Origin of the sequence: Rossellomorea sp. NRS-1567 (assembly GCF_050467885.1) — a bacterium.
Classification (GTDB): Bacteria; Bacillota; Bacilli; order Bacillales; family Bacillaceae_B; genus Rossellomorea; species Rossellomorea aquimaris_C.
Window position 1 is genome coordinate 114925 of record NZ_JBITPL010000030.1, and the last position, 110780, is coordinate 225704.

General features: G+C 40.1%; 116 protein-coding genes, 1 other RNA gene and 3 riboswitches (1 of these 120 running past the window's edge). Of the genes, 31 read left to right on the forward strand and 86 right to left on the reverse strand.

Annotated elements, in window-relative coordinates:
• From ACIFOD_RS20970 to ACIFOD_RS21070, 21 genes are all read right to left on the reverse strand, one after another.
• On the reverse strand, positions 1-136 hold the 5' portion of the coding sequence (locus ACIFOD_RS20970) for a long-chain-fatty-acid--CoA ligase (protein ID WP_430316119.1). Its footprint begins 1463 nt before the window's first position; 136 of the gene's 1599 nt are visible here — the first part of the coding sequence; its start codon is at positions 134-136; its stop codon lies beyond the left edge, outside the window.
• Positions 137-187: 51 nt separating this feature from the next.
• Entirely contained in the window at positions 188-943 is a 756-nt protein-coding gene (locus ACIFOD_RS20975) for an SDR family NAD(P)-dependent oxidoreductase (protein ID WP_430316120.1), read from the reverse strand.
• Positions 944-955: 12 nt separating this feature from the next.
• A complete protein-coding gene (locus tag ACIFOD_RS20980; protein WP_430316208.1) occupies positions 956-2185 on the reverse strand; it encodes an acyl-CoA dehydrogenase family protein in 1230 nt (409 codons plus the stop codon).
• A 46-nt stretch (positions 2186-2231) separates the two neighbouring features.
• Positions 2232-3005, reverse strand: a complete 774-nt coding sequence (locus ACIFOD_RS20985; protein ID WP_430316121.1) for an SDR family oxidoreductase — start codon at positions 3003-3005, stop codon at positions 2232-2234.
• 182 nt (positions 3006-3187) lie between these two features.
• On the reverse strand, positions 3188-4573 hold the full coding sequence (locus ACIFOD_RS20990) for an L-cystine transporter (protein WP_430316122.1): 1386 nt from the start codon (positions 4571-4573) through the stop codon (positions 3188-3190).
• A 119-nt stretch (positions 4574-4692) separates the two neighbouring features.
• Positions 4693-5334: a thiamine phosphate synthase gene (gene thiE / locus ACIFOD_RS20995; protein ID WP_430316123.1), complete on the reverse strand. Its 642-nt coding sequence runs from the start codon at positions 5332-5334 to the stop codon at positions 4693-4695.
• A complete protein-coding gene (thiD, locus tag ACIFOD_RS21000; RefSeq protein ID WP_430316124.1) occupies positions 5331-6140 on the reverse strand; it encodes a bifunctional hydroxymethylpyrimidine kinase/phosphomethylpyrimidine kinase in 810 nt (269 codons plus the stop codon). The genes thiE and thiD overlap by 4 nt, the downstream gene beginning before the upstream one ends.
• Positions 6141-6155: 15 nt before the next feature.
• A complete protein-coding gene (locus tag ACIFOD_RS21005; RefSeq protein ID WP_430316209.1) occupies positions 6156-7175 on the reverse strand; it encodes a thiazole biosynthesis adenylyltransferase ThiF in 1020 nt (339 codons plus the stop codon).
• Positions 7175-7939, reverse strand: a complete 765-nt coding sequence (locus ACIFOD_RS21010) for a thiazole synthase (protein WP_148993948.1) — start codon at positions 7937-7939, stop codon at positions 7175-7177. Before ACIFOD_RS21010 ends, ACIFOD_RS21005 begins: the two co-directional genes overlap by 1 nt.
• A 1-nt stretch (position 7940) precedes the next feature.
• Positions 7941-8144 (reverse strand): sulfur carrier protein ThiS, encoded by a 204-nt coding sequence (gene thiS, locus ACIFOD_RS21015; RefSeq protein ID WP_148968919.1) that lies wholly within the window; start codon positions 8142-8144, stop codon positions 7941-7943.
• Positions 8145-8148: 4 nt separating this feature from the next.
• Positions 8149-9246 carry a glycine oxidase ThiO gene (gene thiO, locus ACIFOD_RS21020; protein WP_430316125.1) on the reverse strand — a complete coding sequence of 366 codons (1098 nt, stop codon included), beginning with the start codon at positions 9244-9246 and terminating at the stop codon, positions 8149-8151.
• Between the two features lie 6 nt (positions 9247-9252).
• Positions 9253-9870, reverse strand: a complete 618-nt coding sequence (locus ACIFOD_RS21025) for a thiamine phosphate synthase (RefSeq protein WP_430316126.1) — start codon at positions 9868-9870, stop codon at positions 9253-9255.
• Positions 9860-10663, reverse strand: a complete 804-nt coding sequence (locus ACIFOD_RS21030) for an energy-coupling factor transporter transmembrane component T family protein (protein ID WP_430316127.1) — start codon at positions 10661-10663, stop codon at positions 9860-9862. Before ACIFOD_RS21030 ends, ACIFOD_RS21025 begins: the two co-directional genes overlap by 11 nt.
• A complete protein-coding gene (locus ACIFOD_RS21035) occupies positions 10660-12087 on the reverse strand; it encodes an ABC transporter ATP-binding protein (RefSeq protein ID WP_430316128.1) in 1428 nt (475 codons plus the stop codon). Before ACIFOD_RS21035 ends, ACIFOD_RS21030 begins: the two co-directional genes overlap by 4 nt.
• A 14-nt stretch (positions 12088-12101) precedes the next feature.
• Entirely contained in the window at positions 12102-12680 is a 579-nt protein-coding gene (locus tag ACIFOD_RS21040; RefSeq protein ID WP_430316129.1) for an ECF transporter S component, read from the reverse strand.
• A complete protein-coding gene (gene tenA, locus ACIFOD_RS21045; RefSeq protein WP_430316130.1) occupies positions 12673-13371 on the reverse strand; it encodes a thiaminase II in 699 nt (232 codons plus the stop codon). Before tenA ends, ACIFOD_RS21040 begins: the two co-directional genes overlap by 8 nt.
• A 117-nt stretch (positions 13372-13488) precedes the next feature.
• Positions 13489-13596: riboswitch (TPP riboswitch) on the reverse strand.
• 286 nt (positions 13597-13882) lie between these two features.
• Positions 13883-14482, reverse strand: a complete 600-nt coding sequence (locus tag ACIFOD_RS21050; RefSeq protein WP_113967910.1) for a response regulator transcription factor — start codon at positions 14480-14482, stop codon at positions 13883-13885.
• On the reverse strand, positions 14479-15615 hold the full coding sequence (locus ACIFOD_RS21055; protein ID WP_430316131.1) for a histidine kinase: 1137 nt from the start codon (positions 15613-15615) through the stop codon (positions 14479-14481). Before ACIFOD_RS21055 ends, ACIFOD_RS21050 begins: the two co-directional genes overlap by 4 nt.
• Before the next feature lie 150 nt (positions 15616-15765).
• A complete protein-coding gene (locus ACIFOD_RS21060; protein WP_324743951.1) occupies positions 15766-15963 on the reverse strand; it encodes a hypothetical protein in 198 nt (65 codons plus the stop codon).
• Between the two features lie 151 nt (positions 15964-16114).
• A complete protein-coding gene (locus tag ACIFOD_RS21065) occupies positions 16115-18646 on the reverse strand; it encodes a cyanophycinase (RefSeq protein ID WP_430316132.1) in 2532 nt (843 codons plus the stop codon).
• A 201-nt stretch (positions 18647-18847) separates the two neighbouring features.
• Entirely contained in the window at positions 18848-19129 is a 282-nt protein-coding gene (locus tag ACIFOD_RS21070; protein ID WP_113967913.1) for a DUF6509 family protein, read from the reverse strand.
• Positions 19130-19302: 173 nt separating this feature from the next.
• Here ACIFOD_RS21070 and ACIFOD_RS21075 point away from each other — a divergent pair, with 173 nt between their 5' ends.
• Positions 19303-19611 carry a hypothetical protein gene (locus ACIFOD_RS21075; RefSeq protein WP_430316133.1) on the forward strand — a complete coding sequence of 103 codons (309 nt, stop codon included), beginning with the start codon at positions 19303-19305 and terminating at the stop codon, positions 19609-19611.
• Between the two features lie 58 nt (positions 19612-19669).
• Here the strand turns inward: ACIFOD_RS21075 and ACIFOD_RS21080 are convergent, their stop codons facing one another.
• The 8 genes from ACIFOD_RS21080 to speD form a co-directional block, all read right to left on the reverse strand.
• Entirely contained in the window at positions 19670-20248 is a 579-nt protein-coding gene (locus ACIFOD_RS21080) for a branched-chain amino acid aminotransferase (protein WP_430316134.1), read from the reverse strand.
• A 43-nt stretch (positions 20249-20291) separates the two neighbouring features.
• Entirely contained in the window at positions 20292-21044 is a 753-nt protein-coding gene (locus ACIFOD_RS21085; protein WP_430316135.1) for an exodeoxyribonuclease III, read from the reverse strand.
• A gap of 175 nt (positions 21045-21219) precedes the next feature.
• A complete protein-coding gene (locus ACIFOD_RS21090; RefSeq protein WP_430316136.1) occupies positions 21220-22590 on the reverse strand; it encodes a DEAD/DEAH box helicase in 1371 nt (456 codons plus the stop codon).
• A gap of 131 nt (positions 22591-22721) precedes the next feature.
• A complete protein-coding gene (locus ACIFOD_RS21095; protein ID WP_397551284.1) occupies positions 22722-23117 on the reverse strand; it encodes a DsrE/DsrF/DrsH-like family protein in 396 nt (131 codons plus the stop codon).
• A 90-nt stretch (positions 23118-23207) separates the two neighbouring features.
• Positions 23208-23507: a rhodanese-like domain-containing protein gene (locus ACIFOD_RS21100; RefSeq protein ID WP_430316137.1), complete on the reverse strand. Its 300-nt coding sequence runs from the start codon at positions 23505-23507 to the stop codon at positions 23208-23210.
• Positions 23508-23641: 134 nt separating this feature from the next.
• Positions 23642-24736, reverse strand: coding sequence for a PRK06851 family protein (locus tag ACIFOD_RS21105; protein ID WP_430316138.1), 1095 nt, complete (start codon positions 24734-24736; stop codon positions 23642-23644).
• Positions 24737-24873: 137 nt separating this feature from the next.
• Positions 24874-25674, reverse strand: a complete 801-nt coding sequence (locus ACIFOD_RS21110; RefSeq protein ID WP_397551281.1) for a TIGR00266 family protein — start codon at positions 25672-25674, stop codon at positions 24874-24876.
• 155 nt (positions 25675-25829) lie between these two features.
• Positions 25830-26642: an adenosylmethionine decarboxylase gene (gene speD, locus ACIFOD_RS21115; protein WP_430316139.1), complete on the reverse strand. Its 813-nt coding sequence runs from the start codon at positions 26640-26642 to the stop codon at positions 25830-25832.
• 193 nt (positions 26643-26835) lie between these two features.
• On the opposite strand from speD, the gene ACIFOD_RS21120 reads away from it, so the two are divergent.
• Positions 26836-27966, forward strand: a complete 1131-nt coding sequence (locus ACIFOD_RS21120; protein ID WP_430316140.1) for a CAP domain-containing protein — start codon at positions 26836-26838, stop codon at positions 27964-27966.
• A 76-nt stretch (positions 27967-28042) separates the two neighbouring features.
• On the opposite strand, the gene ACIFOD_RS21125 is transcribed toward ACIFOD_RS21120, so the two are convergent.
• The 4 genes from ACIFOD_RS21125 to ACIFOD_RS21140 form a co-directional block, all read right to left on the reverse strand.
• A complete protein-coding gene (locus ACIFOD_RS21125) occupies positions 28043-28762 on the reverse strand; it encodes a DsbA family oxidoreductase (RefSeq protein ID WP_430316141.1) in 720 nt (239 codons plus the stop codon).
• An 82-nt stretch (positions 28763-28844) separates the two neighbouring features.
• Positions 28845-31427 (reverse strand): helicase-related protein, encoded by a 2583-nt coding sequence (locus ACIFOD_RS21130; protein WP_430316142.1) that lies wholly within the window; start codon positions 31425-31427, stop codon positions 28845-28847.
• A gap of 180 nt (positions 31428-31607) precedes the next feature.
• Positions 31608-32054: a CoxG family protein gene (locus tag ACIFOD_RS21135; RefSeq protein ID WP_430316143.1), complete on the reverse strand. Its 447-nt coding sequence runs from the start codon at positions 32052-32054 to the stop codon at positions 31608-31610.
• A 110-nt stretch (positions 32055-32164) separates the two neighbouring features.
• On the reverse strand, positions 32165-32953 hold the full coding sequence (locus ACIFOD_RS21140; protein ID WP_430316144.1) for an HAD family hydrolase: 789 nt from the start codon (positions 32951-32953) through the stop codon (positions 32165-32167).
• 158 nt (positions 32954-33111) lie between these two features.
• On the opposite strand from ACIFOD_RS21140, the gene ACIFOD_RS21145 reads away from it, so the two are divergent.
• Both ACIFOD_RS21145 and ACIFOD_RS21150 read left to right on the forward strand, forming a co-directional pair.
• Positions 33112-33408 (forward strand): DUF948 domain-containing protein, encoded by a 297-nt coding sequence (locus ACIFOD_RS21145; RefSeq protein ID WP_113967925.1) that lies wholly within the window; start codon positions 33112-33114, stop codon positions 33406-33408.
• 152 nt (positions 33409-33560) lie between these two features.
• Positions 33561-34211, forward strand: a complete 651-nt coding sequence (locus tag ACIFOD_RS21150; RefSeq protein WP_430316145.1) for an MtnX-like HAD-IB family phosphatase — start codon at positions 33561-33563, stop codon at positions 34209-34211.
• A 220-nt stretch (positions 34212-34431) separates the two neighbouring features.
• On the opposite strand, the gene ssrS is transcribed toward ACIFOD_RS21150, so the two are convergent.
• Positions 34432-34620, reverse strand: a non-coding RNA gene (ssrS, locus tag ACIFOD_RS21155) — 6S RNA.
• A gap of 105 nt (positions 34621-34725) precedes the next feature.
• Positions 34726-35163, reverse strand: coding sequence for a peptidylprolyl isomerase (locus tag ACIFOD_RS21160; protein ID WP_397551272.1), 438 nt, complete (start codon positions 35161-35163; stop codon positions 34726-34728).
• A 242-nt stretch (positions 35164-35405) separates the two neighbouring features.
• On the opposite strand from ACIFOD_RS21160, the gene ACIFOD_RS21165 reads away from it, so the two are divergent.
• The gene (locus ACIFOD_RS21165; protein WP_148968893.1) at positions 35406-35702 is read left to right on the forward strand and encodes a phage holin family protein; all 297 of its coding nucleotides are present in this window, start codon (positions 35406-35408) and stop codon (positions 35700-35702) included.
• 73 nt (positions 35703-35775) lie between these two features.
• Here ACIFOD_RS21165 and ACIFOD_RS21170 read toward each other — a convergent pair whose 3' ends face one another.
• From ACIFOD_RS21170 to ACIFOD_RS21180, 3 genes are all read right to left on the reverse strand, one after another.
• Positions 35776-36297: a type 1 glutamine amidotransferase domain-containing protein gene (locus ACIFOD_RS21170; protein ID WP_430316146.1), complete on the reverse strand. Its 522-nt coding sequence runs from the start codon at positions 36295-36297 to the stop codon at positions 35776-35778.
• Between the two features lie 69 nt (positions 36298-36366).
• Complete coding sequence (locus tag ACIFOD_RS21175) at positions 36367-36507, reverse strand: hypothetical protein (protein WP_428974351.1); 141 nt, start codon at positions 36505-36507, stop codon at positions 36367-36369.
• A gap of 88 nt (positions 36508-36595) precedes the next feature.
• Entirely contained in the window at positions 36596-37477 is an 882-nt protein-coding gene (locus ACIFOD_RS21180; RefSeq protein WP_430316147.1) for an NAD(P)-dependent oxidoreductase, read from the reverse strand.
• Between the two features lie 173 nt (positions 37478-37650).
• Here ACIFOD_RS21180 and ACIFOD_RS21185 point away from each other — a divergent pair, with 173 nt between their 5' ends.
• Positions 37651-37911, forward strand: coding sequence for a hypothetical protein (locus ACIFOD_RS21185; protein WP_113967931.1), 261 nt, complete (start codon positions 37651-37653; stop codon positions 37909-37911).
• A gap of 41 nt (positions 37912-37952) precedes the next feature.
• On the opposite strand, the gene ACIFOD_RS21190 is transcribed toward ACIFOD_RS21185, so the two are convergent.
• From ACIFOD_RS21190 to ACIFOD_RS21210, 5 genes are all read right to left on the reverse strand, one after another.
• Complete coding sequence (locus tag ACIFOD_RS21190) at positions 37953-38342, reverse strand: YidH family protein (RefSeq protein ID WP_430316148.1); 390 nt, start codon at positions 38340-38342, stop codon at positions 37953-37955.
• Between the two features lie 65 nt (positions 38343-38407).
• Positions 38408-39532 carry an MBL fold metallo-hydrolase gene (locus tag ACIFOD_RS21195; protein ID WP_430316149.1) on the reverse strand — a complete coding sequence of 375 codons (1125 nt, stop codon included), beginning with the start codon at positions 39530-39532 and terminating at the stop codon, positions 38408-38410.
• A 128-nt stretch (positions 39533-39660) separates the two neighbouring features.
• A complete protein-coding gene (locus ACIFOD_RS21200; RefSeq protein WP_430316150.1) occupies positions 39661-39957 on the reverse strand; it encodes a rhodanese-like domain-containing protein in 297 nt (98 codons plus the stop codon).
• Positions 39958-39994: 37 nt separating this feature from the next.
• The gene (locus ACIFOD_RS21205) at positions 39995-40357 is read right to left on the reverse strand and encodes a rhodanese-like domain-containing protein (protein WP_430316151.1); all 363 of its coding nucleotides are present in this window, start codon (positions 40355-40357) and stop codon (positions 39995-39997) included.
• Positions 40358-40498: 141 nt separating this feature from the next.
• Positions 40499-40867 carry a hypothetical protein gene (locus tag ACIFOD_RS21210; RefSeq protein ID WP_430316152.1) on the reverse strand — a complete coding sequence of 123 codons (369 nt, stop codon included), beginning with the start codon at positions 40865-40867 and terminating at the stop codon, positions 40499-40501.
• A gap of 269 nt (positions 40868-41136) precedes the next feature.
• Here ACIFOD_RS21210 and ACIFOD_RS21215 point away from each other — a divergent pair, with 269 nt between their 5' ends.
• Entirely contained in the window at positions 41137-41823 is a 687-nt protein-coding gene (locus tag ACIFOD_RS21215; RefSeq protein ID WP_430316153.1) for a response regulator transcription factor, read from the forward strand.
• Positions 41820-43229, forward strand: a complete 1410-nt coding sequence (locus ACIFOD_RS21220) for a sensor histidine kinase (RefSeq protein WP_430316154.1) — start codon at positions 41820-41822, stop codon at positions 43227-43229. Before ACIFOD_RS21215 ends, ACIFOD_RS21220 begins: the two co-directional genes overlap by 4 nt.
• A 48-nt stretch (positions 43230-43277) precedes the next feature.
• Here ACIFOD_RS21220 and ACIFOD_RS21225 read toward each other — a convergent pair whose 3' ends face one another.
• The 12 genes from ACIFOD_RS21225 to ACIFOD_RS21280 form a co-directional block, all read right to left on the reverse strand.
• Positions 43278-44198, reverse strand: a complete 921-nt coding sequence (locus ACIFOD_RS21225) for a DUF1002 domain-containing protein (RefSeq protein ID WP_430316155.1) — start codon at positions 44196-44198, stop codon at positions 43278-43280.
• A 266-nt stretch (positions 44199-44464) separates the two neighbouring features.
• Positions 44465-45241, reverse strand: coding sequence for a sulfite exporter TauE/SafE family protein (locus ACIFOD_RS21230; protein ID WP_397551259.1), 777 nt, complete (start codon positions 45239-45241; stop codon positions 44465-44467).
• Positions 45242-45325: 84 nt separating this feature from the next.
• Positions 45326-46453 (reverse strand): MBL fold metallo-hydrolase, encoded by a 1128-nt coding sequence (locus ACIFOD_RS21235; RefSeq protein ID WP_430316156.1) that lies wholly within the window; start codon positions 46451-46453, stop codon positions 45326-45328.
• A 31-nt stretch (positions 46454-46484) separates the two neighbouring features.
• On the reverse strand, positions 46485-47057 hold the full coding sequence (locus ACIFOD_RS21240) for a sulfurtransferase TusA family protein (protein WP_430316157.1): 573 nt from the start codon (positions 47055-47057) through the stop codon (positions 46485-46487).
• A gap of 48 nt (positions 47058-47105) precedes the next feature.
• Entirely contained in the window at positions 47106-47585 is a 480-nt protein-coding gene (locus tag ACIFOD_RS21245; RefSeq protein ID WP_397551256.1) for a DsrE/DsrF/DrsH-like family protein, read from the reverse strand.
• 48 nt (positions 47586-47633) lie between these two features.
• Entirely contained in the window at positions 47634-47861 is a 228-nt protein-coding gene (locus ACIFOD_RS21250) for a sulfurtransferase TusA family protein (protein ID WP_149156042.1), read from the reverse strand.
• 84 nt (positions 47862-47945) lie between these two features.
• On the reverse strand, positions 47946-48206 hold the full coding sequence (locus ACIFOD_RS21255) for a metal-sensitive transcriptional regulator (RefSeq protein ID WP_428974361.1): 261 nt from the start codon (positions 48204-48206) through the stop codon (positions 47946-47948).
• A 596-nt stretch (positions 48207-48802) separates the two neighbouring features.
• Positions 48803-50056 carry a M24 family metallopeptidase gene (locus ACIFOD_RS21260; RefSeq protein WP_430316158.1) on the reverse strand — a complete coding sequence of 418 codons (1254 nt, stop codon included), beginning with the start codon at positions 50054-50056 and terminating at the stop codon, positions 48803-48805.
• A gap of 132 nt (positions 50057-50188) precedes the next feature.
• Complete coding sequence (locus ACIFOD_RS21265; RefSeq protein ID WP_430316159.1) at positions 50189-51148, reverse strand: ArsA family ATPase; 960 nt, start codon at positions 51146-51148, stop codon at positions 50189-50191.
• Between the two features lie 23 nt (positions 51149-51171).
• On the reverse strand, positions 51172-51429 hold the full coding sequence (locus ACIFOD_RS21270) for a cory-CC-star protein (protein WP_430316210.1): 258 nt from the start codon (positions 51427-51429) through the stop codon (positions 51172-51174).
• Between the two features lie 137 nt (positions 51430-51566).
• A complete protein-coding gene (locus ACIFOD_RS21275) occupies positions 51567-53306 on the reverse strand; it encodes a carbon starvation CstA family protein (protein WP_113967944.1) in 1740 nt (579 codons plus the stop codon).
• A gap of 172 nt (positions 53307-53478) precedes the next feature.
• Positions 53479-53883 carry a sporulation protein gene (locus tag ACIFOD_RS21280; protein WP_113967945.1) on the reverse strand — a complete coding sequence of 135 codons (405 nt, stop codon included), beginning with the start codon at positions 53881-53883 and terminating at the stop codon, positions 53479-53481.
• Between the two features lie 129 nt (positions 53884-54012).
• Between ACIFOD_RS21280 and ACIFOD_RS21285 the strand changes: the two genes are divergently transcribed.
• Positions 54013-54342, forward strand: a complete 330-nt coding sequence (locus ACIFOD_RS21285) for a YckD family protein (protein WP_397551250.1) — start codon at positions 54013-54015, stop codon at positions 54340-54342.
• 59 nt (positions 54343-54401) lie between these two features.
• Here the strand turns inward: ACIFOD_RS21285 and ltaE are convergent, their stop codons facing one another.
• Positions 54402-55421 carry a low-specificity L-threonine aldolase gene (gene ltaE, locus ACIFOD_RS21290; RefSeq protein ID WP_430316160.1) on the reverse strand — a complete coding sequence of 340 codons (1020 nt, stop codon included), beginning with the start codon at positions 55419-55421 and terminating at the stop codon, positions 54402-54404.
• A 220-nt stretch (positions 55422-55641) separates the two neighbouring features.
• On the opposite strand from ltaE, the gene ACIFOD_RS21295 reads away from it, so the two are divergent.
• The 7 genes from ACIFOD_RS21295 (at position 55642) to ACIFOD_RS21325 (ending at position 65032) form a co-directional block, all read left to right on the forward strand.
• A complete protein-coding gene (locus tag ACIFOD_RS21295) occupies positions 55642-56898 on the forward strand; it encodes a helix-turn-helix domain-containing protein (protein WP_430316161.1) in 1257 nt (418 codons plus the stop codon).
• Positions 56899-57247: 349 nt separating this feature from the next.
• A complete protein-coding gene (locus ACIFOD_RS21300; RefSeq protein WP_430316162.1) occupies positions 57248-58480 on the forward strand; it encodes an aminopeptidase in 1233 nt (410 codons plus the stop codon).
• 236 nt (positions 58481-58716) lie between these two features.
• Positions 58717-59550 (forward strand): alpha/beta hydrolase, encoded by an 834-nt coding sequence (locus ACIFOD_RS21305; protein WP_397551246.1) that lies wholly within the window; start codon positions 58717-58719, stop codon positions 59548-59550.
• Between the two features lie 121 nt (positions 59551-59671).
• Complete coding sequence (locus ACIFOD_RS21310; protein ID WP_430316163.1) at positions 59672-60865, forward strand: class I SAM-dependent rRNA methyltransferase; 1194 nt, start codon at positions 59672-59674, stop codon at positions 60863-60865.
• Between the two features lie 760 nt (positions 60866-61625).
• Complete coding sequence (locus ACIFOD_RS21315; RefSeq protein ID WP_430316164.1) at positions 61626-62156, forward strand: D-glycero-alpha-D-manno-heptose-1,7-bisphosphate 7-phosphatase; 531 nt, start codon at positions 61626-61628, stop codon at positions 62154-62156.
• A gap of 204 nt (positions 62157-62360) precedes the next feature.
• A complete protein-coding gene (locus ACIFOD_RS21320; protein ID WP_430316165.1) occupies positions 62361-64277 on the forward strand; it encodes a DUF294 nucleotidyltransferase-like domain-containing protein in 1917 nt (638 codons plus the stop codon).
• Positions 64277-65032: a PolC-type DNA polymerase III gene (locus tag ACIFOD_RS21325; protein WP_397551242.1), complete on the forward strand. Its 756-nt coding sequence runs from the start codon at positions 64277-64279 to the stop codon at positions 65030-65032. The genes ACIFOD_RS21320 and ACIFOD_RS21325 overlap by 1 nt, the downstream gene beginning before the upstream one ends.
• 78 nt (positions 65033-65110) lie before the next feature.
• Here the strand turns inward: ACIFOD_RS21325 and ACIFOD_RS21330 are convergent, their stop codons facing one another.
• The 14 genes from ACIFOD_RS21330 to ACIFOD_RS21395 form a co-directional block, all read right to left on the reverse strand.
• A complete protein-coding gene (locus ACIFOD_RS21330; RefSeq protein ID WP_430316166.1) occupies positions 65111-66373 on the reverse strand; it encodes a glutamate-5-semialdehyde dehydrogenase in 1263 nt (420 codons plus the stop codon).
• Positions 66374-66446: 73 nt separating this feature from the next.
• A complete protein-coding gene (proB, locus tag ACIFOD_RS21335; protein ID WP_430316167.1) occupies positions 66447-67562 on the reverse strand; it encodes a glutamate 5-kinase in 1116 nt (371 codons plus the stop codon).
• A gap of 117 nt (positions 67563-67679) precedes the next feature.
• Complete coding sequence (gene proC / locus ACIFOD_RS21340; protein WP_430316168.1) at positions 67680-68525, reverse strand: pyrroline-5-carboxylate reductase; 846 nt, start codon at positions 68523-68525, stop codon at positions 67680-67682.
• A gap of 460 nt (positions 68526-68985) precedes the next feature.
• Positions 68986-69939 carry an LCP family protein gene (locus ACIFOD_RS21345; RefSeq protein WP_430316211.1) on the reverse strand — a complete coding sequence of 318 codons (954 nt, stop codon included), beginning with the start codon at positions 69937-69939 and terminating at the stop codon, positions 68986-68988.
• A gap of 167 nt (positions 69940-70106) precedes the next feature.
• Entirely contained in the window at positions 70107-70826 is a 720-nt protein-coding gene (locus ACIFOD_RS21350; RefSeq protein WP_430316169.1) for an ATP-binding protein, read from the reverse strand.
• Positions 70823-71308: an ECF transporter S component gene (locus ACIFOD_RS21355; protein WP_430316170.1), complete on the reverse strand. Its 486-nt coding sequence runs from the start codon at positions 71306-71308 to the stop codon at positions 70823-70825. The genes ACIFOD_RS21350 and ACIFOD_RS21355 overlap by 4 nt, the downstream gene beginning before the upstream one ends.
• On the reverse strand, positions 71298-71888 hold the full coding sequence (locus tag ACIFOD_RS21360; RefSeq protein ID WP_397551236.1) for a cob(I)yrinic acid a,c-diamide adenosyltransferase: 591 nt from the start codon (positions 71886-71888) through the stop codon (positions 71298-71300). The genes ACIFOD_RS21355 and ACIFOD_RS21360 overlap by 11 nt, the downstream gene beginning before the upstream one ends.
• Positions 71889-71902: 14 nt before the next feature.
• Entirely contained in the window at positions 71903-72340 is a 438-nt protein-coding gene (locus ACIFOD_RS21365; protein WP_430316171.1) for a bifunctional adenosylcobinamide kinase/adenosylcobinamide-phosphate guanylyltransferase, read from the reverse strand.
• Positions 72292-72921 carry a histidine phosphatase family protein gene (locus ACIFOD_RS21370; RefSeq protein WP_430316172.1) on the reverse strand — a complete coding sequence of 210 codons (630 nt, stop codon included), beginning with the start codon at positions 72919-72921 and terminating at the stop codon, positions 72292-72294. The genes ACIFOD_RS21365 and ACIFOD_RS21370 overlap by 49 nt, the downstream gene beginning before the upstream one ends.
• Entirely contained in the window at positions 72879-73670 is a 792-nt protein-coding gene (locus tag ACIFOD_RS21375) for an adenosylcobinamide-GDP ribazoletransferase (RefSeq protein WP_430316173.1), read from the reverse strand. The genes ACIFOD_RS21370 and ACIFOD_RS21375 overlap by 43 nt, the downstream gene beginning before the upstream one ends.
• Entirely contained in the window at positions 73657-74238 is a 582-nt protein-coding gene (locus ACIFOD_RS21380) for a bifunctional adenosylcobinamide kinase/adenosylcobinamide-phosphate guanylyltransferase (RefSeq protein WP_430316174.1), read from the reverse strand. Before ACIFOD_RS21380 ends, ACIFOD_RS21375 begins: the two co-directional genes overlap by 14 nt.
• 42 nt (positions 74239-74280) lie before the next feature.
• Positions 74281-75741, reverse strand: coding sequence for an adenosylcobinamide amidohydrolase (locus ACIFOD_RS21385; protein WP_430316175.1), 1461 nt, complete (start codon positions 75739-75741; stop codon positions 74281-74283).
• Positions 75738-76796, reverse strand: a complete 1059-nt coding sequence (locus ACIFOD_RS21390; protein WP_430316176.1) for a FecCD family ABC transporter permease — start codon at positions 76794-76796, stop codon at positions 75738-75740. The genes ACIFOD_RS21385 and ACIFOD_RS21390 overlap by 4 nt, the downstream gene beginning before the upstream one ends.
• A complete protein-coding gene (locus tag ACIFOD_RS21395; protein ID WP_430316177.1) occupies positions 76759-77724 on the reverse strand; it encodes an ABC transporter substrate-binding protein in 966 nt (321 codons plus the stop codon). The genes ACIFOD_RS21390 and ACIFOD_RS21395 overlap by 38 nt, the downstream gene beginning before the upstream one ends.
• A 134-nt stretch (positions 77725-77858) precedes the next feature.
• Positions 77859-78057: riboswitch (cobalamin riboswitch) on the reverse strand.
• A 223-nt stretch (positions 78058-78280) separates the two neighbouring features.
• Between ACIFOD_RS21395 and msrA the strand changes: the two genes are divergently transcribed.
• A complete protein-coding gene (msrA, locus tag ACIFOD_RS21400) occupies positions 78281-78811 on the forward strand; it encodes a peptide-methionine (S)-S-oxide reductase MsrA (protein WP_430316178.1) in 531 nt (176 codons plus the stop codon).
• Between the two features lie 56 nt (positions 78812-78867).
• Positions 78868-79026, forward strand: a complete 159-nt coding sequence (locus ACIFOD_RS21405) for a hypothetical protein (protein WP_430316179.1) — start codon at positions 78868-78870, stop codon at positions 79024-79026.
• A 48-nt stretch (positions 79027-79074) separates the two neighbouring features.
• On the opposite strand, the gene ACIFOD_RS21410 is transcribed toward ACIFOD_RS21405, so the two are convergent.
• Positions 79075-80580: a phytoene desaturase family protein gene (locus ACIFOD_RS21410; RefSeq protein WP_430316180.1), complete on the reverse strand. Its 1506-nt coding sequence runs from the start codon at positions 80578-80580 to the stop codon at positions 79075-79077.
• A 200-nt stretch (positions 80581-80780) separates the two neighbouring features.
• On the opposite strand from ACIFOD_RS21410, the gene ACIFOD_RS21415 reads away from it, so the two are divergent.
• From ACIFOD_RS21415 to ACIFOD_RS21425, 3 genes are all read left to right on the forward strand, one after another.
• Positions 80781-81896 (forward strand): glycosyltransferase, encoded by a 1116-nt coding sequence (locus tag ACIFOD_RS21415; RefSeq protein ID WP_430316181.1) that lies wholly within the window; start codon positions 80781-80783, stop codon positions 81894-81896.
• Complete coding sequence (locus ACIFOD_RS21420) at positions 81893-82411, forward strand: hypothetical protein (protein WP_430316182.1); 519 nt, start codon at positions 81893-81895, stop codon at positions 82409-82411. Before ACIFOD_RS21415 ends, ACIFOD_RS21420 begins: the two co-directional genes overlap by 4 nt.
• Before the next feature lie 333 nt (positions 82412-82744).
• Positions 82745-83965, forward strand: a complete 1221-nt coding sequence (locus ACIFOD_RS21425; RefSeq protein ID WP_430316183.1) for an MFS transporter — start codon at positions 82745-82747, stop codon at positions 83963-83965.
• A gap of 99 nt (positions 83966-84064) precedes the next feature.
• Here the strand turns inward: ACIFOD_RS21425 and ACIFOD_RS21430 are convergent, their stop codons facing one another.
• Positions 84065-84922 carry a CvfB family protein gene (locus ACIFOD_RS21430; RefSeq protein WP_148994017.1) on the reverse strand — a complete coding sequence of 286 codons (858 nt, stop codon included), beginning with the start codon at positions 84920-84922 and terminating at the stop codon, positions 84065-84067.
• A 214-nt stretch (positions 84923-85136) separates the two neighbouring features.
• Positions 85137-85237: riboswitch (purine riboswitch) on the forward strand.
• Positions 85238-85322: 85 nt separating this feature from the next.
• On the opposite strand from ACIFOD_RS21430, the gene ACIFOD_RS21435 reads away from it, so the two are divergent.
• Entirely contained in the window at positions 85323-86615 is a 1293-nt protein-coding gene (locus ACIFOD_RS21435) for an NCS2 family permease (RefSeq protein WP_430316184.1), read from the forward strand.
• 54 nt (positions 86616-86669) lie between these two features.
• On the opposite strand, the gene ACIFOD_RS21440 is transcribed toward ACIFOD_RS21435, so the two are convergent.
• Entirely contained in the window at positions 86670-87890 is a 1221-nt protein-coding gene (locus ACIFOD_RS21440) for an MFS transporter (RefSeq protein ID WP_430316185.1), read from the reverse strand.
• Positions 87891-88006: 116 nt separating this feature from the next.
• Positions 88007-88540: a YhcN/YlaJ family sporulation lipoprotein gene (locus ACIFOD_RS21445; protein WP_430316186.1), complete on the reverse strand. Its 534-nt coding sequence runs from the start codon at positions 88538-88540 to the stop codon at positions 88007-88009.
• Positions 88541-88676: 136 nt separating this feature from the next.
• Between ACIFOD_RS21445 and ACIFOD_RS21450 the strand changes: the two genes are divergently transcribed.
• The gene (locus ACIFOD_RS21450; RefSeq protein ID WP_430316187.1) at positions 88677-89405 is read left to right on the forward strand and encodes a ZIP family metal transporter; all 729 of its coding nucleotides are present in this window, start codon (positions 88677-88679) and stop codon (positions 89403-89405) included.
• Positions 89406-89476: 71 nt separating this feature from the next.
• Here ACIFOD_RS21450 and ACIFOD_RS21455 read toward each other — a convergent pair whose 3' ends face one another.
• The 3 genes from ACIFOD_RS21455 to ACIFOD_RS21465 all read right to left on the reverse strand — a co-directional run bounded on the left by ACIFOD_RS21455 (position 89477) and on the right by ACIFOD_RS21465 (position 92829).
• Positions 89477-91411, reverse strand: coding sequence for an endonuclease MutS2 (locus tag ACIFOD_RS21455; protein WP_430316212.1), 1935 nt, complete (start codon positions 91409-91411; stop codon positions 89477-89479).
• 424 nt (positions 91412-91835) lie between these two features.
• Positions 91836-92264: a DUF4395 domain-containing protein gene (locus ACIFOD_RS21460; protein ID WP_430316188.1), complete on the reverse strand. Its 429-nt coding sequence runs from the start codon at positions 92262-92264 to the stop codon at positions 91836-91838.
• A 124-nt stretch (positions 92265-92388) separates the two neighbouring features.
• On the reverse strand, positions 92389-92829 hold the full coding sequence (locus tag ACIFOD_RS21465; protein ID WP_430316189.1) for a ferritin-like domain-containing protein: 441 nt from the start codon (positions 92827-92829) through the stop codon (positions 92389-92391).
• Between the two features lie 222 nt (positions 92830-93051).
• Here ACIFOD_RS21465 and ACIFOD_RS21470 point away from each other — a divergent pair, with 222 nt between their 5' ends.
• On the forward strand, positions 93052-94665 hold the full coding sequence (locus ACIFOD_RS21470; RefSeq protein WP_430316190.1) for an ABC-F family ATP-binding cassette domain-containing protein: 1614 nt from the start codon (positions 93052-93054) through the stop codon (positions 94663-94665).
• A 44-nt stretch (positions 94666-94709) separates the two neighbouring features.
• On the opposite strand, the gene recQ is transcribed toward ACIFOD_RS21470, so the two are convergent.
• From recQ to ACIFOD_RS21490, 4 genes are all read right to left on the reverse strand, one after another.
• On the reverse strand, positions 94710-96839 hold the full coding sequence (recQ, locus tag ACIFOD_RS21475) for a DNA helicase RecQ (protein ID WP_430316191.1): 2130 nt from the start codon (positions 96837-96839) through the stop codon (positions 94710-94712).
• Between the two features lie 137 nt (positions 96840-96976).
• Positions 96977-97108: a hypothetical protein gene (locus ACIFOD_RS21480; RefSeq protein WP_262481757.1), complete on the reverse strand. Its 132-nt coding sequence runs from the start codon at positions 97106-97108 to the stop codon at positions 96977-96979.
• Between the two features lie 155 nt (positions 97109-97263).
• Positions 97264-97479, reverse strand: coding sequence for a cold-shock protein (locus ACIFOD_RS21485; protein WP_113967979.1), 216 nt, complete (start codon positions 97477-97479; stop codon positions 97264-97266).
• A gap of 237 nt (positions 97480-97716) precedes the next feature.
• Positions 97717-97848, reverse strand: coding sequence for a YuzL family protein (locus tag ACIFOD_RS21490; protein ID WP_430316192.1), 132 nt, complete (start codon positions 97846-97848; stop codon positions 97717-97719).
• An 879-nt stretch (positions 97849-98727) separates the two neighbouring features.
• Between ACIFOD_RS21490 and ACIFOD_RS21495 the strand changes: the two genes are divergently transcribed.
• From ACIFOD_RS21495 to ACIFOD_RS21505, 3 genes are read left to right on the forward strand one after another with little or no spacing between them, the layout of a single operon-like run.
• Positions 98728-100242, forward strand: a complete 1515-nt coding sequence (locus ACIFOD_RS21495; protein WP_430316193.1) for a spore germination protein — start codon at positions 98728-98730, stop codon at positions 100240-100242.
• A gap of 12 nt (positions 100243-100254) precedes the next feature.
• The gene (locus tag ACIFOD_RS21500; protein WP_430316194.1) at positions 100255-101367 is read left to right on the forward strand and encodes a GerAB/ArcD/ProY family transporter; all 1113 of its coding nucleotides are present in this window, start codon (positions 100255-100257) and stop codon (positions 101365-101367) included.
• Positions 101364-102503 carry a Ger(x)C family spore germination protein gene (locus tag ACIFOD_RS21505; RefSeq protein WP_430316195.1) on the forward strand — a complete coding sequence of 380 codons (1140 nt, stop codon included), beginning with the start codon at positions 101364-101366 and terminating at the stop codon, positions 102501-102503. Before ACIFOD_RS21500 ends, ACIFOD_RS21505 begins: the two co-directional genes overlap by 4 nt.
• A 39-nt stretch (positions 102504-102542) precedes the next feature.
• On the opposite strand, the gene ACIFOD_RS21510 is transcribed toward ACIFOD_RS21505, so the two are convergent.
• Complete coding sequence (locus tag ACIFOD_RS21510) at positions 102543-102893, reverse strand: DUF1033 family protein (RefSeq protein ID WP_430316196.1); 351 nt, start codon at positions 102891-102893, stop codon at positions 102543-102545.
• A 171-nt stretch (positions 102894-103064) separates the two neighbouring features.
• Between ACIFOD_RS21510 and ACIFOD_RS21515 the strand changes: the two genes are divergently transcribed.
• Positions 103065-103520, forward strand: coding sequence for a cupredoxin domain-containing protein (locus tag ACIFOD_RS21515; protein ID WP_430316197.1), 456 nt, complete (start codon positions 103065-103067; stop codon positions 103518-103520).
• A gap of 72 nt (positions 103521-103592) precedes the next feature.
• Here ACIFOD_RS21515 and ACIFOD_RS21520 read toward each other — a convergent pair whose 3' ends face one another.
• Together ACIFOD_RS21520 and ACIFOD_RS21525 are read right to left on the reverse strand one after the other, a co-directional pair.
• The gene (locus ACIFOD_RS21520) at positions 103593-103952 is read right to left on the reverse strand and encodes a fluoride efflux transporter FluC (protein ID WP_430316198.1); all 360 of its coding nucleotides are present in this window, start codon (positions 103950-103952) and stop codon (positions 103593-103595) included.
• Complete coding sequence (locus ACIFOD_RS21525) at positions 103942-104319, reverse strand: fluoride efflux transporter FluC (protein WP_430316199.1); 378 nt, start codon at positions 104317-104319, stop codon at positions 103942-103944. Before ACIFOD_RS21525 ends, ACIFOD_RS21520 begins: the two co-directional genes overlap by 11 nt.
• Before the next feature lie 504 nt (positions 104320-104823).
• Between ACIFOD_RS21525 and yidC the strand changes: the two genes are divergently transcribed.
• Entirely contained in the window at positions 104824-105564 is a 741-nt protein-coding gene (gene yidC, locus ACIFOD_RS21530) for a membrane protein insertase YidC (RefSeq protein ID WP_430316213.1), read from the forward strand.
• Between the two features lie 41 nt (positions 105565-105605).
• On the opposite strand, the gene ACIFOD_RS21535 is transcribed toward yidC, so the two are convergent.
• The gene (locus ACIFOD_RS21535) at positions 105606-106784 is read right to left on the reverse strand and encodes a D-alanyl-D-alanine carboxypeptidase family protein (protein WP_430316200.1); all 1179 of its coding nucleotides are present in this window, start codon (positions 106782-106784) and stop codon (positions 105606-105608) included.
• Between the two features lie 254 nt (positions 106785-107038).
• Here ACIFOD_RS21535 and ACIFOD_RS21540 point away from each other — a divergent pair, with 254 nt between their 5' ends.
• Both ACIFOD_RS21540 and ACIFOD_RS21545 read left to right on the forward strand, forming a co-directional pair.
• Entirely contained in the window at positions 107039-107668 is a 630-nt protein-coding gene (locus ACIFOD_RS21540; protein WP_397551206.1) for a 5-bromo-4-chloroindolyl phosphate hydrolysis family protein, read from the forward strand.
• A 14-nt stretch (positions 107669-107682) separates the two neighbouring features.
• Positions 107683-108825, forward strand: a complete 1143-nt coding sequence (locus ACIFOD_RS21545) for a toxic anion resistance protein (protein WP_430316201.1) — start codon at positions 107683-107685, stop codon at positions 108823-108825.
• Between the two features lie 78 nt (positions 108826-108903).
• On the opposite strand, the gene ACIFOD_RS21550 is transcribed toward ACIFOD_RS21545, so the two are convergent.
• Positions 108904-110478 (reverse strand): cation:proton antiporter, encoded by a 1575-nt coding sequence (locus tag ACIFOD_RS21550; protein WP_430316202.1) that lies wholly within the window; start codon positions 110476-110478, stop codon positions 108904-108906.
• Positions 110479-110780 lie beyond the last annotated feature (302 nt).

The window sequence follows — 110780 nt, forward strand, 5'->3', positions numbered from 1 at the left end:
GATAAAAGCTGATACATGGATGAGCAGGGAATGAAGAAACGGTTTGTCGAAGCATTTCTGGAATTGAAAAATCAACCACAGGAATTTCAGTTTCAAATGTCTCAGGGTAATGACTGAGCCAAGGTTTAGTTGTCACAAAATCATTCCTTCCATTTCAGAATACTAATGTACCAATTAGGCATGTACCTTAAAAGATTAATCCGCCACCATCAACAGATAATGTGGCACCGGTTATAAAGGACGCCTCATCGGAAGCTAAAAACAGAATCGCTGAGGCAACTTCTTCTGGATTTCCAATACGCCTTAGAGCATTTGATTGAGAGATCGCCGACCATTTCCTCTCATCCTTCTTCCAACCATTGATGATGTTCGTATCAATAACCCCAGGCGCCACTGCATTCACCCGAATATTATCCTTTCCATATTCCAGGGCTGCATTTTGTGTCAGCAGTATGACCCCACCTTTTGCCGCATTGTAAGCTGACACGAATTTACGGCCCTTTAAACCGAGAAGGCTCGATACATTCACAATTACACCATCTTTTTTCATCAATTCAGGTACGGCATACTTCATTCCCAAAAAAATGCTTTTTAAGTTTGTATCCAAAACGGCATCCCATTCGTTCTCTTCCAAATCAATACTCCTGACTTCCGACTGTCCGATTCCTGCATTATTGATAAGGATATCGAGACCTCCGAAATGTTCTACCGTTGTATGTACGAGTGATTGGATACTTTCACTTTCCCGCACATTCGTTTTGACAAATAATGCATTTCCTTTTTTTTCGTGAATGAGTCTAACAGTCTCTTCACCACTTGCATCATCCAGGTCTGCTACGACCACAGCAGCACCTTCTTTCGAGAACCTTAGGGCTGTAGCGCGCCCAATTCCTCCGCCTCCTCCTGTAATAACGGAAACTTTCCCTTCTAATCTCTTCATCATTCAACTCTCTTCCTAGCTTTCTACAGGAGAAGCTTTTTCGTGTTTTCTCAATTCTAATCTGGCCAATTGGGCACGGTGTACTTCATCTGGTCCATCAGCAAGCCGCAGTGTACGGGCATTTGCCCATTGAGCTGCCAACGTGTAGTCATCCGATACACCTGCTGCCCCGAACGCTTGAATGGCCCGGTCAATCACACGTAAAGCCATGGAAGGAGCCACCACTTTAATCATGGCGATTTCCTGTTTAGCTGCTTTATTGCCGACGGTATCCATCATGTAGGCTGCTTTCATTGTGAGAAGACGGGCTTGCTCGATTTCAATCCTTGAGTTCGCAATCCATTCTCTTACGACCCCCTGACTTGCCAATGCCCTTCCAAATGCATCACGCATCTGAACGCGCTTACATAAATCTTCAAGTGCCCGCTCGGCTGCACCAATCAATCTCATACAATGATGAATTCGCCCCGGTCCCAACCTTCCTTGTGCGATAGCGAAACCTTTACCTTCACCCCAGATCATATTATCTAAAGGAACTCTTACATCGGTAAAGCTGATTTCTCCATGTCCATGAGGAGCATGATCGTAACCGAACACAGGGAGCATGCGCTCAATTTTCACACCTGGTGTATTCAGGGGGATGATGATCATTGATTGCTGTTCATGTCGACTCGCTTCTGGATCCGTTTTCCCCATCAAAATTGAAAAGCTGCATCGAGGGTCCCCGGCGCCTGAGGACCACCATTTCCTCGCGTTAATGATGTATTCATCTCCATCCCGAATGATACTCGCCTTAATATTCGTTGCATCGGAAGACGCGACATCAGGCTCGGTCATAGAGAAACATGAACGGATATCACCATTTAGAAGTGGGATAAGATACTGTTGTTTTTGGGTGGGAGTCCCATAACGTTCCAACACTTCCATATTCCCTGTATCAGGAGCATTGCAATTAAACACTTCCGGCCCAATCAGGGATCTCCCCATGATTTCACAAAGAGGGGCGTATTCTACATTATTGAGCCCGGCACCATATTTGCTTTGAGGAAGAAATAGGTTCCATAATCCCCGTTTCTTCGCTTCCGCTTTTAATTCTTCCACGATTGCGGGAACCCCACTCCAGCGGGTTTCTTGCTGATTGAGCTGATTTTCATAGAGCGATTCATTCGGATACACGTATTCTTCCATAAATCGGGATATTCTATTTTGATATTCTTGTACTTTTGGAGAATAGGAGAAATCCATTACATCCATCCTTTCTTAACCAAAACATGTATTACTTCGCACTCGGTTACATCGCTGAGGATCCACCGTCTACGACGAGAACTGAACCAGTGACAAAATCAGATGCACGGGCCGCCAGGTAAAGTGCTGCTCCTTTTAGATCATCTTCGGTACCGAATCGATTTAATGGTGTGCCGTTTAAAATGGCTTCCCCTGCATGAGACAGAATTCCTTTTGACATTTTTGTTGGAAAGAATCCCGGTGCGATTGCATTCACATGAATCCCGCGGGATCCCCATTTCACGGCTAGATCCTTCGTGAAATTGATGACCGCTGCTTTACTGGTACTATAGCCAATGGCATCCATATAACGTGGGTCTGTACCTTGAAGACCTGCGACGGAAGCGATATTAATGATTTTTCCTTGCTGTTGCTCAAGCATTACTTTCCCCACGGCCTGTGACATAATAAAAGTACCATTTACATTCACATTGATTACTTTATGCCATGCATCAAGGGGCATATCTTCTGCAGGGGCCCCCCAGGAAGCACCACTGTTATTCACTAAAATATCAATGCGGCCGAACATCTTCTTTGTTTCATCTACAACACGCTGTACATCTTCAGGATTAGTGACATCACACTTCAATGCCAGTGATTGGACACCTAATTCTTCTAATCCTTTCTTCACGTCTTCACATGCTTCAACGTTTCTCGAGCATAAAACTACGTTAGCCCCCGCTTCAGCAAAGCCGGTAGCGATTTGTTTTCCCAACCCCCTGCCTCCTCCAGTCACAAGGGCAACTTTACCTGATAAATCAAATAACTTATTCACATGCATGTTCATGCCTCCTCATCTTTACAGCATTTCAATCACACACCCAAGATACTAACCGGTCGGTATGTTTAATTCCATAGTAAAGAATATAGTCTGAATTTTCAATCATAATCACTGGAAATAACTAAATTAATTTTCATACAAAAGAAAAACTGGCTCATATATGAATGAGCCAGCCCACTTGTTTAAGCTTCTGCTTCAATGATTTCTTTGTTATACGTTTCGCTATCCAAATCCCCTGTCACTTTACTTGTTATCACTCCGGATGTCATCGCACCACTCACGTTAACTGCTGTACGCCCCATGTCAATCAAAGGTTCAACAGAAATCAATAGACCCGCTAACGCTACAGGAAGATCCATGGCGGATAGAACCAGGATAGCAGCAAATGTAGCTCCGCCTCCAACGCCAGCAACACCGAAGGAGCTGATGGCCACCACTACGATGAGCGTAAGAATAAAGGAAGGGGTTAATGGGTTGATCCCGACAGTCGGTGCAATCATCACTGCAAGCATGGCAGGATACACACCTGCACAACCGTTCTGACCGATGGATAACCCGAAGGATCCCGAGAAGTTTGCAACCCCTTCTGAAACCCCCAATTTATTCTTTTGTGTTTGAATGTTAAGCGGAAGTGTTCCGGCGCTGGATCTCGACGTAAAAGCAAATGCTAATACAGGAAATACCTTTTTCATATAAGTGACCGGATTTAAACCAGTAAGAGTAAGCATGATTAAGTGAATGGCAAACATGATAATCAAGGCAACATATGATGCTCCAACAAATTCTCCAAGCTTCATGATAGCATCAAAATTACTTAATGCCACTGTTTTAGCCATGATGGCCAACACACCGAATGGAGTGAGTCGTAACACTAAAGTCACAATTCTCATCACTACAGCATAGACGGAATCCACGATCTTCTTGAAGAATTCAGCAGCCTCAGGCTCTTTGCGCTGAGCCCCCAAGTAAGCGATGCCGATGAAAGCTGCAAAAATCACGACAGCGATCGTCGAGGTTGCTCTTTGTCCCGTAAAGTCCAGGAACGGATTCGCAGGTAAAAGCTCGAGAATTTTTTGAGGATAACTCTGACCTTCTAAAGCTGTTGCTCTCTCCTCTAATTGAACACCCCTTGCCGCTTCTGCCTCTCCCTGATCAATCTGGATCGCTTCCAAATCAAAAGCCACGGTCGTAGCAATCCCGACAGCTGCAGCAACGGCTGTTGTGCCTACCAGCAATCCAATGATCAGCACAGAGATCTTCCCTAAATTATGAGACCGTTTTAATTTAGTAAAGGCTGATATAATCGACACAAACACTAAAGGCATGACAATCATTTGCAGCAGTTTAATATAGCCGGTTCCTACGATGTTAAACCATTCAATCGATTGTGTGACATTTTCATCCCCGGCTTCATATACCCACTGTAATCCAAGACCAAATAATATTCCGAGCCCCAGAGCGGTAAACACCCGTTTTGAAAACGAAACATTTTTCCTTTGCATATAAAGTAATACACCAATGAGAACAAGAAACACCAAAATGTTTAACAAAACAAACCAGACATTCATTCTTACCCCTCCCTCTTATCGTTGATGATGATACAAGTTAGACCGAGGTCTACTGTATAGTATGATGAGGGAGTATGAGATATGTTGTTATAGTGGTTTTATTTTTTATTGTGGATCGATTACAATCGTAAAAGCTTTTGTTGAACAACTTGGGCTAAGTTTTCCGTACGAAAGGGATGTCTTGAAATCGCAGAAATAATTGCTACACCGTCCGCACCAGCTGCCAACACTTGAGAAGCATTTCTCGAATGAATGCCTCCGATCCCGACAAGGGGGATATCGATACCATTTGTTCTTATTGATCGGATGATTTTCGGGCCACGAACCTCTCTACAATCATTCTTCGTATTGGTAGGAAACATTGGACCAACTCCAAGATAGTCTGCCCCTGACTCCATAGCTAACCTTGCTTCATTCACGTCATGAGAGGAGACACCAAGTATTCTATTTCCTATTTTCCGACGGACTTTTTCGATAGGTTCATCCTCCTGACCGATATGTACTCCATCAGCGTTCATTAATAAAGCCAGCTCTACATCATCATTCACGATAAAAGGAATACCGTGTTTACGACATAAACGCTGCAGCTCATGAGCCAGCTCAACTTTCGCATCACCTTCTAAAGCTTCCATACCTTTTTCACGAAATTGAAACATGGTAACTCCGCCTAAAAGGGCTTCCTCTAATACATGTGCCGGATGCTTCTCACAATTAGGGCTTCCCATCACAAAATATAACTGCAGACTTTCTCTTAGATTCATGCATTCATACCTGCATGGTACGCCCAATGATTCGTTGGTCCGTGCTCACTCCCAATGCCCAGTGAGTCACTGATCGCGGCAGTGATAAATTGTTTGGCAGTTTGGACAGACTCATTGACCGTAAGTCCTTTTGCTAATTGTGCTGTAATCACAGCAGAGAATGTACACCCTGTTCCGTGAGTATGTGGTGTGAAGACTCTCGGACTGCTAAACTCATAAAATCTTTTTCCATCAAAGAGGATGTCAGTCGCTTGACTAGATTGAGCATGAGATTGATGTCCACCTTTTATCACCACATGTTTAGCCCCCATTTGGAACAATATTTCAGCCGCTCTTTTAATGTCAGCTTCAGTGAGAATTTCATGCCCGGTTATGGCCTCCGCTTCAGGAATGTTCGGCGTGACCACAAACGCAAGGGGGATCAATTCATTGATCAAAGCGTTAACGGCTTCCCTCTCCAATAAAGCTGCTCCCCCTTTTGCTATCATGACAGGATCCACAACGAGCTTCTTCCAGGAGTGTAATCGAACAAAGTCGGCAACATGAGAAATAATGTCTTCGTTCACCAGCATGCCCGTTTTGATGGCTTTGGGAGGTAAATCTTCAGCAATCGAGGTTAATTGATCAATGACAGCCTCAGCAGATAATGGATACACACCTTGTACACCTCTAGTATTTTGCGCCGTCACTGCTGTGATGGCAGACATTCCATAGACATTCAGCTCCTGAAACGTCTTGAGATCTGCCTGGATCCCAGCCCCACCGCCACAGTCAGATCCGGCAATCGTCAATGCTTTTTGAATCATGTTGTTCTCCTCCCTTTATCCCAAATAACGATGATAAACCGATTTTGCTTCCCTTATATCTTTTGTTCCGTGAACGAGAGTACGTCCATCACGAAAGAGTACGATTCGATAAGATTCAACCTCGAATGAAATCAAATATGGATTTCTAACAACTTGTTTCCCCTGGAGTTCTAACGATTTTGATCGTTCAATAAGATCGATGCCAGGTTTTGTAACTGGACGGATCTGAACTGAATCCCTCCCACAAAGGACTGCTGTTTTCGTTTGATTTTCGTATTTCAGACTGGGGAATGTACGATGCTCTCCACATGAAGGGCATCCATCCCTCTTCAGCTTGCTCACATCCAGGGAAGTATGCTCATTTTTCCATAAATCAAACGAGACCACTTTATTACCCAGTGCCTCCATGTCTTCTACCAGTATCTTTAATCCTTCAGTAGTTTGATAGGCCACAACTGTGGAAACGGCAGGGCTGATGATGCCCGCTGTATCACAGGTCATTCCACCGATTGGAAAGGTGTCGATCAAACATTGAAGACAGGGAGTGATACCGGGAAGAATAGTGAATGATATTCCGTAACTTCCAACACAAGCACCATAAATCCAAGGAATGGAATATTTTTGAGAGATATCATTTATAATCATTCTTGTATCAAAGTTATCCGTTGCATCGATGATAAGATCTACGTTCTTGGCAAGTCTCAACATCTCTTCTGGCATGGCATCCAGTACATGCTCTTCAATATTTACAGTTGAATTAATCGCTTGGAGTCTTCTTTTTGCCGCTACAGCTTTTGGGATGCGGTTTCTTGCATCTTCCTCGTTATACAGCTGCTGACGTTGTAAATTACTCCATTCTACATAATCACGATCTACAACCGTCAACTTCCCGATACCAGCACGCACCAAGGCTTCTGCATTGCCTGTTCCCAGTGCTCCCGCCCCGATCAGCAACACATGTTTATTTCTTATTAACTTTTGTCCCTCTGTTCCGATGGGGTGAAACAGCGCTTGTCTTGAATATCTATCTTCGATCAAACACTCATCCCCTCTACTGGGCTGCTTGCTGTTGCATAACGTTTCTTCGGAATTCTTCCAGCCTCATATCCGAATCGTCCTCCCTCAATCGCAAGCCTCATAGCATTCGCCATCATAACGGGATCGTTCGCAGAAGAGACGGCTGTATTGAGTAATACAGCGTCTGCCCCGAGTTCCATTGCAAGAGCTGCATCTGAAGGAGAACCAATTCCGGCATCCACAATGACCGGTACCTTTGTTTGCTCAATAATGAAAGTGAGATTGACAGGATTGATGATTCCCTGTCCAGATCCTATAGGGGAAGCGCCCGGCATGATGGCATGGGCCCCCAACTCTTCCAACCTCCTTGCAAGTACTACATCGTCAGAAGTATAGGGAAGCACTGTAAATCCTTCTTTTATTAATTCTTCTGTTGCTTTCAGTGTTTCGACAGGATCGGGAAGAAGCGTTTTATCACATCCGATCACTTCTACCTTAATCATGTCACAGAGCCCTGAAGCTCTCGCCAATTGTGCATGTCGGACCGCTTCCTGAGCACATTTAGCCCCTGCGGTATTCGGTAATAATGAATAGTTTTCAAGATTCAGTTTTTCTAAGAAATTAGGTTGACCAGGTTCAAAGATATTCATGCGCCTTACGGTGAACGTAAGAATTTCTGCCCCGGAAACCTCGACAGCTCTTTTCTGGATATCAAAATCAGGGTATTTTCCCGTTCCCAGTAAAAGTCTTGAATGGAATGTGTACTTTCCGATTTTCAACATTTCAACCGCCTCCTACAAATTGGACTAACTCTAAGATATCCCCATGTTTCACTTTGGTGATCTTGTGCTCTTGTTTTTCAAGAATGGTTTGGTTCTGTTCAACGATGATCATTCGGTTTTCCAGGTTAAAATGATGAATCAATTCCAATACTGTTGTAATTGATTCCGGCACCGTGACCAGCTGTCCGTTAATTCGTAATTCCACCTTCTCAACTCCTTACGTATGAAAGTAGGGGATGGGATTCCTTCCCCTCTATCAGATCTGCCATCAATACTCCAGTTATGGGCGCCAGGAGTATACCATTACGGTAATGCCCCGTTGCAATGGAAAGTCCTTTCCATTCCTCACTTCTCCCCATAAATGGCACCCCTTGATAAGTCTGAGGACGTATGCCGGCCCAAGCCTTTTCCCACTCGGCGTAAGCTAAATCAGGCAATATGCTTGTCGCCAGCTGCATGAGGTTTAATAAACCATCTACGGAAATAGTTTCATCAAAGGAATGGGGCTTCTCTGTTGCCCCTATCAAAAGCCTTCCACCAATTTTCGGAACAATGTAGCAGTCATCCGTAAAAATTGTACGCTCTACTACTTTGCGGGATACTTTAACTGAAAAGCATTCTCCTTTGACTGGATATGTATTGAAAGTCATATTCAGCTTTTTCAGTAGAGATTGACTCCAAGCACCTCCCGCTACAATCGTTTCGTCTGCGTAAAAGGGACCCATAGATGTTTGAACCCCGGTAATCCTGCTTCTTTCTATAATAAAATCATAAACGTCCGTAAATTCCTTCATCTCTGCACCTAATCTCGATGATGCCAAACCTAAGGCTTGTGTAAGCTTTAGTGCTGAGACGTTCCCATCCTTCGGAATATATAATCCCCCTGCCACATCTTTTGAAAGATGAGGTTCATAGGAAAATAGAGTGTTGGGGGAAAGCCATCTAATTTGTTCCCCTCGTGATGCTATAGAAGCCGTTTCTACTAACTCCTGTGCTTCCTCCTCCGTTCTCGCCAGCTTAATCATTCCATTTTCCACATATTCAATGTCCATTCCACTGATCTCTTTTAAATCCCTTGCTAAAGAAGGATACATATCACGGCTCGCCTTCGCCAGATGATACAAAGGGCTGTTCCCCTTCAATTCGGTTTGAACGCCGAGCATGCCTGCAGCTGCTTGCGATGCTTTTCCTGCCAGTCTATCCTTCTCTATCAGGAGAACTTTCTTTCCTCTTTTGGACATTTGATAAGCAATGGAGCAGCCTATCACCCCTCCACCAACAATCAAAGCATCATACTGTTTTATCAAGCTACCTCACCCCCTGTGTAATTGTTTATAATAGGATCGGGCTGCATCTAATGGATCTTTTGAAAGCAAAATACCTGATAAGACAGCGACTCCTTTTGCTCCGGTTCCCGTAACCTCACATACGCGTTCAGGTGTAATGCCTCCTATGGCAATAGTGGGAATCGGGAGGGTTTGAACCACTTTTTCTAAGCTTGCCAAACCTCTTCCAGGCATACCCCGCTTTGAAGAGGTAGAATAGATATTTCCATAGAGCAGGTAATCCGCTCTGCTTACCATTGCCTGTTGTGCTTCTTCCACGGAATGGACAGAAGCTCCAATCTGTAAGGAAGGAAAAGTACTCTTCACTAAGCTGATATCCGCACTTTGCTGGCCAAGCTGCACCCCTCTTACATTCTTCATAAAGGCAATGTCTGCCCGATCATTGACACATAATTTTGTTAATGGAACTCCTGCTGCTACTAGTCGATCTATGGCCACAGCCATTTCTTTCCCCGTCCACTGCTTTTCGCGAAGGTGGAGCATGTCGAGATATGGATAAACGGACTTCGAGATTTTCACTAATTCTTCCACTGATTGTTTTCCTGTTGAAATCACATGTAATTGTTTTCTCGTTTCAATTCCCATAGCGAACATCTCCCGTCGGAAAAATAGGTAGATGGATAGAAAAATAATAACTGAGCGCAATCATGATGAGAATGCTCCCCAAGAAGTATCCATCATATTTGGAAAAGGTTACTCTGTAGTAATAGGTTCGTTGCCCACTTCCTTTAAAACCCTTTGTTTCCATGGCTACGGCAATTCTGTGAGCTCTTCTGATGCTCTGGGCAAGCAGGGGTATGGAATACGATTTCAATTTATGGAATACGTGCCTTATTCCTCTCCGTTCTTCAACTCCCCTGACTCTCATCGCGTTTCGTATCGTGAAGAATTCTTCAATCATAATGGGGATTAATCTGAATCCGGCCATAAAACTATACGCATACTTAGGTTTTAATCTCAGTTGCTGCATGAGGGAGTAGAAAAGCTTCACCGGTCTCGTAGTGAGAGCAAATAGTAATCCCAATATAGCGAATACGATGGTACGCAATCCAACATGGATCCCCCGATAAAAGCTCTCTTCGGTAATGTGGATCAATCCCCATTTCATCCATGTTGTTTCACCTTTCCCAAATAAAATCATTGATGAAGCTGTAGAGATGAAAACAAGAAAAAAGGGTAAAATCATTAAACTGACGGTTCTATATGAATACCCTGAGAAAACCCATAACAGGAGAAAAAAGAGAAAGCTCAAATATAACAACAAGTTAAGATAATGAATAAAAAGCAGAAATACAAAAATCCCGATCAAGGTCAAGAGCTTAAAGCTGGGATTGATTTGATGGAGCCAGGTTTCTCTATGCTCGATTTCTATATTCATATTGCTTTACTACCAGCAATCTCATTAAAGAAATCCTGGGTGAGACGCCCATTTTCAATGACCCATACTCTGGATGCAAAGTGAGTAATGATATTTTCATCATGTGTCACCATCAGAATGGTATATCCTTCTTTTTGATAGTCTCGAAGCATCTCAAGTAACGCAAACGTATTTTGAGAATCCTGGCCAAAGGTCGGTTCGTCCAATAATAGAATATCTTTATTCCTGACAAGTGACGCTGCGACGCTTAACCTGCGCTTTTGCCCCATGGATAAATGATAGGGATGATGATGTTTGTATGGATCAAGCTTGAATCGCTTCAATAGTGCATGCACCTTTTCCTCCACTCTTCCTTCATCCACTTTCCCCCGCCGAAAAGTATACGCAACTTCATCAAACACACTGTGTGTCACAAACTGAAACTCGGGATTTTGAAAAACAAACGTACATTCCTCTGGAACATTCTTTCCTTTCACCTGTCTTCCATATAATTCATACGTACCGGTCGTTTGGATGAATTTCATGAGACTGTGGAGTAATGTTGATTTCCCGGCTCCGTTCTTTCCGGTGATTGCAATCCATTCACCTTTAAAGCTGACGGCATTTTGGAGTTGGATTTTTTCCTCTTTTTGTATATACCCTTTAAAGTTCTCCAGCTTTAAATTCGTTTTTCCAAACGGGGCAACCTTCTCCGGAGGGTGTGAAGAAAGATAATCATTCCACGCTTCCGGATACCATACCCCGACTATTTTCAATGTTTCCTTGAAATTTGATAAAATGTGAGCCTTTGGTCCATCAGCCACTATCCTTCCATTAGCATCGAAAAGAATAATACGATCAATGATCTCTAGTACGTGACTCAGCTTATGCTCAACGATAAGTAACGTTTTATCTTTACATGTCGTCTTCACTGTTTCCCATACAGATTTTGTGCTTTCTTCGTCTAACATGGCTGTAGGCTCATCCAGAAATAGTGTTTGGGGATGGAGCGCAAGAGCAGAAGCAATGGCCAATTTTTGCTTCATTCCCCCTGATAGAGTGGAGATTTTTGTATGGGAATCCGTCAGACTTAAATTCACTTTCTCTAACAGATTTTTAATTATCTCTCGCATTTCGTCTCTTGGAATCTGGTTGTTCTCCAAAACAAAGGCAATTTCCTCATCTACATAGGGCATACAAAATTGAGCATCCGGATCTTGAAAGACATACCCGAAAGATTCAGGACGCTCAATCGAGTCAGCTTTCATCGGCACATCTATCGAATGGGGTATGACACCGGATAAAACCTGGAGGAGTGTGGATTTGCCACAACCAGATGGCCCGAGCAGCAATGCCTTTTCCCCGTCTTCAATCGTAAGGCTTACGTCTTTAAACATCAGTTTATCTGAACCGGAAAATGTAAGGCGCAGATTTTCAACATGCATCGTCCTTCCCTCCTTTACTGATTCAGGGCATCATAATCTTTTTGGTCTGCACGTCTGACCAAACTGGTTACCCCCGTTTTCTCCAGAGCCTTAACGAGATAAAAGGCACCTATGCCTGCTATCACGATGGATCCTATCAATCTGGCACCAATAAATAGAGATAAATTCCACAAAACCAGGTCTCCCATGTATCCCTTAAAGTAGTCCATCAGAATTGAGCCAAATGCTGAACCCACAGCTGCTATACAAATGATGATGACATCATAACGCTTATAGCGGGTGATAAGAAAAATCAACTCTGCAAACAAACCTTGGATTAAACCGAACAATAGTACCTCGAGACCCCATTCACTTCCCATGAGAAATTCCCCTGAAGAGGCTGCAATCTCTGCCAGAAGTGCGACGCCTGGTTTCCGAATGATTAAAAAAGCAACGGTTGCCGCCATGAACCACATACCATAGATCAGTTGATCAGCATGCAATCCAAATGGCTTTAACAAGTTGTAAACCGGTCCCCATAGCTTATAGATAATCCCAAAACCTATGGAGATCACGACCGTTACTAAAATGTCTGTCAGCTTTAATTTAGACATGTATTCTACCTTCTTTGCCCAGAGATGACTGAAACGGCCACTGCTCCAGTGTGTATGCCATTTCCCAAAACTGTAATTCATAAATGCTGCTCAAAATGAAATTCTCTTTCATTCTTTCCTTATCTGTTTGTGTCATCGTTTCTGCCAATCCATCCAGTCGCTGAATCTGTTCATCCACTAACTCCCGAAACCATTCTCCACCATAAGCTGCGATCCACTCCTGATAAATGGCCTCCTCAGGTGTACATGATTTCAAGCGTTCACCGATCTCATAATATAACCAGTAGCAGGGGAGTATTGCCGCCAGAATATCTGCGAGACCTCCATACTGTGCGGAACGATACATATGCGACGTGTAGGCATAGGCAGTAGGAGCAGGGTTGAACTGCCGTTTTTCTTCTTCCGTAATCCCTAAACGGTTTGAGAAATTTTCATGAAGGGAAAGCTCTGCTTCATTCGTTCCTACTGCGTGTGTTGCCATTCTCGATGTAGTATGTAAATCTGTTGCTTTGGCTGCACCAAGTGCCTGCACCTTCGAAAAGTGTGAGAGGTAATAGGCATCCTGCAGAATGTAGTATCTGAAGTTTTCAAGGGGGAGGGTTCCATCCCCGATACCTTTAACAAAAGGATGGTGAAAACTCGCTTCCCAAATTTCCTTCACTTCGTTTCTTAAGTACGCTGTAAATGACATAGTATCTTTCTCCTTTTCCAGACGACCCGAAATGGGCAACAAAAAAAGCCACTTTCATTATGCATACCGCATACAGAAAGTGGCTTGAGATCAGTTTGATAGAATTCGATTCTATGTGACCGTCAAACACCACTTCCCTACGCTGGTCTCAACCAGATCAGGTTCAAAGGGTCTTAAAGTCACACTTTAATCTCAGCCTTTTAGAAGGCACCCCTAGTGGATCGTCCTATGAAATTTTGTATTCGATGCTATCGTACCACGATTCTTTTACTTGTCAACACCAAAAAGAAAACCTTTCATCATTTTCACTTTGTCCTTTCCATACAAAACCAATCATATCAAAGGATACCCATTTATAAATTTAAATGAACTTCTTTTTAGAATGTGGCTCTTGTAAAGCATAATTAGGCGACTGCCGCAATTATATATATACAATCAATAGATTAAAAATTAATAAACACTAAAATAAAAGCAGGGACGGACCTCCATATTGGAGGTCCGTCCCTGCCCATCATTTAAACCATCCTTTTTCTTTTGATTGAGTGATGGCTTCGATTCGATTTTTAACTTCAAGCTTGTCGAGTATGGTTGAGATATAGTTTCGGACGGTACCCGTTTTGAGGCTGAGCTCATCGGCTATCTCCTTCGTGTTTTTCCCGTCAGCAACCAGCTCCAACACTTCTTTTTCACGGTCTGTCAGGGGGTTCTCTTCGCTATACACATCGTCCATGAGCTCTGGTGCATACATACGTTTACCCTCCATGACAAGACGAATCGAGTACGCCAGTTCTTCACTTGGGCTGTCCTTTAACAAATAACCCTTCACTCCACCTTTTAATGCACGCTGGAAATAACCGGACCTGGCAAAGGTTGTGAGGATAATCACTTTGCAATTTTCGCCTTTTAATTCCTCTGCTGCTTCAAGACCAGTCTTTTTGGGCATTTCAATATCCATGATACAAATATCCGGCTGCAGCTCGTGGACGAGGGCAATGGCTTCTTCTCCATTGCCCGCCTTTCCAACCACTTCCATATCATCCTCTAAACTAAGTAACGAGCCTAAGGCACCTAATAGCATTCGCTGGTCTTCTGCAATAACAATTCGAATCATTCCATTCCCTCCCTGTCTGTTTGCTTGATTACTTTCGGCACTCTCATAATCAAAGTGGTCCCATTCTCGGAAAAAACGTCTAAGCTCCCATTTACAAATTCTAACCGTTCTCTCATCCCGATTAAGCCGCTGCCTTTAGACAGTGTGTAATCCCCCTCGATTCCCATACCATCATCCTTCACTATGATGGTCATCTCTTTATCCGACTCTTCAATGATTAGCTCACAGTGCGACGCCTTGCTGTGTTTGACAACATTCGTCACGGCTTCTTTCAGGCACATGCTCAAGATATTTTCCAGAAAGAGTGATGCTTGGGGGATCATGACCTCATCATCCATCACGAAATCAATTTCCGCTGCCTTTAATAGCTGTTTGATCCGGACGATTTCGTCTTTTAGCCGGATCCCCCTCATCTGAGATACCATTGTCCTTACTTCACTCAAAGCCGTTCGTGCCGTTTGCTGAACATCCTTTAATTCGCTTCTGGCCAGCTCTGGATCTTTGTACACCAATTTTCTGGCCAAATCACTTTTCAGGCCGATAAGAGAAAGCTTTTGACCCAATGTATCGTGTAGATCCCGGGCAATCCTCTGGCGTTCTTCCTGCTTGACCAAGTCTGAAATACGTTTATTTGCATCTTCCAACTGATCTTCGAGCTGCACCTGTTTATTTCGATTATAAATATTAAACGGCAACAGAATGACGCTTATCCAAATGATCAGAATAAAAGGAAATTGGGATAAAAATAATTCGTCCTGTATAACAAAATTATAATTGATCGATGCCGTCGTTAATACCAGGTGGATGATATAAAGGGTTAAAAACGCCACCCGGTTTTTTATATTCCCATTATAGTAGGCAATGTAAAAAGCAAAATAAATAAAATTAAATTGAATGGTCATGGTAATGGATATCGCGATTAAAATCGATGTCCATAAATAAACCGGCCAATCCCTTGAAATAAAAGCAAATCGTAAAGAAATAAAGAACATGATGGTCAAGGAAATCCCTACAACAATTTCGATGGAAGAGGAGGACTGAAAGATAAAATAAAATGGCAGGATGCTGATGATGCTCCATATATAAGGGGAAATTCCTGATCCTTTTTGAATATTGATTAACTTTTTCGGCATTTGCACAATAAAATTACCTCTTTTACTTTCAGTTTTTTAACTATATAACCTATAGTATGACATAAATTATACCCATTTTCATACAAACAGTTTAAGAATTGTCCCACCGTATAGACAAGAAAATCGTATAAAATTCCCCATTATATAATATTAATATTTCCGATTTTGAATTGCTTTTTGCTTCTGCATGATCTCATAGGATTTATGGATGATATCCGTTAACACATCACCTTTGTAAACTCTTCCAATTTTCGTGTTTTGCTGATAGTATTCAACGATTTCATCCAATTTCTTTGATGTTTCCTTATCAACCCTTACATTAAGTTGCATTCTTCCTTGATCTGACAAGGTTCGCCCCCCTTTACCTATCTGTCTGTTAGCAACTGCTAGCACTTTGTTATCACTAGTATAACAAATGCTATCAATTATATATACCGGCAAATGACCTAAAAAAAGTGGAAAGCCCAAGCGTCAATCCGCTCAGGCTTTCCGTTCAATTCTATTTGTTTTCAATCGAGATTTTCACTGGTACGATATCCATTTTCACATTGAGGTATGAGTAATCATCTTTATTTCCATCTTTATAACCCCAGAAGCCTTCCGTTTGATCTCCTTTTTTGAAAGTCAGTTCAAAGCCTTCATCCTGAGAAAAACTATAGCTCTTCACTTCATCCTGTCCAAAGTTATCAAGAAGGCTATAGCTTATATAGTTTGCAAGAGAAGGATGCGGCGTTAATACTCCTGTATGGGGAGCAGCTTTATATTCGTAGTATTCATAGTCTTTTGTTGAAACCTTATGATCACTGATCGTATATGCATTTGTATTTAAATTTAATTGATCTCCAGAGGTAATCCACGATAAATGAATATTTTTATACGTATGTGATGATTGTGATAGATCTGACTGACTCAAATCTACTACAGAGACGCCGCCTCTACCTTTTACTTCAATGGTTTTAGCTTCGTTATCCACTATCATCGCCGTATCTTCATCGATACCATAGGCGAATTCATTTTCTTCTCCATGTTCAGCATTGGTTGCAATTAAACGCCCCAATCGTGCTTTTTTATCAAAGTGCTGATCCACGATACCATACGGGAAGAATCCTAATCCCTTCTCAAGATATCCAGGTCCACCTTCTTGTTGAGACATCCCGTCATACGTATCTGTAAAGCCTTTTGTTAGAGTCTCATAGCTTCCACCACCTGCGATCATCACATCGCTCATGATTGCAGCTCCTGCACTTGTACCGCCAAGAACGGCTCCAATACGATAGATTTTCCAAATGCTTTCAAGAGCCATTGACTTCGATCCATCTTCGTTTAGTAGGGATCGAGTGATATCCGTTTGATCACCTCCTACAAACCAAATGGCATCATACTCTAGAATCCTTTCTGCCAAATCTGGGTTATTCTTATTATCTGACCATTGGGATTCGTCTTCTCCCGTCCCTTTAAAGTCATGATTGGATAAAGGAAGAATGTCGATTCTTTCAGTTGGAACACCGTATGAGGAAAGATCCTCTTTAAATGCTTTTGATGACTTCAAACTGGAACTTGCTGCAGGGATAATCCCGATTTTCCCATTTTCCCCAGCACGATTAATAAATTCCTGGTACACTTCTTCATTGCTGCTCCCTAAAGCTCCGCCGACGATCACCAAGCTTCCCTTTGTTTCAGGATCAAAAGAATTCTCAGGCATTTCTAATGATGATTCCTTAAACTCTTGTGTCAGACGGTCTTTCTCATTAAAGCGGACCGAAACTGGAGAGACATCCATTTTCACATGCAATAAAGAGTAAGAATCTTTTTGACCATCCTGATAACCCCAATATCCGTTTGTTTCATCTGTCTGTTTGAATCCGAGCTCAAAACCATTTCCTTCACTATCATAAAGGTAACTATGTACCTCACTTACTGCTTCATTGTCCACCAGGGAATACGATAGGTATTGCGGGAGTGCTCCATAGGATGATAGAACACCCGTAGCTGGAAGAGGCTTAAAGTTATAATATTCATAGTCTTTTGTTTCAACCTTATCCCCGCTCATCGTAAATTCTTTCGTTTTCGCATTAAGTTCATCACCAGGAGATAGATAACTAAGATCAACGTTCTTTATTTCTTTTCCTGTGGAAGTTGATTGTGCTACATCTATAACCGTGATGTTACTTCTTCCTAATACTGAAATCGTTTGTTTTTCATTGTTAACCACCATCGCCGTATCTTCATCAATTCCATAGGCGAAGTGATGTTTGTTTGTTTCGTAATGGATGGCTGTAGCCACTAGTCGGCCAAGTCGAGATCTTTCATTAAAATGTTGATCCACAATCCCCCATTGGAAGAATCCAAACCCTTTTTCGATATATACAGGTGCATATTCTCCATCTGGATTGGATACGTCTTCCGTTATGAACTCTTGACGAAGACCTCCTAAACTGTCACCGCCTGTAATCATCACATCACTCATGATGGCTGCTCCTGCGCTTGTCCCACCAAGAACGGCTCCTTCCCGGTAAACATTCCAAATTTCATCTAAAGCTTTCGTGTTTTTCCCATTTTCCTTAACTAATGTGTCTGTGATCTTAAGTTGATCTCCTCCGACAAACCAAATTCCTGTCATTTTCTTGATTTTTTCTGTTATTTCTTTCTTTTGAGCATTATTTTTCCATTTGCTTTCGTCTTCCTCTGTACCTGAGAAATCGTGAGCAGATAGAGGAAGGATTTCAATTGATTTTTCATCTACTCCATACGACATCAAATCTTCCTTAAATTGATTTGATGACTTCAGAGAGCCTGAAGCAGAGGGAACGATACCAATCTTCGCTTTCCTTTTTCCACCTGATAGTTTGATGAATTCTTCGTAAACAGCCGAGTTGCTGCTACCTAAAGCTCCTCCGACAATCACTAGATTCCCCTTGATGCTGCTCTCGTTTTCCTTGGCAAATACACTGGAAGTTGCCAAGCTGATTATAACTGTAAATACAGTCATAATCATGAATAGTTTCTTCGTTTTACCCCAATAACCATTCATCAACATTTCTCCCTTCTATTAATCTATTTTCAATTAATTATTATGCAATTTCCATGCCAACTCAGAAGTCTCTGAATTATCAGTCATTTAAGAAGAAAAGGGTTAAAATTGGATGTTTATGGTGAGGTTATAAATGAACCAATAACAAAAAAACCTCTACATTCGTTTGGTTTCGAATGTAGAGGGTGCAGCTTATATCGATTATCCGATATTTTCCTCGCAATATGAAAGAAGGAGACTTTCTTCCTCTTCTTCTAATTCAAAGTCAAGATACGACTCAGTGTTTCTTTCTACAATGGTCGACTGTACGATCCTGGAACCGTTCTCGTCTCGAACAAAAATGACTTTTATGTAAATACCCTGTTCTCTGTAAAGCTCATCATCCTCAGGTACTTCAATATCAAGAATAACTTCATATCGATCTCCATTTAGTATACCGGTAGGATCTTTCAGTTCCTCGGCACTATGACTGGTAATGTTCATTTATCTAACTTCCTTTCAATGTGTAACAAGTTTCTTTCATCATCCTATTATACACCTAAACAGGTGGATTTTAAAAACGTATTCCTCTAATCAGCCTAATAAGTAAATGAATGGGCTTGCTCCCCAAACTTCGTTATAATAGAAGCAGATACGAAGTTTAAGGAGAGAATGCAATGAATTCTAAAGAGATGCAAGAAAAAATCATTGAAAATTATCAAAAGGACGAGCATATGATGATTCTTGTGTTTGCGCAATGGTGTGTGAATCACGACCTTGACCCTGCAACCCTTTATCAGAAAGCCTACCCCCATCAAGGGGAAAATCCCGCATTAATGCAAGGAATCGACTTAACGGTCCCTAAAGAGGAGTCTGAAGAAATTCCCGACACGACTATACTGGGTGTCCTCTCCCTATTTGGAAATGACGACTTGGCTCATGTCGTCACAGAAGAAATCAGCAAGCGCCCTGGTAACAAGGGATAATAGTAAGAGGGACGGAACTTCACAAGGTCCGTCCCTCTATTTTTATTCACATATTACTTTAAGCCTCATCCACCGTTTGAAGGAGCTGAAAAAGGAAATCATATATGAGCTCGTAGGAAGCAAGCATCGTCAGTCCTTCATGAAAATCAGGGAGATCGTTTAAAGAAATGTTTAAATCCCATAAACCATCCTCACCATTAAACAATAAGTCATAAGATGATTCGCCTTTAAGAGTATTTTCCAAGTAATGCTCAATTTGACTGCGATATTTTTTTTGAAGCTTCAGTCCCAGCATCGCATCATACGTTCCAAACACGTCGTCCACTTCTATTGAAACAGCCTCCACCCCAATCACATCAAACCATTCCAATTCCAGGAAGACGAACTCGTTTTTATGTTTTTTTAAGTAGGTGATAGGCTGATCGAGAAATACTAGAGATTCTTGAGCGATTAGTTCTTCCGTTTCCTTCTCGCAACGCTCGATATATGCTTCTTTAAATCGCGAACCGGATTCACGTGCAGTTATCTTCTCAGCATCCAATAATCCATGCTTTTCTACATATTCTTTTTCCTGTGGAAATAAAGCAACGCTACCATTTGTTTCTTCGATATACTGCAACAATCTTTTTCTTAACATCCTTTACCCTCCGTAAATGTAATTTGTCTGCTTCTTGTATGTACTACTCTAACTCTAAGTATACAGGACAGTGATCACTTCCCAGGATTTCAGAATGAATTTCTGCACTCTTTATTGCAGGGGATAAACGATTTGACACAATAAAGTAGTCAATTCTCCACCCAATATTCCTTTCACGGACATTACTCATATAGGACCACCAACTAAAGGCATCTTCCTTTGTTGAATGGATATATCGAAAGCTATCGACAAACCCTTCCTGCAGGAGCAACGTCATTTTCCCGCGCTCTTCATCTGTAAAGCCTGAATTCCCCCGATTTGATTTGTCATTTTTCAAATCTATTTCGGTATGTGCGACATTCAGGTCCCCACATAGAACAACAGGTTTATGTTGATCCAAATCATGAAGATACTTCCTTAAAGTATCCTCCCACTCCAGACGTTCAGCGATTCTTGACAGATCCCTTTTTGAATTAGGGGTATATACATTCACCAAATAAAAAGAATCAAATTCACAGGTAATGATCCTTCCCTCTGGCTCTATATGGTCTTCATTGAAACCATATGAGACAGCCAGCGGTTTCTTTTTAGTGAAAACGGCCGTTCCTGAATATCCCTTTCGCATCGCATAATTCCAATATTGATGGTATCCCTCTAATTCTAATGAGATTTGCCCTTCTTGAAGCTTTGTTTCTTGAAGGCAAAAAATATCTGTGTCCATATGCTGAAAATAATCTAAAAATCCTTTTTTCACACACGCTCTAATTCCATTTACATTCCATGATACTAATTTCATATTAATCTATTTAACTCCTTTACTCATAGCAATACTCTTTATTATCCTACCATAAAATCACCCGAAGGCATTTATTATACTAATATAATATAGGAAATCACCTGTTATTATTCTGATATAGTTTCAGCTTTCCATTGATATTTTCGCACAATAAAAACCATGCCTGCGCATGGTTTTATCGTTTATTTTTTCGATTATATGATTGAGTAGAAGATTTTTTTCTTGTTTTTCTCCCTTTAAAGTCAGGCTTCTTATCTGCTGCTGTCCCTTCTGAAGATGTTTGTTGTAGAGAGTTAGAGGACTTTCTGCTCGTCATTTGTTTATCTTTGAAATCGTCCTTTTCCCTTGTCAAGGATTCCCGATCCTTGCTTTTCCTATTTCCTTGTCTATTATCTCCCTTTTTCTTAGAGGGTATTTTTGACTTTAGAGAAATGGTATTCCCCAGGTTTTGCTTTTGAATTCGACTATTCAGCTCTGCTTCAATTCCGTCCAGGAGGCTTCTTTCTTCAGAAGAATAAAGGGTATAAGCTAAGCCTGTTTCACCTGCTCTCCCGGTTCTTCCAATTCGGTGAATATAGGTCTCGGCATTCTCAGGCATGTCATAATTAAATACGTGAGTGACTCCCTCAATATCCAATCCCCTGGAAGCCACGTCAGTCGCAACTAACATTGGTACGTCGCCTGTTCTAAATTGTTCCATAACACTTTCACGCTTCTCTTGTGGGATATCCCCATGAAGTTCAGCCACTTTAAACCCTTTTGACTTCAGCACTTGATATAATTTCGTCACCCGTCGTTTCGTTCGGCAAAAAACGATGGATTTACTTGGTTGAAAGGCCTCTATTAATTGAATGACTGTGTCTTGCTTGGCCCGATCCACTGTAAAGATGGCAAATTGATTAATGGAAGTGGATTTTTCAGCTTCCTGCACCTCGATAAATTGGGGAGTTTTCATATATTTGCGACCCAATTTTTTGATTTCAGCAGGTATCGTCGCTGAAAATAACATCGTTTGACGATGAGCTGGCGTTTTCCTTAAAATTTCTTCGACTTTATTAAGAAAACCTATTTGCAGAAGTTGATCTGCTTCATCAATGACCAAAAACATAAGATGAGATAGATCGAGATTCCCTCTTTTCAGATGATCCAATAGTCGTCCTGGAGTTCCAACCACAATATTCACATTCTGTTCCAGTTCCTGAATTTCCTCCTCATGGCTTTTACCACCATAAACGGAGAGAACGCTATAACCTTTGTTTTTCGTTGTGAGCTTTCTTATTTCACTTGTTATCTGGATAGCCAGTTCACGTGTCGGGGTAATAATCAAACTCTGAATATGATGTGTGTTGGATTTACTTTTCTCCAGAATGGGTAAAACGTAAGCAAAGGTTTTTCCCGTCCCGGTTTGAGCCTTGGCTATGACATCTTTTCCCTCCAAAAGGGTCGGTATCACATTTTCTTGTATGAGTGTCGGTTTACTTATACCATTAGTAGACAAGTTTTTCTGAAGACCTTTTGATAGTCCCAGTGATTCAAACGAGTTCATTGATCATTCCTTCTTTCTTAAAACGAGATTTGACTTGTCTACTAATAGTGAACGTTTCGTGGTGAAAATGCAAGAACAAAAAGGATCCCGAATTGGAATCCTTTTTGTTAAACATATTCTATTCATTTCAACTAGAACGTTAATGTAACGTCTGCGTCTTTTGCGAATTCAAGGAATGTGACAGCTCCACCCACTTCTATTCCATCCACAAATGCTTCTTTATCTAAGCCCATTACATCCATAGTCATTTGGCACCCAATAAAGGATACCCCCATCTCCTGTGCCATTTCTACTAACTCAGGAATGCCGGGTACGTTCGCTTTTGTAAATCCTTCTTGGAAGTGTTCTTTTCCTTCTGGCATCGGAAGCTGTTTGTGACCTTCTTTATGGATGAGATTTAATCCTTCAAATGTAAAGAATATGGCTACTTCTTGATCTGTGGCTGCCGCCGCAGTTGCTATATTGAATACTTTATATGCATCAAATAATCCACCGTTACTTGCGATAATCGCTACTTTTTTACTCATTTTTATTCCTCCAGTTAATTTATATTTCGTTTATTGGAACATGATTCATACATTATACCTTAAGTGGTATTTACAAAGTCAAAAAGGTGGTTATTCTGTCGGGCCTTCCCACGACATCATTCCACCAGTCATATTAATGACATTAAAACCCTGACTCTCAAGAAATTGAGCTGCTTGTCCACTTCTTCCGCCTGAACGGCACACCATAATATATTCTTTTGTCTTATCTAACTCATCCATACGACTTTCAATAGAACCTAATGGAATATGTTTAGCGGCAGGTATCATTCCTGAAGCTACTTCTTCATCTTCACGAACATCTATCATATTTAATGATTCATTTTCATCAATTAATAATTCTTCAACTTGTTTAGCAGTTAATTGTTTCATTGAGTATTCCTCCTAGTTCTTTGTGTTATTTGAACAACTTTATGTACATATAATATACCTATATGGGTATATTGTCAACCAAATAAAAACGCGATCACCTAATGATCATCGCGTTCTTGTGTGCGCTCCATATACTACTTCTTTATAAACTCTGTTATTTCCTGAAAGATTTCTTCTCTAATCGTATTCACCTTTGAAAAGTCCATGGCTCTTATATAGATGGACTCAAGTTGTTCACGGAGGCATTTAGCTTCTTTAAGATATGAGATTGCTTCTTTCATTTTATCCTTATAGGATTTTGTTGTTCGTTCTATGTCGGCAGCATATTTCTCATCGGTCCCTTGGGTGATGCATCTTTCATACATATCGATGATTTCATCAGATTCCCGATCCGGGAAATATTCATGTGGTGCTGTGCTATCGAAAATAGCGATTCCTTTTTCTCGTATGATTAACATATCAAGACTATTGGGGTCAAATCCACAATGATAAACCTCTACATCATAGCCTTTTTCTTCTCCGGCAGAAGCAATTTTCTTTAACATCGTTGATTTTCCAGATCCTGCACGCCCTTTGATAAAGTAACGCTTCTCGACATCCTCTGTTAAATTCTGAATGTAGTCAACTGCTCCATCAGGAGTCGCGGCGCCTAAGAACCGATGTTTGACTGTAGAAGATTTAGAAAGGTTCTTATCTTCAAAGAAGAGTGAAATTAACTCATTTGTCAATTCATTCGCTTTTGTGAAGTTCATATTGGAAATGTAGATTTCTTCAATGTCATCATGGGCACGAAGGGATGCAGCAAAGGTATCGTATGCTTTCTGAAAGAATGAGGCAATTTTATCATTTAACCCAAGGATTTCCTCTTTGTGTGGCAAGAGTTTCTTTGAGTCCCATGCCACTCCTAAATTAACATATTCCTCAATAACCCCAGGAGCTTTCGGTTCTATAATATGAGGAGCCGTCCCATCCACAATGCCTACCCCAAATTCAGGGAGGAGAATGCCATCGATTGAGTGATTATCGGAAGCGCAATGTAAATAATCAACCTCTAACCCTTTACCTTCAAATCGTTCTCCAACCGACTTCATCAATGAGGATTTACCTGTCCCGGGACCACCCTTCAGGATATAAACCCTCTCTAATCCATCTAACACCGAATCATATAGGCTGTAAAAACCTTTTGCCGTATTTCCCCCAGCATAATAATGACGAACCTTACCTGTCATGAAATCACCCTTTCACATCATTTATTTAAACATATGATGTGAGATCTAAATAGGTGAATACCCATCTAAAGTGGAAACGGCTTGAGCATAAAAAACATTTCCACGAATGGGAAATGCTTTTAATGTATAGCCGTGAATCAATCGTCTCCGTTTAGAAAATCACCGATTCCACCAAGTAAACTTCCCTCACCAGTCGAACGACCTCCACCCTGGGGAGCACTTGCATAAATTCTTTCTGCTAAACGACTGAATGGAAGTGACTGAATCCAGACGGTTCCAGGTCCACGGACCGTGGCAAAAAACAATCCTTCTCCGCCAAGGAAGGCAGATTTAATTTTTCCAACATATTCGATATTGTAGTCCACATCTTTCGTCATGGCCACTAAACAACCCGTATCTACCCGTAACAACTCCCCAGGTTGAAGTTCTTTTCTATAAATCGTCCCTCCGGCATGAAGAAAGGCTAACCCGTCGCCCTCAAGCTTCTGCATAATAAATCCTTCACCACCGAAGAAGCCAGTTCCTAATTTCTTTTGAAAATCGATTCCAACGGATACTCCCTTCGCTGCACATAGAAAGGCATCCTTTTGACAAACAACTTTCCCTCCTAATTCACTGAGATCAACCGGGATGATTTTTCCTGGATAAGGAGCAGCGAATGATACATGCTTCTTACCCATCCCCTCATTGGTAAATACGGTCATGAACAAGCTTTCACCCGTTAATACACGTTTTCCTGCACCAACAAGCTTACCCAAAAATCCCCCGGTCCCACTACCCTTGGATCCATCTCCAAAGATTGTTTCCATCCCGATTCCGTCTTCCATCATCATCATTCCACCAGCTTCGGCTACGGCACTTTCTCCTGGATCCAATTCTATTTCAACGAACTGCATATCATCTCCATGTAATTTGTATTCAATTTCATGTGAATTCATTCCTTGTTCCTCCTTCTATTTTCAAGCATATTTACCTATTCTTCAAGACAGATACATTTCCCTTCTCTCATTCTATTTTCGCAATAATGAGATTTCATACAAAAAAACACACTCCGACACGTATCTGCTCGTGACGGAGTGTGTTTCCACCATGATTATGGTTTAGGAATGTTCTTACCGTAAAAGATTTCATCCATTTCCATTTTCACTTTATCTGTAATTTCATCCATTTCACTTTCATCCAGCTTTTCTTTTGAATAGCCGAATAAATAGTTATTTAAATCAAAATCTTTCAACTTACATTTTGTATGAAAGATATTCTGAGGATACACATTTACATCGATCATGTCATACTCATCTTTGATTTCCTCTGGAATGTAATTCTGAATCGAATTAATATCATGATCGATAAATAATTTTCGTCCATTGATATCACGTGTAAATCCTCTCACCCGATAATCCATCGTCATGATGTCTGTGTCGAATGAGTGAATAAGATAATTCAACGCCTTAAGTGGAGAAATCTCCCCGCAAGTAGAGACATCGATATCTGCCCGGAAAGTAGAAATCCCTTCGTGAGGATGATACTCAGGGTACGTATGAACCGTAATATGGCTCTTATCAAGATGCATCGTAACTGTGGATGGTAGTGGTCCCGGAGATTCATCAAAATGTTCCGTGGGTACTTCAACTATCGGTCCTTCAGACACCAGGATTGTCACACTCGCACCCTGTGGGACATAATCCTGCTTAGAAACGTTCAAGACGTGTGCGCCAATAATATCCGATACATGTGTCAGGATCTTCGTTAACCGATCAGCGTTATATTGTTCATCGATATATTCAATATACGCTTCACGCTCTTCGCGGGTCTTGGTGTAGCAAATATCGTACATATTAAAACTTAATGACTTCGTTAAGTTATTAAATTCATGTAGTTGAATTCGTTCTTCATGAGATAATTTCATCGTGAATTTCCCCTTATATGTAAGTTTGTCGTGCCTGCCTATGCTTTTATCTTACCCAGAGCCAACCATACTAAAACAGGTTCTTTTGATTGAAGATGGTTGAGAATGGGTACTGAACATAGTGAATAAGCATTTCCCTTTTTACTTATTTATTAATTTGGATACAATGGAAGATAGAATGGAGTGTTAGCGATTGAGACGATTGTTTTTACTTATTATGATAGTTGCTTTTGCCTATATATCAAAACCCGCATGGGAAGACAAAGTGGAAGCAACAGAATTCGATTCTGTGCTCACAAAAATTGAAGAAATAAAGAACAGTCCAAAAGTGAAAGACACCTTCAATCAACTATACAACGAAGTAAACCTTCTGCTCATTAAATTGGACGAGTCATTTAGAGATCTCGAAAATCCCTCTAATATAAAGGAAGAGAACCCTGTAGAAAAACCAACTTTAACAGTACCAAGTGATCAAACCTTCTCTATCTATAATATTGAAATGGGAGATTCAAAAGAGAACCTTGAGCAAGAGCTGGGAGAAGCAAAGAGACATTCCACTAATGAATACGGAGTTTCCTGGTATGCCTATCACGAAAACTACCGTAATTTCTTAATGGTTTCTTATGATGAAAATAACCAGGTTAATGGGCTTTACACCAATCAAGACCTCCTTTCCTCCTCATCGGGAATTGAAATGGGGGTATCCAAAGAGGTGGTTCAGAATGAACTCGGTGAACCACTCTCAAACATCCGAAAAGGATTGACTCTATATCAACTCCAAAACAATGGAGAACAGGAAGTCTATCAAGTGGATGGAAGCTACGTAACTGTGTTCTATGACAAGCATGAAAACGACACCGTCACGGCCATACAAATAATCGATGAAAGCCTGGAAGCAAATAAGAAGAATTTCTATTCAGAAGCGAGTTCCGAGTTGAAGGAAGGATTTGAATTCCAGCTTTTTGACCTCACAAATGCTACTCGTGTGGAAAAAGGATTAAATGCACTCTCTTGGGACGATCAAGTCAGGGACACGGCAAGAAAACATAGTCTGGACATGGCGGAACAGAACTATTTCAGTCATACCAATCTCGATGGCGAATCCCCATTCGACCGCATGGAAGAAGATCAGGTAGCCTTTCGTACGGCAGGAGAAAACTTAGCCTATGGGCAATTAAGTTCCATCTTCGCCCATGAGGGATTGATGAACTCAAAAGGGCACAGGGAAAACATCCTTCAACCCCATTATGAACATTTAGGTGTCGGAGTCGCATTCAACGGAAAAGCACAGCCGTATTTCACAGAGAACTTCTTTAGTAATTAACATTGATCTTCATAACCACTAAAAAAGCAAGTGAGTAACGCTCACTTGCTTTTTTTTGCTGAACGTGGCCTTTGAGTTATGATTTAGATGGAGGAACATCGCATCCATTTTCGTCACAAGCCATACCATCGGTTCCCAGTGGCTGGAGCGAATCCGTCTGATTCTCTTCTTCCCATACTTTTTGGATGGAGCTTAAAAATACGTCACTTGGCTGTGCACCTGAAATAGCATATTTGCGGTTGATCACAAAGAATGGGACACCTTGAACACCTATTTGTCTTGCTTCTTTTTCATCGGCTCGGACATCCTGTGTGAATTCATCACCTTCTAGTACAGCTTGTGATTCTTCAGCATCCAATCCGGCTTGTTCTGCTAATCCTACCAGCGTTTCCTTGTCACCGATATGCTTTGAAAGAGTAAAGTGAGCGTGTAACAGCATTTCAGTAAGCTCTGTCTCTTTTCCTTTCGTTTTTGCATATTTTGTCAGGCGATGTGCATCGAATGTATTCGTTGGAATACTGGTATCAAAGCGGAAGTCCAGACCTACCGTTGCTGCTTGTTTCGTCATGCTGTCAGTCATGTTTTTTGCTTGTTCAAGAGAAGTTCCATACTTTTTCGAAAGAATTTCCTGAATGCTCATGTCTGTATCCACAGGTGCATCGGGATCTAACTCAAAGCTCTTGAAAGCAATCTCAACTTGATCTCTTTCAGGGAATTGTTGGAGAGCTTCCTCTAAATGACGTTTCCCTATATAACAAAATGGACATACATAATCTGACCAAATTTCAATTTTCATCCTATACACCTCTATTTACATTATCAATTCGTATCTGATCGTACCATAAATCGCATATTTCCACTTTTTATTTGCTCATGGCTTACGAATATGGAGGCTTTCTTCTCGTTCTTCTTTTCACCCTGGCTGCATGACACCGATCACAAATTGGAAACCCGAAGTTTGGAGGTAATTTCTTTCCGCATTGTTTACACGTCTGACTCATACTGGTGACCTCTGTCCTGAGACTTTCGTGTACTCCATCGGCGATTTCACTTCTAACCCTCTCCCAGTAATAGGCCTCCGTTTGTCTTCCCAATCGATATAAGAATAATAGATGCAGACCGACAGCCTTGTAGGATACTTCTTTTTGTTCCAGGTTTTTGTTATTTATAGGTGGTTCGGGTAATTCTTCTCCGTGTACAATGGCGTTCATGCACTCTAGCCACTGCTCGGTTAACTGAGCCTCTTTTTTCGAAAAAGGGAGATGTAAAAATCCGTACAGATCATTCAATGTAAGCTTCGCCTCGATATCGGTTCCTCGAATGAGTTCATATAACTCCCTCTCCTCGAATAGGGAGGCTTTTTCCGTGCCATAAGGACTTTTGAATTTCTCCCAAAAGTAGAAAAACGTATCAAGGTCATGGTAATAGCGTTGAAAACGTTCAAACACAGCGCTTGTCGGTGCGATGGCAAATGTTTCGAGAGATCGATCAGGCTGATCTAACAGATGTTTCATTACTTTAATATCCTTTGTAAAAGCTACTTTCCCTTCATTGTACAGTCCTTTTCTGCCGGCACGACCGGCAATCTGCTTTACTTCCTGGGATGTCAGCCTTCTCCTTCTCGTTCCGTCAAATTTATCGGTTTCCAGGAATACGATTCTTCGTATCGGTAAATTCAAGCCCATTCCGATTGCATCAGTTGACACAATCATGTTTGTCTTCCCTTTAATGAATTGCATCATTTGTTTCTTTCTTGTTTCAGGAGGCATACTGCCGTAAATCATGCTGACCTTATGTCCATTATTTTGCAACCTTGATGCCGTATCCAATACCTTCTTGCGGGAAAAGCAGACGAGTGCATCTCCTTTTTTGGCATGCCGCAATTGGAATTCTTTCGATTCGACCTGCAAAGGAATTTCTCTTTTGTAATCATGGACTTCAATGTTTCCTTCACCCACTAATTCCATTAGCAGCTCCCGGACATTTTCACTTCCGATAATATGTACCTCTTTTGCTTTTGCTTTCGTAATCGCACGGTACCATGAAAAACCTCTATCTTGATCGGCGAGCATCTGAGCCTCATCGATTACAATCACTTCATATTCGTCCTTTTCACGGAACATCTCTACGGTAGACGATACGTGCTTTGCCAAAGGGACTTCTTTTTCCTCTTCTCCTGTTTTCAGATTACAGGGTACTCCATCTGTGTTCAATGTATCAAATACCTCCAGGGCGAGGAGGCGGAGTGGAGCTAAATACATGCCGCTTTTCGCTTCTTTCATCCGGCTTATGGCATGATGGGTCTTCCCTGTATTCGTTTCACCGATATGGAGGGTATACTTGATATCACCCCGGAATGAAGGACTATACTCCCTTCCAAAAATATCTTCCATCATTCGCTGTTCTTCTTCCTGCTTCCTTTTCAACTCTGTTAGCTCAGCAGCCTTTCTCTTCTCTCGCTCTGTTAAATCTCTTTCATAAATGGAAAGGTGAATATCCTCATCAAAAGGAACTTCTACAACCTGATATAAGTCCACAACATACTCCTCTTGAATCATTGTGAAAAAGGTTGACTTCAACGTAAGGAGAAAATGGTGACTAAGCCTGCTCAATCGTTCTTCCGATAAGGGCTGACCGAATACATCATCGTATTCAGACAATAATTCTTCAGGCATATGACTCAGGAGTGAGCGGTATACAATTTGCTCTGAATAATAAAAGATGAAACGCTCGTACGGATAGAAATAGGTTTCATATTCCCATACGTGTCCATCCCAGTTTTCACTCTTCTTGTGAATGGAGCCTGTAAATTCCTTAAGGAAATCAGATATCGTTGTAAAAGAATCACTAGTGAAGTTTCCTTCCTCTTCCAGTTTCTCTTCCAGCATATATGGTTCAGTATGGCGATACTTTGTTTTTAATCCCAGATCTTGTACAAATTTTTTAGCAAATAAATGGCGTAACTCCACATACCAATACAGTTCAAGCTCATCCATTTGCTTGTTTATGAAGGAGAGGATCTTTTTTTGAATATCTTTTTGAAGGGCTGCTTGCTTTTTTTCTTCGTGTTTTTTTAAATAGTTTTCTCTAACATGTTGATGGCGCTCTTTCCAATCGTTTGCTGAAGGTGGATATTCCATTAACCAGTTTAAAATATGAAATGGCTGAAAATCTCTTATCTCATTGCGAAATAACTTGTTAATCAGTTTCTTATCTGTCCCTTCGATATCATAACCTTCATTTCTTAAGAAGGCTTTTTTATGGCTTCGAAGAACATCATTGGTTACCTTGTTAAGCCAGATATTAGTCCAGATGTTGTGAAAGAAAGCACTTCTTTCTGTAACATAATCCTGAAATGAAGGCAAATTCTCATGTTTCTCTAAGTAAAGTGTGATATCATCTTCTATTTTTCGTTTTGTTTCTTCTACGGCTTCTTCACGAAGTATTTGAAGGTTTTGCATGGTAAGACCCCTTTATATGTTTTACACGTTATCCCTATATGTACTTTATAGTGTATGTATTTCTTCTATATCTAACAAATCTCTTGCTTACAAATAGTTCATTATAGCATACAAGCTGCCCCTGAATGATGATAAATGAAAACAGAACTACGCGGGGCCCCATAGTTCAGGGCATGCATGTCATTGCTTGCCTCTCTCAATCGCTTCACCAACCGCTTCCGTTAGTTCCTTGGTGAGCTCGTGCACCATTTTATCAAATGTAGATTCAAGGATTTTAGCCAGTGAACTTGTGGATTCAATCGTGAGACACCCCGTGATAGCCGTGATGGAAGAGTTTACTTCATCAGCCTTAAAAAAACCTTCACCTGTAAACTTTTGATTGATCCCCCTTAATATGAACATGACTTCGGATGGTTCCTTCCATTCTGTAACCAGTACCTTCACATGCACCGTTTTGCTCAACACTCCAAAATGCAGGGTGAATTTCCAAGTCGATTGAACATCTGAAACAATGGTATGCTCTTTGTACCCTGGAACAAGAGGAGCCCAGGCATTCATATCACGAATGAATTCCCATACATGTGAGCGTGATGCATGAACGTTAACGTGATGAATTCCTATTCCCATGAGAGTACCCCCTTCCTTATTAAATGAGATGTCCGTGAATAGTATGTAGGGTAATAGGCTATTATGACTGGTCGGAGTGAGTAAAAAAAGAAGCTTCACAAGGAAGCCTCCTATTTCATGTTATTTACGATCTCGAGAACTTCATGGAGCTCTTTGATTTCATAATCAGGGATAATATCTTGAGGTTTTTGCTGACGTCGATTAATCCAAACCGTTGTGATACCGAGATTTGAAGCCCCGCGAATGTCTGTATTTAAATTATCTCCTACCATGATCACTTCGTCCTTTTGAAGCTTAAGCCTCTCTAAAGCATGAAGAAACATTGCTGAATCCGGTTTCCCTCTACCGATATCTCCTGAGATGATAATTTCTTCAAAATAAGGCACGAGTTCAGGTGTCTTATCAAGTTTTGTATTCTGTAAATGAGGTGAACCATTCGTTAATAACAACAGTTGAAAATTTCCCTTCACTTCATTTAACACACGAAAGGTATCTTCATACACGTAAGGTTTCTCTTTTCTTTCTTTGCGGAATCGCTCGGATAATTCTGCCCCAAGCTCTGCATCCGTAATGCCTAAAGATTGTAACCCGGACGTCCAGGCCTTTTTGCGGTAAGTTGGGACGATTTCTTTCATCTTAAGGAAGCCTTTATCATGTTCATCCAGGAAGTCTCCCCAAAGTCCTTCAAAGGGGTTAATACCAATATTCTGTGTGAATTCATATGTATCATAGGTTGAATACAACTTTGTCGCAGCTTCTCTGACACTAAGCTCTAAATCTTGGGGATCCACCCCCACTTTCGTCTGTGCATAACGGCAAGTTGCTTTAAATGCTACTTCAATACTTTTGGAGTCCCATAATAATGTGTCATCTAAATCAAACATGATGGCTTTAATCATCTTTCTCTCTCCTTTTTTCGTTTACGTTAATCTTATATTTTAGATTACTAGCTATACGGGAATTAGTAAACCAGGAAGAAAAATAAATTATCCTTACGTTATTATCAACGTTTTTAGGGAATACAACTAAAAACAACGTTTATTGAGGTGAACTTTACATGTGGATTGTATATGCAAGTATTGCGTTAATTGTGGTTGCTATAGTCATGTTGGGAGTCGCACTTATGAAAACAGTGAAGACGACCCGACCCGTTATTAATGAAATGAATCAAACGGTGGCAAACATTCAAACCAGAATGGACAAAATTTCTTCCGAAACGAACCAGCTACAAGAAACACAAGGAGAGATTCAGGGAGATATCGAATACAAAAAGACGACCATCACCAACACCGTTCAAGAAGTCAAACGCACACCAGAAGTATTGAAAGGATTTTTAGCCAGCTTGAAGAAATAACACATGATCACCTTACTCTTTAGTGAGGTGACCTTTTTCGTATGTTAAAACAGTTTACATAATATAATTAAAGTTCACCTCCCCCTCCTCGCTTCCATCCCCTGCTTTAAACATGATACAATCGACTGGACTAGTAATGAGGAGGAGATGGTATGAAAAAATGGGCATTTGTTTCGGACTTTGATGGTACGATCTCTAAAAAGGATTTTTATCATCTTGTACTGGAGAAGTACTTTGAAGAGGGGCAAGCTTTATACAAACAATGGAAGTCTGGAAAAATAAAGGACATCGATTTTTTGCGTCAGGTTTTCACGTCCATACATCAAGAAGAAAGTCAGATCATTGAAGATATACATTCTCTGGAGATTGATGAACACGTTCCTTCCTTCATCCGTAAAGTGCAGTCACAAGGAGGGGACTTCTATATATTAAGCGCAGGTACGGATTACTATATTCATCATATTCTTGGGCAGTACGCAATTACTGGCGTTGAGGTATACTCAAATGAAGGATACTATGAAGAGAAGAATGTACATATGAATATTGATCCTGAACATCCACATCACTCCGAAAGATATGGAATCGACAAATCAAAAGTTCTTACTGATCTCAAAAAAGAGTATGAGACCATTTATTTTGCAGGTGATAGTGAACCAGATAGTCATCCTGCCAAAGTGGCAGATATCACTTTTGCCATGAAAGCATTACAGGATATCCTGAAAGAAAACAATACTCCTCATATTGAAGTGAATGATTTCATCGACATTGAGCAACATCTATTACGTCTTGGAGTGCTGCGCTAGATCTTTTTGCTTATCTTGCCATTGCGTGATACAATTAGCTTGCCTCTCCCGAACATTCGCTTGTTGCGGGACACTTAACCATGTACGGACGGGAGGGGCCTCGCTATAAAAACCTTCAGACCGAATTCCCTTTAGGAATTCGGTCTTTTTTATTGACTGATTATTTTTATAGATATAAAAAAGCCAGCCCCCGATTGGGAACTGGCTTGAGATACTAATGTAAGGAGCCACATTTGCCGTAATTTGATATAAGAAAGTTTTAAACCACCACTCCTCAAAGTGGGTGTTTGCAGAAGGTTTCCTGTCGTCCTCAAATCGTGGAGGCTTGACATTCCAACTTCGATGTAAAACTCCCTATTACAGTTTAAAGGTTAAAACTTCGTTATGATTACGTACAACGCAGCCTGTATTAGTATAATACATCATCATGAATGGCATTTCAACTATTGTTTTTCTTTTCCATCAATAGATATTCGTTCACAAAAGAATCGGACCAAGGTCCGTCCCTCTTTCATTACGCGTCGTATACTTCCATTTTCTCCATAACGTCGCCGTTTCTCATTGATTTCGCGATGTCGATTCCTGAAGTCACTTTTCCGAAGACGGTATGAACGCCGTTAAGGTGAGGCTGTGGCTCATGAACGATGAAGAACTGACTTCCTCCAGTATCTTTACCAGCGTGGGCCATGGATAATGAACCTTCTTCATGTTTATGTGGATTTCCTTCTGTTTCACATTTGATTGTATAACCAGGACCACCCATACCATTACCATCAGGGCATCCGCCTTGGCTTACGAAACCAGGGATGACACGGTGGAAGCTTAAACCGTTGTAGAAACCTTCATTTGCTAATTTTTCGAAATTTGCCACTGTTCCAGGTGCTTCATTTGGAAATAGGTCAAATTCGATTTTTTCACCTGTTTGAAATTGTATGTATCCTTTTTTCGCCATTATAAACAGCTCCTTTTTATATTAGGTCAATCAATATAATATCATTGAACAATTACTATGTCACTTTATAGGTCAGTTTTCTTTTGGAAACATTTCAATGAAAGTACCACTTCATTTATTTTCACCGCTTGTGCTTGCTGTTTTCACTTTCCCCTAAATCTTCGGGTACAGGTTGTCATGAAACATCATCCTGTTCGAATAAGCTTTAATAGAAGTCATTTTTCTTTTAGGGAGTGAAACATATGATCGAAAATTTATTAAGTGGCATTTCAATCGATCCCCAAGTCACTGTACTCGTTCCAGTGCTATGGGTTTTAGGGTATGCATTGAAGCGGACTCCTCACATTCCGGATTGGTTGATTATTTGGATCTTGTTACTCGCAGGGGTTGCTGCCAGCGGCTGGACTTTGGGGTTTGATTTCAATGGTATTGCCAATGGATTCATCGCAACGGGTGCAGCGATTACGACCCATCAATCTGTGAAACAGACGTTTTTCGCACGGGTGAATGATCGAAATAAAAGAGAAAAAAAGAAATAGGGACGAAAAAGGACTGGTCCACATGAAACTAAAATTACAGTTTCTCATGTCGCCAGTCCTTTTAATTGTGCATTTATTTTGCTAATACTTCAATGAATTCCCTCATATAGTCTGGTAAATCGGGTGGTCTGCGGCTTGAAACAATATGACCATCTGTGACGACAGATTCATTTACCCAGGTTGCCCCCGCATTTTCCATGTCATCTTTTATTCCCGGTGTGCTGGTGACTTTTACACCTTGAAGAATTTTGGCTGAAATCAAAACCCAACCTGCATGACAGATTTGACCGATCGGCTTCTTACTCTTATCCATGGTTTGAACCATAGAAATCACATCTTCATAGCGGCGCAACTTATCAGGTGACCATCCACCCGGTACGAGGATGGCATCATAGTCTTCCGGATTGATATCTTTAAACGCGTATTCTGAAACAATCGGAACCCCGTATTTCCCGATGTATTCTTGATTTGCATTTTCACCGACAATATGTACAATTGCTCCTTCTTCACGCAAACGTAATACAGGATACCACAGTTCAAGATCTTCAAAATCTGCACTTACTAATTGAATGACTTTTTTTCCCGTTAACTTCAACAGGACCCCTCCTCACTTATCTTCACTATCATTGTCTAATTTACGTTTAGATATTGCAAACATTAGACCTTAATTATACGGACTATACTTCTTAATTGCTTGAATGATCGTTTTCGTTTGGAAATAGGATACAAGGAAGGCAACTACGGTCATGATAGAACCAAACGTGTATATAAGTGTCGAAAATTGCTTAAACGTATTTTTTTTCAAAAGAATCACCATACCTTCAAATTAGTAACAACACCCTCCTATCATTCCCAATTAATAGTGAAGTATGATATACAGGCAGCAGTCGCTGTTATGTCTCCAATAATTTTATAAGAGCTTGAGTGCCGCTGTTTTCTTCACCATTCTGAGCCAATTCTTCATATAATGAGAGGGCCAGCTCTAACCCCGGTGTATTGATTCCCATCTCCCTGGATGATTCCAGGGCAATCTTAAGATCTTTGATAAAGTGCTTTACATAAAAACCGGGAGCATAGTCCTCATTAATCATTCGCGGAACCAGATTACTAAGGGACCAGCTGCCTGCCGCTCCCGAGGTGATACTCTTAAGCACATTATCTGGATTCAAGCCTGATTTCTTTGCATAAAGAAGGGCTTCACTTACTCCCATCATGTTAGAAGCAATCGTGATTTGGTTACACATCTTCGTGTGCTGTCCCGCTCCTGCCTTTCCTTGATACACAACATTTGAACCCAGAAGGTCTAAAAGGGGCTTTGCCGTTTCGAATGATTCCTCGTCTCCTCCTACCATGATTGAAAGCCTAGCTTCTTTGGCTCCGATATCTCCACCTGAAACAGGGGCATCTAATGTCGATATTCCTTTATCCTTGCCCACTTCAAAGATTCTCTCTGCTAATTTTGGAGATGAAGTGGTCATATCAATGGCAAGTGAGTCACGTGTTAAATGATGAAGAATTCCATTTTCACCGAGGTATATTTCTTCTACATCTGTTGGATATCCTACGATCGTAATGACTGCATCCGAAATTTCAGCCACTTTCCTTGGTGTGTCTGCCCATTTTGCACCTCTATGTATAAGCTTCGATGCTTTCTCTTTCGTACGATTGTATACGACCACCTGGTAACCTGTCTCGAGCAGATGACCAGCCATGCTTTGTCCCATTACACCTGTTCCAATAAATCCAATGACACTTTGTTTGGTAATATCCTTCATTGATTACTTCCTCCCTTTGCTTTACATCTATTATGTATATTTTTAACTAGAATTCTATAATTGTCCACTCCTGTAATTATTTGAATCAATCACTAATGTTTAAATTCATGTATGCCGGGAAAATAAAGAACATACTATACAAACTATATATTCCCTGAAGGAGGAAGAAGAAAATGAGAGTAAATAAAACCTTACTTGTTGGTGCAACGGTTACGGCCGGTTCATTAGGATGGATCTTATCATCGAAGGAGAAGCGTAATCAGCTGCACAATGTTAAAGAAGGATTGGTAACGAAATTCAAAAAGAGAAGAAAAGAAGATTTACCTGTTGAAAAAGGCGGAAATCCAGACCCTGGAAATATTGAAGACAATTCCATGGTGAGTGAAGGAGCCATGACTTCGGTTCAATATTACAATGAAAAAAAACAAGATTAATAAAGCTGAACGAGTGGGTTAAACCCCCTCGTTCAGCTTTTTCAATTCAGGATAAAAAAATATACGGTTACAAAAATAAGGACAATGGTTGCTACAATCGCCATCATCTTGATGAAGGCATCTGCAGATACAAATGTTTGTGTGTTTATATGCCTCCTCGTCCGGTAGTAGTTAACGGTCGATCCAATAATGATAACTAACCCGATAATGATCGATACAGCACTTATGGAGACGGCGATTCGATCTTGGACGGCATCTCCTTGAAGCGAGTTATAATGCAAGCTTGTTGTGAGGAAACCAATCCCGATAATTGCAATCGCTGTACGAATCCAAGCCAGGAATGTTCGTTCGTTTGCTAGGTGCTGCTGAATATATTTTGATTCATTTGTTCCGTTCATGCATGTCCACTTCCCTGATTCTTCCATATACATGCAATCATCCTTATTGAGGATGATTGCATGATTTAACTATGCTCTTTTCAAACCACCATTTTATTTTATCGCACCGCACATCGGTTTGGGCCAGTTTCCATTTCACGTTGTTCCTCTTCTTCCGGATGCATTTTACCCATGTTGGTTTCACGAATTTTTTCATAGCTATTTGGTTGAGGAGGAAGATTTTCCGTAACTGTTCTTCGGAATTCCTGCTCATCTTCTATGTTTAATCCATGATTTTCTCTATATAGAGCTTTTAGAGGATGAGACACCGATCCATCTTCATTCATCTCATCGATTGTCATAAAGTGGGCAGGTAAGACAATCAATTCATCCGCAAGATCTTTATACCTCTTATACAAAGTTTTCCTTAAGTCCCCTACCCAGTCTTCTGCTTTACCAGCTAAATCAGGTCTGCCTATTGAATCAATAAACAAAATATCGCCTGTTAACAAGTAGTGATCGGCCACAATAAAGGAAGTGCTCCCAATCGTATGTCCAGGAGAGTATACAGCTTTAATGGTCGTATCACCCACATTAATGACCGTGTCATCATTTAATTCTTTATATTCGTATTGAACGTCCTCTGCATCTTTAGGAGGCAAATAATAAGGAGAATTGTATTCATTACTTAAAGACCGTCCGCCTGAGATATGATCTGCATGCAGATGCGAATCAAGAACTGCTTTCACCGATACTTCATGGTCTTGAATAAATTTCTTATAAGGTTTCAAAATTCGGCTGGTGTCAACAAAAGCTACTTCTCCATTTGAAACGATAGCATAAGATAGACAACCTTTCCCGATACGGACAAATTGATAGAGTGAACCACCTGAAACATCCCCAATTTTTACAGGCTCTAAATATTCACTCCAAGCCTGCATGCCTCCATTTACGGAATAAATGTTGTCCATTCCTGCTTCTACCAGCATTTCTGCCGTTTTCGTGGAAGAATTTCCTTTTGCACATATTACGTAAATGGCTTCATCACGTGGTAAAGTGGACTGAACAGATCCAAGATTGTCCTTCAGTTCGGAAAAGGGCTTATTTATTATTTTTACGTTCTTCCCTTCTACCTTCCAATCATCGAAGTCATCCTGTGGACGAACGTCCAGAATAAACATGCTGTCTCCATTGAGTATCTTTTTCGTTAGTTCCTTTGCCGTCAATTCTTTTACATTTGTCATATGATGAATTCCTCCCTCTTACTATTTTCATCCCATCGTATATAAATTATCCTATATTCCACCTTTTAAACCTACAGGGGTATTTAAATTAATTTTTTTCCAATAATGAAAATCGAAGAAAGAATGATTTAATCTACTTTACCTTCCCATGCGAGCATTCCGCCGTCCATATTTGTTACATTGAATCCTTGATAGTCGAGAAACTTTACAGCTTGACTGCTTCTGCCGCCGGATTGACAAACCACGATGTACTCTTTCTTCTTGTCTAATTCATTCATTCGAAATTCCAGAAGGCCCAATGGAAGGTGGATACTTGTTGGAATTCTCCCACTTCTTACCTCAGCTGCTTCGCGAACATCAATAATATTTAATGTTTCTCCAGCTGTTAATCGTTCATTTACCCTACTTGCTGAAATTATTCTCATTAATATTCCCTCTCCCTCAAAGTTTATAGCCACTCTATTATTTGGACCAAGAATTCATTCCACCCTTAACATTAGTAACCGTTGTGAACCCTTGCTTTTTAAGTACTTTACAGGCACTGGCACTTCTCATTCCACTTTGACAAATCACAATGATTTCTTTATCCTTCGATAATTTGTGAGCGTGTTGTTGTAAAGACTGTAATGGCATATTCTTAAAGTGTCTGATGTGATTTTGTCTGAATTCTCCCGGCGTACGAACATCAATGAATTGCTTGTCAGTGTTACCAAACAATGATTTTAATTCATTCGTTGAAATTTGTTTGATATTTTTCCCTGGTTTCTTCATCATCACATAAAGATAAATTAGTATAGCTAGAACAATCACTCCAATAAATTCCAAAATATCACCTCATCTGTTTGAATTAATCTGATTCCAAAGCATTTACTTTATAGTTTTATAATATACCCTACTAGGTATATAGTCAAGTGCTGTATATATCCATAGAAAAACCGACTCTGTCCATAGAGTCGGTTTGATATATTATAGATAATAATAGTAGCGTTTATGTGGGCCCTTAAATGGGCTATTTACAATCTGTCCTCCAAGAAAGCCTAATCCAAGACCAATTAAACCTGCACCGATTGGATTAATACCATACCCGTATCCTCCTGCCGGCCCAAATGGTGGTGGACCGTAACCGGGCTGTGGAAATCCTGGCGGCGGAAAACCTTGGGGTCCCACAGTACTACCATAAGGTCCTTGATTATAATAACCTGGTCCTCCACCGAATCCCCCTCCTTGACCCTGGTTACCTTCCCATGGTACATAGCCTTGATACACGCCTGGAGGATTGCCGCCATATCCAGTCCCAAGGTTTGGAAATCCGGATCCGGAATTAAATAGGCTCATCAAATTCTTTCTGTATATGGTTCTCCTCTCATACATCTTCGTCACTCCTCTTTATTAGCCTATTAAGAAATGGGAAAAAGGGAAGGGCAAATGTCCCTGTTTGGGAAAAGTAGTGAGCCATGAACGGATTTCCGTTTCCGACCCCTGCCGTAATTCATGCTAAAATGGAAAAAGCTACTACGGTAAATGTTTCTTATATCATAAAAAATTCACTAATTTCGTCTATAATAAAACTTATGCCATTGCAGTATGGATAGGAGTGGTTTACGTTGAAAAAATGGAATGTCCTGATTGTGGATGATGAGCCGGAAATGAGGCAGCTGATCAAACTGTATTTAAATAGAGATCAGTATTTCTGCTTAGATGCAGAGAATGGACTCGCTGCCCTTGATCAGCTGAATAAAACACATGTGGATATCATGGTTGTGGATATCATGATGCCATTCATGGATGGTTATCAATTACTAAAAGAGGTTCGGGAAACAAGCCAGGTCCCCTTCCTCTTCCTTTCGGCAAAGGGAGATGATTTAGACAAGGTGAAAGGACTTAGGCTCGGAAGTGACGACTATATGGTTAAACCATTTAATGCTGAGGAACTTGTTGCACGAATCGAAACGATCCTGAGAAGATCCTACGGAACTCAATCGTCCCAACATTCAATGATTGAACGATATGGACCGGTGTCATTTAATTTGGCATCAAGGACGATTTCAGTTGGTGAACTTTCACCTCGCTTAACCTTAAAAGAATATGAACTATTCTTGTTCCTGGCCCGTAATCAAGGAAGAGTGTATAAGCGAGATCAGCTTCTCGATCAAGTATGGGGAAGTGATTATGAAGGAAGCGATCGTACAGTGGACACCCATATTAAAACATTACGGCTGAAATTGAAGAACCATGGACCTTTGATCGAAACCGTGTGGGGCCTTGGCTATAAGTTCGAGGGATCCGTTTGAAAAATTCCAATCTGACTCTCAATAAAAAAGTCTCTCTTCTATTATTAAGCAGCTTATTTTTAACCATTGTCTTTTCATTTCTATTTATTCATTTTCTCTATAAGGATCTATATATTGGGACCGTTAAGGAGTCACTGCTTTATCAAGGACAGAGAACAGCTGATCACTATCACTATGGTGACGTAAGCGGGAGTGTGAGGGATAAAATCCTTTGGTATAATGTGATCTCCCCTTACGAAGTGTCTGTTGTGGAGAAACTTGAAGACTTAACCAAAAGCTTTCCATATCGTATTGACCCAAATCCTCTCATCAATAATGATGACAAAAGAGAATTGGCTAAAGGTAATCCGGTAATGAAAGAAGGATATGTAGCAGAATTTAATCGGAATGTGATTGGAGCTATCTTTCCTCTTATGAACGAAGAAAGATTAATGGGGTATTTATTCATTTACATCCCCTTGGCTGAAATGACGGAAGTGTTTAGTAAAGGGATTCCGATATTGGTACTCACAGGTGTCATGTTTTATTTTGTATTGTTCTTGATCATTCAATCTTCTTTAGGATCATTATTTAAACCTGTTAGGGAAATGCAACAATTTTCAAATAAAGTGGCTAAAGGTGATTTTTCAGACAGGCTCAATGTGAACTCGAGAGATGAAATGGCAGAACTTGCCCTGACATTTAATAGTATGGTCGATTCTCTTCAGCATCAAGAGGAACGGAAACGTCAGTTTCTTTCGAATGTTGCCCACGAATTAAGGACTCCCCTTACCTATATTGGTGGATATGCAAAGGCACTGACCGACAAGGTTCAAACGAACCCTGAAGAAATGGAAGAAAGCCTGCACCTAATTCAAAAAGAATCGATACGGATGCAGAAATTAATTACAGAGCTACTTGAATTGAATAAATTGGAGGATAGCTCTTTTTCTTTAGATATTGAACCGATTGTACTCTCTCAGTTAATTATGGATTCTTTAACACTTATCCGCCCTCATGCAAAAAATAAAAAAATGGATGTCCAACATGATTTAAATGAAGAATCCATTATTAATGGGGATCCCAACCGGGTCATGCAAGTATTCTATAATATTTTGGATAATGCCTTGAAATATTCTCCTGAAGAGAGTCGCATTCTCATTCAATCGTACGAAGAAGGTGGAATGGCTGTTGTAAAAATAAGGGATACCGGTATTGGCATTCCTGCAGGTTCCTTATCCCGTATCGGAGAAAGATTTTACCGCTCGGATTTGTCGAGAACAAGAAATACAGGAGGATATGGCCTCGGTTTATCCATCGCCAAAGAAATCATGAATAAACACGATGGTTCTTTGTCTATAGATAGTGAAGAAGGCAAAGGAACAACGGTCTATCTAAGGTTTCCTTTACTTGAAATAAAAGACTGAGTCAATTGCAGACTCAGTCTTTTTTTATTATGAATACAAAATAGTCCATTACCCAAATAGATTTTTAATGGATTTAAAGAAATCAGCGATGGCATTTAATAAGCCAGTAAAGAAGTCAGACACTTTTTGCCCGAATCCTTCATCTTTGACAATCTCCTTAATCGTGGTTTGGATGTCATTCGTCAGGTCATCTAATTGTTGTTGAACATTATCAAAGTTAATATCCAGTGACCTCATTTTTTCAAACAAATCGACTAATAACTGGCGATCCTCCGGGCTTAGCTCGATGTTCAGAGTTTGAAGCTTCTCTTCAACGATTTGTTCCACTTCTTCTTTCGTAGCGGGATCTTGTTCGGCTATTTCCTTCTTTATTTCGGTTAACAGGTTGCTGACTTCTTCCTTATCAATCCCAGCTTCTTTGGCAAGTTCTGTTGCCACGGTTAATTCCTCGTTGGCAACCTCCATACGAACCGTATCAAGCTTCTCTCCACTAACATCATACGCTTTATAAATTCCGACTAATGCAGAATGACCACTTACCTTTACAGGAGAGGCCACATCTACTACTGCGTTCTCGACGCCTGCAGTTAATAAAGCATTGGAATACATAGAATTCGTCACTTCCGTAATATTTTCCGGTGTCACAATATTAACCTTCAGACCCTCGCCTTTCTCTTTGCGAGTAATCATGGCGGAGGAAAACATACGGGCATTACGGTTTTCACCTTCAATATACTTCACAAGGTCTTCGCCTGTTGCCGTGAACTCTTCCACTTCGGTTCCGTCTTCAATTCCTAATTGATCTTGAACCTCTTTCTTTTGTTCGCCGGTAAGGGTTTCTCCATATACAACGATAGGCAGGCCGAATTTTTCATTGATGCTTTTTTTATCATTATCTGCAGCAGATGCTGGCTGAATGAGGCCCACCATTAGTGATAATAGTAAGGCAATGGTAATCAATTTCTTCATAAATCATTCTCCCTTTTTCATGATGGATAGGTAATAGAGCTATTCCACTCTTCCATTGTACTAGTCTCATTAAGTATGTTCATCCATCTAGAGTCTTATTTCTTTCTGTTGATTAGACGTACAATGCCAGAGGAAAGTTACAATGACTTTTTTGTGCACTACTATAACAGACACGAAGCTACAACACAAAAAAGCTTAGTTCTGTTCACTAGAAATCCTCTATAGGGTAGAAGATACTAGGTGAATCAGAACTAAGCTTTAAATGTTTAAAGTATATCGAGCCAGATTTTAATCGCTGTAGCCAGGATTAAAACGGCTAGTATCATTTGAAGAACCTTTGTATTCATTTTCTTGCCTGCCATAGCGCCCAGTGGAGATGCAATTAAACTAGCTACGACCATAATCATAGCTGGTAGATATTCCACTTGACCTGTCGATATCTTTCCGATTGTTGATCCGATTGAAGAAATCAACGTGATGGCAAGGGATGAAGCGATCGTCATTCTTGTCGGAATCTTAAGGACCACCAGCATAATCGGAACTAATAGGAAAGCTCCTGCCGCTCCAACGATACCTGCTCCAATCCCGACGATCAAGGCAAGTATCGCCGCTAACCACTTATTAAATGTAACGTCCTCGAGTTTTATATCATCAATGCCTTTTTTGGGAATAAACATCATGATAGCGGCAATTAATGCAAGAATTCCATACACAATATTAATTCCAGCCTCACTCATGAATTTCGAACCATACCCGCCAATGAAGCTACCAATTAAAATACTTACACCCATGTAAGTGATGAGGGTTTTATTAAGATAGCCTCCTTTACGGTAAGCCCAGACCCCACCCAGTGTGGCAAAGAAGACTTGAACTGCGCTAATACCTGAAACCTCGTGAGCAGTGAATGTTGCTACTCCAAGCAATGGTGGAATATAAAGGAGCATGGGATATTTAATGATACTACCGCCGATCCCTACCATTCCTGATATATACGAGCCGACAAATCCAATTAGAAAGATAGTCATGATAAATGCCAAATCCATCGTGTTGTTCCTCCTCTTCTAATAAAACGGGAACCTCTCTGACAGGTTCCCATTTTGATTATTTCTTTAGATTAGTACGCTTGATTATCGAACGGCACAACGGTTTGGTCCAATTTCCATCTCACGCTGTTTCTCTTCATCTGGAGTTACTTTACCCATGTTCGTTTCACGAATTTCCTGATACGCGTTTGGTTGAGGTGGAAGGTTTTCAGATACCAGCTTTCTGAATTCTTCTTCACTCTCGATATTTAAACCGTGGTTTTTTGCAAATAATGTTCCCAGCTTTTCACCTACGGAGCCATCTTCATTTAATTCATCAATAATCATAAAGTGAGCCGGTAAAACGGTAAGCTCCATAGAAAGGTCTTTATACCGTTTGTAAAGACTTTCTCTAAGGTCAGCTACCCAATCTTCCGCTTTCCCGGCAAGATCCGGACGTCCGATACTGTCCACAAATAGAATGTCGCCAGATAGTAAATACTTTTCATCAATCACAAATGAAGTGGAACCGATTGTATGCCCCGGTGAGTAAAGAGCTGTGATATCAATCGTTGTATTTCCAATCACGACTTTATTCCCGTCTTCGAGTGCAGCATATTCAAAGGTAACTTCTTCAGCATCTTTAGGAGGTAACCAATAGGTAGCATTTGTTGCTTCTGCAATGTTACGTCCTCCAGAAATATGATCGGCATGCAAGTGAGTATCAAATACATTTGTAATCGTTGCACCTTTTTCTTTTGCAAAGTCGATAAAGATATCAGTCATACGAGTAGCATCGACGATCGCTGCTTCACCATTTGACACGACCATATAGGATAGACAACCTTTTCCTAAACGTACAAATTGATAAAGCTCTCCGCCTTTTGTTAATTCACCCACTTTAACAGGCTCCAAATGTTCGCTCCAAGCTTTCATTCCGCCTTCAAGGTAAGAAACGTCCATCCCTTCATCTGAAAGCATTTCCGCTACCATAATAGAAGAACCTTCTTTCGCACATACAACAAGAATGTCTTTATCCTTAGGAAGTTTATCCATTATTTCTTCTACACCATCTAAAAGATCGAAGTATGGGATGTTCAGGTATTCAAATTTTTCACCTTCAATTTTCCAATCTTCAAAGGCATCTGCATTACGAACATCTAAAATGAATAAACCTTCTCTGTTCATGACTTTTTGAGCTACTTCTTTTGAATTCATTGGTTTGACTGACATAATTTAACCTCCCAGTATTAGTGTTTATACTTTACTTCACGTTCGATTCAACGTCTCCAGTCCAATCGCTCATGCCTGGAACTACATTGATAACATTAGTAAATCCTTTTTCAGCTAATAATTGCGCCGCCATGTCGCTTCTGCTTCCTGTACGGCAAACTACATAAATGTCCTTGTCTTTATTCAATTCGTCTGCACGTGTTTCAAGCTCTCCAAATGGCATCGAGATCGAGCCTGGAATATGTTTGAATGCATATTCGGCTTTTTCACGGACATCCAGAACAACGACATTTTCATCGCCTAATTTTCCGGCCAATGTATCATTATCCGTTACTGATTCATGTTTACGCTCTACAGCCTCTTCACCACTTGATTTGCGGACAAAGTGCTTCAGAACATCTCCTTCTTCAATGGTTCCGAGATAATCATGGCCAGAACTTTTTGCCCAAGCTTGAAGATCCGCCTTAGAACCCTTGTCTGTTGCTTGGATCTCAATCACTTGTCCTGCTTCCAGGTTATTCATGGCCTTTTTTGTTTTTACGATCGGCATTGGACAAGCTAATCCCTTTGCATCTAATACGAAGTTTGTTTCAATCGTGTTCATTTATAAAACCTCCAATTACCTCATAGGGTATATTTTATTTCAAAAAAATTAGATGAATAAGTTCACGTTACCATTTTCAGCATCCGCTAAATACGCAGCTACTCCTGCATACTCGATTTCTTCTAATAATTCATCTTTGTGTAAACCTAATAAATCCATTGTCATGGTACACGCAACCAGATTGATTTCTTGTTCCCTTGCCATGTCAATTAAATCAGGTAAAGGCATAGCATTATGCTTCTTCATAACACCTTTGATCATTTTAGGACCCATGCCCATGAAATTCATGTTGGATAATCCCAGCTTATCTGCGCCACGAGGCATCATACGCCCAAACATTTTCTCCATAAATCCTTTTTTCACAGGTACCATTTCTTCTTTTCTTAAAGCATTCAATCCCCAGAATGTATGGAAAATGGTTACGTCATGATCATACGCTGCCGCACCGTTCGCAATGATATATGCCGCCATCGCTTTATCATAATCTCCACTAAAGAGAATAATATTGGTTGTTTTTCTTTCTGACATTGTATCTCCTCCTAATTACTGTAAGGGGTATTGATCCCCTTAAAAAAATTATCCTTTTTTAATCCAGAATGTAAATACATCATTTTCTTCATTTGAATCGAGCAATTCATGTCCTGTAGATTTAGCCCAGGCTGTTAAGTCACTTTTAGCACCTTTATCCGTTGTTTGAACCTCTAAAATTTGACCAGCTTCAATTTCTTTTATTGCCTTTCGAGTTTTTACAATGGGCATCGGGCAGGCTAATCCTTTAGCATCTAGTACTTTATCTGCGTTCATTTATAATTCCTCCTAAGAATGATTGTTTTTAAAATACCTATAAGGGTATATTATATGATATAAAAAAAGATGTCAACTTCTTTTTTATCGACTCTTCACTAATAAATTCACTGCTTCTTTTACAAGGTCTTCTGTATTTTCACCCGTCTCTTGTGAATCCCTTACGCATTCTACAAGATTCATACTGACAATTAAGCCTACGGAACGGTCCAGAGCTGTTTTTGCTGCGGAAAGTTGAGTGATAACGTCTTTACAATCTTCCCCTTGCTCCATCATTCTTACGATTCCACGGAGCTGCCCTTCAACACGTTTAATTCGATTCTTAACTTGTGAATTGTATTCCATAAAGACACCTCCTGTTGGCTTGTTGTTTCCTGCTACAATTACAATAATATACCCCATTAGGTATAAAGTCAAGAGAATATCACCATTTTTTTTTTGAGCTCTTTTCGTGAAAATGATGACTCGCTGCTTCATTTAGTTCCCTCCACTGATTATGCTCTTGTATAACAAATGTAAATGATTCTTTTTAATGTGTCATAATGCGAAAATATGGACCGTTCCTTTTCGCTCCAGGCACTTCCTTTCCGCGGGGAGGAAGTCGAGCCTCCTCGGGCTATGCCCTGTGGGGTCTCGACCTTTCCTCTATATCCCGCAGGAGTTAAGTGCCTTCCGCTACAATCCACTCTGTGCTGATACATCCTAACTGCCAATAATTATAGATACACAAATACAAATAAGCTCCTAATGTATATTGTTGAACATTTGTTTCAAAAACAAACTATCTACAAAAAAGTAAATGAAAATTTTGATAATAAATCGGTGAATCATTGTACTATCTTTCAAATGAATCTAACAATGATGTAAAGAGTGCAGTAGTTTGTAGAGTTTTTTGCAGAAAAAAAATGAGTACAAGTCCCTTCATTGTACTCATTCTTTCATTATATTAAATAGAAGCCCATTTGCCTTTTCGCCATATATTTCAATTGATTCTGTATGAAGGCAACGGGCTCTTCCAGATAAATTGGGACAATCTGATTCCATTCTGGAACGTATTGCTTGATGTTGAACTCCAAGGCATAGCATGTATTTGCTGTTAGAGGCAGATCCCCTTTTATGGGGATGTCCCTTTGTTGATCATATAATCCCATTAAGGCCCCTGCTTCATGACAGTGATATCCGATGGGGTGAGAATAAAGCATTGCCTCTATCTCCTCACCTCTTGCCTTGTTCATTGCCCGTTGAAATACTTCATTACCTGTTCTTCCCACCTTCATTTCTTCTGTAATGATATCTTCAAATCTTAGAGCTGTTTGTAATGCGGATTGAAGTCCTTCAGGAGCTTCTTCCTCGCCTGGATAGAGAACGTATGCGAGTTGCTGGGTGTCTGTCGCTAAACCGAGATAACGAATACCAAAATCCAAATGTACAATATCTCCACATCGAATGATTTCCCCTTCTAATCGTTCCATCGCTGCCCCTTTTCTTTGTAAATCCACCGTAGGGTAAAATGACGTTTCCATTCCTAAATCCAATACGCATTGCCTTGTCCAATCAACTACATCTTCAGTCGTTGTGATACCAGGATGGATCACCGCTCCGGATAAAGCTTCTGCCGCTATTTTCCTCGCAAGTTCCCCTATTGAAGGGTAGGCTGTGAGTTCCTTCGATGACCTTATCGACAGCCAATCAACAATGATGTGTTGGGCAGACACAAATTTATGTGAGTACTCATCGAGAAGTATGCTTAAATGTTGGTAAAACGAATGACTTAAACCATCACTTGCAGCAAACGTTGGGGAATAGTTCAAGGCAATGGTATCAGGGCAATGAACTTCTACAAGTCGTTTAAGGCACTCCCATTGATCACAGTCTTCAGGCTTCCAGACCCGTTCATAAAATGGCTCAAAGTTAGGATTAGGGTGCAGTACCCACCTTTTCAATTGTTGATCTCCGTCAAGATAAAACACTAGAATCGTCAATCTCCCGGAACCATCTATTGATGCCGGATAGAGACTTTTCAAAACAGGATCTTCATTATACTCTCTGCCCGCAATAATCCACATATCAAGATTATGCTTTTTCATTAAGGAAGGTAAAAGGGTATTAAGTCGATGAAACAACCATCGGTTCTGTGTTTCTTCTCTTTTCTTCAACGGAAGAATTCCCGGTAAATGTTCCTTATCTCCACTCATGGGTATCACTCCCTCATTTCATTGATTTCATTACATTTTCGACAAAAAATGATTTTTCCCTCCTGAAAAATAAAAATGACCATTAGATAAAATACCCCCAATGGTCAGCAAGTTCCTATGTATACTCTTAAATTAGATGGTTCTTTCACTACTAATTACTTCTCTCTGTAGATAGTCGACAAACTCTTCGAGATGACGGGGTGAACAGATATCTTCTTCTAATAGAGGAATTCGATATAACGTCTGGTTTGTGAATTTCTCCTTCATGAGCTTTAGGTATAACTTTTCCTGGTCCCTCCTTTTTTGCAGGAACTCTCCATCTGCCTGATTCGGGAGGATCTTATTTATGATCAGTCCCCCAATATTCAATCCGTGCTTAGACATCAATTCAATGGCTTTTTCCGTTTCCAGTATCGGGAGCCTTTCAGGAACGAGGACAAAGATAAATCCTGTTCTTTTTTGATCCAGTAGGATCCCCCGTACTCTTGAAAACTTTTCACGACGCTTTTGCAGGACATCATAAATGGGGTCCTCTACCGGCTCTCCATCATTTAATAGCTGTGAATAGTTCTTGTTTGTTTTCTTCCGCCTTTCAAGCATCCCGTCCATCCAGACTCCCATGAGTTCAGGAAGAGATAAAAGTCGGATCGTGTGGCCTGTAGGTGCTGTGTCAAAAATGATCTTATCGAACTCATTTCCTTCCTCGAGAATGATGGAAACCATCCGGTCAAATAATGCTGCTTCTTCTGCCCCTGGTGCCGAAGCAGCCATATCGATTTGACGGTGAACCTCATTCACCATCTTTGATTTAACCATTCCCTTTAAATTTCGTTTCACTCCGTTAATGTAATCCTTTGTTTCAATCTCCGGATTAATTTCTATCCCCCATAGATTTTTGAGTAGGGGAGTTTTCTCCCCCTTGATTTCCTGGTGAAAAATATCACCCAGGTTATGCGCGGGGTCTGTTGAGATGATTAGCGTCTTCTCTCCCATATTCGCAAACATTACGGCTAAAGCAGAAGCAGATGTGGATTTCCCAACACCTCCCTTACCTCCTACAAAAAGAATTGACTGTTGTTGTAATTCGTTCATGTATATATCCCCCTCCCCATACTTCAACAACATCTGATTCCATCTAAGGGGGAGTGCTCCATTCCCATTCTTAAATGCCAATCGTGAAATTTCTCTATTATATATGGATAATGTTCCAATGTGTAATAAAAAACGGGATTCGGCAGGCCAAGCATATCCGAATAGAGCAATAATAAGAATAAATCATCCTCATCTCTCAATTCCCTGGCGATTTCCGTTTTGTGAGGAAGGCGAATCATTTCATCGTATAGCTGTATGATTCTTTTGAACTTTTCTTTCATAGACGATTCCACTCATGTTCCCCTCCTTATAGTTGTTTCTGTGATGTGGCGTGATAATTTCGATAACCGTGTTCCTGCTTCAAAAATAAGTAGAAAAAGGGGACTAATAGCCCAGGTCCCCCTTATCTATCTCCCGACTAAGCAGAGAACTGTGAAGGATCATCTCCCTTTTTAGATAGGGAAGATGCCGCAGTTATTAAAATCCATAAGGTGAAAATAAGAATGATACTTCCAAAGATAAAGAGCAGCATATTCCCTTCTGATTCACCGACACCTGACCATTCAAACACGACTTGGTTAATCATAGCCCATAAGGTCATGAACATAAGGAATACCATTGGGATTAAGGTAGCGATATAATTCCTGCCTTGGCGCTTTAGCCAGATGGTAATCAGAAGTAAACTGATTCCCGCAAGCAATTGATTCGATGTACCAAAAAGCGGCCATAGAAGGTATCCACCCGACCCGAATCCTTTAGGTCCTTGAGGCAATAAAGTTAAGGCCGCACTTGAAACTACGGCAATCGTCGTTGCAACATGAGCATTTGTTAAAGGATTTACGTTGTACTCTTCTCCCAACTCGGCAATGATATATCGCATCAGTCGTACAGAAGAGTCCAATGTTGTTGCAGCGAAGCTCACAATGATCACTGAAACAATCGTAGCTGCGATATCAGCAGGAATTCCTACACCTGTTGCAAGTTGTCCGGCTCCTTGGATGAAGACACCCAGCCCTGCTCCACTTGCTGCAGCAAAACCGCTGTATGTCGCTTGGAATTCTTCCACATTCGGAAAAAATGTAATACATGCAATGATTGCGATCAATGCAAGCGCTCCTTCACCAACAGCACCTAAATATCCTACAAAGCGTGCATCTGTTTCTTTATCCAACTGTTTGGACGATGTGCCCGATGAAACCAACCCGTGGAATCCGGAAATGGCACCGCAAGCAATCGTGATAAATAGTAACGGGAACCAGGATACATCTGCTGCTCCGTTTGTCATTGGAGCGGTAATTTCAGGATTTGTAAATAGAAGACCAAGATAAAGCAATCCTAAACCAACAATTAGTTGATGGGAGTTGATATAATCACGTGGCTGTAATAGCTTCCAGACAGGTAGAGTTGAAGCTATGTACACATAAATCATCAGAATGACGATCCACACCAAGAAAGCCATGCTTGTTGAACTCAAGCCAAACAATGATGTGGCTTCTTGTCCTCCAAAATAACGAACTAAATCAATTTGCAAAAATTCAACCCGACTGGCAATGACAGCTGATGCATACATGACTGCCAGTGCAACGATTGAAGGTATTAACATGCTGCCATTCCGTTTGTAAACTGAATATCCAATCCATATCGCTAGCGGGATCTGAATGAAAACTGATACGACACTTGCAGGGAATGTAATAAAAAGATTTGCGATAACCCATGCAAATACTGCATTAACCATTAATACAAGAATTAATATAATAAACAGAAATAGTACTTTTGCTCTTTTTCCAATTAACTTATTGGCTAATGAACCGACGGATTGTCCCTTATTTCGAACTGAAAGAACCAAAGTTCCAAAATCATGCACCCCGGCTGCAAATACTGTCCCTAAAATGACCCACAGAAATGCAGGAAGCCATCCCCAGTACACGGCGATTGCCGGTCCTACAATCGGAGCCGCCCCCGCTACTGAAGTAAAATGGTGACCCCACAGAACAAACTTATTCGTTGGGACGAAATCGACACCATCTTTGTATTGGTGTGCCGGTGTCACATAATTCGGATCCAGACGGTACACCCGCTCAGCAATAAGCTTAGAATAATATTTATACCCAAACAAAAAGACAAGCCCTCCTATTACCGCTAACCATATTCCACTCATCAAATTCCTCCTTCATCTTTTAATGTGCATACATTTAAATATCTGAATTTTTAGAATGTATACGCTTACTACATTTTACATTGGGTTTTTATGGTTTTCAATGAGAACATTTACTCTTATTGGTCTTATAAGCCAAATAAAAAGACAGATTCTAATAGAATCTGCCCTATAGTTAAACGACGTATATGCTATCCTCATCTGTCGGATCTACCGCTTGGGGTATGTCTACTGTCGTTCTTAGTATGGTTTTGTTAGCATCCGTTGTTTTGGGATGATCTGAAGATGTAGGAAAAGTGAAAGAGATCCTCTTTTCTTCACCCGCACCTATTGTACCGATCTTATCAAGGACAATCGTATCTAAATCTTTTTCATGATAGGAAAAGTCACTATCTTTTTTATCCTCCTCATATTTCTCAAGAAGCAATAAATGAATTTCATTAATAGGCTGATCGGCCATGCCGCCGATCAAAACGACTTCCCCTTCAATTGAATCTCCGGGAGAAATTTTAGTTTTGTGCACGATTGTATCTACTTTAACATGTCCTATCCCGATACTGGACAAAAACTGTTTAAACATATTTCAGCCACCTTTCCTATACCTAATTGTCTTTACCCTAACATGTACCCCTCTTATTCATCTATTCCTACATATTCTGCGAGTTTTCGGCAAAGAATATGAGAGAAACATTGGAAAGGAGTGAATAAAATGAAAAAAATGGTTGTATCTATCTTAGCAGTATTCTTGATTAGCCTGAGTGTCGGTACATTTGCAGCAGCAGAAGGTGAACCACAAACACCTAAGGTAAACCTTACTGAAGAACAAAAATCGGAGCTTGCCAAATTGCATGAACAAATGTATTCAACAAAAAAAGAACTTGTGAAGAAATATGTAGAATATGGCGTCTTCTCAAAAGAACAGGGAGACAACGTACTTAAAATGATGGAAGCTAAGTATCAAAAACTGAAAGAAAATGACTACATGATGAGATGGCATCCCCATCCACACCATGGAAAAAAACTAGATCACAAAGAGTAAGCGGAAGGGCTATTTTTGGCCCTTCCCTCCTCAAATGACCAGAAAATACCCTCCCGTAATTAAGAAAGGCTCCTTAAGATTCCAGACACTTTGTTTATATCTTCCATTGAAACATCATAATGAGTGGTAAAACGTACAAGAGTAGGTCCAAAGGTCACTGCCAGTATCCCCTTTTCTTTTAACTCATCAATAAATTGCTCTGATGTGATCCCTCTTCCCTTTACATCTGCAACGACAATATTCGTATCAACATGATTGATTATTTCAATACCCTTACAGGCTTGAAGGGTTTCCTTTAGTACTATCGCTTTCTCATGATCCTCCACTAATCGTTCTCTCATCGTCTTTAATGCAACCAATCCAGGAGCTGCAATCATTCCTACCTGTCTTAAGCCACCCCCTAACCGTTTTCTCCACTTTCGGGCACGATCAATAAATCTACGATCACCTGCGATAATAGACCCTATAGGGGCACCCAACCCTTTGGATAAGCAAATTTGCACAGTATCACAATGGTCAGTGAACTCCCTGATATCTCTCCCACTGGCATATACTGCATTAAAGAGCCGTGCTCCATCCATGTGCACGGGAATTGAATGTTTTTTCGCAAGTGTATAGATCGCCTTCATATTCTCTGGAGACACAATGGCTCCACCTGCCCGATTATGTGTATTCTCCAAACAAATGAGTCCTGTTTCTGGAAAATGCTGATCTTCAGTTCGTATAGCTGCTTCTACTTCAATCGGATCCATCTCACCATTTATCCCATGGATCGTACGTGTTTGAACACCTGCCAATGCGGCAACCGCTCCTGATTCATAATAGAAAATATGGGAATTCGCTTCTAATAGAATTTCATTCCCTGGACGTGTGTGTGTTAAAACAGCAATTTGGTTACCTTGAGTACCACTTGTTACAAATAGCGCCGCTTCTTTACCAAGTAAGGTGGCCGCTTCCCTCTCAAGCTTTATGACTGTAGGATCTTCTCCATACACATCATCCCCTACTTCAGCCTCGAACGCAGCCTTACGCATTTCTTCCGTTGGTTTTGTTACTGTATCACTTCTTAAATCAATCAAAATGAAATACCTCCTCTTAAAACTTTCACTAGTGTCATTATATCAAAGTAAGGCGTTTGATGAATCAAGGTTCAGATGAATAAAAGACCATACAAAATACCCAGAAAAAATATAATTATAGGAATATTCAAAACATTTCTCTTTTTAATATGTTACTATTTTAATAATCAATTACCTAAAATAGAAGAGCCATTAAAGCCAGTTAGAGGAGAAGGATCATATGACAATCGGTTCTAAAATCCGCTTTCACAGACTTAAACGAAATTTAACACAAGAAGATTTATCAAAAGGGATTATTTCCGTATCATACCTTTCCAAACTGGAAAACAATCAAGTTACTCCGTCAAATGACATCATTAATTTACTCTGTGGCCGATTAGGTGTAAATAGTCTGCTTGATACGACTGCCCATTTGAACAAACTACTTCAGAATTGGAACCATGCCCTACTGTGGAATAAAACAGAGGAAGCTAAGTCGATCAATGTGGACGTTAAGAAGGACCTGGAACAGACGGATGATCTCATTCCACATTTATTCTATAAAATCCTTTGCTTCCGTGTTCAATTAATTCAAGGGAACCTTCAGAATGCGTTGGAACACATGAAACAAATCCAATCCAATTATAAAGAACTGACCGATACGCTGAAATTCTATTATCACAAATACAAAGGGAACTATTATTATTTGATTGAAGAGTACGATAAAGCCAAAGGAGAACTGAAAGAAGCTGAAACCTGCTATGTAGTTGGAAATGTGATTAATGAAGAAGAAAGAGCAGATCTATATTATTTATTCAGCCTGGTCTTGACCCGTTTAAGCATGTACCGATTAGCAATCTTTTACGGGGAGAAGTCTCTCTCCATTTTCCAGGGCGTCTACTACCAGAAAAGATGCGCCGAGGTGCATTTGATTCTAGGAATTTGCTATAGGCGTATACGTTATAGCGAAGAAGCGATAAAGCATTATGATTGGGCCAATTTCATTTCTCAATCCATAGACTATACGTCGTTAAATTCAAAGGTAGAGCAAAACTTAGGATATTTAAAATCATTTATGAACAAGAGCGAGGAAGCTATTCAGCATTATTTGCGAAGTATTGAATTGAAAGGCTCAGACGAAGAAGGAAAGCTGTACTCTATTCTCTCTTTGGTTAAGGAATATTATAAAAAGAACCAATTTTCCGAAGTGCGTTTCTGGTTACCTAAAGGATTACATCTTTGCTCTAAAGAAAAGTTCCCGGATAAATTCTATCAATTATCTTATTATCAGTTTGCTTTAAATGATTTTCCACAAGGTTTTGAAGCTTTTATGAAGGAGTATGCACTGCCCTTCTTTAAAAAGAGCGGATCCCATCTATTATACGCTGAATATTCTAAATTCCTTGGCCAATATTACCAGGGGGTTAGAAAATATAAATATGCAGCATTTCATCTAAATGAAGCCAATCTCATTTATGAAGAAATGTTAACTTTATAGGAGGTGAAATGATGAAAAAGGTTAAAAAATTATTACTAATCACCAGCCTTACGGCTATGGCACTCTCTGGTGTTGTGGTAATCAACTCCCCGGAAGAAGAATTCCCACCATTCTCAAGTAAATTATAAAAACATAACCATCAGGACTGGCCCTTTTTAGGACCAGTCCTTTTCAATCGTTCAGCTCATCTGTCGATCTACCATATGTGAACTCGTACAAATCACGTTAAAAGAAGGTTCACATCCTTTACGTATACTTAATCAATTGATTTGAAAATATAATTATTCAATGAAATTTTCTGAATAAAGAGATATAGTTAGTATTGAATACATATCAAGGGGGATTTTAGATGAATACTGCATTTGAAAGTAAATTAGAAAGATACGCAGATTTAATCGTAAAAGTAGGACTAAACCTGCAAAAGGATCAAGAACTTCTGATTTCTGCACCTATTACAGCGTATAAATTTGTTCGACTTGTTACTAAGAAGGCCTATGAAGCGGGTGTATTAAATGTACTAACGGACTTCTACGATGAAGAGTTAAAGAAAATCCGCTTAGACAATTCTTCTGAGGAAGGCCTGAAAGCGTTTCCTGATTGGAAGGCAAAAGGGTTTATTGAAATGGCGGAAAACAATGTAGCGCTATTAAATTTAGCGGCACCAAACCCTTCCCTATTAAGAGATGCGGATCCAAAAAGGGTTGCCATTTTGAACCGAGCTTCCGCTGAAGCAATGAAAGATTTTTCTGCTTATATCGGCGGTGGCAAAATTAGCTGGCTAATAGCGGCATTCCCTACAATCGAATGGGCTCAAACTGTTTTCCCTGAACTCTCTCAGGACGAAGCAATCGATAAACTATGGGAAAACATCTTTTATACAACCCGGACGGATCAGGAGAACACGGTCGCACTTTGGGAATCTCATATTAGTAATCTGAATAAGAACGCTGACCGTTTAAATCAAAGCAAATACAAAAAGCTTCATTACAAAGGACCTGGAACAGATCTTTCCATTGAATTCCACCCACAAACGAAATGGATCAGTGCCCAGTTCACAAATGATCAAGGAATTCCCTTTGTTCCGAACCTCCCAACGGAAGAAGTGTTTACAATCCCAGTCAAACAAGGTGTGAATGGGACTGTCTCAAGTACGAAACCACTTAACTATAGCGGTACGTTAATCAAGAACTTTTCCCTGACCTTTAAAGACGGTAAAGTGGTAGAATTCACAGCTGAGGAAGGATATGAAACCCTGAAAAATCTGCTGGAAACAGATGAAGGGGCCTCCTATTTAGGAGAAGTGGCATTGGTTCCTCACAACTCACCTATCTCTAATACAAATATTATCTTCAACAACACACTTTTTGATGAAAATGCTTCATGTCATATAGCGCTGGGTAGAGCTTTATCAGTGTGTGTGGAGGAAGGTAAAAATATGACGGCGGAACAATTACGGAAAGTAGGTTTTAACGAAAGCATGATTCATGTAGATTTCATGATAGGATCGGCTCAGTTAGATATTGACGGCGAAAAGGAAGACGGGTCGATTGAACCTATCTTCAAAGCCGGTGATTGGGTTTAAAATTTGATTTCGAAGGAAGAATAATGGTGCAAGGCTTAAATAATTTATTTAAGCCTTTTTTTTGTTGAGGTTTATCTTAACAATACTTTTGGAGAAAAGAGTTTTTAATATAAACCACTGTATCATTATTGGTAAAAGTTACATGTAATATGACAAACAAATTTCTTTTTTAACATATTCAATACTTCACGAATACTTTACAATAGAAGTATACCTTTTTTAAAGGAGCGATTTTCTTGTCGATCAATCACAAACATTCGTTTTTATGGAGTGGCATCATTCTCTCTTTCTTCACTTTATATATAATATTTCGCACTACAAATGTACAATCCAGTGAAAAACCCTTAACCGTTGAAGAAAAATACCCCACTGTCTTTGTGCACGGGTATAAAGGTACATACAATTCTTTCAGAACGATGCTGGAACGTTTTGAAAACCAACATGGCTGGGGTCAAAAAACGTTGGAGATTTATGTGTCTGAGAATGGCAGTGTAGTGTATAAAGGATCTCTTCCCACAAATCCCACTTCACCTCCACTCGTTCAAGTCATTTTTGAAGATAATCGGGCATCATTGGAGAAACAGGCGATTTGGTTAGAAAATGCCATGAAGCTTTTACATCATCAGTTTGACGTTTCAAATGTAAATATTGTGGGACACTCCATGGGCGGCCTTGCGTCAACAAAATATATTCTAAATACCAGGGATAGCTCGTTTGTCCCTAAGACCCATAAATTCATTACGATTGCTACCCCTTTCCTTGGTGTTACGAAGGAATCCTATGATGAAATCAATACAGGTGCAGCTGTTATAGACTTAAAACCTGAATCACGTGCATTGAAAGAAATGTTTTTGAATCGCCATTTAATCCCTTCCAATATAAACATATTATCCATAGCGGGATCGGGTGATGATGTGGTGAATGTTCAAAGTGCTATAGGCAGTCAATTACTATTTGAAAAAAACCAATATCAATCCAGGATAGTGTATGATCCATCCATTTCTCATAGCGGCCTGCATGAAACGATAAAAGTAGACCGGCTTGTAGGAGATCACTTATGGGGTAAATGACCAGCTTCCCTATTCAGACCGTTTTATATCTGAATAGGGAAGTTTTTTATTGTGCAGTTGCGTAAACTTCCTTTACGTTCTATACTACACAAGACTAAACCTCAAGGTTAGGATGAGTAGAATGACAAAAGAAAGAATCATTAAAGCAAACCCAAAATACATACAACATTTCCAAAAAGGATTCCCCCTTCTTAATAAAGAAAATGTGACATCATCGATTGAGAATATTGAAGAGGGAGAAATTCTTAAACTTGTAGACAATAACAATGGCTTTATCGCCAAAGGCTACTCTGGAATACAGAACAAAGGAATCGGATGGCTGCTGAGTTGGAAGGAACAAGAAGCAATAGATAAAGACTTTATCTTAAAAAAGCTTCAAGCTGCCATCAATCAACGTCTTCACTTCTATTATAGTGAAGATACGACAGCGTTTCGAGTGTTTAATGGTGAAGGAGACGGATTTGGAGGGATCACCATTGACTACTTTGATGGCTACTACCTCGTTCAATGGTATTCAAAAGGAGCCTATGCCTTTAAGGAAGAAGTTATGCAAGGGTTAAGAGAATTAACGGATTACAAAGGCATTTATCAGAAAAAGCGATTTGCACAGGAAGGAAAATATGTGGAAGAAGATGATTTCGTTGAGGGAACCCGACCTTCCTTCCCCCTTCTTGTCAAGGAAAATGGCGTTCAATTTGCCATCTATTTAAATGACGGCGCAATGGTAGGGGTTTTTCTTGACCAACGTGAAGTGCGTAAACGAATTCGTGACTCGTACTCTGAAGGCAAACGTGTATTGAATACGTTCTCTTACACAGGCGCATTTTCTGTTTTCGCTGCACTCGGTGGTGCCCTGGAAACGACCAGCGTAGATCTCGCTAATCGCAGTTTAAGTAAAACGATCGAACAATTCAGCATTAACGGGATCGATTACGAAGCACAAAACATCATTGTGGAAGATGTCTTTAAATACTTTAAATATGCCTTAAAAAAAGAACTCTCCTTTGATCTTGTGATTCTCGATCCGCCAAGCTTTGCCCGCTCCAAGAAACATACATTCAGTGCAGCTAAGGATTATAAAGATTTGTTAAAAGAAGCAATTGCCATCACTGAAAAAAAGGGTACCATTGTGGCATCCACTAATTGCAGCACCTTCAATATGAAGAAATTCAAGAGCTTTATTGAAACAGCCTTTAAAGAAACCAATGGAAAATATAAAATACTCGAAGAATACACACTGCCCGAAGACTTTAAAACCCTCAGTCAATACAAACAAAGTGATTACCTTAAAGTCGCCTTTATTCAAAAACTATAATGGATAGGGACTGGGACAAAACTAAAAAACCATGATATAAAGACGAAAATAAGTAGTGTTGGTTCTTAATACCGCTAATGATTTCCGTGCAAGACTACGCTTTCCGCGGGTAGCTCGTGAGCCTCCTCGGCAAGCCTGCGGGGTCTCACATAAGCTACTTTTCCCGCAGGAGTCTTCGTCTTGCACTCCAATCAACCGCTTGAGAGAGCTAGAATCTAAATGTACATTGAACAATTAAAAAACCAAACTAAATTGCCTCTTGAATGCAATTTAGTTTAGTTTAACTTATACAAAACACTTTTGTCCCAGCCTCCTCCTATATGTATATATTAAAAGTTTTCTTTCATTTTCTTTTATTCCTTTATTTTGGAAATAAACGCTCATCAAATCTAGAATAGGAGCTTTTTTGTTTGTCTACCTTTTTAGGCAGTAAAATGAAGTAGCACAGAGTGGATTGGAGCGGAAGGCACTTTACTCCTGCGGGAAATAGAGGAAAGGTCGAGACCCCACAGGGCAAAGCCCGAGGAGGCTCGACTTCCTCCCCGCGGAAAGAAAGTGCCTGGAGCGGAAAGGAACGGTCACGGCCTCTGTTTTCACACTTTCATTCATTCAAACGATTAATATACTTTTTGGAATCTGTGTTAAGGTTTATTCTTTCCGCAGATGACAGAATAATCTGTCATTATTTCCTCGGAAACCGCATAAAGCGACATGTAGTAAGGGTTTATTGGAGAAAAAGATCGAATAAGGAGGTTTACTGATGAAAAAAGCTGTTTTTCTTGATCGTGATGGAGTAATCAATGAGGTGAAAACAGAGAGAGTGACATTTGTGAATCGACCCGAACAATTTTATTTCCTGGAGGGAGTCCTTGAAGCTATCAATTTATTGACTGATTCCGATTTTCAAGTTTTCGTCGTTACCAACCAGGGTGGAGTTGGGTTAGGATATCTTTCTCATGAACAACTTCAATCCATTCACGAACATATGTTAAAGGAAATTGAAAAGGCCGGGGGGTTCATTCAAGAGGTTTCCTGTTGTACTCACAAGCCGCATGAGGGTTGTGAATGCAGGAAGCCTGAAGCAGGGATGCTCTTGGACCTGGCAAAAAAGCATGATATTGATATTGCCCAATCGTATATGGTTGGTGATCGCGAGGTAGATATTGAAGCTGGCCGCAAAGCGGGTTGCAATACTATCTTACTTGCAGACGGTCCCTCTCACCTATATAACGCCGATCACATGTTTACTAACTTAATGGAAGCTGCTGAATTTATCGTCACTCATAAGTAAGTCTTAAAGGTGTCCCAAAAACGGGACACCTTTTTTTCATCCCTTTTGGTCTTTAATCGATATCGTGGAGTTTAACAAATTCGACCATTCAGTATATCCATTCAAACTTCCGTCAGGACGTCCGGAAGATCCCGTTTTATCGTTTTCAAAATAGGGAATTCTATGGTAAAGTACTATGGGACTAATGAGAACGGGAGGTATTTGATGAACCAGCAGGAATTATTACAAATTATACGAGATCACTATCCCTTTGATGTTCTAACCACTGAACAGTTAGATTACATTATTTCCGGTTCTAAATACACCACCTTCAAGAAGGGTGAATTCCTTTTTCACGAAGATGAAACGGTAGAAGAACTTGATATATACTTCCTTGTCTCGGGACTTGCGAAAAATGTTCTCCATCGCTCAAGCGGCAAACAGTATTCACTCCGATTCTACTATCCAGGAGACTTAATCGGGATTATGATTATGCTTACAAGCGGTGAAATGACCTTTTCCGTACAGGCAATAGAGGATTGTACCGTGTTCCGCATTCAAAAGGATCGACTATTGGAGATTATGACCAAGAACAATGACTTTTCAAAAATCATCTTCGAAAGCATCGGAAATCGTATGAAAACATTGTACGATGAAATAAAAGTGAAATCTGCCACTGAATCCGACGACGAAAATATCAATCTGTTTCGTACTAAAGTGCATACGTTAATGGATCGCCCCACCTTCATTGACGAAAATGCCACTATTCTTGAAGCAGCCAGAAAGATGAAAGAAGAAGATACATATGGACTAGTGGTAGTAGATCAAGAGAAAAAAATGCATGGCATTCTTACCCAACGGGAAATCCTGTCTTATATTACAAACCCAATAATCAGTGAATCAGTTAAAGACTGGATGAAGAAAAAACCGTTTTGGATTCGTGATGAATCCTTTGCATATGAAGCCCTTTCTTATTTCAAGCATGAAGAAGTGGATTTTGTACCCATTATTCGCAACGATGAAGTTGTGGGAGTTCTGACCAGTACTTCGTTTCTCAATATACAGGATTCAAATTATTTAGATCTTTCGTATAAAATCCAAAAAGCCGTTTCCAACGACGAACTGGTAGAGCTGGCAACGGTGAAAAGTAATACTTTTCAACAGTTCATCCAAGATCTGCTCCTTCAAGATAGTTTTGGCTACGATATTTGCGAAGTGATCTCAAACTATAATGATCGCCTGCACCGAAAAATCATTCAATTAACCGAAAAAGAAATGCGTCAGGAAGGATTCGGATCTGCGCCTATCAATTATTGTTTTATCGTAATGGGCAGTCAAGGCAGAAGCGAACAAGGCTTTCATACGGATCAGGATAATGGAATCATTCTCGATGATTATAACCACTTGTCCGATCTTAACAAGGTTGATTTGTATTTCCAGGCATTCACGGAAAAACTCAATTTAAAGCTTGCTGCATGCGGTTTTCCTGAATGTACTGGCGGAATCATGGCGAAGGAACAGAAATGGAAACGATCCTATACTGATTGGAAAAAGGCGATTGATGAATGGCTATACGAAATAGATGCACAGGAAGTTCAAAACATTACGATGTTCTATGATTTCCGCCCCATTTATGGTGATTACTCCATCGCAGAGGAAATTCGAAATTATTTAGCGGAAAAATCGAAACGGTCTCTAAATATGCAACAACTATTAAGAAAAGATGCCCTTCGTTTCAAACTTCCTGTAGGCCCTTTGGGACGAGTGAACCTGAAGCCTAGGAATCATTTGTTTAACATCAAAAAGTCCGGGCTTTTACAAATCGTCAATATGATTCGCATTCATTCTGTAAAATACGGAATAAAAGAAGTTAATACGATAAAGAGGGTTCAAGCATTGAAGAAGATGCAGGCTTTCCATCCAAGGGATGCTGAAAATGTAAAAACAGCTATGCACATTCTTCTCACTCTCCGTACAAAGCAAAACCTTCTTGAACTTATAGAAGGAAAACCATTAAGTAATGATATTGATGTACGTACTCTTTCAAAAGAGGATCGTCAGAAATTAAAAGAATCCATCCAGATTGCTAATCGACTTCAACAAGTGATGGAAATTAGTTTTAATAGGAACCGGGTGGTTTAATGAATGATATTGGAATTAATGTGGGCTACCGCATTCTGAAATATTATTTATGGCAGCAATTTTTCTTTCGCTTTCAAGTGAAACGGGAAAAAGAAAAGCTATCCTACCATAAATTATCTCGTGCCCTAAAAGAGTTTGAAGAAGAAAAACCCACGCTTCAACAAAAACATTTGTTCGATTGTGATTTTACCATATTTGACCTGGAGACAACGGGCTTTTTTCCGGAGGTCGGGGATGAAATCATCTCGATCGGAGCGGTTAAGGTTAAGGAAGGTAAAGTTCAACGGAAAGACACGTTCTATCAGGTCATCAATCCCCTTCAAACGGTTTCGAGGGATACGAAGCGATTTACAGGTCTGAGACGAAAAGACTTTCTGAATGGTGTTACGTTACCTATCGGATTGGAGCGATTTATTGAGTTCAGTAAAGGAACGATCCTTGTCGCTCACCCAGCCAGTTTCGACATAAATTTTCTCCAAAAAAGGATCTATAAGTGGCAGCTCCCTTCATTTGATCCTGAATATGTCGACTCCTTTTCGCTTGCCAATGGGTTATTGGAACGGGACGATTGCTACCTGGACGCCCTTGTAAAACGGTTTGACATCGATTACCGGACACGACATCATGCTCTGAATGACGCGATCATGACCGCCGAAATCTTTGAAGAGCTATTAAAAATCTGTTATCAGCAAGAGGTTCACACGATACGGGGATTGAATGAGTTTATTCTGGAGGAGACAAGCTCCGGGTTCTGATCTGAACTCCTCCCTCCTGACAGCTGATAAATGAAAAAAACGCTTGAGAAAATTTCCTCAAGCGTTTTTCCATGTTTATTATCGAATTTGTCCGGTTCCATGCATCATATACTTAACGGTTGTTAAAGCTGGTAGCCCCATTGGTCCTCTAGCATGAAGTTTCTGTGTAGAGATTCCAATTTCAGCACCAAATCCTAACGCTCCTCCATCAGTGAAACGAGTGGAAGCATTATGATAGAGAGCGGCAGCATCAACGAGCATCATGAATTTCTTCGCTAATTCTGTATTTTCCGTGACAATGGCTTCTGAATGCTTTGTACCATATTGTTCGATGTGATCGATTGCTTCATCCAAAGAAGGGACAATCTTCACGGCAATATCCAGACTTAGATATTCATTTGCCCAATCTTCTTCTCCTGCAAGCTTCGCATCTTCAATCGCTTCGACCACTTTTTCATCTCCGTGAATGGTTACATTGTGTTCTTTAAGCTTTTCTACAAATGCACCCTTATTTTCTTTAAACCAGTCTTCATGCAGGATGACGGTTTCAGCTGCATTACATACCGCTGGACGGTCTGTTTTTGCATTGATGATGATGTTTAATGCTTTTTCCACTTGAGCTTCTTTGTCAATATAGATATGACAGTTTCCTACGCCAGTCTCCAGGACAGGTACAGTTGCATTATTAACGACAGCATTGATTAATGCACCTCCACCGCGCGGAATCAACACATCGATATGCTCTTTCATCGTGAATAGCTCACTTGTTGCTTCTCGATCGGTTGTATTGATAAATTGTACGGCATCTTTAGGAATATCGGTTTTCTCAAGTGCTTCATGCATGACGTCCACAATTGCTTTGTTCGAAGTAATGGCATTAGAACCACCTTTTAGGACAATGGCATTACCGGATTTTAGTGCTAATCCAGTTGCATCAACCGTTACATTAGGACGGGCTTCATAAATCATTCCAATGACACCAAGTGGGACCGTTACTTTTTGAACTTGCAGTTGATTTTCAAGAGTCCAATCGGATACTACTTTACCAGTGGGATCTTCCAGGTCAGCAACTTGACGGAGACCACTTGCAAAATCTTCAACACGTTCTTTAGAAAGTGATAAACGATCCATAAATGCAGCTTCGAAGCCCTTTTCTTTCCCTCTTTCAAGGTCTTTTTCGTTTTGCTTTAGTATAGATTCGTAATTCGCCTCTAAATGATCGGCAAGGATATGAAGGGCTTTATTTTTTTGGTCGGTAGTCAGCATACTTAGTGTTTTAGAAGCTTTCTTTGCAAGCATCGCTTGTTTTTTTACATCCGTTTTTTCTATAGTTAAAGTCATCAAATACCTCCTGATTTTTTTGAAAAGAATTCGACCGGATTGTGCAGGGGAAGAAGGAGACTAACTCCTTCTTTTATACTCCTACTGGAATGGGTAAATCCACATGACATACTAGTTGGTCAATTTCGACTGCGATTTGATCCGCTTTGATGTCTGTTGGATTTTTCAGTTGACCTGAACGGAAATTGACCATTCCCAAACCAATTTCTTCATTTCGATTATCAAGGATTCGTACGACTGCACCTTTATTAAATCGGCCTTTTACAGTATAAATATCATCAATTGTTAAGCTTTCTTTTTGTTCCAGAATACGGTCTTTCGCATCTGAATCGATGGTGATTTCACCTTCGGGACCTGAGTTGAACGCAATCCATTGCTTTTTGGAATCAAGGTTTACGGAATCTTCTGCTGTTTCAAAGTACGTCCCTTTCGCTGTATGTTGGACAGCATCGTAAATAACATCTGAGTTTCCTGATTTACCTAGAAACGCAGGAATTCCAGAAGCCATTGTGATCTTAAATGCATCGATTTTCGATCTCATGCCACCAGTTCCTACAGAACTTCCAGGCTCTCCTGCCATGTCTTCGATATCTTCAGTAATTTCCGTTACGCTTTCTAGCAGTTCAGCATTTGGATTTTTACGTGGATCAGAATCATACAGTCCGTCAATATCAGATAGAATGATGAGTTGATCAGCATCCACTAATGCCGCAACTTTGGCAGACAGGGTATCATTGTCTCCGAATTTCAGTCGATCAACCGTTACTGTATCATTTTCATTGACAATTGGGATGATCCCTCTTTCAAGCAGGACATTGATTGTATTTCTTGCATTGTTATATCGGTCTTCATCAGAAAAATCACTACGAGTGATCAGAATTTGAGAAGCCACGTATCCGTTGGAAATTAACAGATCGGAATACGCTTCAATCAATAGTCCTTGACCAATAGCTGCTGCTGCCTGCTTCTCCGGAAGAGAGCTTGGACGTGTTAAACATCCTAATTTACGATAACCGGCAGCGACGGCACCTGATGAAACAAGCAATACTTCATGGCCATCATCTTTTAAACGGACGACTTCATCAACGAGACGTTCCAGTTTTCTACGACTCATTTCTCCATGCAGGCTTGTTAATGAACTACTTCCAATCTTGATTACGATACGTTTCTTCTGATTATTTTGGGACATTCAATCACTCCTAGTAAAAAGGTCCGTCCCTCGCCCCCTTTATGTGTGAGGGGACGGACTTGTATTTCTTGTATGGTTGGTATTAGTTATTTGGGGTGCTTACGATTCGATGTTTGGTTAGCTGGTTACTAATTGTTTGGACTGTAAGGATGAGCTTATTTCTTTCGAACGTTTTTCTGCTCCCTTGACAGCTTCTGAGATAGCCTTACCTCCGCCGAACTCTGCTAATGCATCAAGTCCTGCAGCTGTAGTACCATTTGGGGATGTTACATTCTCTCTTAGTTGAGTTGGTGATTCTTCACGCTCAAGCATCATTTTGGCTGCACCGAAAATGGTCTGAGCTCCGATTTTACGTGCTAATTCCGGATCTAACCCGGCTTCGGCACCTGTCTTTTCAATGTGTTCCATTAAATAGTAAAAGTATGCTGGGCCACTTCCGGCAATACCAGTGAAAATGTCCATCTGACTTTCTTCAATCACGAACACTTCACCAATGCTTGATAATAACTCTTTTGCATTTTCCATATCTTCTCTTGAAGTAAAGCGACCAGCACTAATGGCTGTAGCAGATTCTTTCAACATACTTGACGTATTTGGCATAACCCGGATAACAGGCTGACCTGCAGGTAGTTGCTCTTCCATATGAGAAGTAGTGATTCCTGCAAGCACCGACATAATCACTGTATCGTTTCTTACTAAGTGATTAATGGAATCTAATGCTTTATCAATATCCTTTGGTTTCATCGCGAGAATAAGAATATCTATCTCATTAAAGGGTAGATCATCTTTTGTTAAAGCCGATATATCATATTTCGCTTTCATTTCCTGAAGTCTTCCTTGATTGCTTCGATTAGAAACAATAATTTGTTCTGATGGGATCTTTCCGCTTTGTACAGTACCTGAAATCATTGCTTCCGCCATGTTTCCTGCACCTAGAAAAGCTATCGTTTTATTTTTTAACAATCATATCCACTCCTGTTCCTATATTAATTGTCGGGTTTTTAATCGTACATTCATTTTTTAAGTTTAATAATAATTATGAAAGAATTTTATGTTGTTAAATTTCCTGGTTAATGTGTCTAAAAACCTTTGTTGTCGTGTGTTTGTTCACAACGTTTATAATCGTAACATGCTGGTATATGATATCAAGGGCATTAAAGGAAGTAGTTAGGAATTAGCCGTAATACGAAGTGGAAGCGTTATCATTACCATTTATGTTAATCAGATTCCTTCTAAAGGCTATATATTGGCTCAGAGAGCGTATAATCAGAATTTTTGCTTTTGCTTTTACTGCTTGAATGAGAGTCGACTTTTCCAACACATACTGTCAGAGCAGTTCTTAACGCGGTATTCATTACTACTTCCCAATCCACAAAAAAAGCCCGTTAAGCATTTTTCAGCTTAACGGGCTTTTTTCATTCATTCATTCAGTTGTAGCTTCGTCTGAGCTCTTACCATTAAGAAAGTCTTTCAGAGCTTGTATATTTTCTTCAAAATTAATATCCAGTACAGACCCTACACCGCTATAGCTACCAAAACCATACGATCCTTCAACTGGGATGGTGAGCTTATCCATATCGCTGCTGTTACTCAACAGAATATCTTTAGCGATGGAAATTTGATCAAGCTTACTCATATTTGTCTGGATATAGGGTTGAATGGATCCCGCCATTTTAGGAAGCTTTGTAACTCCACCTATTGAGAGTACCTCATCTTTAAGAGCATTTATGACTTTTTGTTGTCTTTCAACCCTGCCAAAGTCTCCCTCTGCATCAGCACGGAACCTTGCATACCCCAATAATTCTTTCCCATTTAAGTTTTGAACACCAGGCTGAAGGGAAACGCCAATGTTTTCCGACATCGCCTTTTCCACATCCATTTCAATTCCATCCGGTGCCAGTACATCAACGGATTGTTCAAATCCTTTGAAGTCGACTACCATGAAATATTGAATATCAATATCAAAGTTGTGTTTGATGGTCTTTCTAAGCAATTCTGGTCCACCTAAATAAAATGCTGTATTCAGCTTATAGTTTTGGTATCCCGGTATTTCAACATATATATCCCTCATAAAGGAAACGAGTTTGGTTTCATTTGTTTTGGGGTCGATCTGTGCGAGCATCATTGTGTCGGTCCTGGATTTCTCCTCGCCTCTGCTGTCGACTCCCAATAGCAGTACGTTGACCTTGCCGTCCTTATCTTTCACACCATTAAATTTATAATCTTCTTGAAGTTTATCGTCTCCAGCCATTTTGTATCCACTATAAAATTGAAACGCTGCATAACCGAGTAAACTAAATATAAGTAATAATAATACCAATATCACTTTTCTTCCGCGTTTTTTCTTTTTAGACTTTCGATCTAATCGTGAATCCATTTCTACACCTACTTTTATGTCATTCATGAATTACTGATGATAGTATGAAATAGTACTCTATTCTTATGAAATTGACAATCGAAGAATCTTGGATAAACTAACACATTTCTCCATACCATTTGAAAGTTTATTTTATCACAAATATCCATAAAAGTATTTATTTGTTCCTATCCCTGCAAATGAAGTGAATGGAAGTAACCGTTCGTAAGCTCTATTACTTCTGGTTCCTCCACTTTGTTGTAAGATATGATGAATGAAGTAGAAGGCCCGCTGGATTTGTCCAAGTCTTGGGATGTGGTGACATCCTCTCTTCTTAAAGGCTTCCCTAATAAGAGAGAAAGTTCATGAAAAACGCCTTTAGAGCCGACTGGCATTATTTCGATGATAGAAGGGTGTTGAACACAGTTCATAAATAGAGCCAGTGGTGCAATGGAAGCATGTTGCTTCATCACTTCAATTCCTACCAAGGGGGTTCCGATAAGCGCATAAGCAAGGTTTGTACAAGAGGGATAGGTTCTCTTCTTGTTTCTTATGCCAATACACGTAACTCCAAGGCCCGATTGATTAAGACCGATATTCGATTCAGTACTCCCCGTAATGGGAGTACCTTCCTGTTTCATTTCACTTAAACCTTTCTTCACACCATTGCAATACTGATCCCATACAGCATCACTTGTAAAGTTCAGTAATTGAATAGCTTTGAGCCTTGCTCCCACGGCCAAACATTCCATCGCTGCTACACGGAAACAGTAATAACCCACTGTCTCCGGATCCGCCAGGACCACATCTCCTTCTTTATTTCCAATCCCTCCGCTGCAATCAGAAGCCAGGATCAACTCTTCTTCATCTGAAATTGAAATGGATATAATATCCCGAAGCTTGATCATGCGATTTCCCCCTTTTTCACTCTTGAACGAAGAGGAGGATACAAGAAGTGGGCAATCGTTAAATTAATGAAACTGGCTATTAGTAAGGAAGGAAGAATGGCATAGTAAAATGAAGAACTAAGGATAAATATAAATGGAATTCCCGCGAGTAGACCATTTCCTATAAAAAAAAGGATGGCTGCAAGTACCCGTTTCCCATTCGAGAACACATATCCAAATAACCATACAAAGAAGGCCATTTCAGCAGCAATGAGCACATGAAATGGGCCAAGGGGGAAGCCTGAGTACAGGCTCGAAAGCAAGTGACCTCCGCCTGCAACGATTGCCCCCCATCTCCCATTGTAAAGGGAAGCAATCAATAATGCAGGCATACTATCCAATGCAACCGTACCTATTACGGCAGGTATCTTCACCATTCCACCAATCGCAGAAAAAGCCATAAACAATGAAAGTAGCAAAAGAGTCTTAAGATTACTTTTCATTTTTTTTCTGAACTTTACTGGTTGAAAATACGTTTGCGCTTCGGATATATTCGACATCTTTTACATTACAACGATAATTGATCACACGGGCCAATGCGAAAAAGTAATCGGATAATCGATTGATATACTGCAATGTCACAATGGGAAAGTCCTCGTCCGTTTTTGAAAGTGAAACCATGATTCTCTCTGCTCTTCTTGTAACCGTTCTGGCAATGTGAATACTTGATGATGCTTTCACGCCACCTGGTAAAATGAACTTCTCAAGTAGAGGCGCTTCCTTCGTAAACCTATCAATCTTCTCCTCCAACGCATGGACGGATTGGGGCTGAAGCTTGATTTTTCTATGCTTAGAAACGTTGGATAGGTCACCGCCACAATCAAATAGTTCATGCTGAATCGTCTCAAGATCCTGTAGTACATCCTGAAAACCCTCTACATCCAGTTCTGAAATGGCTTGCCCAACAAAAGAATTCACTTCATCCAATGTTCCATATGCTTCGACACGAATATCATCTTTATCTACTCTTCCACCGATCAAACTCGTTTGACCTTTATCACCAGTTCTTGTGTAAAGCTGCATGTTTACCCTCTCCTTTATCCTTTTAATGATGTAGCAAGGCCGTACCAAACCAGCCAAACTTCCTGAGACATTTCCGCCAGATCTTGATAAACCCAACCTGTCATATCCCGCCACTCCCTGGACAGCTTATCCATTGGGACAATTCCTTTCCCGATATCTGAACCTATCCAGATTACTCTGCGATCAGGGTCTTCTTCTTCCCACTGCTTTAAGGATTGTATCAAAATGGTAAAAGACTTTCTGATTTCTGAATCATTATTTAAAATGGTTGATCGAATTCCATACTCAAGTCCCTCAATTACGATGACAGAGTTTGAAAAGTTGATCTCATCCAAATGAATCCTTTTTCCATTAAATAATGGAATCCAGGTTGTATCCGTTTCTTTAAGAATAAAATGGATTTTCACCCATCTGCTTTTCCCATTAAAGGAACCTCCCGTAACGAAGTACATGTTTGATTCCTCCAATCATTTTCTGTCTTCCATACCAATTCATACCCTGCCCCATGGTTGACCTCCCATTCCCAAAACGTTCTGTGAACATTTCTGGGAGATAACGATGTTAATAGATGTCGAATGACTCCACCATGAGTAATAACGGCGTACCGCTTCCCGTTGTGCTCTTCTATCTGTTTTATGATCTGTGCCCAGGCTAGCTCGACTCGTTTTCCAAATTGATTCATCCCTTCCCCATTAGGTGGAGAAATGGATGGGTCCAATATCCATTCTTGATATACATCATCTTCCTTTAAGCTTTCATAGGTTAAACCTTCCCAGCTTCCAAAGTGTAGCTCTCTTAAAAGGGATGAAGAGATCAATGGAGCATGAGGAAACAGAATATGAGCGGTTTCTAAACAGCGGTTAAGATCACTTGAAAAGCATCGTTCATACTCTTCAAAAAGAGTATTTCGCCTTTTAAGTAATTCGATTCCTTTTTGAGATAAATTGGAATTGGTCCAGCCGAGGTATTTCCCCTGCTCATTTTCATCTGTTAAACCATGGCGAATACATGCAATAACCATATAGTCATCCATAAACACAACTCCACTCCCTCTACACTGGCCCCGATTGTATCGCCGGACATACCGCCAAACCATTTGATGGACCTAGAATAAACAAACCAGAAAACAGCTAACGTCACCAGGGTGAATAAAGCATAAAAATAAAACCAATTTAAAAAGAAGCTGCCGACTCCACCCAGCAATAAACCAGAAACAATCCATATAAGATCATAACCCGTCATATTCTTACTTAAACCATATCCCATGCCAGACGTCTGGGCTGCAGGGATAAGAATTAGACTCGCTCCCATCATCATTCGACTTAAAAAGGGAATGGACACAAGGATCATAATAATAAAAATAGTGGAATGGGTTTGCAGGATGGTTTCATAAATAAATAAAAACCTTGAAGAAAGCAATACCACCAGTGACAAAACGCCAAAGGCACCTACCCTCGGGTCTTTCATGATGTCTAATCGCTTCTCCTTATCTCTATAGGAAAAAAAGGCATCACTTGCATCCATATAGCCATCTAAATGGATACCACCCGTTAATACGATTGGCATTACCCAAATAAAGAATGCTATTCCTAAAGGGCTTATGTGGGTAAGAGAATTCAGAAAAACATATCCTCCTAAAAGAAGCACACCTACAAATAAACCTAGCATTGGAAATGTCCGGACCATCCACTTCATTTCCCTTTTCCCGATTGAAAATTCTTTACGGATTGGCAGAATCGTAAAAAACTGCAGATTAAGGAGGAAGCTTTTAAATAGGATCATGAACAAACCGTCCTTCCTCATTCGGACCCCTCTTTTTCACAACCGGGATTCCCGCCGTCATTTCAATCGCCACATATGCTTTCTTCACCATTCTAATATGCAATGCACCAAGCCGTTTCTGGAAAGTAAGGATATCGGTTGAATCAATTGGAAGGTCATAAACCAATTCATTACTAACCAGGAGCAGTACATCAACTTTATTTAGCAACTGTATGATAGACTGATAGATTTTCTCTTCTATATACTCACCTTTCTCCTCTCTATTACCATACATCTCATTTGTTAAAAGAGTCGTGAGGCAATCTAACAGAACAACGGAGTGTTGAGGAATGTGGTTGATGATCCTTTCAATCGAATTGGGACACTCAATCGTCGTCCATTCCACCTTAGACGATTGCCGGTCCTGCCGGTGTTTCGAGATTCTTTCCTCCATCTCTCTGTCAGTGTTCACTCCACAAGCAAGATAGACCAATGGAACGTTTGACTTTTTCTTCTCTATTGCCCATTTTTCAGCAAAAGAGCTTTTGCCGCTTCTAACCCCTCCGGTTATAAAATATAGGATTCCCAAGTCGATTCCCCCTCTCCTCAATCACCCTTCATTAAATTAGTTCTACTCTGTATGATCCAAATAGCGTTGAATGGCTTTTTTCGTTACCTCATACACTCCACGCCCAATCAACTTCCCTATCGGTGTAATCGGCCCGGCAAAAGGCTCCAGCTCACCTTGTTGACTCGAGGAGATCAGAATACTGTCCGTCGGTGTCCCGGTTGCAAGCTGACCTGTTCTTCTGTCCCTCACATTCATGTCGTGAAGGGCTCTCACTTTCGCTTCTGTTGAGGTTACAAGGGCTTCTATATATGCTTCATCTGACAGATTCCCATTTATGAACACCCACGTATTAATCGTACCTGGCCTTAAATCAATATCATATTGATAACTTGTTGAGACATCAATCGCATTTCCGACACCGGCTGTAACCACAACGAATACGGAATGCCCCTGAACTTCGAAGCGATCGCATACCATATTATTTAAAGGAAGAGCCGTCATCATACCTACAGAAAATGAGGGATCCAGGTCTTTATGAACAAGAAATTCTTTCATATCCTCTTGATAATCTGAGCAGTCATAATCTGCAGGGACTCTACGATTGATAAAGTGCCTGTACCACCCGATTCCTGCCCCAATGATCCCTGAGGACATACATTTTAATGGGTAAGGGGCAGAGAAATGTATGTATTCTTCCCTCACGTTCAGGAAGCTTTCATCTAACACAAAGTCCTCGGTCGCACTCTCCTCAGGAACAATGACCATTTGAGGTTTTGCCACTAAAGGATGAGCTTGCTTCTGAACCTTTGTACGATACACCTCTTCGATATGCTTCTCTTTCAGAACCTCTTCCGGGTGGTGAAGAAGTTTGGTTTTTCCTTTGTCTAAGAGAAGTAAGCGATCACAGTATAAACTTGCTAAATTCAAGTCATGAAAGATCGCGATTACTGTTAATTTTTCGTGTACCGTTTGATTCTTAATTAAATCCAGCAATGATTTCTGATACGAAAGATCCAGGTGATTAGTAGGTTCATCAAGCAACAGGACTTGTGGTTCCTGAGCGAGAGCCTGTGCAAGGAATACCCTCTGGCGTTCTCCCCCGGACAACTCATGAAGGTAGCGGTGCTGAAAGGACGTAATGCCCGTTTGATCCATTACCTTTTCTACGATATCAACATCTCGTTCAGTCGTTCCTTTTAAAAAACCTTTTTGGTGAGCATATCTCCCAAGCATAACCGTCTCCCTCACTTCATAGGAAAAGGATTCCGTCGATATCTGAGGAAGTACCGCTATCTGTGTGGCTAAATCCCTTGAAGTAAAATGATGCAGTTTTTTTCCTTTTAATGTGATGGTTCCATCCATTAATGTAAGCAGACCCGTCATGGCTTTTAACAAGGTCGTCTTTCCACTTCCGTTCGGTCCAAGAATCCCAAAGAATTCTCCTTTATCTATATGAAAATTCATATCTTCCACGATTATTTTCTCGTTATATCCTACTGTGACACCTTTTAGATCTATCATGATGAAAGCCCTCTTTTCTTCAGTAGAATATAAGCAAACATCGGGGCACCGATAAGAGCTGTTATCACTCCAATCGGAAGCTCGGTTGGTGCAATGATGGTTCTTGAGATGAGATCGGCCAACACGAGAAAGCCTCCTCCTACAACGATGGACAAAGGAAGTAAGTGTCTATGGTCATGCCCTACCATCCTTCTTAGAAAATGAGGGATTACAAGCCCCACAAATCCAATTGTACCTGAAACGGCGACAGCCGCCCCCGTCAGTATACTTCCTGCAATTAAGATGAGGAGTTTTCTCTTTTGTACGGATATCCCGATATGATGGGCTTGTTCTTCACCAAAGCTCATGCCATTCAGTTCCTTGCCATTGAGAAACAAAACGATCACTCCAATTAAGAAAAAGGGCAATATAATCGTAATGTAATCCCACCCTCTCATGGATACACTTCCAAGAAGCCAACCGATGATCTGTCTTAATTCCTCTCCCGTCAGGGCAATCATTAAGGATATAAGGGAACCTAAAAAAGAGCTGAAAATGATTCCTGTTAATATGATGGTTTCTACCTTCATGGTTCTTTCAACCTTCTGTGCAAACCATAATACGAGGAACACGGTTATAATCGAACAAAGAATACTGAGAAAGGGAAGCGTAAACTTCCCAATGAACGGAATGCTCCAATTAAAGAACAATGTAATAACCGCACCGACCGATGCTCCTGAAGACACACCCAATGTATATGGATCTGCGAGCGGGTTGCGCAATAGTCCTTGAAAGGAAGCTCCTGCAATTGCTAAGGAACTTCCAACCAATAATGCCAATAATACTCTGGGCAATCTTATGGCATACACTATATTTGCAAACATTGGATCAATTTCTTCCGGTAAAGGGTATCCAAACCATTTAGCTCCAACGATGAACAGAATATCCTTTGGCGGGACAGAGACGGTTCCAATCGAAATACCGGCGAGAATTGCGAATAGTAAAAACGATACAGCCAACCCGTATGTTATCCATATTTTATTCTGCAAATAACTCCGGATAGATTGACTTTGCAATTTCCTCTACTCCTTCAACTAATCTCGGACCAGTACGTGTGACCAGATCTGAATGAACATCATGGACATCTTCATTTTTTACAGCAGTTACATCTTTCCAACCTTCTCGGCCCATCACTTGTTCTTTAGGATTTTCACTATAAAAACCATAGGTTGTAATGATGACGTCAGGATTTGAAGCGATGACCGCTTCTTGATTTACTTGGACCCATCCCTTCTGATCACTCATCACATTTTCGGCATTTACTAGTGAAAGCATTTGATCAATAAAAGTATTTTTTCCTGTCGAATATATGTCAGGGGAAGGTGAAACCTCTACATACACTTTTTTCTTTTCAGATACACCACTGACTTTTCCCTTAATGGATTCAAGATCCGCTTTCATCTCAGAAATGACAGACTCAGCTTCATCTTTCTTGCCGACCAATGTGCCGATGTTTTCCATCGTGGTGTACACTTCCTCAAAGCTATTGGCATCACGTACGATATAGACCTTTACCCCTGCACCTCGAAGCTGTTCTAACCCTTCTTCTGCCGACACAGCAGTGGACTCATGAGCAAGAACCAAATCCGGATTCAGACTGATAATCTTCTCAACGTTAAATTCCATTCCACCTATCTTTTCTTTCTCCGCCGCTTCTTTTGGATAATTATCAAAATCTGAAACACCTACGATTTCCTTATTCAACCCTAACTCGAATAAGATTTCTGTGTTGCTCGGAATCAATGAAACAATATGCTTAGGTTGCTCATCCAGCGTGACTTTATTATTCAGGGCGTCGTTTACTGACAAAGGAAAAGCAGATTGTCCCTGGCTGACTTCCCCGCTATCTTTATTCTTTTCTACATTTTCATTGTCAGTACCGCAAGCTGAAAGGAGTCCTAGAGATACTATTAGAGCAAGAATGATTTTGAATGTGTGTTTCATACGTTTTCCTCCTGTGAATGAACTTATTTCCAGACAAAAAAACATCTCCAGTGGGACTAGAGATGTTGTGTAAAATGCATAAAAGGCTTTAAACCGTTAAACATGCACATTACACCTTTCTATCCGCGTAGATTTGGTGCGAAAGACATTAGGCAGGTCTCCTGGCTCATGGTCATTGTTTGCTGCACCTTCCCATACCTATTGGTACAGTGGTATTCATACAGCTCACTTCCATTTACAGTGGCGGGACCGCGTTGGAATTACACCAACTTCCCTATTATGAAGCTAAAAAGTTTGCTACCGAAACTTCCGCTTCACCTAATCTCATATCGTATGTAATTATTCCGTTCAACAGAATTATACACAAGATTCTATGGATAGTGAATGAAATTTGATAAACTTTGCTGAAAATAGCAGGAATACTTCTTTTCGAATCTTTTCCCGATGCAACCTTTCGAGCTAATAGATTGTCCCCTCCATTCTTTCGTGATAAAATCTTTTTCAAGCAATCGCTTTACTGCTTTAGAGGAGCACATATGGTACAGGAGGTTCAGCAATGAATAAAAAAAAAGAAATCGCTACTTTTGCAGGTGGTTGTTTTTGGTGCATGGTAAAGCCATTTGATGAATTACCGGGAATAATTGATGTCGTGTCAGGTTATTCAGGGGGCCACCTTGAAAACCCAATATATCAAGATATAAAAGCAGGAAATAGTGGACATTACGAAGCTGTTCAAATCACATTTAATCCTGATTTATTCCCTTATGAAAGATTATTAGAGCTATACTGGCCTCAGATTGATCCAACGGATGATGGGGGACAATTCCATGACCGCGGGAATCAGTACCGGACAGCTATTTTCTATCATAATGAACACCAGAAACAATTAGCTGAAAACACAAAGAACGAAATAGTAGACAGTGGACGATTCAAGAAGCCTATCGTCACAAACATCCTTCCTGCTTCCACTTTCTATCCGGCAGAAGAATACCATCAAAAATTCTACAAGAAAAATCCAGATGAATATAAACAAGACCGGTCAAAGTCAGGTCGCGATGAATTTATAGATAATCATTGGAAGAACTAAATAGTGGGATGAAAAAAACTCCTTTCGCCAAACTAATGGCAGGAAGGAGTTTTTGTATGAAGAAAAATGAGAAAAATACAGAAGACAATGAGCAGGTTATCGGGTTTGAAGGCCCAGGGAAAGTCGTCAATTTCTTTGACCCCTATCCAGATGAAGATGAAGAGAATGTAAATAACTCGGATACGGTAGATAATCATTCTTCAGAAAAACAGTAAGAATATAAAAGGTGAAGATTATTTAAATGTAACCTTCACCTTTTCATATTAACCAATGAAACGATTCACTTTCACTTGCTCATTAATGATTAATTCCGCTGTCAGTTGTCCTGAAAGTGCAACCATTGGCACACCTCCACCTGGATGGGTTGAACCTCCCACAAAGTACATATTAGAGAGCACTCTGCTCTTATTCGGAATCTTGAAACCTCCGTTAAGCTTTCGGTCTGTGACAGTACCATAGATCGATCCACCATTCGCCCCATAAAGGGCTTGAAGGTCGTTTGGAGTGAAGGTATATTCGTATTCTATATGATCCCTTAAATTGGTTACGCCCATTTTCTCCAGCTTATCCAGCACTTTGAGTCGATAAGATTCTTTGTATTGAGTCCAATCCTCCCCCTCTTTTAATGGTGGTACGTGTGTCAACACAAACAGGTTTTCTTTTCCTTCAGGAGCCTGTGTGGGATCCGACTTCGACGAGATACCAATATAAATCGTCGGATCATCAGCCAGCTGATTCTCATCGAAGATTTGCTTGAATTCTTTTTTAGGATCCTTACTGAAAAAGAAGTTATGGTGAGAAAGATGATCATATTCACGATCTACCCCGAGGAGCAGAACCAATCCTGAAACCGTAGGGGCATACTTGCTTAATTCGTCGACTTCTTTTGCAGACTCATGATAATCAGCCAAAAGGGATTTGTAGCAAGGGATGGCCTCTAAATTCGATACAACGAGGTCCGCCATCAGCTCTTCCCCTATTTTCGTACGTATTCCTTCAGCACGGCTGCCTGTGGTGAGAATATCTTCAACTTCACAATTTAAGCGGATCTCTACATCGAGTTCCTCCAACACCTTGGCCATTGCCTCTGCAATTTTATACATTCCGCCTTTTACGTAATGGACCCCGAGCCCCAGCTGAACATGTGTAAGCTGTGACATGATGGCTGGTGCATGGTAAGGAGAAGACCCCACGTACATGATCAGGAAATTAAACAGCTGCTGTAAATGTTTGTCTTTAATGAATTTACGATTTGCAGCATCCATGGATTTCATCGGATCCATTTGCAGTAATTCTTTGACTGGATGCATCGTGCGTAGGTCCTGCAGTCCATTGATGCTCTTTTTATAGAAGCTTTTCATTGTGAGCTCATACATTTTTCCACAATAACCTAAATAGTTAAAGAAGTTATTCGCATCCTCCGTAGAGGTCTTATTTATTTCTTCTAACATCGTTGGAAGATCCGAAGATACATCCAGTACCTTTCCGTCTTCAAAGAATGTCCTCCAGCCCGGCTCCACTCTGATAATATCCACATAATCATTCAGATCACGTTTTGCATGAGCAAAGACTTTTTCCAGTACCCACGGCATTGTAAGGATCGATGGTCCCGTATCGAAAGAAAAACCTTTTCCTTCTCTTTTATTTAATTTCCCGCCAAGTCTTTCTCCTTTTTCGATAATCGTAACGTCATATCCTTCTGAGGCAAGGCGGATGGCTGTTGACATACCACCCAGGCCGCCACCAACGATGATTACTTTCTTTTTCATTTTCAATTCCTCCTTACGGGAAAGATCGTATTCGAATGAATCTCCTATTCAGCTTTCCATTGTGCCCATTTTGTACGACTTCAAACAAATTCGGCTTGAATTTATACACACAAAACATCCAATCCTGATGAATGAAGGTATCACCTTTACCGAAAATGGTTAAAATGTCGATAATAATCAAAAGATTTGAGGGTGAAAAAATGTATATTTGGTTAGGATCTATTATTCTTACCGTTTTCCTTTTTACTAGAATCCCTACAGTCAAAAAGTCCATTCATGTAAGGAATAGTTTTCTCGTAAAAAAATGCTCCATCATCATTCCTGCCAGAAATGAAGAACAGACGATTGGAAATCTATTATCAAGTATTCAGAAGCAATTTATTCAGCCTTTTGAAGTGATCGTGGTAAATGATGGATCGAAGGATCGTACAAAGGCAATAGCTGAAGAGTTCGGTGCAACAGTCGTGGATACTCCCCCTCTTCCAAATGGATGGAACGGAAAATCTTGGGCTTGTTGGAATGGGGCGGAAGCATCTAAGGGTGAATTCTTACTGTTTGTTGACTCAGATACATGGTTCGAGCAAGCAGGACTTCTAAGAATTTGCGAGACTTATCAACGACAGCAATGTCAGGGAGTTCTCAGCATTCATCCCTATCATAAGATGAATAGTGGATATGAAACATTATCCATGATGTTTCATTTAATCGTATTCGCCGCAACGAGTGTCACCCATCTCCTTTCAGGGTTGGTCAAACCTTCGGGTGGGTTTGGCCAGTGCTTCCTGTGTTCAAGAGATGTGTATCAGCGAATCGGTGGGCACGAAGCAATCAAAGGAGATATGGTGGAGCATTTTGCTTTAAGTCAACGTGCAAAAAAGTGTGGAGAATTAGTAGAAGCAGTCAGCGGAAGCAATGCCATATCCATGAGAATGTATGGGAACGGGTTGAGCGAGTTATTCTACGGATGGTCGAAGAGTTTCGCTTCCGGGGCAAAATCGACAAACATCATCCTTTTGGGATTATCTTCTTTGTGGATTACCTCTCTCACTTCTTTTGTCATACATTCGCCGGTAATGGTATGGACAGACCCCTATATTTATTTGATTCAGTACTTATTTTTAAGTGTTTACTTGTATTTCATCCTTAGTAGGATTGGAAATTTCACCATTTTTGAAACGCTCCTATTTCCAGTCCATATTCTATTTTTCGTCATGACCTTTTCCCACTCGGTGTTTACAACATTTTTTACGAAAGACACAAAGTGGAAGGATCGATACGTTTATTTAGAGAAAGGGAAGGATGAAAAGATGAAATGATCATCCTTTTAAATATTTTTGCATGGGTAAGTATTCATATCGTTTTTTCCTTTTTGACATCCAGATTGACCCCCAAACAACTCCAAAGGTTGTCTCCCCTCTTTCATTCTCTTGAAATGGAAGCCGGGGGTGGCATGTATAGGTTTTTGAAGATTAAAAAATGGAAGAAATATATATCTGACGCAGGGGGATGGTTTCGTGGTGGTGTAAATAAGAATGAAATCGGACTTTCTTCTCAACAAGGCCGGATCACCTTCCTTCTTGAATTGAATCGTGCCGAATTATCCCACTGGCTGCAAATAATGCCGGCACCATTCTTTTTCATTCTAAATAATAGAGTCGAGTCCTGGGTAATGTTCCTATACGGAATTTTATTTAACCTGCCCCTTATTCTCGTGCAGCGCTACAATCGAATGAGGATCGTTAAGATAATGGTTCAATATTCTCCTTCAAAATCTCGCCCATCAAGGAATTTAAGTCCCCAGATTTCGAACCATTTTACAAATAGTGAATAAATTTTTAAAAATTAGACCATTTTAATGATAAGAACCGAGGAAGTCCTCCACTTCAATAGCCATACATCACCCGATTTGCTCGGTTCCCTCTTCTTGTTCCCTCCTTCTTTCATTTAACCACTATGCAGGTATTTGTCGAACAAATAAGTCTCTTCTTTTTCTCATCATTATGCTAAACTTATTGCATCAACAATGAGGAGGAAATAACATGCAAAAAACGTTCAAAACACTTTCACCATTTCAAGGAGGAGTGAACGTTTAAGTTCCATATACATGAAACGACGCTCCTTCTTCCGGGACAAATAGTACAATATCAGGAAGTAGGAGACATATATGAACAAACGAACGATTGCATCCCATAATATCCGGATGCTATTTTGGATTTCTTTTTTTGGTACGATCAGTTTTCTTCAACCAGTCTTGACTTTATTCTATTTTGAGAGAGGATTAACTTCTTCTCAAATTTTGATTCTACTCATGTTTTGGAGTGGAGCTGTTTTAATTGGAGAAGTTCCAACCGGAATGTTTGCTGATCGGTTTGGGGCAAAGTATTCCTTTTTATTTGGATCTGTGCTTAAAATCCTAAGTATTGCGCTTCTTTTATTTGCCTATGAGCCTTGGTTGTTTTTCTTATACAGCTTTATAAATGGGTTTAGCGTGACTTTCTTTTCCGGGGCTGATGAGGCACTTATCTATGACTCACTCAAAGAATCCAATGAAGAAAATCGCATGGATCATGCGATGGGCAAAATTCAATCTGCCACATTTATCAGTATGTTGATTGCGGTTATATTCGGTTCTTATTTAGCTCAAGATTTAGCTGACAGCCAATTTACTCTACTCATTATCTTAGGCTTGGCATTCCATTTAATAGAGGTATTCTTCGTCCTTAAAATTAAGCAGCCCTCTATGGACTCCTTCACAAAAGAGAATCCTTTTTCTCAAATTAAGAGTGGTCTGCGTGTGATTCGTCAAGCACCGGAGCTTTTGCTGATGTTTCTAAACGTAACATTGGTCTTCATTCCAGCAGGAGCTGTTTATCCATACTTTGATCAGCCATTGATGAAGGAGGCTGGATTGCCTGTTTATTTAATTGGTGTTTTTTATGCCATTTCGGCAGTCATGGGTTATTTCGCTTCTAATTCCATCGGATGGATGACTGAAAGGGTTTCGAGGGTGAAGCTGATGAGTGTATCTGGTTTGTTAGCCGTAATAGGTTTACTATTATCCGCTTTATTTGGTTCATCATTATGGATCGTTCTGGGATCTTTTTTCGTATTAAGACTCGTTCGAGCCATCCGTTATCCGATATACGCTCAATTAAGCAATGATTTGATTCCATCCGGGATCAGGGCAACAACCATCTCCTTGCTATCGATTGTAGATTCTGGCCTGGACCTTATGGTGTTCGGGGTGTTATCCATTATGGCAGTAACAGGATATTCAACTGTATTGATCGGTTGTGCATTCATCGCATTGATAGGCACAATCCTGCCTATTAAATCCGTAAGTATGCAGAAAGCCCAGCAAAATGTGAAACAAATAGAATCATAATACAAAAGAGTGCTGACAGTTATGGTCAGCACTCTTTTGTATATGTTCAAGAAAACCAGGAAGGACTACACCCTCTGGGCAGGCCTCCCGTTATTGTTTTTACTTTTTTAAATAAGTCCAGCCTTCTTCTTGATAAACCCGGTCTTCCTTCATGAGTTTTCCAAGGGCTCGTTTGAAGGATGCTTTGCTCATATTAAAACGATCTTTGATGTCATCCGGCTGGCTCTTATCCCAAAAAGGAATAGCTCCATTCCTTTCTGCAAGATACTCCAGAATGACCTCCGCATCATCCAGCATTTTGTCCTGCTTTAACGGTAAGAAAGATACATTTAAGTTCCCGTCATCCTTAACGTCGATGACTCTCCCTTCAACCAGCTCTCCCAGTCTTGGTTCCGCTTTGCGTTCATTCTCATGAACGAAGCATCGATATCCTTGTTCGGATAAGAAGAAGGTTCCGACTCTAAGCAGTCGATACACACGTCCTTGCACTTTTGCGTTCATCATTTCTGTAGATGCTCTTCTAGACACCTGCTCAATGATATTTTCAGTGGCTAATCGTCCGTATAAGCGGTCCTGCTTATCACGATTCAGTGTTAAAAACAACTGATCACCCGGGTTTGGCCAAAGTTCCAGGAATTTAGGAAGATCATCTGCCGAGACTAAAATATCCTTAGGAAGGCCAATGTTAACGAAAACACCTAAATCCTCCCGTTTATCCACTACCTCAGCCCATCCGTAAGCACCGACTTGTACTTTAGGGATACGCATTGTCGCTGTAAGGCGAACATCCTTATCATGATAAAGAAATACCTTCACAGTATCTCCTTCTTGAATTTCTTCTGTTATTTCAGAATGGTGCAATAGCACACGATCTATTTCATTCGTTAGAAAGAAACCATAAGGTACTTCATGATCAACGAATAAATCCACTACCGTACCTGGTTTTAAAGAAGACATTATTCTAGTTCCTCCTATTTCAATTACTTATTAACTTAAGTTCTCTCTACTCAAGTTTTGTATTCACTAAATATAGCTTTTTTCAGTGATTATGTATAGTACATGAGGCGATTTTTATAATAAACCATCAATTTAGAAAATAATGAATTCACGAACATTTGGTCGTTCCATTGACCTGATGAAAGTGACTTGATATGATGCTTCTAATTCAATTATAACAAATTCTCATACACCTTGTATAAGTTCAAGAATAAGGCTTGAACGTTTCTACCAGCTACCTTAAATGGCTTGTCTACAAGAATAAAGTAATTCTATAACAATTATTTTATCCTGTGGATATAACTCTGGTTGATTTTGAACCAGAGTTTTTTTATTTTATCTTATTGGAGGGTTATCATACATGAAAACATTCTTTCAATTTGCTGAAAGAGAAACAACTTATAGAAAAGAAACGTTAGCAGGGATAACGACCTTCCTTTCAATGGCCTATATTCTTGTCGTCAATCCAATCATTCTTAGCCAGGCGGGAATGGATAAAGGCGCTTTATTTACGGCTACTGCCCTTTCGGCGATTGTAGGGTCCCTTCTAATTGGGATACTTGCAAACTTTCCGATAGGTATTGCCCCCAGCATGGGACTTAACTCTTTCTTCACCTTTTCAGTTTGCATAGGAATGGGCGTCCCTTGGGAAATTGCACTGACAGGAGTATTTGTTGCAGGCATCATCTTTATGATTCTAAGTGTCATGAAAATACGCGAGAAAATCATCAATGTCATTCCACAGGATTTAAAATATGCGATTGCAGGTGGAATTGGTTTCTTCGTAGCGTTTATAGGTTTTAAAAATGCCGGACTTGTGGTTGCCAATCCAGAAACCTTTGTCTCTATCGGAAATCTTTCTTCTCCTACTACACTTCTTGCAGTCTTTGGATTCGTTATTACAATGATGATGTTAGTTAGAGGCATTCGAGGCGGAATATTCTACGGAATGGTCGCAACCACCGTCCTGGGTATGATTACTGGGAAGATCGAGGTGCCTCACTCTATTATTGGGAAGGTTCCTAGCTTAGAGCCTACATTTGGAGTTGTTTTTACTCATTTAGGTGACATTTTCACCCTTGAAATCATGGCGGTGATCTTCACATTCCTATTTGTAGCATTCTTTGACACTGCAGGGGCATTGATTGCTGTTGCCAGTCAAGCAGGTATAATGAAAGATAATAAGATTCCGAATGCAGGTAGAGCGCTTTTAGCTGATTCCGCTTCAGGAGTGGCAGGAGCGATCTTTGGGACTTCAACGACAGCCTCCTTTGTAGAGTCCTCTGCAGGAGTAGCCGTTGGTGGCAGAACGGGATTCACTTCTATAGTGATTGCATTCTGTTTCTCTATTGCTCTCTTCTTTTCACCTATATTATCTGTTATTACTCCTGAGGTAACTGCACCCGCATTGATTATTGTCGGTGCTTTAATGTCTACCGAGGTAAGGCATATTAACTGGAGTCGCTTGGAAATCGTTATTCCTACATTTGTAACTATCATTATGATGCCCTTAACCTTCAGTGTTGCAACCGGGATTGCCTTAGGATTTGTCCTTTATCCATTAGCGATGATCTCGTTAAAAAAATGGAAAGACGTTCATCCGATCATGTACATCCTTTGTGCATTATTCATTATTTACTTTGCTTTTTCTTAAGACGAAGAGAGTGATTGTCGGATTATCACCCTGGCAATCACTCTCTCTTTTATTCTATGGAAGTTTATGAAAACTTCTCACCTTTTCGTCGGGAGGAAGCAGGAACGTCATCATTCCCAGTAGTGGGAGAAAGCTGCAAAGGATCATGACGAAACGAATGGTGTATAGATCTGCGAGTCCCCCGAAGATGACTGCACCTACAGCTCCCATTCCAAAGGCAAGTCCAACGGTTAGTCCCGATACCATTCCAATTTTTTGTGGCAAAAGCTCTTGTGCATACACAACGATTACACTAAAGCTTGAAGACAAGATAAACCCGATGCAAAAGATAAATGGATAGACAATACTCAAAGATAAGTAAGGTAAAGCAAGGGTTAACGGGGCAGCACCCAACATTGAAAAGAATATGATATTCCTTTTTCCAAAGCGGTCTGAAAGCGGCCCTCCCAAGAAGGTTCCCAGTACTCCCGCAAGCATAAATACAAAAATGTATGCTTGCGCTTCTTTAATGGAAAGACCGTAATCGTCAATTAAATAAAACTGATAGTAATTGGATAACCCGGCTCCGTACCACGAACGGGCAAACACTAAAAACACCACTAATACCATTGCCCATTTAATTCTGGGATGAATCGGATTTTTCTTCACGTTTGTCTTGTTATGTCGGTCCATCTTTTCATTAGAACGTAATTGCTCCGAATACCAATTGGATACATGAAATAAAACAATGACCCCCAGGATTGCTACAATGGAAAACCATAATGCCCCTTTTTGACCGTATGGAACAAAAATAAACGCCGTAATCAATGGGGCAAGTGACTGCCCGGTATTCCCACCTACCTGATATATCGATTGAGCCAGGCCCCTGCGGTTTCCGGCTGCCATATATGCCACCCTGGAACCTTCGGGATGAAAGATGGCAGAGCCGAATCCGATGAATAACACAGATAAGATTATCCATAAAAAATGACCCGATAATGCAAAGCCCACCAAACCAATTAAGCTTGACAGCATTCCTAATGGAAGTAAGTAAGGTTTTGAACGTATATCCGCATAATAACCGAATACTGGCTGCAACAATGAAGAGGTCATATTGAGGGCAAATGCGATCCAGCCAATTTGGGTATAACTCAGCTGCAAGGACTTCTCAATAATCGGAAACATGGCCGGAACAACTGCCTGTAACGTATCATTTATAAAATGACCAGAGCTAATGGCTAATAGAATACCGTATATAGTAGGATTCTGCAGGGGTTTCACAGCTGCTTGGGCCAAATATTGTCACTCCTCCCATTTATTTCGTTACTCTAAATAGTATACTGAATTCCCTATCCATTTCCTACAGGCAAATAAAAAAAGCCGAAGCAATGTTCGACTTTTTATTATTCGGATTACCCTCTGTTCGGAAAAATGCGTTTCAGCATATCTGCCATTTCTTCTCCCAGACCCTCAATCGGTTTTCCATTCTCTGCTTTGTTTGCATAATCTCTCATACGATCAGTGAAATCAGGATTAGTTGAAATATAAACGTTATCTATGTTTCCGTTTTGACTTTTCACTTGATCCGAGATCTTTTTCTCCAAATCCTTCGAAACTTTTCCATTCATTTTATCTTCAAGTACCGCCGCTACATACGCGTTTTGATCTGTTGTCAAAACATATGCGCTCTTCACTTCATTAAGACTGGCCACTTTATTTGCCTCTTTTTCCGCCAGTGAATAATTTTCTCTCCTTGTTCCGTCATTTACATACTCACGATTATTCACATAATCACGATTAGCCTGATCGTTTTTGTAGTTCACTTTTTCCAAATTACGGTTATTCATTTCTTGTCCTTCTTCATTCATGTCATTCCCCATACCGCAGCCTGTTGCAATGCTCATGAACATTAATCCCAAAAGGGATATCAATAGATATTTTTTCAAATTGACTACCTCCTAAATATTATTCACCCTTACTATCCCCACAGTACTTTAAAACTATTCAAGGACTGATTTTGCGTTTAATTCCACTCACATTTAGGGAAAACTCATTATGTAGAATGTTTACGGAGGTGGAGAAATGTTCCAGGCTGCTTTATGGGGAGGGATTGTCAGTTTATCCCTCCTAATCGGTGCTGTTATGGGGATTTATTTGCACATATCAAAACGAATAGTCGCTTATATCATGGCATTAGGAACGGGTTTGATCATTGGTTCTGCCACCTTTGATTTACTAAGTGAGGCAGAAGGGAAAGCGAACCTTTTCCATCTCACCTCTATGTTCTTACTAGGGGCGCTCTTATTCACTCTTTTCGAAATCTTCATTTCAAAGAAAGGTGGAAGTGAAAGAAAGAGGTCAAAGAAGAATCCCCATGGTCACTCAGGATTAGCTATTTATGTAGGAACGATAATGGATGCAATACCCGAATCCATCATTATTGGAGTCAGCTTTATAGGAGATCAACCTATACAATGGGTGTTTATCATCGCCATTTTCATCAGTAACTTACCTGAATCCTTATCAAGCAGTATCGGTTTCAAGCTTGATCAATATAGTACAAGTAAAATTCTTACCCTTTGGGGAAGCGTAGTCGTTCTCTCATCCCTTAGCTCCTTGCTCGGGTATGTACTCTTACAGGATGCGTCGGAGAGCATATCTTACATAATCGGAGCGTTCGGGGCAGGCGGATTATTAGCCATGGTATCCTCTACGATGCTGCCAGAGGCGTTTGAAGAAGGAGGTCCCATTGTCGGATTTCTGTCTTCATTAGGTATCATACTTTCTTATATACTGACAAACTTGTCGTAAACCATTTCCTTTTAATCCCTTTGGTATCGTAAAAACGTCCTTAAGCGATCGCTTAAGGACGTTTATTTTGTTTATTCGTCATAATCTATGGTTAAACCTTCAACAAATCGTTTTCCCATCAGCTTATCTTTTTTCCGATTTTCTTTACTGTTAAAAATAATATCAAAATCATAACCATCGGGGTATAGCTCTTTTGCCGAAACATAAAGATACAGACGTTTATGATTAATTATTCTTTTTTCACTCTTAATTTGCACGGTGTAATCACCTCTATCATCTGGTCCTTCATATACAATCCCGAATTCTCCACTCGTTGAAATCTTAACATTATCACCTTTATTAAATAATGGACCTCCACTATCCCCCTTTGAGGAAGATTTACTATGGTTCCTTTTTTTATATTTGTTTACGATAACCTGCTTTTCCAACTCCTTCTTCGCATGATAATCGATTTCTCCCAGGTCATAGCATTTCTTTTCCCTATACGTAATTTCATGGGCTTTTTCAATGATTTCAGGGTGCATTCCCAGCTTTAATGCAATGGCAAATGCTTGACTCTCTCCTCCCTTACCCACTATGAGCTTATAGGTAGGTTGTAATGTATCAATATTGAATTCCATACTCCCGTTCACGAAGCCTTCATGCTCTTCTGCGAAATGCTTTATTTCACTGTAATGGGTAGTTGCGAGTATCGAGGCTCCTTTTTCATATAATTGATCCAGGATGGCTGTGGCCAGCCCCATTCCTTCTAGGGGATCCGTACCGGAACCAAGCTCATCTAACAGAACCAAGGTTCGATCATTTGTATTCTTTAATATATCGATAACATTTTTAATATGGGAGCTGAATGTGCTTAAATTTTGCTGAAGGCTTTGACCATCCCCAATATCTAAAAGAATATCTTGATAAATACTGACTTCACTACCCTTTTCTGCCGGAATTTGAAGACCGCATTGGGTCATGAGGGTGAGAAGGCCCACCGTTTTAATGGCGACTGTCTTACCTCCAGTATTCGGCCCGGTTATGACTAACGCATGAAAATCCTCACCCATCTGAAGGGATAATGGCACTGCCTGTTTTCCAAGCAGGGGATGAACCGCATTTGTTAAATGTATTTGATGATTTTCATTTACTAGGGCGCTCACACCATTAATGGAGCGGCTATATTTGGCCTTTGCAAATAGGACGTCGTAATGTACCATCGTTTCAATCGCCAGCTTTAATTGTGGTTCGTACGTTTGAACCAGCCCTGTTAGCATCCAGAGGATGTTCTCAACTTCACGGTCTTCCTCAAGCTTATAGTATAAAAGCTGATCTTGCTGAATGCTTAATTCCTCAGGCTCAATATAAAGAGTCGATCCTGAAGCAGATGAATCCAAAACGGATCCTTTCATTTTTCCTTTATATTCTTTCTTGATGGGGAGAACATACCTGCCATTTCTCTGACTAACAATCGATTCTTGTAGGAATGATTTATATTTAGCTGACTTTACAATCGCTTGAATTTTATCCTTTAACCGATCCTCTTGAACCCCCATTTGTTTTCTAATCCTTAACAACTCTTTACTGGCGTGATCGTCCACTCTGCCATTACGGATGCATCGATTGATTTCTTCCCCAATTTCAGGGATCTCTTCAATCGAATAGACATATGAAGATACCCTTGGAGCCACCCACTGTTTATCCTCCATGAATTTTTTGATTTTTTTACACGCATCCAGAAAATAATAGAGGCTTGTAAATTGATCTGGTTTCAATGGCACCCCTTTATTCAGGTTTGCTACAATGTTTTCCACGCCATCCAAAGCATGAATCGGTATACTCGCACTTTTCTCCAGGATTCTTACGGCTTCCGTTACTTCACCTAAACGCATTTCAATTTGGCGTTTGTTGATTGATGGCATTATTTTCATCAATTCCTTTTTCCCTTCTTCTGTAAGGGCATACCGTGACAGTTCTTCCTTGACTTTGTTAAATTCTAATGTTTGAAACGTCTTTTCGTTCAATGTTTTCTCCTCCATATAAAAAAATAGACCACAACGAACAATGTCCATTGTGGTCTTACTCACTCGTATACTGACTTGCCAATAATAATCGCATGTGTCTACGTAAAACGTGAATCGTTCATAACTGAAGGTTAGAAACGACTGCACAGATTCCCGATCCATGTACACAAAAAGAGCTGTGCACAAAGACACAGCTCTCCTATTAAAGGGTTGAGTATGCTATGACCATTGTTCTTAACTACACTTTGAAGGCAAAGCTAAATAAGCTTATTCAATAACCTGTTTTTAAGGCTATTGCCTGCAAAATGTCCGTATTCATTTCACGGTTAGTTAAGAACGACACCTAACATAGAACATACTCCCTTTGTATACAGTAATTTAACTCATGTATAGTTTACGATGTATGGGATTCATTGTCAATAGGCTACTGTACAGACCTTTTATATTGGAACCTTTTCCATTGAAAACGGATAAAACAACCGACACAGAATCCCCCAAGCGCCACGATCGCTGCGAGGAATACCATTCCTGAGAAAAGGTAGAATCCTGTACTCCATCCAGCCAGAGCACTCATGATCGCTGCTCCTAAGCAAATCACGGCAATCATGTTGTTAAATCGCTGCTGATCAGCGTCTTCAGGAGGATACGATGAAAGCTCTTTCTTTAAGAAACTCCTCCCTGCCTTTATGACGGGATTGAACTTAAATATCATAGCTGATAACCCCACCATTAATGGAAGCAATATGAAGAATTCTATTTGAAACACCCATGAAATGGCTACTGTAGAAACGATGAACCACTGATTTAATTGAACTAAAGGTTTCGGTATTGAATTGAGTGAAGGTGAACCCATTTTTTAATTCATACCTTTCTGATTGGAATTTATGTAATTATAGTGTAGTGGATTCATCAGAAAAAATCAAAAGAAAAAACCGAAAGCAGCCGCCCATTTTTTGGCTGCTTTCGGTTCTCATCATTTATAGGTTCCTTAGTATTTCTGCATGACGCTGTTCATCATAAGCAGCCCTCAAAAACCTTCGCTTGGCTCTAGGTTCTGTAAGCTTATTAGATATGGATAAATAAAAGGATACCGTTTCACTTTCATCTTTAATGCTTTCTCTTATCCCTTGCCGGTAATTTGAAGGCAGGTCTCTTGGATTGACTAAATTAATGGGTGGGTATCGACCTGTCAGTTGCAAGTACGATTGTGTAAATCCATTAAAGTGACGGATCTCGTCCTGCCTTATTCCCAAGATTGCTACCTTGGCTGTATCATTCGGGGCAAGCTCTGCCAGTTGTGTATAGTAAGATATAGCTAAAAATTCATCATTAATGGCTTTTTGTATATCTCTTCTCAGTTGTCGATCGATTTGACGGTCATCCTGATTTTCAAAGTAATATGGATATTGATCGTACATCAAACATCTCCTCCTAAAGCATAGCCTTTTATAGACTATGCCAGAAGCCCATCCATAGTGATGCTCTGCATCATCTCATTAGCTCGTATCGATGCCGTAACCTTCAGGAGCCATCTTCACTATAAGCTGAAGAATTTCTCACTGTTCCGGCTAACACTCTATCTTTTTAGCATACTCGCGTGTTATAATCTTTTAGATTGAGTATTAGGAGGTATATCACACATGATTCAAGTATCAGATGTAAGCTTACGTTTTGGTGATAGGAAGCTATTCGAAGACGTGAATATAAAGTTTAATCCAGGGAATTGCTACGGACTTATCGGAGCAAACGGTGCTGGTAAATCAACATTTTTAAAGATTCTTTCAGGAGAAATTGAAGCTCAGACCGGCCACGTATCAATGGGTTCAGGAGAGCGACTTGCTGTATTAAAGCAGGACCACTTCGAATATGAAGAATATGAAGTGCTGAAAGTTGTCATTATGGGGCATACCCGTTTATATGAAGTCATGCAGGAAAAAGATGCCATCTACATGAAAGAAGATTTCTCTGATGAAGACGGCATGAGAGCTGCAGAATTAGAAGGTGAATTCGCCGAGCTTAACGGTTGGGAAGCTGAATCAGAAGCTGCGATCCTGTTAAAAGGTTTAGGAATCAACGAAGATCTTCACACGAAACAAATGTCCGAACTAACAGGTGGAGAAAAAGTAAAAGTATTATTGGCACAAGCACTATTCGGCAAGCCGGATGTTCTTTTACTGGATGAGCCTACCAACCACTTGGACATTCAAGCGATTCAGTGGTTAGAAGACTTTTTAATTAACTTTGAGAACACAGTCATCGTCGTATCACATGACCGTCACTTCCTAAACAAAGTATGTACACATATTGCTGACCTTGACTTTGGAAAGCTCCAAGTTTATGTCGGGAACTATGATTTCTGGTATGAGTCCAGTCAATTAGCACTTAAAATGGCTCAAGATCAGAATAAGAAAAAAGAAGAAAAAATCAAAGAGCTTCAGGCATTCGTTGCCCGATTTAGTGCAAATGCATCTAAATCGAAACAAGCCACTTCTCGTAAAAAATCGTTGGAAAAAATCTCATTGGACGATATCAAGCCAAGCTCACGTCGTTATCCTTATGTACAATTCAAGCCTGAGCGTGAAATCGGAAACGATGTTCTACGTGTAGAAGGACTTACAAAAACGATCGATGGAGTAAAGGTCTTAAACGACGTTAACTTTATCCTGAATAAAGAAGACAAAATCGCCCTTGTCGGAGCCAACGAAATTGCTAAAACGACTCTTTTCAAAATCCTTGCAGGTGAGATGGAGCCGGATAGCGGCACATTCAAGTGGGGAGTGACGACAACTCAAGCTTACTTCCCGAATGAAAACTCCAAGTACTTTGAAGGAAATGAACCTTCCCTTGTAGACTGGTTACGTCAATACTCACCGGAAGATGAGAGTGAAACTTTCCTTCGCGGATTCTTGGGTCGCATGCTTTTCTCAGGGGAAGAAGTATTGAAGAAGCCAAGTGTTCTTTCAGGGGGAGAAAAAGTTCGCTGTATGTTATCCAAGATGATGTTAAGTGGATCAAATGTTCTGTTATTAGATGAACCAACAAACCATTTAGATTTGGAGTCTATCACTGCATTGAATAATGGATTGATTAACTTCAAAGGTGCGATGATCTTCGCTTCCCATGACCATCAGTTCATTCAAACCATTGCAAATCGCATTATTGAAATCACCGAAGATGGTGTCATCGATAAAGAAATGACTTATGATGAATTTCTTGATATGAAAGCTTCCATGAAAGCTTCCATGAAAGCTTAATGTGAACCAGAAAAAGCAGGTAGCCTGATGGCACCTGCTTTTTTTCATTCATATTGACCGTGTTTAACCAAGTATCCTTTAATCTGAAAATAGCTTATTTTTTTCGGTAATTCCTCTTTAATGGGCTTTAAGAGGTCCGTCCCTACTTTCTGGACTGCGTCTTCAATAAGTGTTTCTTCTTCTTCTGTAAAGAGGATGGTCCAGTCATTCGTGATGCGTTCTTGATAGGCTCGGATAATGTGATTTTCAATCGTTGCTGTACTCATTCCCCGTTCTTTCGCAATTTTTTTTATATCCAAGTTATCTTTGAACAACTCATAGCTGATTAAATAGGAAGCTGTGTCAGATTTACCTGTCTTGCGTGGTGGTGCCGGTTTGACCACTTCGACTTCATGCTCTGGATTTTCATCTAAAAAGGAAGAGATTTCCTTGATGAAAACTTCTCCATACCGAATCATCTTGTTTTCCCCCACCCCACTCACTTGGAGGAATTCCTCAGGTGTTTTCGGCATCTTCACACACATATCCTGTAAGGATTTATCTGAGAAAATAACGAATGGCGGGACTCCCTCAGAATCTGCAATTGATTTCCGGAGTGTTCGCAAGGTCTGGAACAAGCCATCTTCTTTAGGGATGATGGCCGAAACAGTAGGCTGGACCTTTCTCGTTATGCTTCTTTCCCCCATTAACACCTCTTTGCCTTTTGATGAAACTTTCAGGATAGGAAAGCTCCCCCCCTCGACTTGTATGACCCCCTCTGAAATCAAATAATCGATGAAGAGTCCGACATCCTTCTGAGATTGTTCCTTCATTAAACCATATGTGGAAAGCCGATCGAACCCCCATTCCAGAATCTTTTTGTTCTTTGACCCCGTTAGTACACCGCTGATGAGTGAGGTTCCAAATCTTTCATTCATTCGCATCATACAGGATAATACCATCTGAGCTTCTCTCGTTACATCCTCGGATTCCCTATCATCCAAGCAATTGCTGCAATGACCGCATGCTTCCTCTACTTGTTCTCCAAAATACGCTAAAATGTAGTTCTGCAGACATGCTTCTGTATGGACAAAATCAACCATTTCGCGTAGTTTCTGCATCTCATTATCATGTAATTCCTGATTTACGATATTCTGGTCAATGATATACCGTTGTGTCTGGATATCCTGAGGTGAAAATAATAAGACACATTCGCTGTCCACTCCATCACGACCTGCCCTACCAGCCTCTTGATAGTATCCCTCCATATTCTTCGGAATTTGGTAATGAATCACAAAGCGTACATTTGATTTATTGATCCCCATCCCAAATGCATTGGTCGCAATCATGATGGTAATGGAATCATTCAGGAAGGCTTCCTGCTGTTCCTGCCTTACCGTGTCAGACAGCCCGCCATGATATTTCCCGACGGAAAATCCCTTTTTATCAAGATAAATATAAAGGTTTTCAACTTCCTTCCGTGTTGCACAGTAAATGATGCCGGAATCCTGATGATTCTTTTGTACATACCTTTCAACCCAACGCTTACGATCTTCACCTTTTACAACCTGGAAGAACAAATTCGTCCGTTGAAAACCAGTTAAAACTTTATATTGATCTGGAATATGTAAATGATGAAGGATATCAGCTTGTACCTGTGGAGTTGCAGTCGCGGTCAGAGCGAGAATGGTGGGATTTGATTGTAGTTTATTAACAGCGTTATAAATCCCTAAATAGCTTGGTCTGAAGTCATGACCCCATTGGGATAAACAATGGGCTTCGTCAACAGCTACCAGGGGAATGGGTAAAGAATTGAGGAATCGGATGAATCCAAATGATTCCAATCTTTCAGGAGCAATATAAACGAGTTTGTATTCACCTGAAGAAATCTCTTCCATCCTGGTCTCTACTTCACTATTCGATAGCGTACTATTAATGTAGGTTGCTGGAATCCCTTGATGAAGTAACGAATCCACCTGATCTTTCATTAAAGATATGAGTGGAGAAATAACAAGTGTAACTCCATCAAGCATTAGAGCAGGAATTTGGTAACAGAGCGATTTCCCTCCTCCTGTCGGCATGATCCCTACTGTGTTTTTTCCATCAATTATGTATTCAATAATACTCGCTTGTCCATCTCTGAATTCGTCGTATCCAAAGTACTGCTTTAATACTTGTTTTGCTTCTACAATCACATTTTCCCCTCCCAATAGATCTTACTATTCCTTTATTGTATTCCAGAACGGGGAACGTGCCAATAGGGTTTCCCATTTTTTAAACAAAAGGCTGTACATTCGTATTCTTATACGCAATGTACAGCCTTATCATTAGATTAAAACCACTTGACTGTTTTTTCTTCTTTATTTACTTCAACAGGCTTCGACAGCTTCCAAAAGCTATCCCATACAGTATCTTTACTCTCAGTTGAAGAACTTTTAACTTCTTTCTCTTTCTTGTTAGACATGGTGCTACCTCCTTTAATACATAAATACATTACATCCTATTCAAATATAAAAAAAGAGTTTAATAATTTTTTCAAAAACACCTAATTATATGATGCTCATTTTGCCTTGACTAGAAAAAAGAACCAATCAGAATAGATTGGTTCTCTACGATTCACTAGGATGATTTAATTGTAGGATGTGGATTGTCTACAACTTGTAATACCTTTGTAGATGTCACCATATCTTCTTTACAAAGCGGACACTTAGGAGTATCTTCACTTTTGAAGTTATCTCTCATCCAGCCTTTACAATCTTCGGCGGAACAAGCCCAAATCTTTGTATCCTCTGTTTTAATTTCTTCCTCAACTTGATTTCTACGACCAAAAGCCATTGAACGTCCTCCTTTAAGGTAAGTAGGATTTCCTTGCTATGCTTTCTAACAGGAAAATAATGATTGTGGTAATTTATGCTGCAGATAGTATGTGGTCAGTTATGTGTAGCCATTGTAATCGTACAATTTCTGCGATTGTTTCCATTATACCATACTTGACTCCAATTTAATATATGAACTCCTCAGTAAAGGTAACAAACGCATCATATGTAATGAAGGAAGAAAAAAGATCCTTCATCATTTTTTCTTTCTGTTTCTGGAAGAAGGGGCCTTTACTCCACCTGATAATTCCTGGTTGGTCGTACCTTGTCCTTCCACTTGAGAAGAACCCAGCATAGCTTTTGATGCATCTTTTTTCTTCTTGCTCATCTGCTTCACCTCCACTCCTACCTTGCCCAAAACCTTTACAGAATATGTATATTTCAACCACCTTTCTCTTTGATAAAGGGCACTTTTCGCAATGGTTATCGTTTTTTAACATAAGATCTGCTAGGGCTCTGTCTATTGGTGTGTGCTGGATGGTGAGGGGAACTGCTCCGCTTTCCGCGGACGTTCGGCCGAGCCTCCTCAGCTTCGCTTCCGGGGTCTCGGCACGACCGTACTTCCGCAGGAGTCTCCGCAGTTCCCCTCACCATCTATAAGAAAATTTCGTGACAGAGCTTAATAGTGACATAAACAACTATCTAAATGAAACAGCCTTTCAAAAGATTTTTTACGGTTTGGTGCTTCTTACATTAAACAAAACGAAGGGATTTTTGATCCAGGAAAATAATTCAATGATCCACCAACATATATTTGTCTACGAATTATATAGGGGAAAATCCCATCTTGTAGTGTTTTTGCACTCCTATTTAGATAGTATGTTTTTGGGAACAAACTATCTAAATAGGAGCTTTTTTTGTGTTTGTCTATCTATACCTATAGCCAGTAATAATGTAGTATCACAGAGTGGAACGGAAAGGAACGGTCAACATTTTGTTCACAAATCACTTATCCAAAACAAATTTACGTTTTTGAAAGTTGCGCAAAACCTATGGGTGACACCCAGAAAGAGCAGAATTACAAGTAGCCTCACCACCCGCCTCGCGGAAAGGGAGCATCCTGTAGCGGAAACAACTATTACTTTCTTCTGTAAAATTGCCACTAAGTTTACTAAAAGATCCTAGATGAAAAAATGCCACCTTGTGATTAAGAACAGGATTCATGGGAAGTCTAATCTATAAATTAAGGTTTAGGGTGTTGAATTCTATGTTTAGACGTAGAGAAGTAAAAAAAGATATTGAAAACGGGTCCCCCCATAGCTTTGATATAGAAACATTTCATAAAGAAATCCTCTCATTGGTAAGCAATAGTGAAGATTTGGTATTCAGAATCATTACAATAGGAGAACAGAAGCTTGCAGTAGTATATTTTGATGATTTAATCAATTCTACAACGATGCAGGATAGTATCATCAGGCCTCTTGAGGAATCCACAGGGGACCTGAATTATCAAATGATCCAGGATACCATTAATATTGCGAAACTTACACAGACGAATCAAATTAATGACGTTGTAAATAACATCGTCAATGGAACTGCTTATATTTTCAAGCAGGGTGATACCCATGGGATATTAGCGGATGTTGCTGATAAAGGCACAAGGGGGTTGGAGAAAGCTGAAACAGAATCCCTTGTGTTTGGTCCAAAAATTTCTTTCACAGAATCCATCACGAAGAATTTAAATCTAATTCGTTCTAATATTAACGATCCTAAACTATGCGTTGAAACATTCATGATTGGCTCAAGAGCGAAGAAAAAAGTTCAAATGGTTTACATAAAAGACATTGCTGAAGAAGAGAACGTAAATACGTTCAGACAGCGGATAACTGAATTAGAGGTTGATAGCATTGTTGATTCTACTGTCCTGGCACAGATGATTGAAGATAATTCCTATACGTTCTTCCCGCAGTTGATTACGACTGAGCTACCGGACCGTTGTACAATCTCACTCCTTCATGGAAAGATCTGTTTACTTGTCGATCGCAGTCCTACAGCGGTCATCGGACCATCTACGTTTATGAATTTCTTTGAATCGACGGAAGACATTTATATGAGATGGAATATGGGAACATTTTTAAGATTGGTTCGCTTTGTGGCAATCTTCTTCTCCATCCTATTGACACCTGCTTATGTGGCGGTATTAACATACCATTATGAGGTAATTCCATCTGCTCTTCTGGTTTCATTAGGTCAGTCACGATCTAACGTTCCATTTCCGCCATTTTTTGAAGCTCTATTATTGGAATTCATCATTGAGCTCCTAAGAGAGGCTGGAGCAAGATTACCAACAAAGGTTGGGCAAACCATGGGGATTGTAGGTGGTATCGTCATCGGTCAAGCGTCAGTGCAAGCTGGGTTCACCAGTAACATTTTAATTATTATCATCGCGATATCCGCCTTGGGCTCCTTCACTGCTCCAAGCTATGCAATCGGAACAGCCGTGAGAATCATCCGTTTCCCAATCATCATCATGGCCGGGTTATACGGTGGTGTGGGAATCATGTTTTGCCTCTGTTTCATTCTCATTCATTTACTGAAAGTGACAACATTAGGCAGACCTTATTTATCACCAATTTACCCATTTAGGTTTGCAGACTTCAAATACAGTCTATTCCGCTTACCCTATCAGTATTTAGTCCAACGTCCCATTTCTAATCACCCCATAGATCAGGGACGAATCCCTGAGAAAAAAGCAAAAGAGAAGAAAGACGTTGATGAGTAAAGGATGAATTGTATGAATATTAATGTGAATCCAAAGGAACGGTTAATGTTTAATGCCTTTTTGATTATGTTTATCTTACACACTGCCCAAACTGGAGTCGGGATTGCAGGGCTGCCAAGAGTCATTTACATGGAGGCGAACAGGGACGCATGGATTTCTGTCGTATTAGCAGGAATTCTCGTTTCGATTGTTCTATATCTCATGATAAAAATGCTTGAAACTTACGATAGTACCGACTTGTACGGCATTCAATTGGATGTTTATGGGAAATGGATCAGCAAAGGATTTAACATTCTCTACATTGGATATTATCTCAGTGTCACCTACGTGATCTTAATGAACTATATTGAGATGGTCCAAGCCTGGATATTCCCCAAAATGCCTACATGGCTCTTGATGGGGTTATTGATTTTTTTAATGGTTTATTGTGTGTTGGGGGGAATCCGGGTAGTAGTCGGAATTGCTTTTTTAGGACTCATCCTTGCCTTCTGGTTAGTATTCATGATCTACACCCCCATTAAATATATGGACTTCAATCATCTTCAACCTGTATTAACATCCTCCCCGAAGGAGATTATGATGGGGATCTACAAATCAAGCTTTACCCTCATTGGCTTTGAATTAATATTATTTGTGTACCCTTACATAAAGGATAAGAAAAAAGCACTTAAATTTGGGCTGATCGGTGCAGGGTATTCATGTTTTCTCTTTACGGTTGTGACCGTTGTCAGTATCGGTTTTTTCTCTGAAGATGCCCTTTTAAAGACCATCTGGCCAGTCCTGTCCATGTTCAAGATATTGAGGATCCCAAACTTGGAGCGATTTGAATTTATTGCCGTTTCCTTCTGGATGCTGGTCATCCTCCCAAACATTTGTCTCTATTTTTGGACAGCTTCAAGAGGAATGAAAAGGGTATTTAATGTTTCTCAAAAAAAAGCCATCTACCTCTTCGCTATCCTGCTTTGGATATTATCCCTCTGCGTGCAGGATCGTATCACGATGAATACCATTACAGACAAAGTTGGTACTTCCAGTTTTATTCTTTCGTTCGTTTATCCATGCTTCCTATTCATGCTGGTTAAATTAAAATACATTTCTAAGAAGAAAAAGGGTGTAGATGTATGATTAGAAACATCATGCTCCTCCTGCTTTGTCTTTGTACATGTTTCTTAAGCAGCTGCGTGGAGCAAAAATATTTAGAAAAGCTTGGATTGATCACTGCAGTTGGATATGATCAGGCTGAGGAAGAAAAAATAACCGGTACAATGGTACTCTATCAGTTTAACCCGGCCATGCAGGATGTTGAAAAGGTCCTTATAAGTAAGTCAAAGACCAGTAAAGGAATCCGACTCTCACAGAATTTAGAAACCGATCATAAGCTTGTTTCCGGTCAGCTGAGGATAACTGTTTACGGAAGGGAGCTTGCGGAAAAAGGGATCTCCCACTTGGTTGATACGTTGGAACGGGATTCTTCCATTGGGAATATGGTGTACTTGACAATAGCTGATACGACTGCCGAACAAATCCTGAATTATCAAATGACGGAAAGACCTTCGAATATGGGGACGTACTTATATAATTTGGTCAGGCAAAACGTTGAATCGGAGTTGCTGGTTTCTCCAACACTACAAGAATTCATCACCGACTACGGAAGTGTTGGCAAAGACCCCATCCTGCCATTGCTAAAGGCATCAGACGGGAAGGTTGGTGTGGATGGGTTCGCATTGTTTACAAGGGATAAATTCATTAAAGAGATTAAAAAAGACAAGATTTTTTTTATTCGATCTCTTATGGAAGATTACAATGCCGGAAGCGTCGAAGTGGAACTACCATTGGAAAAGTTCGAACCTTACTTAACAAGTCCTCATCTTCGACAAGAAAAAGATAAGGTTTATATTATGATTGATAGTATAAAATCATCTCATAAGATAAAAGCAGAGAAAAAAGCAACACCATCCTTTGAAGTGAAATTGAAGATCGAATCACGTTTACTTGAAATGTCTGAAGAAATGAAGTTGTCAGATCCAAAAGCGTTAAGATTGCTTGAAGATGAAATTGGGGTCTATATCGAAAAAAACATTAAAGAAATTATTTTGATGCTTCAAGACGAAGGCACGGATCCAATCGGATTTGGCACGGAGTATAAAAGTATAAGGGGCCACGAAGATTTGTCGAGGGAAAAGTGGGATAAACTGTACAAAGATGCTTCTTTTCATGTGAAAGTAGAGAATAAAATCATACGAACAGGAGTAATTGATTAATAACCAACAGGTCCATCCAATAAAGAGGGACCTGTTTTATTATTCCTGTGGAATTCGTTCTGCGATTTCATCGATGATTGACTTATTGTTAATTTCCATCGGTCGATCACCTTCGAAGATAATCAAGCCGTAATAGACCTGTAGATCATCGTCACACGCTTCGCAAAAAAACTCTTCACCCGGGTTCCAAAAAGCAATTGAGTGCAACCTCTTACTTTTTGACTTACGATAGCTTTTACTCAGTCGTCTCATTTCTTCAAGAAACCTTTCGATTGCTTCATCCCTGTTATTAAATGTCCACTCTTGAACAATATCTTTTTTCCAGCCTTCAAAAAACCACCAAGGCTCTGCATCACTTTTGGTTATCATGACTCTCCATGTATTATTCAATGCTTCACCCTCCTTTTTCCCATGTCCAAATTGTACATAAAATACGAACGAAAGAAAAATATTTAACTTATACTACTCTAAATTATTGACAAGTTCCCCCCTGTACAAGCATAGATTTATTAGAAAAGACCTATGTTGATCAAAGCTAATTTTAAAAGGGAGGAAAAACATTTGAATTTTATTGTATTGAAGAAAGGCTCCATCATCGCCATATTAGTGACCATTATGATCATTACTGTCGGGACGATATGGGCATTATCCTCTAAAAACTCCTATCCTACCGTCTCATTATCAGATAAAACGGGTGAGAAACAAGTCATCCAGCTTGTCACTGGGGAATTCAAGTCTGAAACTGCCTCAGGAAAAAAGATTGAGGCCTATCGATGGGACCCTGGAACGATTGTAGTAGAAAAAGAGGTGCCTGTAGAATTACGGATATACGGAGTCAACGGCATGGAACATCCATTTTATATTGAGGGAACGGATATTAAAGGTACGGTGAAAAAAGGGGAAGAAACCGTAGTCAATGTGTCGTTCTCAAAAGAGGGAACGTATAGACTGATTTGTGAAACACATGAAACCATTGATCGTAATGGTCCAATGATTGCGTATATAGTAGTTGATTAATGGATGAATTGTGGGATCTCTAAAGGCGGGATTTAGCCCCTTGGGGATCTTTCAAAATGGGTATGTCATCACTTAAAATGCCATACCCATTGCATATCCAGCCACTCCAAATACAATTCCAACGAAATAACTTCCGAAGAAATAAAATAGCCCCATTTTTACTTTCCCCTGGAGAAGCCTCAATACCTCCCAGTTAAAGGTTGAGAAAGTAGTAAATGCTCCACACACTCCGATTCCGAAAAAAAACATAGCATTCTCTTCGGCACCACTTCCAACCAGTAGCCCCAAAAATAAAGAACCCAATGCATTAACCAACAGGGTCGCTTTCGGAAAATACGAACTACTGCACCGCTTAACGACGTTCGCAACCAAATACCGTCCTATTGCCCCAACACTACCCCCTAATGCTATCAACCATATGTTAACGCCCATGACTGATCACCTTCCCATTTCTTCCTGAAACAAAACCCAGCCATGCTAAAAGGACCCCACCAAAAGAAGTTATGGTCATATACACGAAAAACATGCCCCACTGCTTCTGCAATATAAAGGTGATCAACTCGATACTGAGTGTCGAAAAAGTTGTAAAAGAGCCCAAGAACCCTGTTGCAATAAGTAAATACGATTTTTCATATTTAGAAGAACATCGACTATAGAAATAAGCTAATAGAAAGCTTCCCAGGAGATTCGCCGTTAGTGTCGCAAACGGTATTCCATTTTGAATCGTCCAGAGGTAACTAATTCCCCACCTGCACAAACTTCCTAACGCTCCACCAATCCCGACTAATAGATATTTCATCCTGTATAACATCCCTATTTAATAAATTATTTTTTTGAATCCTTTTGTTCACTTATTCGTATGTACAATTACCATAGTTTCTTATTCCATTTAGCTGTATACTTTAACTGGAATAGAGTTTATGCTTTAACCATTAATTTTATCAGTAAATTGAAGGAGTCTTCTCCAGTGACATTTATCATTATACAAGACTTATTAGACTTTTACTTTAGTCCATTACATTTAACTATAGTATTACTATTTATCTTCGCTATGATTTGGAATCACTTCCCTGGCACATTTCATCTATACGTACGACCCTATGATAAGAGGGTTGAAGGACCAAATATCATTGCAAAGTGCGTTGAGGCTAATGATATTATTCCTATCGGGATCAGGTTCATTACATGCATGAAATTTCAATTTTATCATACCGATAATGACGACGAATCCTCTTCTGTTTGTTTTTAACCAACAAGCATTTATACAGAGGAGGAATTATCATTGAGAAAAATTTCATTCATCATGCTACTGGCATTATTCACTCTGTCAGGGTGTCAAAGTGCAACAACTGAAGGAGCGTTCTTTCACGACTATCTTGTTAACCCATTTTCGTTTCTTATCCATGAAATAGGTACCTTCCTGGATGGAAACTTTGGTCTTGCGATCATTCTCATTACAATTTTCATACGTCTCGTGCTTTTTCCTTTTATGCTTAAAACGTATAAGAATCAACAGGATATGAAAGGGAAAATGACTTTAATAAAGCCGGAGATGACGGAAATGCAAAAAAAGATAAAAGAAGCGAAAGATAAAGATGAACAGAAGAAACTGCAGCAAGAAATGATGGTGCTTTACCAAAAACATGGAGTGAATCCTCTTAATATGGGATGTTTACCTTTGTTAATTCAAACACCTATATTGATCGGGTTATACTATGCGATTCGGTCATCATCTGAAATCGCAAGCCACTCCTTTCTATGGTTTAATTTGGGACATCCGGACTATATAATGGCCATTATTGCTGGATTGGTCTATTTAGCCCAAGCTCGGGTATCTTTGGTGAATATTCCTGCAGAACAGCAGGCCCAAATGAAAATAATGAGCTATCTTTCGCCCATTATGATCTTTATTTTTTCATTTAATGCGCCAGCTGCCTTACCCCTATATTGGACAGTGGGAGGGGCCTTTCTCATCTTACAAACGCTGATTGGTAAGACTCTATATCATCATCAACCATCATTAGAAAAACAAGAAAGTCAATGAAAAAAGGGAGCCTGCAAGCTCCCTTTTTTACATTTAAAAGATTATTTTTTGACGGATCCTATTCTGAAAATGGAAATTCCCATAATGAAAAGCAGGATCATGTAAATAAAAAACGGGTAAAAAAGGATTTGTTGACGTAATTCATCTCCGAAAAATAATCCTGAGCTTTCACTCGAAGCAACTGCGTTTTTATGTGTTACGGGAGATTTCATCACAGGACTGAGCTTTGTTGAAGCCATTTCTTCCTGATCTTCGTTATATAGTGTTAATACTCCATTTCGATCCAGGCTCTCAGTGAACTTCCCATTCTTAGGCTGAGTAAATTGGAAATCATGATTAAGCTCAAAAGAAGTATCCTCATAGTGAAAGACCGAATCCTTTGGAATAGAGCTTCTGGTAAAACCACTTAATCCATAATCAAGTAGTTTTCTGGTATCTGAGTAGATAGCTCTCTTCGACTGAGCCTTCATAGTAACAACGACCAGAGAAAGATTTTTATTTTTAGCGGAAGTCACAAGCGTATGTTTGGATTCATCAATGAACCCATTCTTCCCTCCGGTCACTTCCGGATAAGGAAGTTCCCCTTTCACCATCTTATGATGATTATAAAGAGTAGTCTTCCATCCCTCAGTCGACCAATCAATTGATTTCAAACTAAAAAGCTCTTGAAATTGTTTGTTCTTTAAAGCATAGCTAGTAATCACTGCCATATCATAAGCCGTTGTATAATGATTCTTACCGAACAGTCCATGAGGGTTTTCAAAATTCGTATTCTCTACGCCAATTTCGTTTTTTAAAAAAACGTTTAATTTTTCAACAAATTGCTGAACGGAGCCCTCGGTGTGTTCAGCAATGGCAACCGCTGCATCATTACCGGAGTTGACCATCAGCCCTTGTAGCAACTGCTCCAAAGAAATCCTTTCTCCTGCTTCCAAGTAAACGGTGGAGCCTTCTGTATTACTTGCTTTCTCACTTATTACCAACTCGTCATTCAGGTTGGCATGCTCGATTGCATAAATAGCTGTAGCAATTTTTGTAATACTTGCAGGATTCATCCGTTGAGTCGAATTTTTCGAATACAATATACTCTTTGTTTTAGAATCTATAATGATAGCCGAATCACTAATGATATTTTTAGGTTTTTTTACATTATTTTCTTGAGCTGATACGATTGAGGAAGAAAAGAAGATTAAGATCAGCACAACGAACCATTTTTTCATATATCCACACACCTGTCTTGTCAATGTACTAACCCATTCTATCAAAAATATTTTTTTATTAATCATGAATCTCAGAAATGTTAAGAAATTGAAAGAATGGTGTCAAATCCTGTCATTCATTTCAGCCTGTATAATAAAAGGTGTCTATATTTCCATTTCACCTTCATTTACAATAAAATAAGAGTATGAATATGAAACCTTTTCGCACATGAAATCGTATTTAACGTAAGCATCTTTATTAAGGGGTAGATGAAATGAATACATTTCTTCAATTTTCAGTAAGAACAGTCATCTCATTCAGTATAGGGACCAGTAGTTTTATTGCCTACTTACTCCTGTTTGACTTAGGATTCCCTCTTACATTCTTGTCAAGTCTTGGTACGGGTATTCTCCTTTTCTTCCTTGTAAAAGGACTCCAGAAGAGATGGTGGCTGAAAAAAAATGGACTTTCCTCACAGGAATTTCGATATATTAACAAGAATTTAAAAGAAGCGAAAGAAAAAGTAAAACGCCTTCAAAAACAACAATTAAGGGTAAGGTCACTTGGGGCTTTTAAGCAAATCCTCGAATTGAACAGATTGAGCAGAAGAATTTATCAACTTGTAAAGAAAGAGCCAAAAAGATTCTTTTCTGCAGAATCATTTTTCTTCTACCATCTGGATTCAGTTGTTGAAATCACAGAAAAATATACGTTTCTTGCTGCACAACCCGGTAAAAACAAAGAAGCATTCTTATCCCTTCAACAAACCAGGACAACACTTGATGATCTGACAGGGTCATTGGAAAAAGACCTGCAAAACGTATTGGCTAATGATATGGATACACTACAGTTTGAACTAAACTTCGCCAATCAACATTTATCTCATAAAAAAGACTTAAAATAGATATCGGAGGTTTTATGATGGAGCAACGAAATGAACAATCTGAACTGGACCTTCTGCTTTCCAACCCGTTTGGAGATGAAATGCCTGCTGTAAGTGAACAGACAAAGTCTCCTTTGCTACTCGACCGCTTACCAAAAGAACAGCAGGAAAAGGCAAAGCAACTAGCTGCTCAGATCGATTATAAAGACTATGAAGCGATTTTAAAATATGGAACTGCCGCTCAGACCCAGCTTTCTACTTTCTCCCACTCCATGCTCGATCATGTACAAAAACGGGACATCGGCCCCATTGGCGATGTGTTAGGAGATTTAATGAAAAAGCTCGAGCAAATGAATCCTGATGAACTGAATACCAAACAAAAGGGAGTTTTCAAAAAGCTTTTCCGTAAAGTCACCTCCTCAATGCAGGAGGTCCTTTCCAAATACCAAAAGATCGGCTCACAGATCGATCGCATTTCAGTCAGACTCGAACATTCAAAAAAGACCCTGCTTGATGATAATCGACTATTGGAAACCCTGTATGAAAAAAATAAAGACTATTTTCAAGCCCTGAATATGTATATTGCAGCAGCTGAAATTAAACGAGAAGAGATTCAGCATACGCTGCTTCCCTCATTACGCAAAAAAGCTGAAGAAACGGATGACGAGTTAATTTATCAGGAAGTCAATGATACGATGCAATTTCTGGATCGATTGGATAAACGTATCCATGATTTAAAGCTAAGTAGACAAATGACCATTCAGTCTGCCCCCCAAATACGCCTAATTCAAAATACGAACCAGGCACTGGCAGAAAAAATACAGGCATCTGTACTCACAGCCATTCCTCTTTGGAAGAACCAAATTGCCATAGCCCTGACTCTTCTGAATCAACAAAAGGCTTTAGCCGCTCAGAAACAGGTTTCGCGGACCACCAATGAGCTCCTTCTTAAAAATTCAGAGATGCTTAAAACGAATAGCATTGAAACAGCAAAAGAAAATGAACGAGGAATCATTGATATTGAAACATTGAAGAAAACACAAGAAAACCTTATTTCCACCATTGAAGAAACCTTGGCCATACAAGCAGAAGGACGCCAGAAACGTCAGCAGGCAGAACAGGAAATGGTCACTATGGAAAACGACTTAAAACAAAAACTCATTGAAATCAGAAAGTAAAAGAGGAGCCGATTTGGCCCCTCTTTTACTTTCTTTTTACTATATTCTGAGCCGAAAAACAACTAAACTAAACTTCTGCTATTTCTCCTCATTGTGAACAATGCTATCCGTTATTGCATCATACTCCTTTTCCGCAATGGAGCTTGTGATGATTTCTTCTTTTTCCAGTTTTGCGACGGCCTCATATTCTGCGTATAGTGCGTGTTTTCTCAGTGTCGTTAGCTGATCTGCTTTTATTACTGGATTTTTTTTGAATAAATCATCCAATTGGGCTTTTAACATGTCGATTCTTTTTGTATACATATCGACAAGCTCATTGGATACTGGATCTGTAATATAAAGCTTTTGTTTTACACGATGGATTTCTCCAATGGCTGTTTCATATCTGTGGAGTTGACTGAGCAATTTTTCAAATTCCACATGTCCCCCTTCTTTTGGTTTAACCCCTAAAAGATTGATCAAGGGTTTGATTGTCAATCCTTGGATGACAAGGCTGAATAATACCACACTAAACCCAAGGATCAAGACGTCCTCTCTTCCTGGGAAATCTCTTGGCAGGCTGAGGATCAAGGCGATTGATAACGATCCTTTCAAGCCTCCCCAATTCAAAATATGCTTCCATTTATGAGGGAAGTTCCCGATGAGAGATAAACTTGTATAGACTGCAATACTTCTTGCCAGGAGTACTAAGAGAATGGCTGCGAAAATATAAGGCCATTTTTCAATAAAGTCTATCCTCGTTATTTCAAGTCCGACCATTAAGAAAACAAGGGAATTGGCAAGTAGCGCGGCTACATCCCAAAAACTATTTATGTTCAATTTTGTTGTAGGGCTCATACCGATTTTTCCGCCATAATTACCGAATATAAGAGCTGCAATTACGACCGCGATAACACCTGAAGCATGGACGCTCTCTGCAAGGAGGAATGAACCATAAAACAAAATCACACTAAAAATAATTTCCAGCGGATAGTCATCGAAGTACTTCGTTAAAACGGAAAACGCATAACCGAGGGAACTTCCAATAATGACACCCAAGGATACTACCCGGATGAACTCCCAAATACCACTCCCGAGTCCGGACCAGCCTGCATCAATATAGGATAGTAAATAATAAGCGGATATATTGAACAATACAACGGCTAAACCGTCATTAAATAAACTTTCGCCTTCAATGACAACCTCCAACCTCTTCTTTACTCCTACACTCTTGAATATGGATAGTACACTGACAGGGTCTGTCGCACTCATCAATGCCCCAAAAACAAATGCTGCCGGAATGGAAAAGTCAAAGAGGTAATACGCTGAAAAGCCGATAATTAAGAACGAAATGAATGTTCCCCCAAAAGCCAAGGCAATAATCGGCTCCTTGTTCGCACGCAAATGGGTAAAAGGCAGCTTCAAAGCTGCTTCACCCAGAAGCGCTGGTAAAAATAATGTGATAATGACAAAATTAAATACTTCTCCTTCTGTTATAAAATCCTTGAGGGGACCAAGGACTGGTATATTGAATAACCCGATAAGGGCACCTACAATGACTAGGGCAATTGGATATGGCTGTTTGAATTTCTTGGCAATTGCCGTTATGCCTGCTGCGATCATCACTAAAATAAGTCCCAGTTCAAAAATATGGTGCATATCTAACTCATGCATAATTACCGTGACCTCCCTTTCTTTATAAATTTTTCCTCATCTCTTTATTTATTAACCTTCCCTTCGGCATGAATATGACTCCCATTTGAATGTAAAGATTGTAGTTTTCTAGCATAGAATCTGCCAGGGCTCTGTCAACCAGTTTATGCTGGATGGTGAGGGGAACTGCTCCGCTTTCCGCGGACGCTCGGCCGAGCCTCCTCAGCTTCGCTTCCGGGGTCGCGGCACGCCCGTACTTCCGCAGGAGTCTGCGCAGTTCCCCTCACCATCTTTAACAGTATTTTCAATGACAGAGCTACAAG

Bases quoted from the DNA above. Each gene is read 5' to 3' on its own strand.
- ACIFOD_RS21550 (WP_430316202.1), bottom strand. From the start codon at position 110,478: ATGCATGAGTTAGATATGCACCATATTTTTGAACTGGGACTTATTTTA.
- ACIFOD_RS21010 (WP_148993948.1), bottom strand. From the start codon at position 7,939: ATGTTGAAAATCGGAAAGTACACATTCCATTCAAGACTTTTACTGGGA.
- thiE (WP_430316123.1), bottom strand. From the start codon at position 5,334: ATGAATCTAAGAGAAAGTCTGCAGTTATATTTTGTGATGGGAAGCCCT.
- ACIFOD_RS21460 (WP_430316188.1), bottom strand. From the start codon at position 92,264: ATGGGTTCACCTTCACTCAATTCAATACCGAAACCTTTAGTTCAATTA.
- ACIFOD_RS21405 (WP_430316179.1), top strand. From the start codon at position 78,868: ATGAAGAAAAATGAGAAAAATACAGAAGACAATGAGCAGGTTATCGGG.
- ACIFOD_RS21490 (WP_430316192.1), bottom strand. From the start codon at position 97,848: ATGAGCAAGAAGAAAAAAGATGCATCAAAAGCTATGCTGGGTTCTTCT.
- ACIFOD_RS21350 (WP_430316169.1), bottom strand. From the start codon at position 70,826: ATGATCAAGCTTCGGGATATTATATCCATTTCAATTTCAGATGAAGAA.
- ACIFOD_RS21100 (WP_430316137.1), bottom strand. From the start codon at position 23,507: ATGAAACAATTAACTGCTAAACAAGTTGAAGAATTATTAATTGATGAA.
- ACIFOD_RS21360 (WP_397551236.1), bottom strand. From the start codon at position 71,888: ATGCAGCTTTACACAAGAACTGGTGATAAAGGTCAAACGAGTTTGATC.
- ACIFOD_RS21070 (WP_113967913.1), bottom strand. From the start codon at position 19,129: ATGAACATTACCAGTCATAGTGCCGAGGAACTGAAAGATCCTACCGGT.
- ACIFOD_RS21210 (WP_430316152.1), bottom strand. From the start codon at position 40,867: ATGAGCCTATTTAATTCCGGATCCGGATTTCCAAACCTTGGGACTGGA.
- ACIFOD_RS21415 (WP_430316181.1), top strand. From the start codon at position 80,781: ATGTATATTTGGTTAGGATCTATTATTCTTACCGTTTTCCTTTTTACT.
- ACIFOD_RS21545 (WP_430316201.1), top strand. From the start codon at position 107,683: ATGATGGAGCAACGAAATGAACAATCTGAACTGGACCTTCTGCTTTCC.
- ACIFOD_RS21080 (WP_430316134.1), bottom strand. From the start codon at position 20,248: ATGTTAAGAAAAAGATTGTTGCAGTATATCGAAGAAACAAATGGTAGC.
- ACIFOD_RS21470 (WP_430316190.1), top strand. From the start codon at position 93,052: ATGATTCAAGTATCAGATGTAAGCTTACGTTTTGGTGATAGGAAGCTA.
- ACIFOD_RS21105 (WP_430316138.1), bottom strand. From the start codon at position 24,736: ATGACAGGTAAGGTTCGTCATTATTATGCTGGGGGAAATACGGCAAAA.
- ACIFOD_RS21195 (WP_430316149.1), bottom strand. From the start codon at position 39,532: ATGACAAATGTAAAAGAATTGACGGCAAAGGAACTAACGAAAAAGATA.
- ACIFOD_RS21040 (WP_430316129.1), bottom strand. From the start codon at position 12,680: ATGTCTAAATTAAAGCTGACAGACATTTTAGTAACGGTCGTGATCTCC.
- ACIFOD_RS21275 (WP_113967944.1), bottom strand. From the start codon at position 53,306: ATGAGTGGAATATGGTTAGCGGTAATAGGAGGGCTTGTCTTTTTGTTT.
- ACIFOD_RS21430 (WP_148994017.1), bottom strand. From the start codon at position 84,922: ATGTCTTCTTTAAAACCAGGTACGGTAGTGGATTTATTCGTTGATCAT.
- ACIFOD_RS21240 (WP_430316157.1), bottom strand. From the start codon at position 47,057: ATGAACACGATTGAAACAAACTTCGTATTAGATGCAAAGGGATTAGCT.
- ACIFOD_RS21180 (WP_430316147.1), bottom strand. From the start codon at position 37,477: ATGAAGGATATTACCAAACAAAGTGTCATTGGATTTATTGGAACAGGT.
- ACIFOD_RS21030 (WP_430316127.1), bottom strand. From the start codon at position 10,663: ATGAATATAGAAATCGAGCATAGAGAAACCTGGCTCCATCAAATCAAT.
- ACIFOD_RS20990 (WP_430316122.1), bottom strand. From the start codon at position 4,573: ATGAATGTCTGGTTTGTTTTGTTAAACATTTTGGTGTTTCTTGTTCTC.
- ACIFOD_RS21315 (WP_430316164.1), top strand. From the start codon at position 61,626: ATGAAAAAAGCTGTTTTTCTTGATCGTGATGGAGTAATCAATGAGGTG.
- ACIFOD_RS21135 (WP_430316143.1), bottom strand. From the start codon at position 32,054: ATGGGAATAGGAATTCATCACGTTAACGTTCATGCATCACGCTCACAT.
- ACIFOD_RS21365 (WP_430316171.1), bottom strand. From the start codon at position 72,340: ATGTACTTCGTTACGGGAGGTTCCTTTAATGGGAAAAGCAGATGGGTG.
- ACIFOD_RS21165 (WP_148968893.1), top strand. From the start codon at position 35,406: ATGATCGAAAATTTATTAAGTGGCATTTCAATCGATCCCCAAGTCACT.
- speD (WP_430316139.1), bottom strand. From the start codon at position 26,642: ATGAAATTATCTCATGAAGAACGAATTCAACTACATGAATTTAATAAC.
- ACIFOD_RS21525 (WP_430316199.1), bottom strand. From the start codon at position 104,319: ATGAAATATCTATTAGTCGGGATTGGTGGAGCGTTAGGAAGTTTGTGC.
- ACIFOD_RS21425 (WP_430316183.1), top strand. From the start codon at position 82,745: ATGAACAAACGAACGATTGCATCCCATAATATCCGGATGCTATTTTGG.
- ACIFOD_RS21485 (WP_113967979.1), bottom strand. From the start codon at position 97,479: ATGGCTTTTGGTCGTAGAAATCAAGTTGAGGAAGAAATTAAAACAGAG.
- ACIFOD_RS21230 (WP_397551259.1), bottom strand. From the start codon at position 45,241: ATGGATTTGGCATTTATCATGACTATCTTTCTAATTGGATTTGTCGGC.
- ACIFOD_RS21520 (WP_430316198.1), bottom strand. From the start codon at position 103,952: ATGGGCGTTAACATATGGTTGATAGCATTAGGGGGTAGTGTTGGGGCA.
- ACIFOD_RS20975 (WP_430316120.1), bottom strand. From the start codon at position 943: ATGATGAAGAGATTAGAAGGGAAAGTTTCCGTTATTACAGGAGGAGGC.
- ACIFOD_RS21435 (WP_430316184.1), top strand. From the start codon at position 85,323: ATGAAAACATTCTTTCAATTTGCTGAAAGAGAAACAACTTATAGAAAA.
- ACIFOD_RS21500 (WP_430316194.1), top strand. From the start codon at position 100,255: ATGAATATTAATGTGAATCCAAAGGAACGGTTAATGTTTAATGCCTTT.
- ACIFOD_RS21150 (WP_430316145.1), top strand. From the start codon at position 33,561: ATGAAAAAATGGGCATTTGTTTCGGACTTTGATGGTACGATCTCTAAA.
- ACIFOD_RS21260 (WP_430316158.1), bottom strand. From the start codon at position 50,056: ATGAGTGGAGATAAGGAACATTTACCGGGAATTCTTCCGTTGAAGAAA.
- ACIFOD_RS21300 (WP_430316162.1), top strand. From the start codon at position 57,248: ATGAATACTGCATTTGAAAGTAAATTAGAAAGATACGCAGATTTAATC.
- ACIFOD_RS21450 (WP_430316187.1), top strand. From the start codon at position 88,677: ATGTTCCAGGCTGCTTTATGGGGAGGGATTGTCAGTTTATCCCTCCTA.
- yidC (WP_430316213.1), top strand. From the start codon at position 104,824: ATGCTACTGGCATTATTCACTCTGTCAGGGTGTCAAAGTGCAACAACT.
- ACIFOD_RS21190 (WP_430316148.1), bottom strand. From the start codon at position 38,342: ATGTATATGGAAGAATCAGGGAAGTGGACATGCATGAACGGAACAAAT.
- ACIFOD_RS20985 (WP_430316121.1), bottom strand. From the start codon at position 3,005: ATGCATGTGAATAAGTTATTTGATTTATCAGGTAAAGTTGCCCTTGTG.
- ACIFOD_RS21410 (WP_430316180.1), bottom strand. From the start codon at position 80,580: ATGAAAAAGAAAGTAATCATCGTTGGTGGCGGCCTGGGTGGTATGTCA.
- ACIFOD_RS21295 (WP_430316161.1), top strand. From the start codon at position 55,642: ATGACAATCGGTTCTAAAATCCGCTTTCACAGACTTAAACGAAATTTA.
- msrA (WP_430316178.1), top strand. From the start codon at position 78,281: ATGAATAAAAAAAAAGAAATCGCTACTTTTGCAGGTGGTTGTTTTTGG.
- ACIFOD_RS21160 (WP_397551272.1), bottom strand. From the start codon at position 35,163: ATGGCGAAAAAAGGATACATACAATTTCAAACAGGTGAAAAAATCGAA.
- ACIFOD_RS21025 (WP_430316126.1), bottom strand. From the start codon at position 9,870: ATGGGAATTGAAACGAGAAAACAATTACATGTGATTTCAACAGGAAAA.
- ACIFOD_RS21265 (WP_430316159.1), bottom strand. From the start codon at position 51,148: ATGAACGAATTACAACAACAGTCAATTCTTTTTGTAGGAGGTAAGGGA.
- ACIFOD_RS21270 (WP_430316210.1), bottom strand. From the start codon at position 51,429: ATGAAAGAAAAGTTCAAAAGAATCATACAGCTATACGATGAAATGATT.
- ACIFOD_RS21310 (WP_430316163.1), top strand. From the start codon at position 59,672: ATGACAAAAGAAAGAATCATTAAAGCAAACCCAAAATACATACAACAT.
- ACIFOD_RS21050 (WP_113967910.1), bottom strand. From the start codon at position 14,482: ATGATTCGAATTGTTATTGCAGAAGACCAGCGAATGCTATTAGGTGCC.
- ACIFOD_RS21035 (WP_430316128.1), bottom strand. From the start codon at position 12,087: ATGCATGTTGAAAATCTGCGCCTTACATTTTCCGGTTCAGATAAACTG.
- ACIFOD_RS21535 (WP_430316200.1), bottom strand. From the start codon at position 106,784: ATGAAAAAATGGTTCGTTGTGCTGATCTTAATCTTCTTTTCTTCCTCA.
- ACIFOD_RS21255 (WP_428974361.1), bottom strand. From the start codon at position 48,206: ATGGAATACAATTCACAAGTTAAGAATCGAATTAAACGTGTTGAAGGG.
- ACIFOD_RS21130 (WP_430316142.1), bottom strand. From the start codon at position 31,427: ATGCAAAACCTTCAAATACTTCGTGAAGAAGCCGTAGAAGAAACAAAA.
- ACIFOD_RS21065 (WP_430316132.1), bottom strand. From the start codon at position 18,646: ATGAATGGTTATTGGGGTAAAACGAAGAAACTATTCATGATTATGACT.
- ACIFOD_RS21280 (WP_113967945.1), bottom strand. From the start codon at position 53,883: ATGTTTAAACAGTTTTTGTCCAGTATCGGGATAGGACATGTTAAAGTA.
- ACIFOD_RS21505 (WP_430316195.1), top strand. From the start codon at position 101,364: ATGATTAGAAACATCATGCTCCTCCTGCTTTGTCTTTGTACATGTTTC.
- ACIFOD_RS21095 (WP_397551284.1), bottom strand. From the start codon at position 23,117: ATGAGTAAAAAAGTAGCGATTATCGCAAGTAACGGTGGATTATTTGAT.
- ACIFOD_RS21185 (WP_113967931.1), top strand. From the start codon at position 37,651: ATGAGAGTAAATAAAACCTTACTTGTTGGTGCAACGGTTACGGCCGGT.
- ACIFOD_RS21370 (WP_430316172.1), bottom strand. From the start codon at position 72,921: ATGGATGACTATATGGTTATTGCATGTATTCGCCATGGTTTAACAGAT.
- ACIFOD_RS21085 (WP_430316135.1), bottom strand. From the start codon at position 21,044: ATGAAATTAGTATCATGGAATGTAAATGGAATTAGAGCGTGTGTGAAA.
- ACIFOD_RS21145 (WP_113967925.1), top strand. From the start codon at position 33,112: ATGTGGATTGTATATGCAAGTATTGCGTTAATTGTGGTTGCTATAGTC.
- ACIFOD_RS21330 (WP_430316166.1), bottom strand. From the start codon at position 66,373: ATGACTTTAACTATAGAAAAAACGGATGTAAAAAAACAAGCGATGCTT.
- ACIFOD_RS20980 (WP_430316208.1), bottom strand. From the start codon at position 2,185: ATGGATTTCTCCTATTCTCCAAAAGTACAAGAATATCAAAATAGAATA.
- ACIFOD_RS21540 (WP_397551206.1), top strand. From the start codon at position 107,039: ATGAATACATTTCTTCAATTTTCAGTAAGAACAGTCATCTCATTCAGT.
- ACIFOD_RS21200 (WP_430316150.1), bottom strand. From the start codon at position 39,957: ATGAGAATAATTTCAGCAAGTAGGGTAAATGAACGATTAACAGCTGGA.
- tenA (WP_430316130.1), bottom strand. From the start codon at position 13,371: ATGTCATTTACAGCGTACTTAAGAAACGAAGTGAAGGAAATTTGGGAA.
- ACIFOD_RS21075 (WP_430316133.1), top strand. From the start codon at position 19,303: ATGAATTCTAAAGAGATGCAAGAAAAAATCATTGAAAATTATCAAAAG.
- ACIFOD_RS21140 (WP_430316144.1), bottom strand. From the start codon at position 32,953: ATGATTAAAGCCATCATGTTTGATTTAGATGACACATTATTATGGGAC.
- ACIFOD_RS21345 (WP_430316211.1), bottom strand. From the start codon at position 69,939: ATGGATTCACGATTAGATCGAAAGTCTAAAAAGAAAAAACGCGGAAGA.
- ACIFOD_RS21480 (WP_262481757.1), bottom strand. From the start codon at position 97,108: ATGTCTAACAAGAAAGAGAAAGAAGTTAAAAGTTCTTCAACTGAGAGT.
- ACIFOD_RS21090 (WP_430316136.1), bottom strand. From the start codon at position 22,590: ATGAACTCGTTTGAATCACTGGGACTATCAAAAGGTCTTCAGAAAAAC.
- ACIFOD_RS21375 (WP_430316173.1), bottom strand. From the start codon at position 73,670: ATGATCCTATTTAAAAGCTTCCTCCTTAATCTGCAGTTTTTTACGATT.
- ACIFOD_RS21285 (WP_397551250.1), top strand. From the start codon at position 54,013: ATGAAAAAAATGGTTGTATCTATCTTAGCAGTATTCTTGATTAGCCTG.
- ACIFOD_RS21395 (WP_430316177.1), bottom strand. From the start codon at position 77,724: ATGAAACACACATTCAAAATCATTCTTGCTCTAATAGTATCTCTAGGA.
- ACIFOD_RS21325 (WP_397551242.1), top strand. From the start codon at position 64,277: ATGAATGATATTGGAATTAATGTGGGCTACCGCATTCTGAAATATTAT.
- ACIFOD_RS21110 (WP_397551281.1), bottom strand. From the start codon at position 25,674: ATGAATTCACATGAAATTGAATACAAATTACATGGAGATGATATGCAG.
- ACIFOD_RS21420 (WP_430316182.1), top strand. From the start codon at position 81,893: ATGATCATCCTTTTAAATATTTTTGCATGGGTAAGTATTCATATCGTT.
- proB (WP_430316167.1), bottom strand. From the start codon at position 67,562: ATGTCCCAAAATAATCAGAAGAAACGTATCGTAATCAAGATTGGAAGT.
- ACIFOD_RS21125 (WP_430316141.1), bottom strand. From the start codon at position 28,762: ATGAAAATTGAAATTTGGTCAGATTATGTATGTCCATTTTGTTATATA.
- ACIFOD_RS21055 (WP_430316131.1), bottom strand. From the start codon at position 15,615: ATGCCGAAAAAGTTAATCAATATTCAAAAAGGATCAGGAATTTCCCCT.
- ACIFOD_RS21235 (WP_430316156.1), bottom strand. From the start codon at position 46,453: ATGTCAGTCAAACCAATGAATTCAAAAGAAGTAGCTCAAAAAGTCATG.
- ACIFOD_RS21250 (WP_149156042.1), bottom strand. From the start codon at position 47,861: ATGAACGCAGATAAAGTACTAGATGCTAAAGGATTAGCCTGCCCGATG.
- ACIFOD_RS21465 (WP_430316189.1), bottom strand. From the start codon at position 92,829: ATGTACGATCAATATCCATATTACTTTGAAAATCAGGATGACCGTCAA.
- ACIFOD_RS21355 (WP_430316170.1), bottom strand. From the start codon at position 71,308: ATGAAAAGTAATCTTAAGACTCTTTTGCTACTTTCATTGTTTATGGCT.
- ACIFOD_RS21320 (WP_430316165.1), top strand. From the start codon at position 62,361: ATGAACCAGCAGGAATTATTACAAATTATACGAGATCACTATCCCTTT.
- ACIFOD_RS21225 (WP_430316155.1), bottom strand. From the start codon at position 44,198: ATGAAGAAATTGATTACCATTGCCTTACTATTATCACTAATGGTGGGC.
- ACIFOD_RS21245 (WP_397551256.1), bottom strand. From the start codon at position 47,585: ATGTCAGAAAGAAAAACAACCAATATTATTCTCTTTAGTGGAGATTAT.
- thiD (WP_430316124.1), bottom strand. From the start codon at position 6,140: ATGATTCAAAAAGCATTGACGATTGCCGGATCTGACTGTGGCGGTGGG.
- ACIFOD_RS21495 (WP_430316193.1), top strand. From the start codon at position 98,728: ATGTTTAGACGTAGAGAAGTAAAAAAAGATATTGAAAACGGGTCCCCC.
- ACIFOD_RS21385 (WP_430316175.1), bottom strand. From the start codon at position 75,741: ATGATAGATCTAAAAGGTGTCACAGTAGGATATAACGAGAAAATAATC.